A 115,343-nucleotide genomic window follows, 5' to 3' on the forward strand; every position below is an offset into this window, starting at 1 on the left:
CGCTGAAAATGATTGGGAAGTTGCTGGTCATCTTTTTGAAAAAGGCGACTATTCCTACGCTCTGTTTTTCGGACATTTGACTTTGGAAAAGATGTTGAAGGCTTATTTTGTTCTGATCCATGGTGGAACACCACCGTTAACGCACAGACTTGTCTTTCTGGCCGAGAAGAGCGGGTTGGCTCTGACCTGCGAGCAGCAGGAATTGCTTGAGACTGTGACCGATTTCAATCTTGAAGCTCGGTATCCAGATGAGAAGTTTTCCTTCAAAAAGAGATGCACGCGTGAATTTGCGCTTCACTATCTGGATTTTATCAGGGAGATGAAAGCATGGATTGCCAAAAAGATTGCATAATTCAGGATGTTCGGAAATATATTGCCGTTCTTCGTGAAAACGGAATTTCCGTGGATAAGGCGCTTCTTTTTGGATCTTGGGCCAGAGGCACTGCAAGGGAAGAAAGCGACGTGGATGTGGCTTTGGTTTCGCCATTTTTTACAGGCGATCGATTCATGGACCGACGTAAAATTGTTCCGCTTCGCAGAAAGATTAATAATAATATTGAGCCAATTCCATTCAGCCCCGAGGATTTTGCCGCTGGGGGCACGCTTGTGGAAGAGATCAGACTGCATGGCGAGGAAATTGTGTAATAATTTCACAAAGACCGATTGAGTTCGCGAGGTTTTTGAGGCTGAGGTCGTAAAGGATATTTAGGTGAAAAAGAGAGTTGATGCAGGGATGAACAGCCTAAGTGAGGAATTGATCGATACCTTGAAGCGTATCGAATCCATCGCCTTGGGCAGCTTCACGATCGATGCCATGTATCTCTACGGCTCCCGGGCCAGGGGCGCGGCTCGTCCAGACAGTGATTGGGATGTTGGAGTCCTGTTTTCCGATTATCTTGCCGATCCGGTCGAAAGGGCTCTGCGCCCGCAAGAGCTGGAGGCCCTGCTGGAACGCGAATTGAAGATGTATGGCCTGATGTCCGTCGTGGACATAGAGAATGTGCCGCCGCCCCTGCAATGGAACATCATCAATGGCCGCAGATTTTTTGACCGGGGAGTCCCGAGAGTGCGTAGAGTCGAAGGGGCGATCACCTCGCGTATCGAAAAGGATTACAGCCATGCGTGATGAATTGTACGAACACGAGCTGCTTGGCAATGCCAGGCGGATGACGAGGATTCTTAACAGTTTTCACGATTCGTCGGAGTCGGTTTCGGAAACGGACAACCTGGCGATTCAGCGGGCGCTGCAGATTCTTGTGGAGTCGGTCATCGGCATGTCGCGATATGTGGCCGAGACAGCTTTGGGAATCCGGGTGGCAAAGAGCCGGGAGAGCCTGGATGAATTACGGCGCATGGGCGTGTTGGACCACGATACCCATGCGAGGTTGCTGAGGATCGTGGGCTTTCGAAACATCCTGGTGCACGATTATCTTAACATCGACGACGTTGTGGTCAGCGCCATTGTGAAGAAGCGGGAATACGCTTTTCTTATGGACGTGTTGGCAATGTTGACAGCATATCTGGACTCAGGGGATGATTCTGCGGGTTTATGATTTTCTTTGTGTCGTTGGAGTATATCTATTTGAGACTATTAGGTTTTCGCGGATTTCAGAACCTGAGATAAAAGCAGAGAAAAAGACATGCATAAAAACGAATCGGAGCGGGCGGGTGCACCAAAGAAAGCCCTCATCACAGGCATCACTGGCCAGGACGGAGCCTATCTGGCTGAGTTTCTGCTGGCCAAGGGATACGAGGTCCATGGCATCAAGCGCCGAGCTTCGCTTTTCAATACGGATCGGGTAGACCACCTCTATCAGGATCCGCACGAGCAGGGTCGCAGGTTTTTTCTGCATTACGGCGATCTGGCCGATGCCTCGAATTTGATCCGGATAATCCAGCAGGTCCAGCCTGACGAGATTTACAATCTGGCTGCCCAGTCTCATGTGCAGGTTTCCTTTGAAACTCCGGAATACACGGCCAATGTCGACGCCCTGGGGGCGCTGCGCATGCTGGAGGCCATCCGTATTTTGGGGCTGGAGAAGAAGACGCGTTTTTATCAGGCCTCCACATCGGAGCTCTACGGTCTGGTGCAGGAAGTCCCCCAGACCGAGAAGACTCCCTTTTATCCGCGTTCGCCGTACGCCTGCGCCAAACTCTATGCTTACTGGATCACGGTCAATTACCGTGAAGCGTACGGCATGTATGCCTGCAACGGCATCCTCTTCAACCACGAGTCCCCCCTGCGCGGCGAGACCTTCGTCACCCGCAAGATCACCCGGGCCATGGCCAGAATTTACCTCGGCCTGCAGGACTGCCTGTATCTTGGGAACCTGAATGCCCTGCGCGACTGGGGTCATGCCAAGGACTATGTGGAGATGCAGTGGCTCATGCTGCAGCAGGAGACTCCGGATGATTACGTCATCGCCACGGGCGAGCAGCATTCCGTACGCGACTTCGTGCAGGCGGCGGCCAGGGAACTTGGCATGACCATCGAATTTTCCGGCGAAGGCGTGGATGAGAAGGGCGTGAATCCGGCCAATGGCAAGACCATTGTGGCCGTGGACTCGCGCTATTTCAGACCCACCGAGGTGGAGACCCTGCTTGGCGACCCGTCCAAGGGAAAGGAGAAGCTCGGCTGGAAGCCGAAGATCAGCTTCCGGGAGCTGGTCGCCGAAATGGTGCGCGCGGACTTGGAAGAGGCCAAGAAGGAAGAACTGTGCGTGCGGGCGGGATTTTGCGTCAATACTCCGCAGGAGTGAAGCGGCTGTTGAAAAAGGCCCGTTTGCTGCGTTGCTGCGGCGAAAATGGAGTCTTCATGTAGGCAACTACACTTCGGCTCCCCCTTTCACCTTGCGCCTTGCCCTCGAACCTTTTTGAACAGCCTTAGTGGCAAATGATATAATGGGGATAACATTAAGAAGGCTGCGGATGAGCGGGCTCAGAAATGGCCATGGCGTGGCGCACGGGCAGTGTGTCATTCCCGCGAAGGCGGGAATCCGTGCCTTAAATTCCGAGAGTCTTCGACCACCCAGGCAAGTCACAGCCAGAGTCGTTGGAAAACGGTGTGCTGCGAATTCTGACGGAAAGGCCCACAGGCAAGGCCGAGATTTCAGCTCGGCTTGGGCAGAAGAGAGTATCGGGGCAGCTCAACAAAGTGGTGCGTGCTTTGCTCGAATCTGGAATGATAGAGTGCACCATCCCCGAGAAGCCCAAGAGTCGCTTGCAAAAATATCGAATCAGGCCAGTATGATAGTGAAAAATGGACAGCGCGTAACGATGACAAACATATGAACAAGACAGACAAAATCCTCGTGGTCGGAGCGGCCGGCATGGTCGGCAGCGCCTTGGTGCGTGCCCTTCTGGACCAAGGCTACGAAAATATCCTTGGCTCCATCAACCGCAAGGTGCCGGATTTCGGCCCCACTGCCTCAAGCCGCGTGCGTCTGGAGTCGCTTGATCTCATGGATCAGGCCGCGGTGAGTGCATTTTTCGAAAAGGAACGGCCAAGCCACGTCTTCCTGGCCGCTGCCAAGGTCGGCGGCATCCAAGCCAATAATACGTACCCGGCGGATTTCATCCACGCAAACCTGGCCATCCAGACCAACGTCATCCACAGCGCCTATCAGACTGGCGTGCAACGCCTCCTTTTCCTGGGCTCAAGCTGCATCTATCCTCGGGATTGTCCGCAGCCCATCCGCGAATCCTATCTGTTGACCGGCCCCCTGGAGCCCACTAACCGTCCCTACGCCGTGGCCAAGATCGCGGGTATCGAGATGTGCTGGGCCTACAACCGCCAGTACGGCACCAGATATCTGGCCGTCATGCCCACCAACCTCTACGGCCCGGGCGACAACTACGACCTGCAAACCAGCCACGTCCTGCCCGCCCTGATCCGTAAAGCGCATGAAGCGAAGGTGCGGGGTGACAGGAGTTTTACAGTCTGGGGCACGGGATCGCCGCGTCGTGAATTTCTCTACAGCGACGACCTCGCAGGTGCGTGCGTGTTTCTGATGGGTGAGGCTGGGAATGCCGAAGCGCTATTTAACGAGACCGAACCGCCTTTGGTCAATATCGGGTGTGGCGAGGATGTTACCATCGCCGAACTTGCGGGCATGGTGGCGGAGGTTGTTGGTTTTAAGGGTGAGATTGTGTTTGACGAGAGCAAGCCGGATGGGACGCCGCAGAAGCTCCTCGATGTGTCGAGGATCAGCGGCATGGGTTGGCGGCCGGGTGTTATTTTGCCTGAGGGGATTGGGCTCGCGTATGGGGATTTTTTCAGGGATTGAAAATGGGTGCGGGAGCATTCGCAATGAAAACAGAGGACATGTTGCATACGATCAGGCAAACCCTGACAGACCCGGATATTCGGCTGGCCATTTTATTCGGCTCGCAGACATCCGGGAAAACCCATGCAGGTTCGGATGCAGACGTGGCTTTGGCCTTGAACGTTGAGATGTCACCATATCGCCGTGGTGATTTAAGCGCCCGCTTATCGGAAGCGCTGGGGTGCGAGGTCGATGTGGCCGATTTGCGTACTGCGCAGGGGGAATTTCTGGCGCAGATTATCCTGGGCGGGGAAGTCGCGGTGAAGCGGGATACTTCCCTTCTGGCTGAACTGGCCATTCGGGCGATGGCGTACCGGGAAGATATGCGGCCAATGCTGCTCCGGGCGCTCAAGGACAAGGTGAGGAGAAGCCTGAATGGATGAAATGCTCATTTTTCGAAAAATGGAATCCCTTGGCAGATGCGTGGACAGAATCCGTTCCAAGCGTGGGTTCACGCATGAAGAACTGCTTCGCAATTATGATCTGCAGGATATCTTGAGCGTGAACCTCCAACGCGCGGTGCAACTGAGTGTAGACATCGCCTTGCACATACTCTCCGATTTCTCCGGAACGCTACCAGACATGATGGGGGAGACCTTCATCGCGTTACGCGAACACGGAGTCATTTCAGAAAATACGGCAAACGCCCTTCGCAGAAGCGTCGGCCTGCGTAATGTGGCCGTGCACGATTATGTCGCCGTGAATTGGCAGATTGTTCATGATGTCGTTGAGCGACATGTGGAAATTTTTGCGGAGTATATGCGCGAAGTTGAGGGGTGGCTCGCCGGGAACGGTGCGAGGAAGTGAACCTGCCGCAAGGAGAGGGCATGCGTATCATGGAAAAAGAGCGCCGAATGATTCGCGCCGAGGCTTGGAAAGCTTTCGGAGCAGACGCCAAGGTTTTTCTTTTCGGGTCACGCGTGGATGATGCTCGGCGAGGTGGAGAAATCAATCTGCTGGTGGAGACAGGTACGGTGGGCCATGCCCCCTTTTCTAAGCCCAGCTCCGGTTTTTGGCCAGGGTCAAGTTGGCTCTTGGGGAACAAAAAATCGACGTGCTAGTGGATTACCCGGCTCGGACGTGCCGTCCTGAAATTTGCGTATCGCATGGGTCCAAGGGGTTATGTTGTGGTTTTGAACAACAGTGATGTCGATGCGTTGCGGTCGAAAATTTGGGATAGCGTACTTTCTCTGAACGGTCGCGGATGCGAACAGAAGTATCGTCAAAAGAAGACCTGACCCCATGCGCATGGAGTCGGGTTAATCGCAGTGAGATCAGATTCACGGAATAGCTCAAGGAACATCAGCCACCATGCCACTTATGAAAAAACGCATTCTTCTCGTCTTTGGCACCCGTCCGGAAGCCATTAAAATGGCGCCACTGGTCAAGGAACTTCAAAAGCACCCGGACACGTTCGAGACAGTGGTGTGCGTTACGGCCCAGCATCGGCAAATGCTGGATCAGGTGCTGCATATTTTCGGGATTGTGCCGGATTATGACCTGGACATCATGCAGGCCGGTCAAGATCTCTACGATGTGACTTCCAGGGTTCTGCTGGGCATGCGCGAGGTTCTGAAATCAGCCCGGCCCGATGTGGTCCTGGTACACGGAGATACCTCCACCTCCACGGCAGCGGCATTGTCCGCGTTCTATCAGCAAATTCCGGTGGGGCATGTCGAGGCGGGGTTGCGCACGGGGAACATATACAGCCCGTGGCCGGAAGAGATGAACCGCCAGATAACCGGCCGCCTTGCTTCCTTGCACTTCGCGCCAACCCCTCTCAGCAGGAAAAATTTATTGGCCGAAGGAGTCTCTCCTGAATCCATCCATGTGACGGGCAATACGGTCATCGATGCCCTTTTCATGGTTGTTGAGCAGATCAGGAAGAATGGGCTTGGGGATGATCTCCAAGCGGATCTTATTCGCCGTTTCCCCGCGTTGAAGCCCGCCTTGGCAGGTGAGCATTCGCCGAGTTCCCGTCGACTTATTCTGGTCACAGGGCATCGGCGTGAAAATTTTGGGCAGGGGTTTGAAAACATCTGTCATGCCCTGGCAGAGATTGCGACCATGCATCCAGATGTGGACATTATTTATCCTGTCCACCTCAACCCCAATGTCCAAGAGCCGGTGCGGCGAATTCTCCGTGAGAGATTGAACATATATCTGATTGACCCACTGGATTACCTCCCCTTTGTTTTCCTAATGAGTCGCTCTTTTGTGATTTTAACTGATTCGGGTGGAATTCAAGAGGAGGCACCTTCTTTGGGCAAACCAGTGTTGGTTATGCGCGAGACAACAGAAAGGCCAGAGGCAGTCGAAGCGGGGACAGTAAAGCTTGTGGGGACCGACATCGAGGTAATCCAAAGAAATGTATGTGATTTGCTGAATGATGATGCGGCCTACAAGCAAATGACGCGAGCAATCAATCCCTATGGTGATGGTAAAGCCGCTGGGCGGATTGCTTCGAATTTGTAGAGTGTTTTAGGTTGATGACTATAAATTATTCCGCAGTAATTTAAAAAAAACTTATTAATTTTATTAGGTTATTTAATATGAATAAAGTTGGAATAGTTTCTTATTACAAAAATATCAATTTCGGATCAGTTTTGCAGGCATGCGCTATGCAAATGATTATCAGAAAACTAGGTTACGATTGCGAACATATTAGATGTTTTTTTGGGCAGAATAGAAAACAGAAAATTATAGCTTTGCTGGCAAATCCGAGCCAGTTTTTAAAAAACAAATTTGCATCATATTTTCGAAAGATAACTTGTCCAGAAATTGCGGTGCGCCGTAATAAATTCCATCAATTTGTTGAAGAATTTATAAAAGAGAGCACTAAAATTTATTCACCAAATGACGTGACTAAGACTAATGAAATTTATGAAGTCTTTGTATGTGGCAGTGATCAAATATGGGCGCCAAACCAATTCAACGAGTTTTTTTACATCGACTTTATTTCAGAGAAGTCGAGAAAAATCGCTTACGCCCCTAGTATCGGACTCCCGTTAATTCCGGATCACCTTAAGGGAAGGATGGCATCATTGATTTCCAATATCGGTTATCTTTCAATCCGTGAAAAGGAAGGTTCGGCTATCATTCGCGAATTGACCGGCCTTGATATTCCCGTGGTCTTAGACCCTACCTTGATGATCGACAAAACAGAGTGGTTGGCAAAGGTTAAAAGTTCAATAGCTCCAAAGGAACCTTATATCTTGTGCCTTTTTCTTGGAGAAAATCATCAACATAGACAAGCTGTCGAAACCTATCGAAACTATAAAGGGTACAAAATCGTTGTTATTCCTTTTCGTAAAGGTGACTATTCATGGGGTGATATATGTCTGGCTGATGCCGGTCCCCTCGATTTTATAGATCTGGTGAATAATGCAGCTATAGTTTTTAGTGATTCATTTCACGGTGCTGCATTTGCATTGAATTTGAATAAGCCTTTTGGAGTATTTATGCGTTTTGCAGAAGATCATCCAATTTGCCAAAATTCTAGAATAAGAAATTTATTAAGTTTATTTTCTCTCCAGAAACGTCTTGTTCAAGACAAGATGGTGATAAAAGACATGGATGAATGTATAAATTATGCTGCTGTGAATACAATATTAGACAAGGAGCGGTCTAAGTCACTAAAATATCTGGAATCTGCACTTGTAGATAGTTGTTCCAAGCGCAAAAATTATGTACAAGCCTAAAATTTTATGTTTAACGCTACATGAATGTACAGGTTGCTCTGCCTGTTCTAATGCTTGTCCTCATGGGTATATTCAACTCGTAAGCAACGAGGAAGGTTTTTTGTATCCATCTGTGACGGATCAATGCTTAGGTTGCGGTTTGTGTGATAATTCCTGCCCCATTCTAACCAAACAGACGGAAATCGTGCCAGAAATTGACCAACACGCAGTGGCGGCCATTTCCCTTGATCCTGATATTCGTAGGGCAAGTTCATCGGGAGGGGCGTTTTCCGAAATATGCAAAGCGTATGGTGATCAAGAAACAGTTGTTTTCGGTGCCCGGTTTGATGGTTTGTGCGTGGTTCACTCCTTTGTAATAGGTATAGAAAATATTGGTCCCTTCTGTAAATCAAAGTATGTGCAAAGCGTGATAGGGGATAGCTTTTCCGAAGCTAAGAAATTTTTAGAAAAAGGGATGAAAGTTATATTCAGCGGTACTCCATGTCAGATCGCTGGTTTGCGAGCATTTTTGGGAAAAAAATTTAAAAATCTTTTATGTATTGATTTCATATGCCACGGTGTAGGAAGCCCTAGCGTTTTTGCAGATTCTTTAAAAGCAATTGAAAAAAAAATTGGAAAAAAGTTAGTTAGCTATTCGTTTCGAAACCGCATTCAACGGATGGGTAATTGGCACGATTTCGTTTGTCGTTATGAATTCGAAGACGGAGAACATCTATTGGAGTCATCTGATCCTTACCAAAGTTTCTTCCTCTCCCAATTGTGTTTGCGAGCAACATGTGGAGAATGTTGTAAATTTCGAAATCGCAACCGATTAAGCGACATCACTATTTCGGATCTTAAAGGAAAATTTCATATTTTCCCGAGAATGATGGATCACCGGAACTTTTCAACAATTGTATGCAACACCCACAAAGGAGAATCTGTTTTTCACGATATGAAATCTGTCATTAAATTTTTTCCGTTGAAGATGGAAGAATTAGAGCAATTTAATCCTCTTTTCTTTAAAACAACAAAATCAAATTCGAGCAGAGAAAAATTTTTTTCCGCTTATACGAATCTAGATAATTTTGAATCTCTAGTGATTCAGTTTTGTAAATCAAATATAAAATGTAAAAGAAAAATTAATAATTTACTTCCTTTTCATTTAAAAAGATTATTAAAAATAATCTATAATGAATTACTGACTTTCAAAAAATTATATAAACAAAAATTCGCTTGTTTGAAAAATATTTCGATCAGGTCTAAAAAAGCGAATGATTAAGATGGTTGAAAGTTCAAGCCAAAAAGTAGGAATAAAAATTTTCCGTGGTGCAGCAGCAACTGTTTTGTCACTAGTAGCAACAACCATTATTGGCTTGGTGATAATGCCGATAGTAGTCAATCAACTTGGAGACAGACTTTACGGTGTTTGGGTTTTGATAGGCACAATAACCGGATATTTTGGTTTTTTGGATTTAGGGCTCTCAAAAGCAGTCATGAGATTTGTTTCTCAGTCCTTGGGTAAGGGGGACAAGGTCGCGGCTGATGACTGGATCAGCATAGCCCTGGCCAGTTTCGCAATTTTGGCTATAGTCAGTTTGTTTTTGAGTATTGGGGTGTGGCTACTTGTCCCTTGTTTTTTGTCTGGCGCGGAAGATGCAAAAGTCATTTCTTTAGCTTTGCTGATTGCTCTTTTAGCTTTTTCGGCGGCGCTACCCGCCCGATGTTTTTTGGGTATCTTGGAGGCTCATGTCAGAAAAGATATCGTTTCGCTCATTCATGTTTTGACCAATATTTTTCGTGCAGGCACTATGTTTGTGGTCATCTCATATAAAGGTTCACTGATTGGGTTGGCCATGGTTGCAGCTATATATACAGTTTTTGATGGTTTCTTAATCATTTGTTTTGCTCGACGCGTACATGGTCCTTTCAGATTAAATAAAGCAGCATTGAATATCGAAAATTTAAAAGTTTTTTTCGGATACGCATCATCTTCTTTTGTCACCCAAATTACTGATATCATCAGGTATAAATCATACCCGATGATTATTACACCTTTTCTCGGCCTTGCAGCATTGACCCCTTTTGCTATTGCCGAAAGGTTGACCCAAATGCTTATTTCTCTATGTAATGGTATATTGCTAAATTTATCTCCTGTTTTCAGTCAGTTAGAGGGCGCGGGCGGTGTAGAAGGGAATGAAAAATTGAAACGTTACTATTTCTTTAGTTATAAATTTTCGTGCTATCTAGGAGTGTTTGCTGTCGGAATGACAATGATGCTCGCAAGCCCTTTTATAGAGAGATGGATGGGCGCGAAATATTTGAATGCTGTCCCAATTCTTCATGTTTTATTGATCGGCATTTTTTTTTCTTTGATACAAATTCCAACACTTTGTTTTCTTTTTGCAGTTTCAAGACAGAAATTTTATGCAATTACAAATACTATTCATTCAGTAGCGTCTATTATTCTATGTGCAATATTGGTTATTCCTTTTGAACTATTAGGTTTAGCATTTGGTATTTCAGTTGTAACTTTTTTTGTGAAATTTTTTCTTCAGCCAATTGGTGTTTTAGGACTGATTGATATGAAACTGATTAATTATCATATAAAAAAATCTTTGCCGAATATTATCATCCCGTCTATTTTTATAATTCTATATTATTTTTTTACTAAAAAATATATTCAACCAAATTATTCGATAATTTTTTTGATTGGATTATTTGGAAGTCTTTTTTTCACTTTATATATATGTGTGTGTGGGTTTAATAAATGTGAAAGATCAATGCTTTTGCGTGCAATCAAACCAGCTTTGTTTTTTTTGAAATAGATTAATTTTTAAAATTTAGAAAAATTGTATGAAACAAAAATTTTAACATTTTTTATAGTAATAATGATATTGATACGTTAAATTTTTTTTGTCTTTAGTGTAATTCCATATCAAAAGCGAATTTGCAGTGTGTGATCATTCACTTCGAATTAACTGAAAATAAATTGAGAAATATATATGAACATTGGTATTGTTACAACTTGGTTTGAGCGTGGTGCCGCGTATGTTTCTAAAGCCTATGAGCAAGCGTTAAGCAAGGAGTTTAACGTATATATTTATGCTCGAGGCGGTGAAGTTTGCGCTAAGGGTGATCCTGTTTGGGATCGGCCAAACGTCACATTCGCGCCAGGTTGGGGAAGTCGGATTTATCAAGGCGATTCATCGATGTCGAGAACACATTTGTTTTCTTGGATTATTCGAAATAAAATCAAAGTTATTATATTCAATGAGCAAAGAGATTTTTCAATAGTAAAAGATTGTTCAAAATTTGGTGTAACGGTGGGTGCATACATAGACTATTATAAGAAAGATACAGTTAGTAGTTTTAAATGCTATGATTTTTTATTGTGTAATACAAGAAGGCATTTGTCTGTTTTTAATTGGCATAGAAATTGTTTTTTTATTCAATGGGGGGCAGATACTAAATTGTTTCAACCTGTAAAAAATAATTACTTGACAAGAAAAGAGGCTGTATTTTTCCATAGTGCTGGCTATGGTGGGTTTAATTGCAGGAAGGGTACAGATATTCTTATTAAATCCTTTCAGAAAGTTAAAGGGCCATCTCGGCTAGTTATTCATTCACAGGTGCCCATCGCTAAGTATGGAAAAGATATACAAGAAATTGTTGAATCGGATGAGCGGATTGAGTTTTTGCAAAAAACAGTTCCTGCTCCAGGTCTTTATTATTTAGGCGATATATATGTATATCCCTCTAAATTAGAAGGTATTGGTCTTTCTGTTTCTGAAGCGTTAAGTTGCGGACTTCCTGTTATCACAACGGATACTGCTCCAATGAACGAGTTTGTGACGCCAGGCTATAACGGAAATTTAATTAAAGTAACTGCACATATTAAAAGAAGTGATAATTATTATTGGCCTGAATCCGTGATAGATGAAAGGGATTTGGTTTGTAAAATGCAGAGTTATATCGACAAGCATGATTTAATTGATATTCAAAAATATAATGCAAGAGAATCAGCTATTAATTATTTTGATTGGAGTAAGAATTCTGGACAATTGTGTGGATATATAAAAAAAGTTTGTGTATACAGGAAGCCTACTAAATTTTTTTTGTTCTTAACTGTTAAATTTTTAATACAGGATTTTTTAAGGTTTTCTTTATTTAAAATCCATAAATTAATTAAATATTTTCTTTTATTGAGTAAGTCTTATTGCGTTTCAAAAATAAGCCGTAGATGTGATATAGTTTAAATCCGGCGGATAAGGTGAAAGAGAAGTGGCCCCGAAAATTTACACAAGCCTTTAGGTGGAAACTCTGCTAGCCCGGACACCTTCAAACGGAATTGATCAGGGAGCAGAGAATGACCAAGCGGACGAGACGGAAGCACTCAGCAGAATTCAAGGCCAAGGTAGCGTTAGCGGCGATGGCCGGGGACAAGACACTTGCCGAGTTGGCGCAACGTTTTGAGGTGCATCCAAACCAGATTACCGAATGGAAGCGACAGCTCAGCGAGCGGGCTGCTGATGTCTTTGGCAAGTCCGCCCGGAGTGAGCCTCCCGTGGATTTGAAGGTGCTTCATGCCAAGATCGGCCAACTGACGCTGGAGAACGATTTTTTAGAAAGCGCACTCAGCAAGGTGGGATTGCTGAGCGCAAAGCGATGATCGACCGCGAGCACGAGGTTTCAATCAAGCGGCAGGCCGAACTGGTCGGGATAAGTCGCGGTACCGTGTACTATCAGCCTCGGCCGGTGAGTCCCGCCGACTTGGCGCTCATGCGCCGCATTGACGAGCTGCATCTTGAGCATCCGTTCATGGGTGCCCGGATGCTTCGGGATCAACTGAATCGCTCAGGGGGCGCTGTTGGGCGTAAGCATGTCGGCTCGTTGATGGCACGCATGGGGATTGCTGCGCTGTACCGAAAGCCCGGCACCAGCAAGAAGCATCCTAGGCACAAGGTATATCCATATCTGCTACGAGGGCTGCTCATTGAAAGAAGCAATCAGGTTTGGGCTCTGGATACGACCTACATCCCAATGGCCAAGGGTTTCGTGTATCTGACCGCAGTCGTGGATTGGGTCAGCCGAAAGGTCTTGGCGTCAAAGATAGCGATCACCCTGGAGGCTTGCCATGCGGTCGATGTGCTTCAGGAGGCCTTTCGCCGCTATGGCGCTCCGGAAATCGTGAACACGGATCAAGGCAGTCAGTTTACGGCGATCGAGTTTGTAACGGCTGTCAAGGACATGGGTCGTAAGCTGAGTATGGATGGCCGAGGAGCCTGGCGTGACAACGTTTTCGTTGAGCGCCTTTGGAAGTCGGTGAAGTACGAACGGGCATATCTGTACGCCTACGACACGGTGAGCGATGCCCGGAAGTCGATCATGGAATACATGGATTGGTACAATCAAAAGCGGGCGCATTCAAGGTTGGGCAAGAAAACGCCTGACGAGACTTACGCCGAACGAATGTCGCCAGTGAGAGTGGCAGTGTAAGAAGAGCGGAGGTTCCACTTAAGAAACGGGCAAACGTGTTCAAACGAACCGAACCACTTCTATATATCGTCGACAAATAAAGGTTGTTATACTCAACGACATAATTAATTGCGCATTTGATAAAATCATGGCATCGGAGATCCATGAAAGCACTCACAATTACCGATGCCGAAGACATGATTATGGCTATCCAGGACGAAATTCGCCGTACCGAGGAAGCCCGTTACGATCACCGCCTCCACGCCATGCTTCTCGTCGCCCAAGGACAGAGTTGCAGAGAGGTTGGAAAGATCTTGGGCGACGCACCCCGAACTGTCGCGTACTGGGTCAACAGGTTTGAAAATGAGGGTTTTGCAGGTTTGGTCGATGGAGAGCGGCCCGGGCGTCCCCGTCGACTCACCAAAGAGCAACTCGCCGCAATTGAAACGGCCCTGCGAAAAGATCCTGGCGAATTCGGATTGCAAGGCCTTTGGGATGGAAAAACCCTTTCGTGTTTCATTCAGGACCAATGGGGCATCTCCCTTGGCGTTCGGCAGTGTCAGCGCCTTTTCCGGCAACTCGGTTTTCGACTCCGCAAGCCTCGACCGAAAATTGAGCACGCTGATCCCGCCCAGCAGGCGGAATATAAAAAAACTGCTGAGATTTCTGAAGAATAAACGGATCGATATCTGGGCCTTGGACGAGGTCAGGTTCGAGCAGCATGGATCCAGGTGCCGCATGTGGATTCCGAAAGATGTGAAAGACCCAGTTGTACTCCATCATCCGACAAGAAAGAGCGTGGGATATTTCGGAGCAGTGAGAATCAGAGATGGCAAGTTCGTCTATCGCCGAGAAGCAGACAAGTTCAACGGGGAGACATTTTTCAGCTTCCTCAAATACTTGCGCCAAATCAGCTCGCACTCGGGAAGGCGGGTTGTGCTGATCGTCGACAACGTCAGATACCACCACGCTCAACTTCATGCTGAATGGAGACTGGATTGCCATAAGAAATTTGCGCTGGAGTTTATGTCGCCCTACAGCCCTGAACTCAATCCCATTGAGCGGGTTTGGAAAATCACGAGGAGAAAAGCTACTCATAATCGATACTTCCCCAAACTGGAGTATGTGATCAATGCCGTGGAAAGTGTGTTCGACCGATGGCGTCATGGTAGCGAAATTCTCCGGAAGATATGCGCAATAAATTAAGTCGTCACCTATAGATGCTAATGGATAATCCCGAAGTTGAGTAGTTAATGATGAAAATTCTTCACATGGTTAGTGGCGATCTGTCTGGAGGGGCGGCCCGTGGCGCTTATTGGTTGCACCGAGGATTGCTTGATCTCGGTGTAGATTCTGTTTTGATGAATAATGGAAGATTATCTTCGCCCGACAAGACAGTTGTTTCGGTAGCGTCAACAATCGCCCAAAAAGCCAAATTTAAATTGATCGCGCAGTTGGGGATACTGCCACTGCGTCTGTATTTAAATCGTAATCGTTGGATTTTTAATACTGGTTTCGAGGGTTTCAATTTTACTCGTCATCCTGAATATAAGAAAGCAGATTTGGTTCATTTGCACTGGATCAATGGTTTGGTCGCAATGCGTACTCTTCGAAAAGTAAAAAAGCCTGTCGTCTGGACTTTGAGGGATATGTGGCCGATGACAGGTGGCTGTCACTACGCTATTGCAGATAATTGTCAACGATATGTAACAGGATGTGGACGATGTCCTCAGCTTAATAGCTCACGCGAGTGGGATTTAACTAGGCTCATTGTAAAAAATAAATGTGCTTCATTTCAGAAGGGAATGCATATCGTTGGAATTAGTCGTTGGCTAAGTGATTGTGCTCGCCGATCTAAAGTTTTTAATGGATTCACGGTTGAGACAATTAGTAATAATATTGATACAAAGGAATTTTATCCTGAAGATCCTTTCATCGCACGGAAAGTGCTGGGTTTGCCACTCGACAAAAAAATTGTACTGGTTGGATCTCAATCTGTTGATGATTTTTATAAAGGTTTCGGTTTGTTTGTTGATGGGATTAACTTATTAAATCGAGATGATGTACATGTTGTTTCGTTTGGTCGAGGGTCTTTATCAGATTTCAAGATTTTAGGAAAACCTCGTACATCATTTGGCTTCTTATCGGATATCATTTCTCTTCGACTTGTATATTCTGCTGCGGACGTATTTGTCGCTCCTTCGAGAATGGATGCATTCGGGAAGACGTTAGCTGAGGCGATGGCTTGCGGTACTCCTGTTGTGTGTTTTGATGCCACTGGAACAGCTGATGTTGTCAGTCATAAGCTAACAGGTTATAAAGCGATACCTTTTGACGTTTCTGATTTACGAGATGGGATTCAGTGGGTCTTGTCAGGAAGCAAAGCAGAGAGTTTGCTGCTTCGAAAAAATGCGAGGGAGAGATGTGTAAAAAGATTTGATTCTCTCGTGATTGCCCAGCAGTACATTAAAATTTATCAAAAGCTTTTGCATTCGTCCAGATGGTAGTTTTTCTGTGTTTTGTTATGCACGAAAAACGAATTTCTTTTAAAAAACGGGTCGACCAGATATTCAATTAATTTCGATAGATTTCTGTTTAAACGACTTCGCGAGCAATCCTGGCAGTCGAGGAAGAGTGCGTTAATATGAATACAGAAGATTTTGATACAAGAGTGCCCTTGATTTCCATAGTCACCGCTACATTTAATAAAGCCCAAGATCTTCCTCGCCTCATCGAGAGTCTTCGCAGCCAAACAAATAAAAATTTTGAATGGGTAGTGGCTGATGGTGGGTCGACTGACGGGACCCTTGAGCAGTTAAAGCAGGTTTTAGATATGGATGTAGTTTTGGATTCTCGTCCTGATTTTGGTATTTATGATGCTTTGAATCGGGCAATTGAGTTATGTTCAGGTGATTACTATCTCGTAGTTGGTGCAGATGACATGTTAAACCAGGATGCAATTGAGTTATTTTACATTTCTATTGAAAAAAATTCTCCTGATTTTGTGTCTGCGCTCGTCCGTACTGATTGTGGTTCTATAATTTCTCCGGAAAAAAAATGGAAATGGTTTTATTCTCAACGTGCTTATATAGGCGCACACGCTGTAGGTACTTTGATTAAAAAATCTTTACATGATAGTTTTGGATTTTACTCAAAAGATTTCCCGATTGCCGCAGATCAATTTTTTGTACGCAAAGCATGTGATGCTGGTGCGCGAATTTCATATTCAGATTTTATATCTGGTATTTTTGGCACTTCTGGTGTGAGTAATATTGATTGTTCAGGGATGCTTACGGAATCATTTCGTGTTCAGTTGCGGTGCGGTGAAAATAAGTTTATTCAGATTGCTTTATTACTAATCAGGCTTATAAAAAATTTTAAAAAATTATGAGTTTTGCTTTAAATAAGCACCATGCAGATGTGTCTGTTGTAATTCCATGTTACAATTCGCAAAAAACAATCTTGAGAGCTCTCAATTCTATTTTTAAACAGACTCTTTTGCCTCGCGAAGTTGTCATTGTAGACGATTGTTCTACTGATCAGACTCTCAATGTTTTAAATGATTTTTTTTGTAATTATAAAGGTTCTGTAAGGATTCTGATAGAAGAAAATCCTGTTAATAGGGGCGTGTCTTTCACTAGAAATAAAGGCTGGGATTTGTCAACATGTGCTTTTATCGCATTTCTTGATTCTGATGATTCATGGTTTTGTAATAAAATCGAGATTCAGTATGGATGGATGTTGAGAAAAAGAGCCTGTCATTTTTCTGGTCACAAATGCAGTTTTGATAAAAAGTATAATTTTGAATTTGATAATATAGTTTTTACCAAAATATCTCCATGGAGAATTCTCATTTCAAATCCGTATCCAACCCCGTCGGTGATGCTTCGTCGCGATCTTCCTTTTCGGTTTGATGAGAGTCTAAAGAGGCTTGAAGATCAGCTTTTGTGGGCAGAAATAGCAATGTCTGGGTATGGTTCTTCTTATTGCTCCACGCCGCTGGCATTTGTGCACAAGGCTGCCTATGGAGATGGTGGGCTCAGTAAAAATATTATAAAAATGGAAATTGGCGAACTGAAAATGTATTATACTTTATACAAGAAAAAATATTTGAATATTTTTTCTTGTATTTTTTTCGAGATATTTTCTTTGTGTAAATTTTTTAGAAGAATTGTTCTGTTATCTTTCCGCAAGATATTTTTTTAATGTTATGAAAAATTCTATTACGGTCTCTATTGTCAGCCATAATCAGTTTTTATTGGTTGAAAAGTTACTTGATGATTTGAGTGCGCACTGTGCTCATGATATTAGTGACGTAATTCTAACCATTAATGTAGAAGAACATGTTTCTGATGTGAGTGTATACAATTTTCCTGTTCAGATCATTAAAAATTGTACTCCTCATGGCTTCGGTGTAAATCATAACGCTGCATTCAAACAGGCAAGAGGTGCCTTTTTTTGCGTCCTCAACCCGGACATCCGCCTTACCATGAACCCCTTTCCGACTCTGCTCGACCTTATTCATCACTCAAATGTTGGGGTTGTTGCTCCTCGAGTGGTCAACAACTCCGGCCAAAGGGAAGACAGTGAGCGCAGATTTCCCACTCCGTGGGAGCTTATGAAGAAGATTGCCGGCGGAAAGTCCGCCGTCTGGTCCGACGCGCATCCTGTTTCTAGCCCCGACTGGATCGCAGGTATGTTCATGCTTTTTCCGCGATCAGTATTTGAAGAACTCCACGGCTTTGATGAGCGCTATTTTCTCTATTACGAAGATGTCGATCTCTGCGCCCGTCTCGCCCTGGCCGGATATAAACGGCTTGTCTGTTCGGACGTTACTGTCGTACATGATGCCCGCCGCAGCAGCCATGGGAATCTTCGCTATGCGGCCATGCATCTGAAAAGCATATTTCGATTCTTCTTTTCCGATGCGTATCGTGAGATACGAAAATTATGAGCGTGGTGTTCTGCTGAGAGAAATTGCCACGTAATTGCAACCTTCACGCTACCTCAAGGCGCCATCATGACCTCTTCCTCCCGCTTTTCCCTTTCCCTTAACGGTGAATTTTGGCTGGCCTGCTTGCTGGTTGTGTTTACGACCGTTTCGATCCGCCTCACCGAGTTGCCGCTTTGGCTCAACGAGGCTTTTATGGTGAGTGGCGAGCACCTTATGGCCACGCATGACGCTTATGTTTGGCTTGCTGGCGTAAAAGGCATCGGCAACTTCATAAATGATCCGTTCACGCGCATTCTGAGCCTTCTCCATAATGCTTCCGGTATTCCACTGGCGAGCATCGGGTTCTGGTCCCCCATTATTTTTATTCCCCTGCTTGCCGTTCCCGTTTGTCTGTTGGCGCGGTTTCTGCGCCTACCCGAAGGAGGGTTGGTTTTTGGCATTCTGGCTACCGCAGGTTTAGGTTTTTTGGTTCGTACCCGCCTGGGGTTTTGCGATACTGACATCGTGAATCTCATTTTTCCCGTGGCCATGGTCAGCACACTTGCTCTTTGGCTCGATGGAATGGACTCGGCGAATCGGACGGAGGATGCGGCACGACGGTACAAGCAGATGGGCTGGGCTTTGCTGGTGGGCATATTGGGTAAAATGTCGGTTTATGTGTATCCCGGCAGTTCGAGCATTCTTCTGCCCGCGTTCGGGTTGGCGGTTTTGATTGGGCTCTGGCGGTCGCATCGCGAAGACCGTTTCTTACTGGGCAATGGGTTACTACTTATTTTCGCGGTGCTTTTTGCTGGCTGGCAAGGTGGTCTGCTGGTCGGAGCCTGGGCCATCTGGGTGATGATCAAAAAAGATATGCCCGCTGGCGTTCAGTTTGGCGGAATTGCGGTTCTGTTTGTGGCGGTTATTTTCCTTGGGAACTTTTTTGAGATTGTCCAGGCGCTTGTCTACCGCCTCTATCTTTACACCAAGGTAGGCACGCCCGACATGATCAGCAATGCGACGGGCTTCAAACTGCCTGACATCGCCCAAAGCGTCCGCGAGGCTCAAAATCTGGATTGGACCCTGATCGGCCCGCGCTTGGGCGGGAATTGGGTTGTTTTTGTCTTGGGTATGCTTGGCTTCGGTTTTGTGGCCTGGCGTCGTCACGCGCTCCTCGTCTTTTTGCCATTTCTGGCCCTGGGCATCGCTAGCGTGAAGTTTGGAAATCGCTTCGCGATGTACGGCACTGTCGGTGTCGGCATGGGGTTGGGGCTGGGTCTTAGTGAATTTTTGCAAGTGCTCGGCCAGAGTCAGGGCCGGCGCTGGATTGCGCAATTGGTCATGGCCTGCGTGGTCTTGTGGCCATCAGCCGTTTTCATGCAGGAGGTCGGGCCTGTTCCAGTACTTCCCCGGACCTATGCCGAGACGTTCGTGGAATTGCGGGATGCGACTGAGACGGATGCCTTGCTTTGGCAATGGTGGGACTATGGCTATGCTGGACAGTATTATGCCGAAAGGGCGACATTTGGAGATGGTTCTCGGCAGTCTGGCCCATGGCTCTATCCCTTGGCTCGTGTGCATTGCGCAGCTTCGCCGCGCGAGGCTGCGCAGCTCATACGCTATTTCGGGCAGGCCATGCTGGATTCGGGGTCCATGAACAACACGGATGCTCGCACGGCTTTGTTTAGAGGCAATCCTGTTACCGAAATCCGCGAAATGGATCTTGCTCAGGCGCAAAAGTTTTTGTCCGACCTTGTCGTGGATGATGCGAATTGGCCCACGACCATGCCTAATTATTTCATTGTTTCCTGGGAGAACCTGCGCTTGGCGTCCTGGATCAGCTACTATGGAAACTGGGATATTGCCTCCGGAACCAGCGCGCCGGGCAAGATTCAGCAAGTGCGCGGCGAGGTTCGTATGGATTCGGCAGCAGGCACGTTAGTGGTTGGCGGCAAGTCAACGCTCCTTGATTCCATGGACGTAGTGGAGGATTCCGGAACAAGGCATTTCGAGTGGCCCAACGGGACGGGGATGCATGTTGTCGTCAATCAGATGTCCCGTCAGGTTTTTCTGATGGACGCCAAGATGTACCGGTCCATGATGGTGCAGATGCTGCTTCGCCCGGCATCGGATTTTGCGGAGGAATTCACCCTGGTCGTGGACAATTCTCCGTGGACCAGAACATATAAGGTGCGGTAGTGGGTCCGGTTTACGTCTCTTAAATGATTTGTAGGCGCGATTGTTGACAGCGTAAGGAATAATCCTTACTTTGCGTCTAAACAATCGGGAGAACGTTCCATGAACACCATTCACGAAGTGGCGACGGTGACCTCGAAAGGTCAGATCACGCTGCCTAAGTCCATTCGGCAGGCCCTGGGAGTCGGTTTCGGAGGTAAGGTGTCCTTCAGGCTGCGCGGAGACGAGGTCGTCGTCTCACGCAGCGAGGAGGCCGAGCACGAGGATCTGGCTATTGTCCGTTTTCTGGCGCTTCTGGAAAGGGACATCGAAGCCGGGCGCAATATCCGGCCTCTTCCCGGAAAGCTTGCGGAGAGCATGGCCGCGGCCCTGGACCTTCCTGTCGATGAAGACATCCAGGGCGATGTGGAGCTATGATTGAAAATCATGGCAGGAAACTGTTTTTCCACGAATGCATGCTGGAGCAGATGGAAAGGCTGGAGGCGGCGGCGGTAAGGGCCAGGCGAAGTGACCCTGAAGGTTATGCGTCCAACGCCAATGTGAAACTTTTTACAGCGGTTTCCCGCCTCGTCTCCGAGACGATTCCTTCCGATCCGTCGCGTCCAGAGTATCGCCTCGGGATGACCATGGGGGCCGCCTTCCGGCATTGGCGCAGGGCCAAGATCGGAAGGCGGTTTCGCGTTTTTTTCCGGTACGATTCCGCGTCCCGCGTGATCGTCTTCGTCTGGATCAACGACGAACAGACCCTGCGCTGCGCTGGCGGCCGGTCCGACCCGTATGTGGTGTTCGGCAAAATGCTGTCGCGCGGCCATCCGCCGGATGAATGGAATGCCCTCCTGGCCGCCTCCAAGTCAGAGGAGCGTTGAGTTGCGAAAGGGATGTCCGGCGCAAGATGATTTGCCTGTCTGTGGGAGGGGTCGGATGAGCGCTTCATTCCCCAAGCGCGCCCTGGTCACCGGCGCGTCAGGGTTTATCGGTCGCGCCTTGTGCCTGGAACTGACAAACCGGGACTGGGATGTCGCGGCCATGCTGCGAAGGCCGCAGACCGGGCCGTGGGGGCATGTGCTGGAATGCGACTTGGGCCGGGATGAGATCGATCCTCAAAATCTTGACGGCGTGGACACGATCTTCCATCTGGCGGGAAAGGCGCATACGCGCGCTAGAAATGCCGCCGAGAAGGCCGAATACGAAGCCGTGCATGTGCACGGTACCCGTTCGCTGCTGCGTGCCGCCAGGCAAGCCGGAGTACGCGCTTGCGTACTTCTGAGTTCAGTCAAGGCCATGGGCGAGGGCGGGGTTGAGGCCTGGGATGAGTCTACACCATGTTCCCCACAGAATCCTTATGGCATCACAAAGCTCGCAGCCGAGCGTATCGTGCTCGAAGAACTCCCGCTATCTTGCTCGGTGGTTCTGAGGCCTACCCTCGTTTATGGTGCCGGGAGCAAGGGCAACCTTGATCTGATGATCCGCGCCGTGCAAAAGGGAGTGTTTCCGTCCGTGGCCTTTCCTGCCAACGGACGTTCCATGATTCATGTGCAGGATGTCGTTCAGGCTTGCCTGCTTGCGGCGACAAACCCTGCTGCATGCGGGCAGGTTTATGTTCTCACCGATGGCAACGAGTATTCGACAAAAGAGATGCTGGCCTGGATTCACGAAGCTTTGGGTAAAAAAAACGGTCTTTTCCTCCCTTTTGGTGCGCTGGAAGTCTTGGCCGCTCTTGGTGACATAGCGGAGCGCTTCGGAATCCGTTCTCCATTCAATCGGGACCGGTTGGACAAGCTGGCTGGCTCGGCTCGCTATTCCAATGCAAAAATTTGCCGTGAACTGGAGTTTGCCCCATCCTGGGATTTGCGCAGAGGTATCAATGAAATGGTCGAAGGGTTGAGGCGCAAGTGATGGGGAATATACTGTATTTATTTGCGGGAGTATTGCTGAGCATTCCCTGCTGCATCCTGATTCCCCGTTTTTTGACCCGAGCGGGTTTTCTGGACATGCCGGGGGAACGCAGCTCCCATGTCAGGCCCACGCCAAAGGGTGGTGGCGTGGGCTTTGTACTGGCCTTTGCTTGGGTCGGTCTTGCGGTTGGGTTGCCCTCGTTCTTCTGGCTTCCGATCGTGGCCTTGGCGGTTTTGAGTTTCGTCAACGACCTGCGCAGTATTTCCGCCGGAACGAGGTTGATTGCACAGTTTGCGGCCGCTTTGTTCGTCTTGGGCAGTGCATGGTGGACGGGTCTTGTGTCTTGGCCTGTCTTGGCGCTTTTTCCCGCGTTTTTTTTCGTGGTCGGCACGACCAATTGCTACAATTTCATGGATGGAATCAATGGATTGGCCGGAATCACCGGTCTGATCGCCTTTGCGTGTCTCTTGACCTTTGGAGAAATGGCGGTTTCCCTGCCTGATTTCACGTATCCGACAATGGCGGTAATCGGTGCAATCCTGGCTTTTTTGCCATTCAATCTGCCGCGAGCCCGGCTTTTCATGGGCGACGTGGGCAGCATCTTCCTGGGTTTTCTTTTTGCGGTGATCGTCTGTCTGCTGGCTCGCTCACGGACAGACTTTCTCGTTTTCGCGTCCTTTCTGTTCCCATTCTATGCGGATGAGGCTGTGACTGTGGTTGAGCGATTGTGGCGCGGCGAATCGCTCCTTGCACCGCATCGAAGGCATCTGTATCAGTTTCTGGCCAACGAGCACGGAATTGCGCATTGGAAAGTGAGCACGGCTTACGGAGTGATCCAGATTTTGGTGGCTTCGCTGGTGGTGATCGGAGGCGCGCATGGCTTTTGGTCTGTGCTGGGTATTGATGTCGTCCTGCTGCTACTATGGGCGGCGATTCACTGTTTTTTCAAACGAAAATTTTATTTCGAACACAAGGATAGCTGATGGAATTATCTCAAATTTTCAACTATTTGCTGAAAAAGAGAAATCTATTCCTAATGCTTGCAGGAGAGTCCGCTCTTTTTGGACTGGCTTTACTCATATCTTACTCCCTTCGTTTTGAGTTTGACATTCCCGAGCCTTTTTTGAGGCAAATGTTCTCCCTTCTGCCTGTAGTAGTGGCTTTGAAAATCGGTTTTTTCTGGATGACCGGCCTTTATCGCGGCATGTGGCGTTATACTGGGCTACCCGACCTCTGGAAGATCGGCCGGGCCGTTTTCATGGCTGAGGCGGCGATGATTCTTTATGTTGCATATATTTCGCATTTTCGGGGGTATCCCCGCTCGGTTTTTATCCTGGATGCGCTTTTGGCGTTTGTTTTCGCCTGTGGCGCGCGGGTGCTGATCCGGTCTTTGTATGAGATAACGTCAAAACCCGGTGAGTGGCGGAACGTGTTTCTGCCGGATAATTTTTGCGCTTCGTCTTCAGGCACGCGAGTTCTTGTCATTGGCGCTGACGACGATGGCGCGCGCATTGCCAAGGAAATACTGGAAGTACGCAATTCCGGTTTGCGTCTCGCGGGATTTGTCGACAATAATCCCGATCGGATTGGAAGGAGAATTCATGGCTTGCCGGTTTATGGCCCTCTTGAGGATTTGCCCCGTGTGGCAGCCATGGCTTGCGCGCAGGAGGTGCTGGTCAGTGCCGGACAGCAAGGGGCGCGACTGCGTCAGATCATGAAGGCTTGCGAGGCGGCCCAACTCGGCATCAAGAAACTGCCAGCCCTGGCGGATATTGCCAGTGGCAAGGTTTCGATCAAATCGCTGCGGGACGTGCGTTACGAGGATTTGCTTGGTCGCGAGGAAGTGCGGCTCGACGAAGAGGAGATTAAGGGCTACCTGCGGGACAAGGTTGTCCTGGTTACAGGTGCCGGCGGATCCATCGGTTCCGAGCTTTGTCGTCAGATCATTCGGTTTGAGCCTCGCCAGTTGGTTCTTTTTGATGCCGGCGAAGAAAATTTGTATTCAATCGAGATGGAACTGCTGCACCAGCACGGTTTTACCCGTTATGTCACGGTGCTGGGGCAGGTGCAGGATGCGTCCTTGATTGACGCCGTTTTCAGTACTCATTCGCCACAGGCTGTATTCCATGCCGCAGCATACAAGCATGTGCCCATGCTTGAATGCAATCCTTGGCAGGCTGTGACCAACAACATCATTGGCTCCCGTACGGTCATGGATGCTTCGGCCAGGCACAAGGCTGAGCGTTTTGTCCTCGTGTCTACCGACAAAGCCGTGCGCCCGACGAATGTCATGGGCGCATCCAAGCGTGTCGCGGAGCTTATCATGCATGGATACCAAGGCGGCCCGACAAAGTTCATGGCTGTGCGATTCGGCAACGTGCTTGGCTCATCAGGTTCGGTCATCCCTCTTTTCAGAGCTCAAATAGAGCGCGGCGGCCCCGTCACGGTCACCGATCGGGAGGTGACCCGATATTTCATGACCATTCCGGAAGCGGCGCAGCTTATCGTTCAGGCGGGAGCGTTGGGGCGTGGAGGGGAAATTTTCATTTTGAAAATGGGCCAGCCAGTGCGCATCGCCGATCTTGCCCGAGACCTGATTGTTCTTTCAGGCAAGGACCCGGCGGAAATCAAGATCAAGTTCACGGGGCTTCGCCCCGGTGAGAAGCTCTATGAGGAGCTGATCACCGAGGGTGAGGGCATTGTTGAGACCGGGCATGAGAAGATTATGGTGCTGGCGGCCAGCGTTATGAACGGCCTCTCGGATGAACAGTATCGCTCCCGACTTGAAGAGCTGCTCTGCGAATTGGAAAGTCAGGGGGCGCAATTCATGGGCGAAGAGGTTAAAAAAATACTCGGCCGCATAGTCCCTGAATATTGCGCGGATGGAAATTGCAATTCAGCCGTCTGCGGTTGCGTTCTGACGGAAAAATAAGAACTTTCGAGAATTCTCTTAATCTTCTGGCTGAGCCTGAAACTGAAGCGTGTAAAGCCGGTTGTAGATCGGACATTTTTCCAACAACTGCTGATGGTTGCCCACTGATTTGATCTGCCCCCCATCCATGACCACGATTTTGTCGGCCGTGAGGATTGTCGACAGGCGATGAGCGATGATCAGACTTGTTCTGCCCGCCATCAGGTTTTCCAGCGCCTTCTGGACAATCCGCTCGGATTCCGTGTCCAGAGCCGATGTCGCCTCGTCGAGGATCAACAATGACGGGTCCTTCATTATGGCTCTGGCGATGGTCAGACGCTGCTTTTGTCCGCCTGAGAGCTTTACTCCCTTTTCTCCGACTATCGTGTCATAGCCCTGCGGCAGTTCCATGATGAAGTCATGGGCATAGGCCGCTTTGGCCGCCTGCTCAACCACCTGCTGATCCAGTTCCGGTCGACCGTAGGCGATGTTGTCCCGCACTGAAAGATTGAAAAGAAATGGATCCTGCGAAACAATGCCGATGCCTGTGCGCAGGCTGGACAAGGTGTAATCCTTCAAGGGGAGGCCGTTTAAGCGGATGACTCCCTGCTGGCAGTCGTGAAAACGGGGAATCAGATGTATGAGAGATGTTTTTCCTGCCCCGCTCTGGCCAACAAACGCCACCCGCTGGCCTGCCTTGATTTCCAGATTGATGCTTTTGAGGGCTGGCTCCTGGGTGCCGGGATAGGAAAAAGATACATCCTCAAATGAAAGCGAAGCAAACGGCGGAACATAGACTGTGTCACCGCCAGACTCTTCGACCAATTCCCTGGAATCCAGAATCTCAAAAACGCGTTCGGCTCCAGCCATGGCCTGTTGAATGGTGTTGTTGGCCTGGCTTATGGACTTGAAGGGGTCGTAGAGCATGACCAGTGCTGTCATGAAAGAAAAGAATTCTCCCGGCGTGCTTTTGCCGGCAATGACCTGACTGCCTCCATACCAGATGACCAAGCCAGCGCCGACGGCTCCGATCAGCTCCATTATTGGAGATGACAGCTGGTTGTAGACCTTGCCTTTGAGGCCGATACGTAAAAGTTTAGAGCTTGCCTCGCTGAACTTTTCCTTTTCCATGTCCTCAGTGGCGAAGGCCTTGACCACGCGCAGGCCATTGAAGCTTTCCTGCATGTATGAAGAGATATCCGCAATCTTGGCCTGATAGTTTCGTCCCACTTTTCTCAGTTTTTTTCCAAAATAGATCACTGGATAAACAGCCAAGGGGAAGACCAGGCAAGCCCAAAATGCAAGCTGCGCATCCCGGTAGATGAGGAGGGCCACCAACCCGACCATGGTCAGGCTGTGCTGGATGATCCTGATCAGTTCCGGCAGGCTTGAGCTGATCAGATTAACGTCGCTGATGATCCGGGACATGAGCATGCCGACACGTGTTTCCCCGAAAAAATCCACCGGTAGGCAAATTATCTTTGCGAAAAGTTCATACCGAAGCCGCTCCAGCACTTTAAGTCCGCAATAGGACATGAGGTATTTTTGAACGAAAAGTCCCACACCTTTACCCAGGAAGAGCGCCACAAGCATGATGGGAAGCAGCATGAGCGAAGAGCGATCCTTGTCGATAAAGATCTTGTCCAGAGCGGGCTGGACAAGATAGGCCGCCCCAGCGGTGCACAATGCTACCAGACCTAGGGCGGCGAAGGACGCGATTACAAGCATTTTGTAGGGCGCAAAATAACTCATGCAGCGGCGAAGCAGATGTACGGTTTCATTCTCAAGAAGTTTTGTGATATTCATAGGTTACGACAGGGTGACGCCCATCTCCTTATAAAGTTTTTGAAAGTAGCGATTGACTTTCTGACGGACGAAACATGGGTGTCGCAGCCAGAATTGTCCGCGAAAACGTTCGCGTCCGGTTTGAAAGTCAATGATGACTGGATGGCTCGGTGATTGGACCAAAATGTTGCGGCGAACAATCCCGAAATGGTCGATGCTGTTCGCCAAGAATACTTCCTTGCGGATACGCTCCATCACGGTCCAGAATTCGGGCGTAAGCTGTCGCGTATTTTTGACCAGATTGGGCGCGGGCCCGCCTTGATCGTCGTGGACTATACGCATGAGCAAAGCCTTGCGCCCGTCTTCTGCTATTTCAACGCCACGCATGTCCACAAAATATTGGCGCAGGTCTTCCGGGCAGACGGCCATGATCTTCTGGTAGTTGGCCCATTCGTAATCCAGAAAATCCTCAATGCCATATTTTTGAGAGACAATGACGTTGGGGTCGGGCTGTCCGCCCTGAAAGCGTCTGCGGGGTACCAGGATCTTGGCACAGAGCTCTGGATGATCCTGAACAGACATAATCTGGCACCAGCCACCCTTAATGATTTGTGGGCCGAGTTTGATCATGGATGATTTCCTTTATGTGAGCAATCCGCGATGCCAGTCGAGGATGGTTTTGGCTCTGTTTGTCCATGTGTGACACATTGCGGACCGTAGCTGGTTGTCGCGCAGGCGTTCTTTGTTCTCGGGAGTCATGGTCAGCAACCGGTTGATCTGCGCGCACAAAGACTCAAGTGACCCAGGCAAAAACAGGAGACAATTTTCGTCATGAGTCAGAAATGGACGCAGTACAGTGAGGTCCGATGACAGAATTGGCTTGCCCGTGGCCAGATATTCGAAAAGCTTGAGCGGTGACATGTAAGGAATCAGATCTCCCTTTGGCATGTAAGGCATGACCAGCATGTCCGCGTCTTGAAGGATCGAGGGGATTTTCTTGTGTGGCACACTTGGGTGCATGAATAGATTGTCGCATTTGCTCTTCTCGGCCAGCGCTGCCGATTGCTTGGCGTTGCCACCGATGATGATGAAATTGACATGTCTCATCCGCGATGCCGCTTCGGCCAAAAAAGTTGCGCCTTTTTCGGGGCTCAACGAACCTGTGTAAACCAGCGTGGGACGATCGTATATACGTGGACCGAACAGATGGCCGAGCCCACCGGCCACTGCTTGGGAAAAAATCGCAGGATCCACCCCGTCCGCAGATGTCATGAGCCGTCTTTCCCGCAGGCCCGCTGCGAGGTACGAGTCGGAGATCTCCTGAGAGATTCCCACGATTCCGGCAGTGCTTGATGCATTCACGGCCTGAATGAATTGAGACATGGGCACTTGCTTGGCGTCTCGTGAAAAAACATGTGATTCAAATAGGACTGGTGCATTTTGTTCGGCAAGCTTCCAGGCGACCGGTGCACTTCGGGTGAAGATCTTATCTTTAAATGTGGACGGGATTTTTCGCAGCACGTTTTCCTCAAAGCCATGCCCAGACTGTGAAACGAAATGAACGCGCACATTGTCTGGAATCGAAAACCCGTAGTTCGCGAAGAGTCTCCCTGTCCATAAATACAGACGCTTGGTGAATCCCCCAGGCAAATAGGCGTCGAGGCGTTGAACTAGTGGTGCAAAAGCGCAAATCATGTTCACAACCTGCACGGAATTTGCGTGCCTGGAGGGGATCTTGGACTTGGCTATGTACAGGTACGACTCGTCGCTCATCGGCGGTGTTCCTCTCCGATTCCGCTGGCTGCGCCGACAAGAAGAAAAAGCAGTCCTGAGACATTCAAGGAAAAGATGTTTACGTGCAGTTGCGAGTTAAGCAAAATCAAAGCGATGCTGGATAGCAATGGAATGGCCGCAGGGTTGGTGCTCCGGAGTTGCCAGCAGTTTCGCAAAGGAAAAAAGAAAATAAGAGAAAAAATGGCCATGCCGATGATTCCGTTTTCGCTCAGGAGATGCAAGGGCAAGTTGTGAGCGTCTTCGAGATTTTCATATGCTCCTTCTTTAGGATGACTTGCTCGGTAGGTTTCGACATGAGGAGCCGCAGCCTCTTTGAAGGTACGAAAGCCGCTTCCCGTCAAAGGATGGGTCTTTATGATTTCAACCGCCGCATACCAAACCGTAAGTCGTTCTCCCTGGCTGGCGAGGAGATGGCCAGGGCGAAGATCGAAGCGTTCTGCTTTTCCGAATAGAAAAATGATGCAGACGATGGCCGCTAACCCTAAGACGATGGCCCGGAAACTCCTGCGCGAGGCGAGCAGAAAACCGCAGCAGATTAGGAGTGCGGCCAGAGTCATGCGTCTTTCCGTCACCAGTAGTGCGGACAGGAGGATAATGCCCGCCGTCATTGTGAGAAGGCGTGAGCGGTATGACGAGGCAAAAATGAACTGTGTGAAACAGACCATGCATCCTACCGCGACAAAAAGAGCTGTCCGGCTTACGTTGCGGAACGTCAGTTTCAAATATTGCAGATCAAGGCCGAGATTGTCGATGTGTTTGATATCAAACGCGAGAAGTAATTGTGCCACGAGCATGACTCCCGCCAATGCGAGGGCTGCGGCCAGAATGTCTTTCTGGACGGTTTGATGGCGAAAGAGGATAAACGCTTTGCCGAGGACAAGCGGGATGATCCATCCATAAATGATACCTGTGCGGGCTACGTCGCCGGGGCCTATGATATTTATGAAAGAACAGTATAGCCCGAATGTCAAAAGTGATAAAAGTGATGAATCCCATAGGAACTGCCGTAAGTTTGAGGATTTTCCGAGCATGACAGCTGAAACGATCAAGGCAATCGCGCCAATAGGTTCCGAAGCAGATGGATTTAAGCAAATAGCCGTAAAATATATGCAAAGTAAAAATATAAAAATACTATGCGGAGTAGTATCGCTGGTATGAAGAGTATGTGTCATGTTTATTTAAATATTAAATATTTGTTTTTTTGGATTTGTTGAAGCAGGCATTTATTTGTAGTGATCGTTTATGTAGTTATTACTGTGTGAAGAAAAAATCTATTTTTTCAATCATTTTTTCGAGTGAACTATTTACTGAAGTTTTCCAGAACAATTTTTTTCGCTCAAATATTATATCTTTGGAAAAGCAAATCAATTCATTCAATATGGCGCCAAGTTTATTGGGGCCCAAGGTAAAAGGAACGCATAATTCTTGTGCGTCTTGTGGCCACACCTCGGCAACTCCCCCCACATCCCGAGCCACACAGACAAGCCCTTCGGCCATTGCTTCAAGCAGTGTGTTCGGCAATCCCTCTCTGTGCGACGGAAGAAGAAAGACGTCTGCCTTGCGCAGAAATGATCGGACATCCTTTTGAAATCCATGCCAAGTGACCCGGTCATCCAGGCCTAGGCTGGTGGTAAGGCTTTTCAGTTCCGCTTCGATGCGTCCTGTTCCCACGATATGGTATTCAAACGCGTAGCCCTTATTTTTCAGTTCGGCCAGTGCCTCAAGGACGTCTTTGTGCCCTTTGTCGGCGTTTAGCTGGCTGGTGGAGATGAAGCGCAGCGGTGAATGCACGGTTGTCGGTGGAGACGGCGCAGGTTCCTTGCCTGTCAGGATGACCGTGATCTCTTTCGGTTTCAGATAGGCCAGTTCTTGCAGAAGGCCCCTCTTGATCTGTTCGCACGGGACCAGGATGCGTGGCCGTATCCATTTGTGCAGCAGGCGCACCTTGTATGTGTTGCGCATGTCTCCGGCCAGGCCGACGCGGTGGACCACCGGGATGCCGAGAATTTTGGCCGCGATGCCTGCAATGCGCATGTCCTTGCCCACATTGACGACAACTAGATCGATTTTGCGCGTCTTGAAAAGCTTGATGAAGCCGCGAATTCGCAAAGGGTTGAAGTCCGGGCCAAAGGACAGGCCTAGGGCGTCGAGCCCCATTTCGCGGGCCTTGTCGATGAAAGGTCCTGGCCTGCCGGCGATGAGGATGCCATTTCCGCGATCCGCGAGACCGTGCGCCACATCGAGGGTCCAGCTTTTGACCCCGCCCCATTTATTGGTGGAATTGACAAAGCAGATATTCATGTGCGCCTGCCCACACTTCGCCTCTGGGCCCATGGAGCGAGAGTCCTGTGGGCCAGGAGCAGGGTCTTCAGGGCAAGCCAGGGCAATGTTTTGCGGTCTTTGACCGCAAGCCTGCCGATGCGCATGGGGTCAATTCCGGGCCCGACGTGTCCTGCCTCAAGGTTCAGTACACCCTCATAGCCAGCCTTTTTTGCGGCAGGCAGAGTGATGTCGTCGTATTCGCCCCAGGGCAGGCAAAGAAAGGGGCAGGGCAGGTCCAGGAGGTCTTCCAATTTGGCCTTGGCGGTGGAGAAGTCCTGCAGACAAAAGGCGAGTCGCTCTTGGTCTGTCTTCAGGGGCAGCGGGCGGCCGTTCCAGTTCAGTCCAAAGCCTGCATGGGCATAGGAACTGCCCACTGGGTGGACGGCAGTGCCGGCGTCAGCGTCCTTGCCGCATAATGCGGCATGGCTCCAGTGTCTCTTTTCGCTGAGGGTGCCGGTTTGTTCTGCGCGAGTGAAACAGGCCTGATGCGCGGCAGAATGGGAATAGACCTCCATGCCCAGTTCGTGCACCACGGCGCGGATTTCGGCCTCGTTCATGAACCCGTCACAGTTTCCGGCCAAGGACTGCTGCATTATGTCGCCAAAAGCCGGCACTGAGGGCGGATTCATGGTTTGATCCGCGCGGAGACGGGTCCGGCCGGGCTGAACAAAATCGGTGATGGCGAATAAAACCCCATGCATGTCCCGGCGCAAGAGCTGGGGTACTGCGTACACCCAGTTGTCCAGCGTGCAGTCGTCGAAGGTAATGACTACCGAGGGGCCGGTTTGAGGTGTTTGTCCCTGTATGATGCGGTGCAGATTGGCCAGGCTGATGGTCTGAAAGCCTAATTTTTTGATGAGATCAAGATGGCTCCCAAATTTTTCGGGTGTCATGCCGCTGGCCGGTCGTACCTGATGATAGCACAGGATCGGAATGCTTGCGCCCAGCAGCGGCTGGGTCAGAGAGATGATACTCATGCGTTGGCCTGTCTGCGCAAATCGGAATAAAGGGCGAGGGTTCGGGCTTGCATGGCCTCAATGGAAAATTCGTCGCGAAAAGATTTTTGATTTGCCACGGGCAGGGCCAGAGCCTTCTCCAGCTGTTTTGCGCCCGATGTGAACCCATCCATGAAAGCAATACGCGGGTAATATTCATGAATTTCTTCAAGAGGGGCGGTTTTCAGCGCCAGGATGGGCAGGCCGTGGGCACATGCTTCGAGGGCCACGCCAGGCATGCCTTCAACTCCCGGGTCGGAGCAGAAAATCAGGCAATCAAGAGCCGCGTAACAGCGATGAATGTCATGGCGTTCACCGAGAAAGGTGATCTCAGGCTCCAGGCCGTGCTCTCGGCTCCAGGCCTGATGCCGGGAAAGCCCCTCGCCGTCGCCGATGACCACAAAGTGATATCTGCCAGGAGACTCGAGTGATGCCTGGCGTGCGATTGCAAGAAAACGTCCGACCCCCTTGCCTCGCGCGATGCGGCCCACGAAGCCGACAAGTTTTCCTTCCGTGGGTAGGCCCAGTTCCGTTCGGGATGCCGCCTCGGTGTTGCCGGGCAGATCGAGGCCGTTGTGCAGGATGGTCATCATCTTGTCCGGCAGTCGCGTGTGTCTTTTGAAATATTCGAGCGATTCACGGGAAACGAACAGCACCTTGTGTGAAAAAAGCCGGTGAACCAGGCGTTCTTCCAGCATCTGCTTTTTGCGTCGCATGGCGGTTGTTCCGTACCAGTGCAGGTCGCTCAAATGCACCTGTCCGATCCGCACCGGTACCCGAGCCAGTGCCGCCGCCAGGATGCCAAAGATATTGCCGCCGAAAGAATGTGTATGAACGATATCGGCCCGGTGTTTGCGGAAAAGTTTTGCCAGTCGCCAAATGGCCGCCGGGTTCCAGTGCCCCTTGCGAGGCAGGAAGTGGGTATGCACGCCGAGCTTGGCCAGTTCATCAAAGAATACGCCCCTGTCTTTGTAGGTCACGACGTGCACTTCGTAGTGCTCCGTCAGCAAAGGCAAAAGTGCGCGCAGCCGTTTCTGCACGCCGCCCACCTTCAGATTGTTCGTGACTCGAAAAAGAACCGGTTTATTCATTTGTTTATTCTTGGCGGGCCAGAATTTTTTTCGCCAGCACGGCCGCCCCGAAGCCGTTGTCGATGTTGACCACTCCCACGCCCGGGGCGCAGGAGTTGAGCATGGCCAGGAGCGGGGTCAGGCCTGCGAAGTTGGCCCCATAGCCTGTCGAGGTTGGAACCGCAATAATCGGTGCCTTCAGGAGCCCGCCGAGGACGCTCGGCAGCGCGCCTTCCATTCCGGCCACGGCGATGATGACCCTGGCCTGGCGCAGGCTCGGCAGGTGCGGGTCCAGGCGGTGCAGGCCCGCGACGCCCACGTCGGTCACCAGATGCGCGCCAAGCCCCAGGAATCTGGCGGTGCCCAAGGCTTCGCGGGCCACGGGCAGGTCCGAGGATCCGGCCGTGACGATAAGCACTTCCGAGTCGGGCGCCTTGGGGTCGGCGGCCAGCAGATCCGCTCCCAGGCAAAAGAGCCTCGCCTCCTCCCACAGACATCCATTTGGAAAAAGAGTCTTAAGCTTCTGCCCATGCGCCGCCGAAAGTTTGGTGGCCAGGACCGGGTGGTGCCGCCCCAGCTCTGCAAGGGAGGCCCGGATCTGCTCCAGGGTCTTGCCCTGACCATAGACCACTTCGCCGACATTGGTGCGCTCCTGGCGCCAAGTGTCAAGGGTCAGGTCCTTGTTTTCGCTTCCCGCAAGGGCCGCCTGGGCAGTCTCGCACGAGATGTTGCCGGCAGCGACGTCGCGCAGCAGGGAGGTCAGTTCTTGGGGGTTCATGGGCATAAGCGGGGAGACCCTTTGGCTTGCTGTGAATTAAAGGCTCGAAATCCGACCCAGCCCTAGCAGATGGGCGCATGGCGGGCAAGCGCCCGCAGGCTCTCCATATTGCAAAGAGGCTGGGGAAAAGATAGCGTATGCGGATATGGCGTCCAAGCGAATCCTCTTTGTCTCACGATCCGAACTCGTGTCCCCCCTGCATGCCGAATTCAAGGCGCATGAGTGTCAGGCCATGGTTGTGGACGACCGTGCCTCGGCGCTTAAAGTGCTTGAGGCGCGCAAGGCCGATATCGTCTTCACCCTGCCTTCCCTGCCCGGATACAGGGCCCAGGATCTTCTCGATGCCTTGAACCAGGCCGAGAGCCAGATCCCCGTCATCGTGTTCACGGACAAGGGAAGCGCCGAGGAAGCGCGCTATTATATGGAAATGGGCGCGCAGGATTACTGGCTCTGTCCGCTGACCTGGGAAAAGATCCAGGCCGTGTTGCCACGGGACGCTCAAGCCCCGGCCGCGCCTCGTCCTGCGGCCCGGAGCAATCCGCGCGAGGTGGCCATCGTCGGCTCCCATCCGTCCGTGGCTCGGGTTTTGGTCTTGGCCAAGCAGGTGGCTCCGTCCAAGGCCACCGTGCTCATCTCCGGCGAATCGGGTACGGGCAAGGAGATGTTCGCCCGCTTCATTCATGCCCATTCGGGCCGTGAAAGCGCTCCATTCGTGGCGGTCAACTGCGCGGCCTTGCCCGAGCACCTGCTTGAGAGTGAATTGTTCGGCCACGAGAAGGGCTCGTTCACCGGAGCCATTTCCCGCAAGCTGGGTAAGTTCGAACTGGCCACCGGCGGGACCCTGCTGCTGGATGAAATTTCCGAAATGGCCCTGGCCCTGCAAGCCAAGCTGCTGCGCGCCCTGCAGGAGGGCGAGATCGACCGCGTGGGCGGGGTCGAGACGGTCAAGGTGGATGTGCGCGTGCTGGCCACCACCAACCGCAATCTTGAGCAGAGCGTGGAGAAGGGCGAATTTCGTCAGGACCTCTTTTATCGTCTGAACGTCATCCCCCTGCGCCTGCCCCCGCTGGCCCAGCGCGGCGATGACGTGCTGCTGCTGGCCGATTTTTTCATCCGCCGTCTCACCCGGGAATACGGACTCGGCGCCCTGCAGCTTTCGACCGAAGCCCGCGATTGGCTCATGGCGCACGACTGGCCGGGCAATGTGCGTGAACTGCAAAATTTAATGGAAAGGGCCGTGCTCCTTGCCGGGGCGGGGCCCATCCGGCCGATGCATTTTCTGCTGGATGGCCAGGAATGGTCCCCGGAGCTTTGCGAAGAGGGCGACTCGGTGCCGGATGCGCCCATTTCCGCGCGGCCGTCATCCTTGTCCCCGAACATGACCATGGACTTCGCCGGACGCATTCCGACCATCCAGGAAATGGAGATGCATCTGATTATGAAGAGCCTGGACTCGACCTTGGGCAACAGGACCAAGGCTTCGGAGCTTCTTGGAATTTCCGTGCGCACATTGCGCAACAAACTTGGTGAATACAGAAAGATCGGCCTGGATATTCCGTAAGGGAACCGGGCCTTCAAGGGAGTGCATATGATTCTTTGTTCGCAGATCGAGGGCTATCTGGCCAAGTCGTCGTGGATTCGGCGCATGTTCGAGACCGGCATCGAGCTCAAGAAGAAATACGGGGCTGAGAATGTCTATGATTTTAGCTTGGGCAATCCGGACCTGGCTCCTCCGGCGGCGGTGGCCGAGGGGCTGCGCGAACTGGCCGAGGACGCCGGGAAGCCTTTTGCCTTCGGCTACATGCCCAATGCCGGCTATCCGCAGGTGCGCGAGCGTCTGGCCGAGGTGGTTTCCGTCGAGCAGGGCGTGGCCGTTTCGGCCGAGGACCTGGTCGTCACCTGCGGCGCGGCGGGCGGTATCAACGCGCTGTTCAGGGCCGTGCTCGAACCCGGAGACGAGGTACTTTGTCCTGCGCCGTATTTTGTGGAGTACGGATTCTATGCCGAGAATCATCGCGGGGTTTTGAAAGCCGTTCCATCCAAGCCGTTGACCTTCGAGCTGGATCTGAAGGCCCTGGCCTCGGCCATCTCCGACCGCACCCGCTGCGTGCTGATCAACTCGCCCAACAATCCGACTGGGCGGATCTACACCCTGGAAGAGCTTTCCCAGTTGGCCGACATCCTGCGGCAGGCTTCGGCCCGGACAGGGCGGCCCATTCTGCTCATTTCCGACGAACCCTACCGTTTTCTGGCCTATGACGGGGCTGAAGTGCCCGCGATCTTCCCGATCTACGAGCACAGTGTCGTGATCAGTTCCTTCTCCAAGAATCTGGCTCTGGCGGGGGAGCGGGTCGGGTACGTGGCCGTGAATCCGGCCATGCCTGAAGGCACGCATCTGGTGGCGGGAGTGATTCTGGCCAATCGCATCCTCGGTTTCGTCAATGCGCCGGCAGTGGGGCAGAAGCTTCTGGCCAAGGCCCTGGGGCACGAAGTGGACGCCTCGGTCTATGCCCGCCGCCGTGACGCCATGGCCGAGGTCCTGCGCGAGGCCGGCATTGAATTTTCCATGCCGCAGGGCGCGTTTTATTTCTTCCCGCGCATTCCCAAGGGCGGGGATGATGCGGCCTTTGTCAATGAGCTCATGCAGGAGCAGATTCTGGCCGTGCCCGGTTCGGGCTTCGGTTATCCGGGCTTTTTCCGCCTGGCCTTCTGTGTGGACGAGTCCACCATCCGGGGCGCGGCTCCCGGCTTTGCGCGGGCCGTGGCCAAGGCCTTGGGCTGATTTCGTGGCGGCGCGCGGGATGCCGCGCGCCGCGACACCATGGTTTGCTTCTGCTTGACGAGTGGATCGAACTTGTCTATGCATCCCTTCTTCTTTTCCCCAGCACAGGTGCCCTTGAATGTTCGATAGCTTGTCCGACCGACTTGAATCGGTCTTTAAAAAACTGCGCGGCCACGGCCGCCTCGATGAAAGCAACATCCAGGATGGCTTGCGCGAAGTGCGTCTGGCCCTCCTGGAAGCCGACGTCAATTTCAAGGTCGTCAAGGACTTTGTCGAAAAGGTAAAGGTTCGCGCTCTCGGGCAGGATGTCCTCGGCAGCCTGACCCCCGGCCAGCAGGTCATCAAGATCGTCCATGAAGAGCTGATCGAGCTCCTGGGCGGCGAGAACTGCGCCCTGAACCTCTCGGGCAAGCCGCCCTACGTGATCATGATGTCCGGCCTGCAGGGTTCGGGCAAGACCACGTCGGCGGCCAAGCTGGCCCTGTTCCTGCGCCGCCAGAAGTACACTCCGTATCTGGTCCCGGCCGACGTCTATCGTCCGGCGGCCATCGATCAGCTGACCAAGCTTGGAGCCGAGCTGGGAGTGCCGGTCTATCCTTCCACCGTGGACATGAATCCGGTGGACATCTGCGTTGACGCCATGCGCGACGCCGAGCTCAAGGGTTGCTCCGTGATCCTCATCGACACGGCGGGGCGCCTGCATATAGATGAATTGCTCATGCAGGAGCTGGTCGGCATCAAGGAAAAGTGCCGTCCGCAGGAAATTTTGTTCGTCGCTGACGCCATGACCGGCCAGGACGCGGTCACCGTTGCCGAAAAATTCAACGAGGTTCTGGACATCACCGGCGTCGTGCTGACCAAGATGGACGGTGATGCCCGCGGCGGCGCGGCCTTGTCCATCAAGTCCATCACCGGCAAGCCGCTCAAGTTTGTCGGCATGGGCGAGCGTCTCAGCGAACTTGAAGTTTTTCATCCGGACCGCATTGCGTCCCGGATTCTCGGCATGGGTGATGTTCTGACGCTGATCGAAAAAGCGCAGTCGACCATCGACTCCAAGGAAGCCGAGGCCCTTGAAAGAAAATTCAAGAAGGCCGAATTCGATCTTGAGGATTTTCGTACGCAGATGCGCCGCATCAAGAAGCTCGGTTCTCTCGAAGGGATCATGAAGCTCATCCCGGGCATGGGACAGGTCCGCAAGCAGTTGCAGGACGTTCAAATGCCCGAAAAGGAGCTCGGCAAGGTCGAGGCCATGATCAGTTCCATGACCATGGCCGAGCGCCACGAGCCCAAGATCATCAACCCCAGCCGCAAACAGCGGATTGCCAAGGGCAGCGGGGTCACGGTGACCGAGGTCAACCAGCTTCTCAAGAATTTTGAGCAGATGCAGAAGATGATGAAGAAGATGGCGGGCGGCAAGATGCCGTCCATGCCCCAAGGCGGACGCATGCCCGGAATGCCCGGAATGCCGGGGATGGGATCGATGCCGGGCGGGATGCCCGGGATGCCCGGCGGGTTGCCTTCCGGAGGCGGCGGACGAACCGCCGCGGAAGCGGCCAAGCTCAAGGAAAAGCGCAAGAAGGCCAAAAAGCAGCGCAGAAAAAAATAGTCGGGCGCCCCTTGTTTCGGTTACGACCGAACTTAAGCGTTCGCGCAATACACTTACGTTCAGGGAGAACAACAATGGCTTTGAAACTCAGACTGACCCGCATGGGCTCCAAGAAGAAACCGTTTTACCGCATCGTGGCCGTGGATTCCGCTTCCCGCCGTGACGGCCGGGCCCTTGATTATGTGGGCTATTACAACCCCATGACCGAGCCCGCCGAGATCAAGTTCGATCAGGACAAGGTCAAAAGCTGGATCGAACTGGGTGCGCAGCCCACAGATACGGTTCGCTCCTTGCTAAAGAAGTCTGGATTCAGTAAATAGTACCTCCAAGGCTCGTCGCCCGGCTCATCGTGCGATCCACAGATCTTCAGCGGAGGTGCTCATGCTCAAGGATTTGATCGAATTCATAGCCAAGTCTTTGGTGGATAATCCGGACAGTGTCTCGGTGACTGAAATCGAGGGAGAGCAGACCTCCGTCATTGAGCTGAAGGTGGCCAAGGAAGATCTGGGCAAGGTTATCGGCAAGCAGGGGCGCACGGCCAGGGCCATGCGGACCATCTTGGGCGCGGCTTCAACCAAAATCAGGAAACGTTCAGTCCTGGAAATTCTGGAGTAACGTGTCCGAAGAGAAATTGGACCCGGTCAAGCTCGTGGAACTGGGTCGGGTTCAGAAACCACATGGCCTCAGGGGGGAGCTCTGCATCGAACCATATGCAGACTCCCCTTTCATCTTTGAGGGGCTGACCCGCATCTACCTGCGGCTTCCGGGCAAGAAACCGAGGCCTTGCGTCCTTGAAGGATGGCGTGCACATCAGGGTCGCGCCCTAATCACGGTTGATCGTTCCCAAGGGCGGGATCAGGCCGAGGCGTGGCGTGGTGCCGACGTGCTGGCGCGGGAACGCGACCTGCCGCCGCTGGACGAGGATGAGTATCGCTCCGAGGACCTGGTCGGCCTGCCGGTCATGCATGTCAACGGCTCCCGCATAGGTCTTCTGGAAGATATCCGCGACGTGGCCGGTCAGGAGCTGTGGTTCATTCACGATGAGGCTGGCAACGAGATCATGCTTCCGGCCGTGGACGAGTTCATTCTCGATATCGACATCGATGCCGGAGTCATCCTGGTCGATCCCCCGGACGGCCTGCTCGAATTGTATCAACAGCCGTAAGCGTGATTGGCCAGAGGTAATGGCGCGCAGGATTGTCGATATGCATTGTCGTCATCCCCGCATGCAATGTCGTCATCCCCGCGAAGGCGGGGATCCATCCCCTAATTTTAACTGATCGGAATAAGGTGGATTCCCGCCTTTGCGGGAATAACCTGGGGCGGTGCCGAGCGACTTTTGCAGCTTTCCTCCCTAGTGCTCCGGCCATTAAAGTAGAAGCAGGAATGCGATTTTCCGTCATCAGCATTTTTCCCGAATTTTTCGATTCCCCCCTTTCCTGCGGACTCCTGTCCAAGGCTAGGGAAAAGGGGCTGATCGAGTTTTCGTTTATCAATCCGCGCGGCCATTCCACGGACAAGCATCATAATGTTGATGACCGTCCCTACGGGGGCGGACCGGGCATGGTCATGGCCGTTGATCCGATCCGTCGCGCGCTTGGAACCCTTGGGCCAAAGGCGAGAGTGCTCATGCTCAGCCCCAAGGGGCGTCCCCTGACCCAGGCCCTGGCCCGGGAGCTGGCCGGGGAGGAAGAGATCGCGCTTTTGTGCGGGCGCTATGAAGGAATCGACGCCAGGCTGGAAGAGCTTTGCGCCATCGAGCCCATCTGCGTGGGCGACTTTGTCCTGAATGGCGGAGAGGTTGGCGCCCTGTGTCTGATCGAGGCCGTTGGCCGGCTCATTCCGGATTTCATGGGCAAGTACGAGAGCGCCGACGAGGAAAGCTTCAGTTCGGGCCTGCTTGAGTATCCCCATTACACCAGGCCCGAGGAGTACGAGGGCCTGAAAGTGCCGGAGGTTCTGTCTTCGGGACATCACGGGCGGATCATGGCCTGGCGGCGGGAAAAGAGCCTGGAGACGACCCTGGCCTCACGTCCGGACATTCTTGCCCAGGCGGCGCTGACAGATGAGGATATAAAATATTTGAAGTGCTTGGAGAGGGCGCGGCCAGGTCGCAATCTGTTCGTGGCGTTGGTCCATTACCCGGTTGAAAATAAATCGGGTCAGACCATCACAACGTCTTTGACAAACCTTGACCTCCACGATATTGCACGCGTTTCGTGTACCTATGGGCTCGGCGGATATTTTGTCTGCACCCCGGTAGCGGATCAACAGGACCTTGCCCGCACCCTTATCGGCCATTGGCGCGAAGGATACGGGCTCAAGGCAAATCCGGATCGGGGCACCGCCCTGGGCCGGGTTCGGGTGGTCGGACTGTTGGACGAAGCCATCGCGGAAATCACGGATTGCACGGGCGTGCGTCCCAAGGTTGTGGCCACCAGCGCCAAGGCTGGAAACATGACCTGCGCCCAGGTGTCACAGATGCTTCAGAAGGAGCCGGTTCTTCTGGTTCTGGGCACCGGACACGGTTTGCATCGCGACGTTCTGGCAGGGGCCGACGGCATGTTGCGGGCCATACGTTTTATGGATAGGTACAACCACCTTTCCGTCCGTTCTGCGGCTTCCATCATGGTGGACCGCCTGCTGGGCGATATCGGATAAGACGCACACGTTGCGGCCCACAGGCCGCTTCAGATAAAGGAGAAAATCATGAACATCATCCAGAAGATTGAAAACGAGCACCTGCGTGCCGACCATCCCCGCTTCCGCGCCGGTGACACGGTCAAGGTGCATACCCGCATCATCGAAGGCGAGAAAGAACGCATCCAGGTTTTCCAGGGCGTGGTTCTGCGTTTGAAGAAGGGCACCACCGACAGCACGTTCATCGTGCGCAAGGTTTCCGATGGCGTCGGCGTGGAGCGCATCTTCCCCCTGCATGCCCCGACCATCGACCGCATCGAAGTTATTTCCGAAGGCGTGGTTCGTCAGAGCCGCATCTACTACCTGCGTAGCCTCAGAGGCAAAGCTGCCCGTATCAAGACCAAGAACGCCTGGTAGGTCAATTTGCTCAGCCCCAAAGGCTGCACTCAGTTCGCGGATCAGATTCAGGCCGGTATCGACGAGGCCGGACGCGGCTGTCTTGCCGGTCCGGTGGTGGCGGGGGCAGTCATATTGCCCTCGGATTTCGACCTTCCGGGCCTGACCGATTCCAAAAAGCTCTCCTCGCGACGGCGCGAGGTGCTTGCACAAGCCATCAAGGCCCAGGCAGTGTCCTGGGCCTTAGGTTTTTCCTGGCCCGGCGAAATCGACCGCATCAATATCCTGCAGGCCACCTTGGCCGCCATGGCTCGTGCCCTGGACGCCCTCACGGTCTGTCCAGGCCTGGTTCTGGTGGACGGCAACCAGCGTTTCCCCTCTTCCCTGCCCCAAATGACCGTGGTCGGCGGCGACGCCCTCCATCCCTGCATTTCAGCGGCCTCCATCTTGGCCAAGACCTTTCGGGACGATCTTTTGCTGTGCATGGACCAGCGTTATCCGGGTTACGGGTTCGCCGTGCACAAGGGATACGGCACCAAGGCGCACCTTGATGCGCTGCGCAGGCTTGGTCCGAGCCCGGCGCACAGGGTCAGTTTTCGTGGCGTGGGGCCAGCGCCCCGGGAGGCGCAGCTGTGGCTGCCCGGCATCTGATCACGGGCAAGGCCGGCGAAGAACTGGCTGCCGCGTTTTTGGCGGAAAAGGGACTCAGGATTGTTGAACGAAATTTCAGCTGCACAAGCGGCGAAATCGATCTGATTTGCGAGGATGCAGGGACGATCGTCTTTGTCGAGGTCAAGACCCGTTCCGGTCATGTGCGCGGGGAGCCCGGCGAAGCCATCGGACCGGCCAAGAAGAAGCGCTTGATCAAGGCGGGGACGCTATACCTGAGCCGTCATCGGGCCTGGAGCAGACCATGCCGCTTCGATCTGGTCAGCATACTATTTCTGATCGGAGAAACGGTCGTCGAACACTGGGAGGATATCATTGATGTACGGGACGGTCTGGATCGTGGCCACGCCCCTTGGCAACCTTGGTGATTTCTCTCCCCGGGCGCGACAAACCCTGGAAGAGGCTGATGTCATCCTGGCCGAGGACACCCGGCGGGCCGGTCATCTGTTGCAGCTGGCCGGTATTGCGGGCAAACGTTTTCTGAGCCTGCACGAGCACAACGAGGGCTCCCGCATTGCCGAGGTGCTGGCGCTTTTGGAGCAGGGGCTCGATGTCGCGGTGGTTTCCGACGCAGGAACTCCGCTCATTGCCGATCCCGGATACCGTCTGGTCGCCGCCTGCCGTCAGCATGGGATTCGTGTCGTGCCGGTGCCCGGTCCCTGCGCGCCCATCACGGCGCTCATGGCCAGCGGTCTTCCTCCGTATCCATTCGTTTTTCTTGGATTTCTGCCGCGCAAGGGCGGAGACGCGCGCGCATTGCTTCGGCCCTATGCACAGCTCGGCGCGACTCTGGTTTTCTTTGAGCGCAAGAACCGGGTGCTCCCGACCCTCGCGCTTGCCTTCGAGGTGCTGGGAGAGAGGGAATTTTGTCTGGCCCGGGAATTGACCAAGAAACATGAGCAGTTTATCAATGGCAGGCTTGGTCAACTCCAGGAATTCACGGAAGAGCTTCTGGGCGAGGTGACCGTGATCATAGGTCCCCCCGAAGAGATTGCCGCCACGTCCAGAGCCGAGGTTCTGGAGCGGGTCCAGGGGCTGATGCTGGAAGGCATGCACGCCAAGGACGCGGCCCGGACCATGCGGGATCAAACCCGGGGCTGGTCGGTCAAGCAGATTTACGAACTGATCCTGGAACACGACGCGGAGTAAGGGTGGATACGCGGATCCTGCTGCAGATTTTTCTGCGAACATATATGGTTGGCGCCACATTCAACACCAAGGGGATGCAGAATGTCGGGCTGGCGTATATCATGGAGCCGGGTCTGCGTGCGCTTTACGCCGCCGAACCGCGAGCCTTGAAACGTGCGCGGGGCCGCTATCTGAAGCATTACAACACCCATCCTTTCTGGACGCCCCTTTTGGTCGGAATTTTTTTGTCCATGGAGAAGAAGATAGCTCTTGGAATGCTTCCTGCGGACATTCTCCCCAAATTGCGCTCGACCACGGTTTATACCCTGTCGGCACTGGGTGATTCCTTTTTTGGCGGCAGTTTTCTGGTTTTGTGGTCCCTGGTCGGCGTCAATCTGGCGGCCGCAGGATACATCTGGACGCTTGCGGTTTGGATTTGCCTGTGCTTCTGCGGGTTGCAGCTTTTCAAGATGTACACCTTCGGACGCGGCTATGCCCAGGGCCTTTCTTTCCTGCAACGGCTAAGGTCCTGGAATCTCATTGACTGGGGTCAGCGGCTAAAGCTCATGAACGGCTTTCTGGTGGCCCTTTTTCTGTTGCAGGCAGCACCTGCCGGCGGGCTGTGGACCCTGGTCTGGGCCGCCTGTGCCGGACTTTTGGCCCTGGCCGGGTTCATGCGTGAGTGGGATCGCTTCCTGATTTTGGCGGCGTTGGTTCTGGGCGGCCTAGTGGCGCCCTGGGAAAAGATTTTTGCTTTTGTATCCATGTAGGTGATTTGAAATGGATGAAGTGCAGGAAAAGATTATCCGGGTCGGGAACAGCCTCGGGCTTCATGCCCGGCCCGCTGGAAAGATTTCTCAGGAAGCCCAGCGCTATGCGGCTTCCATCACTGTGCACTCCTGTGACATGGAGGCCGATGCCAAATCCATCCTTGATCTGCTTACCCTTGCCGCCCCGCAAGGGACCGAACTGATCCTGCGCGCCCATGGCCCCGATGCCGCCGATGCCCTTTCAAGTCTTTCGAAACTTTTTGAAGACATGTTCGGAGAGGATCGCTGATGGCTTCCCGCACGCTCTTCGGTATCCCCGTTTCGGCCGGCATTGCCATCGGCCGCGCGTATTACCTGAACAAAAATCATTTCTCCGGCACGGTCCGCCAGACCGTGTCCGATGCGGATGTGCCTTTTGAAATCGAGAGGCTGAACCGGGCATTTGATGCTGCGCTGCACGATCTGGAAAGGATTTTGAGCCTGGTACCGGAGGATCTGAAGGAACATTCGGCCATCATCGAATCGCACCTCATGATGCTTCGCGACCAGAAGTTTCGCAAGCGGGCCCTGGACCACATCGCCCTCACCAAGATCAACGCGGAATGGTCGCTGGAGCGGGCCGTCGGGGATGTGCAGGAGATATTCGCCTCCATCGCCGACGAGTACCTGCGGCAGCGCATGCAGGATGTGCGTCTGGTGGCCGAACGGGTGCTGGGCAAGCTGGTCGGGGGAGAGAGCGGACATCAGGCCATCAAGCACCGCGCCATCCTGCTGGCCCATGATCTGTCCCCGGCCGACACCATCGAACTGGACGTCAACAAGATCATGGCCTTCGCCACGGCCCAGGGGGGCAAGACCTCCCACGCGGGCATCCTCGCCAGGTCCCTGCAGATTCCGGCCGTGGTCGGCATGGAAGGGCTCGGAGACGACCTGGCTGAGGGCGGGATCATCATCCTGGACGGTTTTCATGGGCGCATCATCATCGACCCCGACGAAGACGAACTGGCCCGCTACACGGACCTGCAGGCCCAGTTCGAGGGCTATCAGGCCACGATCATGCGTTCCTGCCACCTTCCCGCCGAGACCATCGACGGTTACCGGGTACAGGTCCTGGCCAACATCGAACTTTTCGAAGAGGTCGTCGCGGTCAACGACAACGGCGGGGAAGGCATCGGGTTGTTCCGCTCCGAGTACAGCTACCTGAACCGCGACGGAATGCCTACCGAAGACGAATTGACGGAAATCTACATGGACATGGCTTCACTGGTCGCGCCCAAGAAGCTGGTCATCCGCACCCTGGACGTGGGCGCGGACAAGCTCATGCGCATGCAGTCCTCGGCAGAGTCCAATCCTGCCCTGGGCCTTAGGGCCATCCGCTACTGCCTGAAGCATCGCGAGGTCTTTCGGACCCAACTGCGAGCCATCCTGAAGGCCAGCGTGCTTGGCAACGTGTCCATCATGTTCCCCATGATTTCGGGCCTGCAGGAACTGGTCGAGGTCAAGAAGTTCTACCGGGAGGTCCAGGAGGAGATGCACGCGGAAGGGATCTGCTTCCGCGAGGACATGCCCATGGGCATCATGATCGAGGTGCCGAGCGCCGTCATCACTGCCGATTTTCTGGCCCGTGAGGTGGACTTTTTCAGTATCGGCACTAATGACCTCATTCAGTATTCCCTGGGCATCGACCGCACCAACAAGGATGTGTCCTATCTGTACCAGCCCTTGCATCCGGCCATCGTGCGCTCCCTCAAGTGGGTGGTGGACTCGGCTCACCGAGCCGGCATCGAGGTCTGCCTGTGCGGCGAGCTTGCGGCCGATCCCTTTTGCATCCCGGTACTCATGGGCATGCAGGTCGACTCCATCAGTCTCGGGCCCCAGTCCATTCCGGGCATCAAGCGCATCGTTCGGCAGGCCTCCATGGAGGAATGCAACGCCCTCCTGAAGCAGGTCATGGCCAGCCATTCGGTGGCCCGCAACAATAAGCTCGTCCGGGAAATGATCTTCCGCCGTTTTCCCGAGGAGCTCATGTTCTACTCCTCCCTGGTGGACGACTAGATTTCAACTTCAAGGATTTTTTCATGTGCGCCAAGCCTACAGGCATCAAGATCATCGCGGCCAACCGCAAGGCCCGTCATTTTTTCGAACTGCTCGATTTCATCGAGGCCGGCATCATGCTGACCGGCTCCGAGGTCAAATCCCTGCGTGAAGGAAAAGTCAACTTCATGGATGGCTATGTACGCATCACGGAAGGCGAGGCCTTTCTCTCGGGCGTGCATATCTCCACTTACGCCAACGCCGGTTACGCCCAGCATGTCCCGGATCGGGAGCGCAAGCTGCTCATGCACCGCCATGAGATTCATTCGCTCAAATCAAAGATGGAGCAGAAGGGACTGACCCTGGTGCCGACCAAGCTCTATTTCAAGGACGGCAAGATCAAGATCGAGCTGGCTTTGGCCAAGGGCAAGAAGGTCTACGATCGGCGCGAGGACTTGAAACAGAAAGCCGTGAACCGGGACACCGAGCGGGAGATGAACCGGGCCTGAGAGGCGTCGGTCATCCCCCGGTGCGGCATCAGGCTGGCGTGTTGATGCCGTGCAGGTATTCCGCAACGCTCACGCAGGCCATGCCCGCGTCCCGGATGTCCTGGATGTTGGCCAGGTGGATCTGCTGCGTGCGCGAAGACGAGGCGTCGGTCAGCAGGGTCATGTGGTAGCCCAGGCTCAGTCCGTCAAACAGGGTCGTGCGCAGGCAAAAAGGCAGCTGGGTGCCGGTCACGGCCAGGTGCGTGATTCCCTTGCGGCGCAGGATCAGGTCGAGCTCCGTGAACATGAAAGCGCTGAAGCGTTTTTTGACGATGCGGTACTCGCCCTCGATGGGCTCAAGCCCTGGCGCGATGCGCACTCCCGGGGTGCCGGGAACCACCATGGGCCGGGTTTTCAGGGCTTCCAGGCGGGAAATTTCGACGTCGGAGCCATCGCCGCGGTATTCGCGCACGATGTGAAAGACCGGCAGGCCAAGATCCCGAAATCGAGTCAGGATCTTGCGGATGACCGGAATGGTGGCATGGGCCCCGGCTACCTCGCAGGCCCCGCCGGGCACGGCGAAGTCGTGTTGCATGTCGATGATCAATAGGGCGCGGTTATGCTCGTTCATGGCTGCCTTCTTGCGGTTGTAATTGTAAAAAATCTGCCCTAGTGCGTGAGTTCGGGGCATGGGTCCGATTTCTAGCCGGAGCACCCGCCCCCGGCAAGAGACTCTTTTATCCCCAAGACCAACGAGTCGGGAGTATTCATGATCGGTTACTTGACCAAGAAAATATTCGGTTCCAGAAACGACAGATACCTGAAAACCTTGCAGCCCACGGTCGGCAAGATAAATGCCCTGGAAAAGGAAATGCAGGCTCTTACCGATGCCGAGATTCCGAGCCGTTTCGCGGGGTACCGGGAAGAAGTGGCCGGCGGGCGCGAACTTGATTCCCTGCTGCCCGAAGTCTTCGCCCTGACCCGCGAGGCCAGCCGCCGGGTGCTTGGCATGCGCCATTTTGACGTGCAGCTCATGGGTGGCATGATCCTGCACCAGGGCAAGATCGCGGAGATGAAGACCGGCGAGGGCAAGACCCTGGTCGCGACCCTGCCCGTGGTTCTGAACGCCTTGTCGGGAAGGGGCGTGCACGTGGTCACGGTCAACGACTATCTGGCCAAGCGTGACGCGGCCTGGATGGGGCAACTTTATACGTTCATGGGATTATCCGTCGGCGTTATCGTGCACGGCCTGTCCGACGCCGAGCGTCAGGAAGCCTATGGCGCGGACGTGACCTACGGCACCAACAACGAGTTCGGGTTCGACTATCTGCGCGACAACATGAAGTTCTACAAGCATCAGCTTGTGCAACGTCCGCTCAATTTTGCCATCGTCGACGAAGTGGACTCCATCCTCATCGATGAAGCACGTACTCCGCTCATCATTTCGGGCCCGGGCGAAAAATCGACCTCGCTCTATGGCCGCGTCAACGCCATCATTCCCAAGCTGGACCGTGACGAGCATTTCACCATCGATGAAAAGGCGCGCACCGTCGTGCTCACCGACGAGGGCGTGGCCCATTGCGAAGAGATCCTCGGCGTGACCAATCTCTTTGACCCGGCCAACATCACCCTGCAGCACCATATTCTGCAAGCCTTGCGCGCCCATTACCTCTTCACCCTCGATGATCACTATATCGTCAAGGACGGACAGGTGGTCATCGTCGATGAGTTCACCGGCCGGCTCATGCCCGGGCGGCGTTTCAGCGACGGCCTGCATCAGGCCCTTGAAGCCAAGGAAGGGGTCAAGGTCGAGGCCGAGAACCAGACCCTGGCCAGCATCACCTTTCAGAATTTCTTCCGCATGTATGAGAAGCTGGCCGGCATGACTGGTACGGCAGATACCGAAGCCGTGGAGTTCCAGCAGATTTACGGGCTGGAAGTCGTGGTCGCTCCACCGAACAAGCAGATGGTGCGCAAGGATTTCCCCGACGTGATCCTGAAGACGCAGGCCGAAAAATTCGCGGCCATCGTGGACGAGATCAAGGGCCTGCACGCCAAGGGGCAGCCGGTTCTGGTCGGCACCACATCCATCGAGAAGTCCGAGTACATCGCCTCCCTGCTCAAGAAGAAAGGCGTTCCGCATGAAGTCCTGAACGCCAAGTACCATGAGAAGGAAGCCGAGATCGTGGCCATGGCCGGACAGAAAGGCCGTGTGACCATCGCCACCAACATGGCCGGCCGAGGCACGGACATTGTCCTTGGAGAAGGCGTGCGCGAGCTTGGCGGACTGCACATCCTTGGCTCCGAACGCCACGAGAGCCGACGCATCGACAACCAGCTGCGCGGCCGCGCCGGGCGTCAGGGCGACCCCGGTTCCTCGCGCTTCTACCTGGCTCTGGACGACACGCTCATGCGTCTCTTCGGATCCGACCGCATCGCCGGAATCATGGATAAACTGGGTTTGGAAGACGGTCAGACCATCGAGAACCCGCTCATCTCGCGGTCCATTGAAAATGCCCAGAAGCGGGTCGAAGGACACAACTTCGAGATCCGCAAGCAGCTCATCGACTACGACAACGTCATGAACCAGCAGCGCGAGGTCATCTATTCCCTGCGCCGCGATTTCATGATCGCCGATGACCTGCAGCCCACGGTGGAGGAGTTCGTCGACGACCTGCTCTCCCAGGTTTACGAGCCCCTTGAAAACAAGAAGGGACATACCGAATCTCCCGAAGAAATTCGGGGCATGATCCGCTCCAAGCTGGACGAGGTCTTCGCCATGGAGCGCATGGCCCCAGGTGGAAAATTCATCGAAAAGGACGAGGCGCGGACCGCGATCCTGTCCGTTTTGGAGGAACACCGCGCCGCCGCTCCCGATCAGTACCAGGAGATCCTGCGCTTCTTCCTGCTCGACGCCCTCGATCGCAACTGGAAAGACCATCTGTTGCAGATGGACTACCTCAAGGAAGGCATTGGCCTGCGAGGATACGCCCAGCGCGATCCCAAGCAGGAATACAAGCGCGAGGGCTTCGAGCTGTTCGAGGACCTCATCTTCCGCATCCGCGAGAACACCATGAAGGCGCTAACCCACCTGCGCATCGAGGCGGTCAAGCAGGAGGAGCTGAAGCATGAGGAACAGGAAGACGTGAAATATGTCGGCGGCAACGACCCCGCCGACAAGAAACCGGACACGGTGCGGCGGGTCGACCCCAAGGTCGGCCGTAACGACCCCTGCCCCTGCGGCAGCGGGCAGAAGTACAAGAAATGTTGCGGTAAACTGGCCTGAACAGAAAACCCCGGTGCGAGCCGGGGTTTTTTGCTGAGGAGAGGCTTCTGCGGGAATTTATGGGTCCCATGGGACCTATAGGTCCTACAGGACTTGTCATCCGGGAAAGCAAAAACGGCGCGGGCCGGGGATCATATCCCCGGCCCGCGCCGTTTAGCGTCGTGTTTCAGACTGCGGCTATTTGCCCATCCAACGCTTCACGGTCTCCGGATACTCCTTCAGGAAACGCTGAGCGTTTTCTTCGGGGCTTCCGCCGTCCTGGTTCCAGGCCATGACCATTTGCAGCTGAGCCGGGGAATCCCACTTGAAGTTGGAGAAAAAGGCATGAACTTCAGGCATGTCCTTGTCCAGACCCTTGCGCACGATGGCTTCGATCTGCTCTTCGCCGCCAAGGATGCCCTTGGGGTCTTCCAGGTACTTGAGTTCCCACTTGCCGAACATCCAGTGCGGGGACCAAGCGGTGACGACCACCCATTCATTGTTCTTGATGGCGTTGTCCAGAGCTGCGGTCATGGTCGCGCCACTGCCTTCCATCAGTTCCAGCTTGTCCAGCTTGTAGTCGGCGATGACCTGCTCGGACAGCTTCATGAGGCCGGCGCCCGGATCGATGCCGATGATCTTGCCGTTGAATTTGTCGGCGTTGGCGTTCAGTTCCTCAATGGAATTGATGGTGACGTACGCAGGTACGGCCCAGCCAAGTTTGGCTCCGCCGGAGACCACGGACACTTTTTCGACCTTGTCTTTGACCTTTGCGTAGTAGTCGGCATGGGTCACGGGCAACCAGGCGGTGACCATGGCGTCGACGTCGCCGGTGCCGAGGGCCTGCCACATGGCTGCGGCTGCGACCGCGAGGGTTTCGACTTCATAGCCCATTTCTTCCAGGGCGGCCTTGGCGACCGTGGTGCTGGCCGTGGCGCAGTCCCATTCGACATAGGCCAGGCGAACCTTGCCCTTGGCGGCCATGGCAGGTTGAACCAAGAGCATCAGACACGCGATGGTAAGTAGAATTCTTTTCACAGGTAACTCCTTTGTTTTAGTTTTCTTTTCGGGTGCCAAGCTTCTGCAGCACCCGGTCCAGGATCATGGCCACGATGACGATGGCTATGCCCGCCTCGAATCCGCGCCCCATCTGCAGGCGCTGGATGGCTTTCCAAACCTCTCCGCCCAGACCCTTGGCGCCAATCATGGACGCGATGACGACCATGGACAGGGCCAGCATGACCGTCTGGTTGATGCCGGCCATGATGGTCGGCGCGGCCAGGGGCAGGTCCAGTTTGTATAGTCGCTGCATGCGCGTTGCGCCGAAAGCGGTGGAACATTCCACCAGCTCTGCTGGAATCTGGCGGATTCCGAGGCACGTGAAGCGGATCGCCGGAGGCATTGAAAATATGACCGTGGAAAAAATGGCCGCTGTCTTGCCCAGTCCGAAAAAGGGGATGGCCGGGATCAGGTAAACAAAGGCCGGCATGGTCTGCATCACGTCGAGGACAGGCATGACCACCTTGTATGTGCCTTTGCTGATGGCCGCGCAGATACCCAGTGGTACGCCGATGGCGATGGCGCAGAGCGTGGCGACCAGGACCAGGGCGATGGTGCTGATCGTCGCGGTCCAAAGTCCCATGTTCCAGATCAGTGCAAGGCCAAGAGCGCTGCCCAGGGTGAGTTTACGCTCCTTGGTCAGGAACCATACGCAGGCTCCCACCAGAACAATGAAAAGCGGGATCGGAATGAGCAGCAGGCCGCTCTCCATGGCCCCGAGAAGAGTTTCGACCACCTCGGCGCTGGCTTTGGTGATAAATGACAAGTGTTCGACCAGAAAGTCGATGCCAGTCTCGATGACTTCGCCTACCGGCAGTTTGTACTCGTTCATACGGCACCTCCTCTTTCAGCCAGGGCCGCGACCAGAGTGCCGCGCACAATGACGCCCTTGAATTTGTTTGCTTCATCGACCACGGCCAGCGGGTAAGGCAGCTCGGCCATTATGCTGAAGAGATCATGGGCTGCCGTGTCCGGATAAACAGTCTTGATATCCGTGCAGATGGCTTCGGTCAGGCTGCCCTCGCCTCGTTGCGCCAGGATGGCTGCGGCGTCGGCGGAGACGATCCCTACCAGCCTGTGCGTGTGATCGACGACGAAGAGATGGGCGATGTTGTGCTTGCGCATTTTGCGCAGGGCCGCGCGGGGACCGTCTGTGCGCAGATAGGCCACGGCCTCGCTGTGCTTCATGACGGATTCGGCGGTCAGGACCTTGGTGATGTCCACGTCCTCGACGAATCGCGCCACGTATTCATCGGCCGGGTGGGTCAGGATTTCTTCCGGTGATCCGATCTGCACGATGGCGCCGTCCTTCATTAGAATGATGCGGTCGCCGAGCTTCAGGGCTTCGTCCAGATCATGCGAAATGAAGACGATGGTTTTCTGCATCCGTTCCTGCAGGCTGATCAGTTCATCCTGCATGTCGCGGCGGATGAGGGGATCGAGTGCACTGAAGGCTTCGTCCATGAGCAGGATGTCGGGACTCAGGGCCAGCGCCCTGGCAAGTCCGACTCGCTGCTGCATTCCGCCGGACAGCTGGCGCGGATATGATGCGCCCCATCCGTCAAGGCCGACCAGGGAGAGAGCCTCATCGGCCAGTTTCAGCCGTTGCTCCCTGTCCATACCCTGGATTTCAAGGCCGAGGGCGGCGTTTTCGAGCACGGTGCGGTGCGGAAAGAGGGCGAAATTCTGGAAGACCATGCCCATCTTGCGTTGGCGCAATTGCCGCAGCTCGTCTTCGCCCATGGTCAGGACATCGCGTCCGTCGATGAGAATCTTGCCAGCGGTAGGCGTGATCAGGCGGTTCAGACAGCGCACAAGCGTGGATTTTCCGCTGCCGGACAGGCCCATTACGACCACGATCTCCCCTTCATGCACTTCGAAGTTGGCGTTGTTGACGCCTACGCCGTGCCGGGTGGAGGCCATGATGTCGTCCTTGCTTTTGCCTTGGGATAACATCTGCAAAGCTTTCTTCGGGTTGGGGCCGAAAATTTTATACAGACCTTCAACATATATTTTTGCCATTAAGTCTCCTTGGCTCAAGTTAACGACGCGCGCTTTCTTGCGCGCCTTTTTGCAGCATTGGATAGACTAGGGGAAAAGGGCGAGAGATCAAGGGGAGGGAGCGGGGACATATCGGGTATGGGCGAATACCCGATAGATCAGAATGGAGGATGCTGTTGCACAAAGGCGGAAAGGGAAATCGGGCCGCCTTTGAGCCCGAGCTTGCGGCGGATGTTTTTGCGGTGTGTCTGCAGGGTTTCAAAGGAGATGCCGAGCTCCTCGGCGATGGCCCGGCCTTGCCAACTCTGCTGGATGAGACGGCAGATGTCCATTTCGCGGGGAGTGAGCCTGGCAAAGAGATTGGCCGATTCGGGGGTGGTCACGCCCATGTCCGCGATCTTTTCCTCCAGGGCGGATCTGTAGGCCTGGCGCACCAGGGGAGAATCCTCCAGGGCGATGCGTTCCACCGTCGGCAGAACTTCTTCCCGGACCTGCTGTACAAGCTCATCCTTGAGCTCCTGGCGCTCTTCTTCCACATTGCGCAGGACCTGCTTCAGGGCCGTGTTCATGTCCGCGACCGCCAGTCGGCTCTGGGCCAAATCGCGTTCAAGGGCGATGCGTCCGCGCAGATCGCGCATCATGAACTGGAACAGCCGCACTTCTCCCACGCTCAGGCATCGAACGCCCAGCTTGACCGGTGTTTCCTGGCCGTCCGGTCTCAAGGTCGTGAGGGTGCCGCGCCACGTTGCCCCGTTTTTCAGGGATCTGGCCGAGGCCTGGACTCGCGCTTCGTCCACGGTGCGGAGGATGCGCCGGAACGTGGAACCGGCCAGCGGTTCTTCTCCTTTGGCGTACAGGGAGTGGGCTTTGCGGTTGGCGGCAAGGATACGGAATTGTTCATCCGTGAGCAGGATTGCGTCACGTGCGTCGTTGAACACGGCATTGAACACGGCATAATCCAGCGTGGCGGCCGAGGGTTCGGGATTGTCCGTGGCCAGGATGCCGAGCTGTGAGGAGATTCTCACGGTGGCCAGGACACCTCCCTCGGGTGCAAGGCTTTTGGGCAGGGGCATGATCCGCAGGTTTATGGGCTGCCCCGAAGGTCCGGTCAGCGTGTGCGTGGTCCCTGGGGAAAGGCGGGCCTTCAGAAGTTCTCCGTTCGGGCAGTCTATGCCCAAGGCGTTGCACAGGGAAGTGCCGGGAGAAAGGTCCCATTCCTCGAATTCTCCCGCGTGCGCTTCGACGACGCGCCCTGTGGCGTCGCAAAAGAAAAATACCGTTGGCATTGGCGAATCCTGGAGTTTTTTGCCGTCGCGCGGTCAGGCATGGGCCCGCCCGGACGCGGCGCAATTTACGAACCGCCCCAGGCTAGAGGATGACGGGAAAAAACACAACAGCCATAAGCGGTTATTGCGCACCATGATTCATCGGTGTTTTCCGGGGAGCCTGCCGGCGCCCCGTGTTCGGTTAGGTGTTTATAGACCGTGTCAAAAGGATCCGCATCCTACTTGCTCAGAAAGTTGGCGTTCTGCAGGCCCACTTCGGTCAGCCTGTACTCTTCCAGCTTTCTGTAAAGGGTCTTGCGTCCGATACCCAGGACCTGGGCCGCGCGAGACTTGTTGCCCTGCACGGCATGCATGACCATGCTGATATGTGAACGCTCCAGTTCCTCAAGGGTTGAGAATCCTTTTTCACGCGGATTCTGGCAGCTCTTTTGGCAGAACGGCAGGGCCTGGACATTTATGATGTTGTTCTCGGCCAGGATCATGCCCCGCTCGATGATGTTCTTGAGTTCGCGCACATTGCCGGGCCAGGGGTTGTCCATGAGCTGTTGCATGGCCCGGGGCGAGATCTTGTACTCCTGCCCATCCTTGGCCAGGGACATGAGAAAGTACTCAACCAGGGCCGGGATGTCTTCGCGCCTCTCGCGCAGCGGCGGCAGTTCTATGTTGAAGACGTTGATGCGGTGGTAGAAGGCGTCATGAAAGCGTCCCGCCTCGACTTCCTTGGCCAGGTCCTTGTTGGTGGCAAAGACGAAGCGAACGTCCACGCAGCGTTCCTCCTTGTCTCCCACACGTCTGAAATGCTGGGTTTCGAGCACGCGCAGGAGCGCGCCCTGCAGCTCCAGGGTCAGTTCTCCGACTTCGTCGAAAAAGAGGGTGGCCTTGTGGGCCAGTGACAAGAGACCGTCATGGCTGCGTTCCGCTCCGGTGAAGGCGCCCTTGCAGTATCCGAACAGTTCGCTTCTGAGCAGTTCCTTGTCGAAAGTGCCGCAGTTCTTGATGATGAGCGGCTGTCCCGCGCGCTTGCTTTTGGCGTGCAGGGCCGCTGCGGCCACGTTCTTGCCCGTGCCGCTTTCCCCGGTCAGAAGGACCGGCACATCCGTGGGCGCGGCTTTCTCGATGAGATAGCGGACCTGCTGCACGGATTTGGAGTGCCCGATGAATTTGGGCATGGACTTGTGTTCTGAATTGTGGCGCAGGAGTTCGTTTTCCCTCTGAAGTCGGACCCGTTGGTAGGCCTTTTCGATGACCTGCTCCATGCGATCCAGGGAGAAGGGCTTGGTGATGTAGTCGTAGGCTCCGTTCTTCATGGCCTCCACGGCGTTGTCCACATCGGCGTAGCCGGTGATGAGGATGATGGCCACGTTGGGCACGGTCTCTAGCAGCTTGGTCATCAGTTCGAGTCCGTTGGCGTCGGGCAGGCGTATGTCGAGGATGATGATGTCGTAATAGTGTTTATGCAGGTGCTCGAAGGCCTCCTTGGCGCTGCCCACGGTGTGGATGGTGCGGCCGGGCGAGGCCAGTTCGCGGGAGAAGAGCTTGCGTATATTGGATTCGTCATCCACGACGAGTATTTCAATGGAATTGAAGATGCTCATGTAGTCATTTCCTTGTTGCTTGCTGAAAATCCGGTCGGGAGCATGACCCGGAAGACGGAACCCTTGCCGGGTTCGCTGCAAGCGTGGATTTCTCCACCGTGCATTTTAATGATGTTGTAACAGATGGACAGGCCGATGCCGATGCTGTGCCCTTTGGTCTTGGTGGTGAAAAAGGGGATGAAAAGCTTGTCCAGGGTTTCGGGGGGGATGCCCTGTCCGGTATCCTCGACAATGAGCGCCGCGCGTTCCGCGTTGTCCATGCTGGTGCGGATGGTGATGGTGCCCTTGGAGTCGATGGCGTCCATGGCGTTCAGGACAAGGTTCAAAAGGACCTGCTTGAGTTCGCCCTGGGCGCCTTGGATGGTCACGGGTTCGGAGCACAGATCCTGATGCAGGGTTATGCCCGGATGCAACTTGATCTGGTGATGCAGGATCTTAAGGGACCCCGTGACCAGGGAATTTAAGTCTATAGTGTTGAATTTGCATGTTTTTTGGCTGCTGAATGAGAGCAGGTTGCCGACAATGTCCCGACAGCGGTTGCATTCTTCAAGAATGGTGGTCGTATAGTCCGTGAAATCTTCCAGGATGCCCTGCTCCGTTTCCTTGTCCAGAAGGGTTCCAAGGTAGGGCAGGCGGCGTTTCAATGCTTCGGAGAAGCCGCTGATGGCCGCCAGGGGATTGTTGATCTCATGAGCTACGCCCGCCGCCAGAAGACCGATGGTGGCCATTTTTTCGGCCTGATAGTATTTGGCCTGATACTCTTTTTCCATGGTCACGTCGCGTTTTGAGACCAGGACCGTACGTACCTGGCTCTTGTCGTCGAACATGGGCGAGGCCACGACCTCGAAGTGCAGGCTGCGGTCAGGCCTGTGGTCGATATATGCGGACCGGTCGGGCTTGCCGGTTTGCAGAGCCGTGCGCAGGGGGCAGATCTGACAGGGCTCGGAGCCGCCCCGGAAAACCTGATAGCAAAAGAGGCCTTCTGGATGGGGAATGTCAAAATAGTCGTTGAAAACCTTGTTCACGTAGACAATGCGGTAATCCGGCGAGACCACCGCCAAAAGATCCATGATTCCGTTCAGGATGTCCTGGATTTCCTGTTTTTTCCGTTCAAGCTCCGCATTGTATGTCTCAAGCTCTCCCATTTTTTCCTGCACTTCGCGGAAAAAACCGAGCTTGGTATATTCCGGACCGACGATATCGCTGAGCGTGGTCTTACCCATCACCAGACCTCCTGGCAGATGCACAACAATTCCTCGGCCGTGGCCGGGCGCGGGTTGGTCAGCAGACAGGCGTCCTTGGTGGCCATCTCGCAGATTTGGGGGAAGGCGGTTTCGTCATCCACGATTTCTCGAAAATGGACCGAAGTTCCGAGTTCCAGAAAAATTTCCTTGAGACGTTTGATGCCTCCCTCGGCTGTTTGCAGGGAAGATGACATGCGTTTGCCGAGGACAATTTCTCCGATGGTGGCCATTTTTGCCTCGCAGGCAGGCAGGTTGTAGCTCATGACTGCGGGGAGGAGCACCGGGTGGACCATTCCGTGCGTGGTGTCGAAAAATCCGCCAAGAGAGTGGGCGATGGCATGGCAGGCTCCAAGACTGGCGTTGCTGAAGCTCATTCCCGCTGCAACCGCCGCCATGGACAGGTTTTCCAGGGCGAGGGGATCGCGGGTTTTGAGAGCTGGTTTCAAGTTGTCCAGAATGAGGTTCATGGCCTTCACGGCCTGGGTCTCGGTCAGTGTGTGGGCGATGAGCGAGACGTAGGATTCCACTGCGTGGGACAGTGCGTCCACGGCAGAGGTCACGATGAGGTCGTCATCGGCGGTGGAAAGCATGTCCGGGTCGATGATGGACACATTGGGTGTCAGGGAACGGCTGATGAGCGACATTTTCACCTTGCGCGCCACATCGGTGATGATGGCGAATTGGGAAATGTCCGAGCCGCTTCCGGCTGTGGACGGCAGGAAGATCATGGGCGGCAGGGGCCTGATGATCAGGTTCGCGCCTTCGTAGTCCTGGATTGTTCCGCCGTTGCTGGCCACGGTGGCCACACCCTTGGCCATGTCCAGCGGGCTGCCCCCGCCAAGGCCGATGACCACGTCCGCGCCCTCTGCCTTATACAGATCCGCGCCCAGATGCACTTCATAGTCACGCGGATTGGAGCTTACGTTCGAGTAGTAAACCCACTTCAGGGCCGACGCCTCAAGAACCTCGATGAGCTTGCCGACCCACCCGCTGCGTTCAAGTCCCGGATCGCTGACCACGAAGACTTTCTTGGCGCCGAGCTGCAAAGCGTACGATCCTGTATATTCCATGCTGCCGTGTCCGAAAATGATTTCTGGCAGAGAGAATTTTCTAATATCCATGTCTTCTCCTCGCGACGGGGTTGTCTTCGAGTTCCGGGATTGGGCTCGACTGGTCTGTTTCATTTATCGTGCAAGAACACGACCGCTTGTCCCGGCTTGTCCGGCGTACGCCGCTTCTTTGATGAATATCTTCAACACACTGAAAATAATAAGAATAATATGGGCGATTTTGGCCATGCTACCTAACATTGAAAGGGCTGGCAAAGGTGCTCTTTTGGGGTGGGGAGGCACAATGAGTCATTTTGACTCAACTTGTCTATAAAGGCCAGGATCAAAGTGATACAAAACGGGATGGACTTTGAAAACATATTGCGGTCCGCCTTTCATGTAAAGGTAGGGCAAATTGGTTATAAAGTTTAATTTCAGCATGTTGCAATATAAAGTTTAGGGTTTTTCACGTTTTGGAGCAGTCTGGCCTCATTCTTGCCTTAAGGGGAATCACGAGAGTTAATTGAGTGGATTCTATTCGAGTCAAACAATCTTTAGCGAGGTGCAATCATGGCTGTTCAAGAAATGGTGTATGGATTTTTCATTCCCAGCGTTACTCTGATCGGTATTGGTGCTTCCAAGCAGATTCCTGAGAAAATCAAGGCTCTGGGCGGCAGCAAGCCCCTGGTAGTTACCGACAAGGGCATCACTGGCTGCGGTCTGACCAAGCAGATCACGGACCTGCTGGACGCCGCCGGAATGAAGTATGAAGTATACGACGAAACCATTCCGAACCCCACCGACAACAACGTTCACGCCGGTGTCGACGTGTACAAGAAAACCAAATGCGATTCCCTGATTTCCCTGGGCGGCGGCAGCTCGCATGACTGCGGCAAGGGTATCGGCCTTGTTGTCGCCAACGGCGGCAAGATTCATGACTTCGAAGGCGTGGACAAGTCCACCAAGCCCATGCCTCCATATCTGGCCGTGAACACCACCGCCGGCACCGCTTCTGAAATGACCCGTTTCTGTATCATCACCGATACTTCCCGCAAGGTTAAGATGGCCATCGTTGATTGGCGCGTCACCCCCGGCATCGCCATCGACGATCCGATGCTGATGGTCGGCATGCCCCCGGCGCTGACCGCAGCCACCGGCATGGACGCCCTGACCCACGCCGTGGAAGCCTATGTCTCCACCATCGCTACCCCCATGACCGACGCCTGCGCCCAGAAGGCCATCGAACTGATCGCCAAGTACCTGCGCAAAGCCGTTGCCAATGGCAAGGATATCGAAGCCCGTGAAGGTATGTGTTTCGCACAGTACCTGGCCGGCATGGCTTTCAACAACGCCAGCCTCGGTCACGTTCACGCCATGGCTCACCAGTTGGGCGGCTTCTACGATCTGCCGCACGGCGAATGCAACGCCATCTTGCTGCCCCACGTTGAGCGCGCCAACCTGAACGCCAAGCTCGAACGCTTTGTCGACATGGCCAAGTTCCTGGGCGAGAATGTTGAAGGCATGTCCCTGCGCGCTGGTGCGGAAAAAGCTCTTGACGCCATCAAGCAGCTGTCCACCGACGTCGGTATTCCTTCCGGCCTGATCGAACTGGGCAAGCGTTATGGCAAGGACGTCAAGAAGGAAGACATCGCCATCATGACCGGCAACGCTCAGAAAGATGCTTGCGGTTTCACCAACCCCGTCTGCCTGAAAGACGCCGATGTGGCCCGTATTTACGAGGCTGCCCTGTAATTAATTCTTGCGCGCCGGTTGTCCGGCGCGCATTTTTGTCAGAAAACGGAGGTCCGCATGTGGTTTGACGATGCTTCGCTGCTTTCTTTGGAAGAGGTTGATTGGAAAGTCGGCCTTGAGCACGATGAGGTCGGGGCCACGGTGCGCGATGAAGATTTTCTGGAAACGGCCAGATTCGACGAAACGTGGTGCGCGGGTTTGCGGCTTTGAGACGTGACGCGCGTGCAAGCCGGATCACCCTGATCCGGACCCGAAGCGTAAGACTGCCGTAATTGTATGATGCCAGTAACTGGGGCAGGGTTGAGAGGTGGCATTCCTCCCAACCCTGCCCTTTTTTTTGTTTTATGTCTTGAGAGGCATGATCCTGCGCCTTTCACAAACTTCTTACCCGATTTGCTGATCAAGGAGTCTTCATGAAAATCCTACGCATCAATACCAGAACCAAAAGCTTCAAGTTTGAAGAACTCGGCGAGTTGGCCGGTCTTGGAGGTCGTGCCCTGACCTCAAGAGTGGTCAATAAGGAGGTCCCGGCAAACTGTCACCCGCTTTCCGCTGAAAACAAGCTGATTTTCGCGGCAGGCGTGCTTGCCCCGACCAATGCCGCCAACTCCGGCCGCATCTCCGTCGGCGCAAAGTCGCCCCTGACCGGCGGCATCAAGGAGAGCAATTCCGGCGGACAGTTCGCGCACACCCTGCCCAAGCTGGACCTCCTGGCCGTCATCCTCGAAGACAAGCCCGAGGCTGGTTCCCCCATGCAGGAGATCTTCATCTCCGCAGACAAGGTCGTTTTCAAGGATTCCACCGTGGCCGGCATGCGCAACTACGCCGCCCAGGAAAAACTCCTGGCCGCATACGGCGACAAGGCCGTGACCGCCCTGGTCGGACCTGCCGGCGAGCAGTGCCTGTGCGCTTCCACCATCCAGTTCTCCGATCCCGAAGGGCTGCCTTCCCGTTCCGCCGGTCGCGGTGGCCTGGGCGCGGTCATGGGTTCCAAGGGCGTCAAGGCCATCATCCTTGACGGCGACGCCAACGCCAAAACCGTCTACGGCAACGAGGAACTGTTCAAGGAAGCCCGCAAGGAATGGGTCGACGTGCTGCGCAACCATCCCGTCACCAGCCAGGGCCTGCCCGGATTCGGCACCGCCGTTCTGGTCAACGTCATCAATGAGGCCGGTGCCCTGCCGACCAAGAACTTCCGCATGGGCAAGTTCGACGGCGCAGAGAAGATCTCCGGCGAGACCCTGGCCGCCAACATCGAGAAGCGCGGCGGTAAGGTCAAGCACGGCTGCCACACCGGCTGCGTGATCCAGTGCTCGCAGGTTTACCACGGCGCGGACGGCAAGTACCTGACCACCGGCTTCGAGTACGAGACCATCTGGGGCTTCGGCGCCAACCTGCTGATCGACAATCTTGACGACATCGCCGCCATGGACCGCACTTGCGACGAAGTGGGCGTGGACACCATCGAGATGGCCAACACCATGGCCATGGCCATGGAAGGCGGCACGCTCGCCTGGGGCGACAGCAAGGGCGTTCTGGCCGAACTGAACAAGGTCGGCACGAGTGATCCGCTGGGCCGCATCTACGGCAACGGCACTTCCTACACGGCCAAGGCTTTCGGCGTAGACCGCATCCCCGTGGTCAAGAACCAGGCCCTGCCCGCCTATGACCCGCGCGCGGTCAAGGGCGTCGGCGTGACCTACGCCACGACCCCCATGGGCGCTGACCACACCGCCGGCTACGGCGTATGTCAGAACGTGCTGAAAGTCGGCGGCGACGTCGACGGTCACAAGAAGGAAGGAAACATCGAGATCTCCAAGAACCTGCAGATCGCCACGGCGGCAGTCGACTCCCTGGGCCTGTGCCTGTTCGTGGCCTTTGCGATTCTTGACGACGCACGCGGCGTGCCCTGCATGGCCAAGCTGATCTCCGGCCTGACCGGCAAGGAGATGAGCGTCGACGAGATGATCGGTATCGGCGTGAACTGCCTCAAGGACGAACTGGACTTCAACAAGCGCGCCGGCTTCACCGACGAAGACGACCAGCTGCCCCGCTTCTTCCGCGAAGAACTCCTCGCTCCCCACAATGTGGGCTGGGGTTACTCCACCGAGGAACTGCAGGCTGCCAAGGTCTAGGATTTTTAACTCCCTTGTCCCGGAGGCGCTGGCCTTCGGGACAAGGCTTCAAGGTTGCTGCATACTTGCAGCGATGGCTGGAAGATGCACCGGAGAGCACTGCATCCACCCGGATCAGTGACTAGGTTGTGACCAGGCGGCGCCCTCATCGTCTCGAAATACACGCGCCCCTAAATATGTCAAAATAGACATGTTTATAAATAGTTAAGTCACAATCCACCGAATGATGTCGCAACCAAACCGGGCAGCCTTGAAAACATAGTGCGCATGACCGCCGCTTCCTCGTGGCGGTCATGCGCATTTTTGGGTTTGCGGGCAGCTATGCCTCTGTATGAAGACAATACTCGGCAGCGGCGGCTTTCCGTCCAAACATATGCACCTCTGGTCAATGTCTGACTGGAGGTTTTTTTACGGCAGACTTTCAATCCTGATGGTCAAGAGAACGCAGGATTTGTCCTGATTTCCTCTGCCATCTCGCTTGAAGACGACACTGCAAAAAGTCGCGGAAGAACCTGAGCGTCATTTCCGTGAACGTGTGCCCCGCATGGGTAGGCGGTCCATGCCGGGCAAGGGTATGAAATTCATTCTTTTCAGGTTGATAAAAAGAAATTGATCCTCTTTTTCAAGAGGATGACGACTTCTTGCGGTGACGTCTTGAAGAGGATGGGCGGCGATTATGGACGCATTGAAAACAATGGCTTTGGCTTAATTATAAGTATTTAGTTTGGAAAGCATAAGTATGACTGCTTAATTAAATTACATATTTTATTATTAAAATATGTAAAGTATATATAGATTTATACAAAAATCTCGCATTGCTGGTGGTCTTGTATATTTTTAACATAAAAAATTGTTCTACAAGATAATATTATTAATTTTTTATGCAACAAGTGGTCTCAATGCGAATTTTTATCTGTGTGTTCTTTTCAACTGTTTTGTTATTTATCGGTGATTGTTCCATTCAATGCTTTGCATCCAACGAAGTCATTCGCCAACAGGAGCAGATACAACGCGACCAGGAATCGCAGAGGCAAAAACTCAAGCAGCAGCATGAAGATGTGCTGGAAAAAAAGCCTTCAAGGATAGAGGTCGATCAGGCGCCACCAATCGCGGAATCCGTGGAAACGGATGTCTGTGTTCATATTGACAGCATCGTGTTCGTTGGGACGACGTTGCTTTCCCGTTCCGAAAAGAGCGGATTGCTTGAGCCCTTCATTGGGCGTTGCCTGAACATGACCCACATCAACGAGTTGGTGCGGGCAACGACCAATCTTTACATCAGGCGCGGATATGTCACGACACGCGCTTTTGTCCCTGCTCAGGACCTTGGTTCACGAAGATTGGAAATCCGTGTCATCGAAGGCGAGATTGAGAGCATCAGTCTCAATGATGATTCTCCTGCGGACAGGCGGCGGATCGCCATGACTTTTCCTTCCGGCATCGTGGGCAAGCCGCTCAACCTGCGCGACATCGAGCAAGGCATGGATCAGTTGAACCGTTTGCCATCCGGCAATGCCCAACTTCGCATCGAGCCCGGGAAAAAAGTCGGAGCCAGCCGCATCGTGGTAACGGATCAGCCGGGCAAGATGTGGCGTTTTTGGGTCGGGCTGGACAATTCGGGTCAAAAAAGCACGGGTGAAATGAGGGCCTTTGCGTCTGTGGACAATGATAACCTGCTTGGCCTGAGCGACATGCTTTCCCTTAATTTGAGCGGCGACGCCAAGGCGCTCCTAGACATGTCGCGTCTCGGAAGCCAAAGCATTTCAACGTATTACACTGTGCCCTTTGGGTATTGGAGCGTAACGGCCAGCGCCGGCGTCTCCGAATATCACACGCATCTGGAAGGTGGCGGGGCCGAGTATTTGAGCGATGGTCGCACGTCCACCTATGGTCTTGACCTGAGCCGGGTTGTGCATCGAGGCAGCCAGAGCAAGACCACTGCAGGCGTTTCCTTCGCCGTCAAGGATGTCGACAATTTCATCGAGAAAGAACGCCTCGTGGCCGGTAGTTACGATTTGTCCATTCTGGGCGTGTCGTTAGGCCACCACCGCCGGATATTCGACGGTGTGCTTGGTTTGGGCGGCGAATTCAACCTTGGACTGCCCCTCTTTGGGGCCAAGCGGGATGAGTTCTCGGATCGGAGCGTACCCAAACATGAATTTCAGAAGTTTTCCCTGACGGGCAGCTGGATGCGTCCTTTCGAGATTGCAGGGCATCCGGTCACGTTCAGCACGCAGGGCGAGGCGCAGTGGTCTTGCGACACGCTGTACAACTCCGAGCGACTGGATCTGGGCGGACGATACACGGTGCGGGGTTTTCAGCTGGAAAGTCTGGGCGGGGACAGCGGTGGATACGTGCGCAATGAGATCGCGGTGTCCCTTCTTCCGCAAGGCCATTCTGAGTGGTTTTCATCGGTATTCAATGATCCGCAAGTTTATGCCGGTTACGATGCCGGTTTCATTCATCGTGACCGGGACGATGAGTACGAGCGGGGCGTTCTGCAGGGAGCGGCTTTAGGGTTGCGTTCCCGGGGCGGCCTTATTGAAACGGACTTTTGTGTGGCGCGGCCTTTGGACGCGCCATCTTTTTTGAAAAACAGGGACTGGGAAATCTATTGGTCGCTGAACTCCAATTTCTGATGGCCAGATACGGGGACGTTTCATGAAGCATGCGCTGCGACGGTTCATATGTCTGACGCTGGCATTTTTGCTGGTATTCAATCCCATGGCGGCGGCCGCAGATGGCATCGTGGTTGATCAAAAGGCCCCGGCCGCCAATCAGCCGGCCGTGAGCGCCGCGCCCAACGGCGTGCCTCTGGTCGACATCGCAAGGCCGAACTCTGGGGGCCTCTCGCACAACATGTTCGACCAGTTCAACGTGGGCGGGCCCGGCGTGATCCTGAACAACAGCAAGAAGGCCGGGCGCACGCAACTGGGCGGGGTGGTGGCCAACAATCCAAAACTCGGCAAGGGCCCCGAAGCCCGGGTCATTCTGAACGAGGTCACGGGCAGCAGCCGCTCCCGCCTTGAGGGCTACACTGAAATCTTCGGCTATCCGGCCGACTACATTCTGGCCAATCCGAACGGCATCACGGTCAACGGCGGCGGGTTCATCAACACGCCCCGGGCCACGTTGACCACGGGCAAGCCCCGGTTTGACGACTACGGCGGTCTGAGCGCCCTGGATGTGCGTCAGGGCGATGTGCTTGTCGACGGCCTGGGCCTCAATGTCTCCAATCTCGACGCATTCGACATCATCAGCCGCACGGCCAGGATCAACGCCGACGTGCACGCCGTGAAGCTGGGCATCAGCACCGGATACGGCAGCCATGACGTCGCCACGGGCCAATTTTCCGCTCTGCCCCCGGACGGTTCGGATGTTCCCGCGGTGGCGCTGGACTCCACGGCCCTTGGCGGCATGTATGCCGAGCGCATCATCCTTGTGGGCAATGAGAAGGGCGTAGGGGTGAATCTTGAAGGGGTCGCCCACGCCACCGACGAACTGGTCCTGACCGCCGATGGCAGGATACGCATCAAGGGGCGGGTTTCCACGGACAATGATGTCCGGGTTGCCTCGACCGCTGACAGCGTGGAAATTTCCGGTTCGCTTGCGGCGGCGAAAATTGCGGAGGTTACGGCTTCAAAGGACTTGGTGCTCAAGTCGCAAGTAGGCACGCAGGCCTTGCTGTATGCCGATGATGCGCGGGTTTCTTCCGAGTCGCTGCACAATGTTGACGGCAGGATCGAGTCCGGCACGAATCTGGCCGTTGCAACGCGCTCCGGCATCACGAATGCGGGAGCCCTCGTTTCCGGGGGCAACGCCGTTCTGAAAGCGGGCGGCGCCGTTGGCAACACGGGGCAGATGCAGGCCAGGGGCAGCCTTGACGTCGAGGGCGCGCATGTCCTGAATTCGGGCGGGATGTTTTCCATCGAGGCGGTCAGGATTCATTCTGCGGGGGATATCGTCAATGCCGGTGGCGAGATTTCATCCAAAAAATCGAGCAGCTTGGAGGCCACGGGAAATATCTCAAACACCGGGGCCATCCAGACCGAAGGACAGGCATTCGTCAGCGCCGGGAGCCTGAGCAATGAAGGCGGCCGCATCGAGGCCAAGGATGTCATGACCCTCGACGTAGCGGGGTACATTGCAAATTCGGGCACTATCGGCACGGACCTGGGTGCATTCATCAGCGCAGGCAGCCTTGGCAATGAGGGCGGCAGCATCCTGTCCCAAGGCGATTTGGATTTTGCGGTGGCGGGTGGTTTGGGCAATTCGGGGATTATTTATTCCGGAGCGTTCAGCCGGATTCGCGCTGAAAGCATGCGCAATGATTCTGCCGGTCAGGTGCTGGCCTTGGGTTCTCTGGCCCTGGATCTGGACGCCGAACTGGAGAATCTGGGTGTCCTGAATGCCGGGGAATCACTTTTCGTGCAGAGCGGCGGCAGCGTCATTAACAATGACGGCAGCATTTTGTCCCAGACAGGGATGGAGCTTGCGGCCCAAGGCGGCATCACGAATTCGGGCGACATCCAATCCGGCGGAACCGGCCTGTTTCGAGCAGGCAAAGCGCTGCTCAACGAGGGCGAAATCCTGGCTGTGAGCGACGCCGTCTTTGAAATCGGCGAAGATCTGGAAAATTTCGGTACCCTGCATTCCGGGGAGGGTTTGACCCTGACCTCCGCCAGCCTGGACAACAGCGGCCAGATCCTGGCTCAGGGCGACGGCGCGTTTTCCGTGCTTGGCGATCTGGTCAACACGAACTTTCTTTTCTCCGGCGGCGCGGCCACGTTCAGCGTGGGCGGCATGCTGCATAACCTGAGGGGCCAGATTCTGTCTTTGGGCGACATGGTGCTGGAAGGTTTGAGCGCCGGGAGTCGCATGCTCGAATTGAAGAACGATTCGGGCACCATCGAGACCCTGGAAGGCAGCATGTCCATCCGGGCCAAGGTGGTGAAAAACACCAATCTGGATTTTGCGCTGACACCGGGAACGCAGGTCTTGAGCCGCAAGGGAGGGATTTATTCCTTTTTCGGCGACAACTGGGATCAGGCCCAGGATCTCTATCGGATGTTGCCAGGTTCCAGTGCGGTTTCAAGCAAACGCAACGCCCTGATCATCACTCCGGCCGAACTGCGCGCTCTCGGATTCGGCCTTGATCGCAACGTGATCCCGCGTTCGGAACTGGATGCGGCCATTGCCGCCGCCGAGGCGCGTTTCGCGCTTTACGGCGGAACTTCCGGAGATATCGCGGCGGTCTCCAGCCTGAAGAGCCGGGTGGTCGGCCGGGGCATATACATGGCTGTCCAGCACTATAAGGACAGATCCAAGGTCGCCGCCTATCTTGAATCCATAACCCGGGATGAGGTCACGGGTCTTGAAAGCGGCGCGAATATCGCGGCCGCCGTCAACCTGGATATCGAGGCCGACTCCTTCAGCAATCATGTCAGCCGGGTAACCACTGCCAGCGGCGACATATCCATCGTTGCCGATTCCTTTGAAAACGCAGGCCAGGATATCTTTGAACACCGGACTATCGAGTGGGCCCGGGCGCATGCCAACGAACACAAGAGCCCGCGACTGGCTGTGGAGGGGCGTGGAACGGAGGTGGTCCGGACAGCGATCGAGCATGCCTACGGCACCATAAGCGCGGGCGGCAAGGTTTCGATCAGCGCGGACCATGCCCTGAACGGCATTTCGGAAAATTCGGGGATGGCCTCCGGCGGGATCGGTTCAAGCGGCAGCGTCATCGCCCCGCCCAGGCCTGAGAGCCTGGATCAAAGCGTGGCGCATCTTGATGACCTGATCGGCCTTCCGCCCAGGGACGGCCTGTTCATCGTCAACACGACTCCCGGCCACCACTATCTCATCGAAACCAATCCGGCCCTGACCAGCATGGCCCTGTTTTATGGGTCCGACTATTTCCTGCGCCGGACCGGCATCGATCTGGGCAAGACTCAGCAACAGCTTCTGGGTGACGCCTTTTATGAAACCAGGCTGGTGCGCGAGCAGATTTTCGCCCTCACGGGGCGGCGCTTTCTTTCGGAGTCCCTCTCGGGCGACGCCGAGCAGATGCTTGCGCTCATGGACAACGCCGTCGCCGCCCGAGAAGAATTGAATCTGAGCGTTGGCGTGGCGCTGAGTGCGGAACAGGTCGCGGCCCTGGCCTCGGACATCATCTGGCTCGAAACCCGCGTGGTGGAAGGGCACGAGGTGCTGGTTCCGGTTGTCTATCTCTGCCGAAACAGCCTCGACACCATCGCCCGGGGCGGGTCCGTCATCGTTGGCCGCGACGTGGAGATCCATACCTCGGGCGACACGGCCAACAGGGGCGTGATCAAGGCCTTGGGCGATCTGGCCATCAGCGCCAGGAATGTCTTCAACACCTTCGGCACCATCCAGGGCGACACCGTGACCCTGGATGCGGGCGAGTCGATCTTCAACACCAGCGGGCAGATCAAGGGCCGCGACGTATCCCTTGCCGCCGGACAGGACATCATTTCAGGCACGGCCAAAACCACCTTTTCGGCCGAAGAGACGACTCGCAGGACGTCAGGCCGCATGAGTCCGGGCATGGCAGGGCAGCCTGGCACTCCGGTTTTTGGGGCCTCATCCACCATCCGAAGCACGAGCGAGACCGTCGGTCAGCGGGGCGCCATCGAGGCCACGGGCGATCTGTCCATGCAGGCCGGGCGGGATATCGGGATTGTCGGGAGCGACGCGAAGGCTGGCGGCGATGCGACGTTTTCCGCCGGTCGCGACGTGATCATCGCGGCCCAGGAGCTGGAGTCGCACAACTTTGGCAAGACCGGGAAATCCAAAAGCAGCTTCAATACGCAGACCAGCAAGGCGGCCACCGTCGAAGCGGGCGGCTCGGTAAGCGTAAGCGCAGGCCAGGATGTGGCAGTTCACGGGAGCAGCGTTTCGGCCGGCGCGGACGTGAACATCGAAGCGGGCCGCGACGTCTCCATCACCTCCGCCACCGACAGCTACGACTATCACTTCAAACAGAAAAGCAAGGGCGGACTCTTCGGAGGCTCAAGCTCCGAGATGCACATGGGCAAAGTCACGACCAACGTGGCTTCCGCCATTACGGCGGGTGGCGATGTGCATGTGGCGGCGGGTCAGGGCGGTGCCGGAGATCTGGCGGTAGTGGGCAGTAAGGTGCGCTCGGGCGGGGATATGAGCCTCAAGGCCGAGGATGGCATCCTCGTCTCTTCGGCTCAAGAGAGCGAATCCATGATCTCGGCTTCGAGCAGGTCAACACTGTTCAGCGGAAAATCAAAAGCCTCGGGAGATGCTCGCGTAACCCAGGTGGGCAGCGAGATCGTCACCGGCAACGATCTTAAAGCGGAAGCCAAGAATGTCGCCGTATCCGCAAGTCAAATCCATGCGGGTAACGATATCGACATTAAAAGCGTCGAAAGTGACCTTATCGTTTCCGGTGCCCAGAATACAGTGTCGACGTACCGCTATGAAAAGAAGAGTGGTTGGAACCTGTCCGCACCGCTGGAGATTCCACTGGCCATATTGGTTGGCGGCGGTGTGGAGTTTTACAGTTCGAAGATGACAGAGGGGAGAAATACCGCATCATCCAATTTCGGTTCCCTCATAACCGCAGGAAACAATATAGATCTGGAATCGGCGCGCGATGCAGTCATGATCGGTTCCAGCGTTGCAGCGGGCAATGATGTCAATATCAGCGCCGTCAGGGATAGCAACATTATTCCCGGTCTGACCGCCCAGGCCAGCGAGCGCAGGACCAAAGAGAAGAGCATTGGCTTCTCGTCCCTTTCCATTTCTGAAAACGAAATCAAAGGATTTGCAGGGGGTACCAAGACAGAAACCGGCAGCAAATTTACCGGTGATTACAATGCCGGTTCCGTTGTCAGCGCAGGCAATGATGTCAGCATCGAGGCTGGAAATAACGTCAATCAGTTTTCTTCGGGCATTGAAGCTGGCCGTGACGTGAAGCTCAAATCCGGCAAGGATGTCAATGTCGATGCCAACAAGGACGTCGAGCGAACGGAGAACTATGCCCGGCAGATCCAGATTGGCGTTACCGCTTCGGCCAGGCAGAGCGTCACCACGGCGGCCCGCACCCTGGCGGACACTCCCCAGAACGTGGGCTCCGGCGAAGGCAGTGACGCGGCCAAGGGCGTCACTGCGGCAAGTTCCATTTTGCGCGGCGTGTCGGCCGCGCAGCAGTTGACCAATGTCGGCGCTTCTGCCTCCATCACCGCTGGTGCGTCCGTTTCCCAGAGCAGTTCCTTCATTGATGCGGCCGACGTGGTTGCCTCTTCCATTCGGGCAGGCCGTGATGCGGAGCTTGATGCGGAGCGCGACGTCAGGGTCTCGGGCGCGGCGGTGCTGGCCGCAGGGGATGTGACCATCGAGGCCGGCCGGGATGTGGCCATCACATCCGCCACCAACACCTACAGCGCCGGCGCGGATTCCTTCTTCGCTTCGGCCGGCGTCGGCGTCGGGGCCAGCTACAGCACACAGGGCGGGGCCGCCGCAGGCATACGGGTGCAGGCCGAGGCCGCAGGCTCCGAGAACACGTCCCGAGCCCAGACACATGCGAATTCCGTAGTTGCGGCCGGTGAGACGCTTTCGGTGAAGTCCGGCTCGGACACGACCGTCGCCGGGGCCAATCTCGAAGGCAAAAACGTCGCCATGGATGTCGGCGGGAATCTGCTTGTGAAAAGCGAGCAGAACAAACGTGCCGCCGCCGGTTCCAATTGGAACGCTGGCGGTTCGGTCACCTTCGGCTATGGTTTCTCCGCCGATGCCCATGTGGGCATGGGCAAGAATTCGGCTGACTCGGCCTGGGTGAACAGGCAGACCTCGCTTATCGGCCAGGAAGAGGTCGATATCCGCACCGAAAAAAACACGCATGTCCAGGGCGCGGTCATAGCCGCCAAGAACGGGAATCTCAAGCTGGATACGGGCACCCTGACCTACGGGGATATCAAGGATCACGATAAATCCAAAAACCTCCAGGTCAGCCTGTCAGGTTCTTACTCCTCCGGCGGAGAGGGGGAAACGTCATCTTCCAGCACTTTCGATGGCGCTTACAATTCCGGAGACCGCCGCCAAGTCAACCGCGCCACCATCGGCGCAGGCGAGATCATCATCCGCTCCGACCCCGACAGCGGCCTGGAGGGGGTGAACCGGGACCTGAGGAGGGCCCGGGAGATCACCAGGGACGAACAGACTTCGGTAATCGTGTATGTCGACAGTTCGGCGATCCGGGAAATCGCGAGCGGTTTTGAAGGGATCAGAAGCAATCTGGAAAAGCTGGCCCAACTGGTGAAACAGGCGCTACCTGACGATCAACGTCTCCAGGACAGTGTGGATAACCAGCTGTCCATCCGGGGTAAGCTCATTGAAAAGGGAATGACCGATGAGCAGGCCGATGCCATGCTTCAAAAATATGCCCTGTACGCCGACTTGATGGGTGAGATCGGTAAGTTAGTCGATGCGAAGGGTGGTTGGAGCAATCTGACGGAAGCCGAGGCGCAGGCTTTTATTGATTCGCTCCAGAGAGATTCGCGCTTCGTTGCGTTGTTGGCATCCTCCGATAATATTCTTTCTGATTCGCAAGCAATCACAATAAATAGTGGAAAATACGTAGTCGGTACTATCACAGGCGGCCTTCAGGCTGCAGGTTCAGACGCGAAGTCAGTTTTGCTCTTTCTCAACGACATGTCAGGTTACATGTTCTACAGTGCGAGCGGCGGACTTCTGTTTCAAGAGAATGCCCTCAATTTCACAAATACCGTGCATGATTTCACAGATGCAGTTGTGTACTTAACGCAACACATCGATGAGGTTGGCCCAGCCGTAGTTGAAGGGCTAGAAAAAAAGTGGAATGAATACTTGCTGGCTGTCAGGGAAGGGGACTATTATCGCGCGGGCAACCTGTTTGGAGAATTCCATTACGAAGTAGGCACGGTTCTCGTCGGGGCCATAGGAACTGCGAAGGGCTTGATGAGCGGGCTGAAATCCGCAGCCCCGAAGTTCGCTGCGACAGTGGAGGCTGCGGAAGCGGCGAGGCTTGCGAGGGTTGGGGATGGGGCGGTTGGGATAGCTTCAAAAAGTGCAACCAATGTCGCAGACGATTTTTTTGTTAACACTAAATTTACAGATAAAGTTCTTAAACAAATGGAGCAAGGTGACTTTCATGCTTTTCCAAAAAACGTGGAAGGATTTCAACGTGCTGGAAAAGTGACTAAAATTACCGGGAGTGATGGAGTAACACGGGAAATGCTCAAAATACCTGGTAGCTACAAAGGTAAAGAAGGAATGTTTGAATTTATAAAGGAGGCGGATGGTACGATTAATCACCGTTTCTTTCGTCCATATCCGGAGCAATAATCATGGACACGATTTGGTCAAAAGAGTCCGATGCTATTTTAAAAGTTGGTCGTTCCCTTGAAGATGTTGGTGTTTACAACTGGGCATTGACCAAGACAGAGGCTTTAATGGCTTTGGATCGATTAGAAGCTGAAGGAATCGCCATCTTGGGGGGTGATGTTTATGTGATGCAAATAGACAGCCTGCAATCAAACTATGATAATTGGTATTGTGACCGAGATGAGAATGAATCCACATTGGCCTTCGTATCTCGAAGTATTGCCAAAGCGCGAGAATACGTTACCAACTACAAGTTGAGTCGAGATGCGGAATATTATTTTGCAATCGTTCCCGAATGTTAGTTTAAGGAATTGTCTCCGTGCTCGGGGGTGTAAAATATTTTGTGTAAACGGTCAGTTGTCGATAATCGACCCCACAAGGAGACGACATGACCGCACGCAAGCCACTTCCCGTCGACCTGATCGACGCCCTCCTGGCGGACTACAAGAACCCTTAAGATATCATCGGCGAGAAAGGTCAGCTCCGTAACCGACTGCTTCGGAAAGTCTCAGCCCCGAGGCAGACCCTCTTCATTGGTTCCAACCCGACCACTCCATTTCGTCCAACGGTCAAAGGCTACGGTCCCATTCAGGGAGCATGTAGAGCTTGGGCTATCCCATTTGGACATCTGAACTTGCTTCGATCATCTTTCCTTTGCCGCCGCAGTGTTTTGTGGCGTCGCCAATGCGTGTCACCGGGATGCCGTTCACAAAAACCGAGGCGCTGCCTTCGGCTGCGGTCCATGTGTTGGGGCCGCAGCATTTGCGGTGCCTTCCAGAGTCGCCAATGCGTAGTACTGGGCGTCCGTTGATAACGACGTCAGGAGACCCGCTCACGGCTGGTCCGCTGACGCGGTGGGAGCAGCAGGAGCTGCCGTGGGAATCACTCGGGCAGTGTGCCTTGTCTCCGACTCTGCAAATTGGGGGCATGAGACCTCCATGAATGATATTTAATAGCTTGTTATTATTGAAATACGTCTGTCTATTTGCGGTCCGCGAAATCAGTGTGTTGAGGTCGGCGGGGACAGCCTTGTCAATCAAACACGCTGCAGCTTGTTTCTTTCCAGATTAATAACGTCATTTTCAAAAAACTAATTCGACATAATGTGTAAACGGGGGCCCGCAGAGTTTTTGCAGGCCCCCGTTTGCTTAGGCGGATGTGGACATGGTTCTCCAGTCGTCGCTTTCGGACGTGCTGGCGATTTCGTGCGTTTTGATGATTTTGCGGTAGGTCATGTAGACGTCTTCAAGATGGGTGAAATGCGCTTGTCCAGGGTCTTGGCAGTTGGGCATGTAGGCTTGGATGTCCACGATGATGGCGTCTTCGAGTTGAATGGTGAAGTAGTGTTCCATGGTTCCCGATGCCGAGGTGCGGTAGAACTTCATCTCGACTTTGGGTAATTTTTCACCGCTGGCCAGGGCCCTGAACAGCAGGGGGGAGGCCTTGTCCATGATCTTGGTGATCTTGAGCGGCTTGTGCACGCGCTGGCCCGTGGGCTGGCCTGACTGGGGGTCGCGCGGCAGGATGATCTGGTGCTCGAAAGCTTCCACTAGGCTCTCGTCCTCGTGACCTTCCTGGTAGATGTTGCCCACCGATGCTTCGGTGAAGTTTCCGGCCGTGATGAGGCCCTGACGTTCTCCGGTGATGCTGATGTAAGCTGGTACTGGCATGGTGTTCTCCTTGGTTGGGGTTGATGTGACGCCCAATCAGCGCAACATGCGTGCCGGGTTGTGATATGCCATAATTTCAAGTAGTTGTTCCTGTATCTGTGCAGATTTCAAGCAAGGATTTGCTTGGAATTGTAAGCGTTATCGGTGTGTTATTGGAATAGTTAGTTAGATCAAGCTGTTGGGGCCGGCAAGGTTTCGCCCTGTGACTCTAAACAGAATGAATATTAATCCTGTCACGTTGTTCCCTTTGTACCAGCGGCATGGTTAAGGCGATTTTTCGCTCCCTATGCCTTGTGATTATCATAAAGCTGCACGTCAATCTGCTTCGACTCTGGAGCGCCTTCTTCCGCTTCCAGGTTATCGGTTCATCTGAGAGTGACCTGCACATGACCGCCGTGTCGTCTGGTGCTTTGCAGTCACGGATTACCTCGACGATAGCCGTTTTATCAGATTATTCCCTGACGCCATGAATTGCTTGGCGAAATTATCGCGGTTGTAGCCAACGGCGTCGAAAGCTTGTCGTCATGGCGGAGGGACATCATGCCTGAAAACAAGTCGCGGATCGTGTCGGTGAAGATGCTGCCCAAAAAGAGCTGACCAGGACGACCGGATCGCAGGGGCGTTGCAAATTGGAGCCGATCAGGGGGTTAGTTCAAGAAATGCCCTTTCAGGATTCACCTCGACGGGGTTGCCGGATTTGTCTGCGCCAGCCATGGCAAAGTGGTATGTTCCGAAAGGTAGTGGCCGGGAGGTCCATGCTCGTCTGGAAGGATACAAGCCGAAATACTGGTCCGCTATCCGGCCTTCGGCATCGAATACGACGATGAGCAGTCTCGTCGCCTCCGAGCGCGCCAAGTGGAATGAAGCGCTCCCCCGGCCAGCCCCCCTTTTTTCGGTCACGGTATCCTGATGTTCCGGGCTTTCGAGCCATGGCAGGGTGGACGGCTTTGCGAAGGTGAGTATCCCGACCAGTCGTTTGGTGTTGACAAAAAATGGCGGTTCATCGTCCGCAGCCGTGATTCTGTATGTGTCGAAGGGAGCCAGTATGCTCAACTCGCACGTTATTTGTTTTTCCGTCATTTCCGAAGGCGTGATGCGACGGGTGGCCTTGAAGGTGCGTTCGTCGTTTTGGATCAGCACTTCCACGTTTTTCCTGGATCGGGGTGTGGACATGACGACCGTGAAAGTCGTCATCAGGTTTGCGGTATCCGCATCGATCTCGACAGAGAGTATCTCCTGACAGCGGGCCATCGCAGGCAGAATGAGGATTATTCCCAGGCAAGCGAGGTATACTGCAAGGGGTCTCATAAATTGCTCACCTGTCCGTTTCTCAACCCTACGGCCTCGCCGGGAGTGAACTCGTCTAGCGTGTGGCTGCGGTTTCTGAATGGAGTGTCCTGAAAGAGCACGCCGATGGATACGAGGCGTGTTTTGGGCACGTGCCTGATCTGGAAAAAATTCAGCCTGTCGTAGATGATCAGATGGGACTCGTCCTCGGCCAGCAGAAAGACCGGGTGTGTCGGGGTTGCCTCCGAGGAATCGAGACGGAGGCTGACCACGGGGAAGATCAGGCTTCGGCCCAGTTTGCCGTACAGCGTCGAAAGCATGAATATTTGGCTGGTAATGATGAGTACCCAAACGATCCTGCCCAGGCGATTGAGGAGGTCGTTGTCGTCCTTGCGGCAGGAGAGGGCCTGCCGGTGGATGAGCAGGAACGCCCCCACGACCAGGGTGGCGAGCAGGATGGCCAGGGTTAAAACCTGTGCTCTGGGGCCTTCCTGGTCCTCATCGGCGTCGTGTCTGAACCACGGTCGGTGCGTCATGTGTTCGGCCATGTTCGATGGGTTGGCCAGCAGGCGTTGGAGAAGATGGACGCGGTTTTCCATCTTCCGGAAATCCGCCGCCTTGCTCTGCATGGATTCGGCGAGGACTTCCGCTTTGACAGGTTGCAGCACGGCTTTGATATCGAAGATCTCCGTCTCGAAACTCATGAGACAGAAGTATCCGGCCAGGGCGCAGACCGCCCCGGTGGTCAGCAACAGGTCCAGAACACGGAAATACGACCTGTCCAGGAAACTGTTACGATGTCCCCAGATCAGCACGCCCAATGCGCCGACGATCACCAGCGAGGCTAGGCATGCCGCGAAGCCCCACATCAGCGGAGCCTCTTTCAGCAGGGATTCCAGCATGCCGCTTCGAAAGGCGCCATCCGTCATCAGCTTGATGAGGTTGACGCAAATGGTCATCACCGCGTCCATGGTGAATTGGATGTCCGCGCCGAACGCGGTCGTCACGGGGTCGTGACCGAAGAGGAGCTTGCCGTGCTCTGCCCGCGCCCAGCGGCCGAAGGCATAAAGGGCGATGACGACAACACTGGAAATTTTTAGAATCTTCACGAAGCGTTGGCTGGGCGTGACGGCAGCGTCTTGGCGCGACGTGTGGTGGGAGTCGTTGTGCATGCTTGGGTTCCTCGTCCGGCGTTTATTCGCGATATTTGAAAGGGATAGTGGCGGAATATTCAGGGTATTAGAGACCAGAAAATGTAGGAAAGGCCGATTTGATGAGTTGTGTCATGAGAAGTGCCCCGGTTGCGGTGAACGGGGGAGGCTTGGGCGTATGGGCGAACCGTGCCTAGCCGCCTCCGTGCATTCGTGTGCGTATTCGGACGGTCGCGCCGGGCCCGGAACGCTGGTTCGAGCCCGGCGCGGCGTTCGCTTACGCCTGGTTGGACATGGTCCTCCAGTCGTCGCTTTCGGACGTGCTGGCGATTTCATGGGTTTTGATGATCTTGCGGTAGGTCATGTAGACATCCTCGAGATGGGTGAAGTGGGCTTTCCCGGGATCTTGGCAATTGGGCATGTAGGCCTGGATGTCCACGATGATGGCGTCTTCAAGCTGGATGGTGAAGTAGTGCTCCATGGTTCCCGATGCCGAGGTGCGGTAGAACTTCATCTCGACCTTGGGAAGGCGCTCGCCGCTGACCAGGGAGCGGAAGAGCAAAGGCGATGCCTTGTCCATGATCTTGGTGATCTTGAGGGGCTTATGCACGCGCTGCCCAGTTGGCTGGCCGGATTGAGGATCGCGGGGGAGGATGATCTGGTGTTCGAAGGCTTCCACGAGGCTTTCATCCTCGTGGCCCTCTTGAAAGATGTTGCCGACAGAAGCCTCGGTGAAGTTTCCGGCGGTAATGAGGCCCTGACGCTCTCCGGTGATACTGATGTAGGCGGGTACTGGCATGACATTCTCCACGTTAAAGATTGATAATGCCAGTAGGTAAGGCAACATCCGTGCCTGATAAATAATATGTTAAATATTAAATAGTTAGTCGCTATTTGCATGTTTAATTTGGCAAGATTTTGCTTGTACTTCATTATAAAAGCAGTTTGTTTGTGAAATCCTTAAATTTCAAGAAGTTGCCTTGGCAAGATGTTGCCTGGGTTCTTGGTTGGTTCTTTTTGATTTGTTTCTAACTATATAAAATAATGAAATAAAATTTTGGTGATAATTTGCTGAATGAGGTTGGATTGGTTGTGAGTTCCTGGAAATTTGAGTGAGCAAATCTATAAACGCATATTAAATGTATTTTGACTGCAATGGAGCACTTCCGCATGTTTTGAATAAATTTGCTTGATCTAATTATTTAAAAAGCGATCATTTGTTAATAATATTTTTTTAACATGTAGAATTATAGATTTTTAATCTAAAAAGCTAATAAATATGAATGTAAAGAGTAAAATATTTCGACTTATTTCTAATACGAGTAGTTGTTATTAACAGTTCTCGGATCGAGCATTTTCTCTATTTTCATTATATATGTATAAAATGTATATTGAGGATACGTGTCAATATTTAAAATATATGAGATCTAGTCAGCAAGAAAGCTTAATTTTTTTTAAAATTATTATTTGTTTCCCGAATTGATTGAAATCTATGTGTCTCAGTAAGAGAACGCATGGCAAATTTAGGAATTATTTCAGGAAAGCAAGATTTGCTTCCTTCGCTTCCCGATCCAATATTTCAAACATGGATCGCCCCTGTTAGCGAAGATTTTCCGTGCGGCGAGGATATAAGTTTTTCTGATGGATTCGAATCTCTCAAGGCGGAAGTGGAGAAAGAAATCTCTCTGCACGGAGGACAGAGCGCTGACTGGGCTTTTGTTCTGCGCATGGCGACTCAGATTCTCGGCGAGAAAAGTAAAGATTTGTGGGTATTGTGTTATGGAGTGATGGCAGCGCACGAAACGCAGGGGTTTGTGTGTTGTGCGGCGGCGCTTTCGGCGCTTTCGGCGCTTCTTGATTCCTGTTGGGATGAACTGCATCCCAAACCTGTAAGAATTGAGAGGAGAATTGCTCCGCTAAGATGGCTCGCATCACGCTTTGAGGCAAAGCTTTCGGCCGCAGTGCATGAAAATGAAAAGGCAGCTATCATTGCACTTAAAAAGGAACTGGTCGGACTCCAGACAATTCTTGACTCAAAGCTAGGCGACAAAGCTCCTGCCTTTGCCAACCTCTTACAACTGCCTGCCGAGGAGATAAGAGATAAAGTTCCTCTTGGTTCCTCCCAGCGCCCTCCTTCCGGAAATATCCCCCAGACATCTTGCTCTTCCGTTTTTCCTCGCGCATGCGCGGACGATCTCCTCGCGGCCATCGATGGTGACGGGCGGGTTCCAGCCGCAGTGCTGCCTCGTCTACTGCGAAGCACTCAAGACCAGTGTCGGCAGTTGGCGGCGCACTTCGCTTCCTGCGACCCCTTGGATTGGCGAGTGATCCTTCTTCACCGTGCGGCTTTGTGGTGCACTGTGACTCAGCTTCCCCAAGCGGATGCGGCCGGAGTGACGATGTTGCGCTCAATCCCTTCCGACAGAGCGCAATGGTACTCGGCGGCGGTTGAAAACAAGCGCTACATGGAGGTTCTGCCACAGCTGGAACGCTCCGTCGCCCAAACACCATTCTGGCTCGACGGGCATCATCTGGTTGCCCGCTGTCTTGAAGGGCTGAGCGAAGTTTGTTCCCTGGCTGTCCTGCGCGCCATCATCGCCCAGTTTCTGCAAAGTTTTCCTGAATTGCTTCGCTACAAATTTCAGGACGGGACTCCTTTCGCATCCCCACGAACATCCCAGTGGCTTGAGTCGCTCGAATCCCCGCTTTCCACCCACGCCTCACTCCGTAACCCGTCAAGCGGTGCAGGTGTCGTGCGTGAACAGGAGCTTTTGGATGAAGGTCTGGCCATTTGGGCAGAGAGAGGCTTTCAGGCTGGTCTGTCGCATTTAGCGCGTATTCCGGCGGGACGCAGTCGCGCCGCCGTGCGGCAAGGGGTGCTGCTTGCACGGTATTGCATTGCTGCCGGGAATAAAAAGGCGGGTGTTCGCTTATTGCAAACGCTCTATGCACAATTGGAAAAATGGGAGTTGTTGGACTGGGAGCCTGAACTCAGTGCCGACATAATTTCACTTTTGATCTCTTTGCAGCCCAAGGAGAGGGGGCCAGGGGCGGAGATTATGCTGAGCCGATTGCATTGGCTGCATCTCGGAACGGCAGTGGGCAGTTTCAAAGAATCGTAAATTCAATCTGCAACGGAGACAAGAATGGCCAAAGATTCGTCAATAGCACCCAAGGAGCGCATCAACGTCACCTTCAAGCCCGCGACGGACGGAGCCCAAGAGGAAATCGAACTGCCCATGAAGGTCATGGTCGTGGGTGATTTCCTGCAACGGCACGATCCTCGAAATCTCAGTGATCGCAATCCCGTGTCCATCAACAAACAGAATTTTGAGGAGGTGCTCGCAAAGCAGGAATTGTCATTGCAAATCTCTGTCCCCAACAGGTTGCGCGACAACGGTGCGGATACGGACATTCCTGTTACTCTTGAATTTAAAGCGATGAAAGATTTTGAACCCGCTGGTATCGCGGAGCAAGTTCCTGAAATGCGTAAGCTTTTGCAGTTGCGTGACGCTCTGGTTTCCCTGAAGGGCCCGATGGGCAACATCCCGGCATTTCGAAAGGCCATCGAGGAAGTGCTAGCTGATGGCCGCCAGCGCGAGATGATCATGAAGGAGCTGGGAATGAATGATGCCGAGGTGCGCGGCCTGCTGAAAAAGGATAATACCGGAGGCGAAGCGACCGAGTCCAAAGTCACGCCCCGTGCCCCGCAGAAGAAGAATTGAAATCCAGCCACAAAGGAGATCCGCCAATGAACCAAAAGCAAGACGCCGTGCTGGAATCACAGGGCACAGGCTCACTTCTTGAACAAATAATACAGGAAACGAACCTTGATCCAAGGGACGAAGGTTACGAGGCCGCAAGGCTCGGGATCAGCGCATTTATCGAAGAGATGCTCAAGCCTTCCTATGCGGGGGAGCAGGTCAAAAAAATCACTGTCGATCGCATGATCGCGGAGCTGGATCGTCGTCTTAGCGCTCAGACCGACGAGATTCTGCATCACCGGCAGTTTCAGGAACTGGAGTCTGCCTGGCGTGGCATCAAGCTGTTTGTGGACCGGACCGATTTTCGGGAGAATATCAGTATTGAGATGCTGCACGCCAGCAAGGACGAACTGTTGGATGACTTTCTCGATGCGTCGGAGATTTCTCAATCGAGTCTCTACAAGCTGGTCTACACCGCCGAGTATGGCCAGTTCGGGGGCAAACCCCTGGGTGCCATCATAGGCAACTACTATCTTGAACCCACAGCCATGGACATGCGCCTGGTGCAGAGTCTGGCTAGTGTCTCGGCCATGGCACACGCGCCCTTTATCGCTTCCGCAGGGCCTTCCTTTTTCGGCCTGAGCAGTTTTGAGCGTCTGCCCGCTTTGAAGGATCTGCAGGATATCTTCAGCAGCACCCGCTATGCGAAATGGCAGGCTTTCCGCGATTCGGAAGACTCCCGATATGTTGGTTTAGCCGTGCCGCGCTTCCTCCTCCGTCAGCCTTACGACCCCGAAGAAAATCCCGTCAGGGCTTTTGTCTACAAGGAAAGCGTCGACGACAATCACGAGAATTTTTTGTGGGGCAACGCCGCTTTTGCCTTCGCTTCCCGCATTACGGACAGTTTCGCCAAATACCGCTGGGCCGCGAACATCATCGGTCCCCGTTCGGGAGGCGCTGTCGAAGACCTGCCGGTCCATCTCTACGAAAGTCTTGGCGACATCGAGATGAAGATTCCCACCGAGATTCTCATCTCCGACCGCCGCGAATACGAACTGGCCGAGCAGGGGTTCATCGCCTTGACCATGCGCAAGGGCTCGGACAACGCGGCATTCTTTTCAGCCAATTCCTGTCAGAAGCCCAAGTTTTTCGGCACTTCCGCCGAGGGGCGCGCGGCCGAGCTGAACTACCGTCTTGGCGCCCAGCTACCCTACCTGTTCATAGTCAGCAGGCTGGCGCATTACATAAAGGTGCTGCAGCGCGAACACATCGGCTCCTGGAAGGAGCGTACGGACCTTGAGCGGGAATTGAACACCTGGATTCGTCAGTATGTTGCCGATCAGGAAAACCCCAGTTCCGACACCAGGAGCCGTCGGCCGTTGCGGGACGCTCGTGTCATTGTGGAAGACATCGAGGGCGATCCGGGCTGGTACAGAGTCTCTTTGAGCGTGCGTCCACATTTCAAGTACATGGGTGCGTATTTCACCCTGTCCCTGGTCGGCAAACTGGACAAGGAGTAGCGTCATGGCGGGGAGTCTGTTCGACCGATTGACGCGCGGCGAAGCGGGCCTGCGTATGGATGAGGACGAGTCCATCCGCAGGCATCTGCTGCGCATGCTGACGACGCGTCAGGGCGCGGTGCAGGCGCTGCCGGACTACGGGCTCCCCGACCTCAACGATCTGCGCCTCTCCAGGGCCGAGGTGATCAGGCGGTGTTGCTTGGCCATCGAAAACTGCATCGCCGGATACGAACCGAGGCTTCATGACGCGAAGGTCGGATACGTGCATCTTGAGGAAGATCAGTTCGTCATGGCTTTTCGCATCGAGGCCATGCGAGTGGATTCCGAAGGCAGGCAGATACCGTGGCGCTGGTCCGTGGTCATGGATGGCGACCAAGTGAAGGAGACGGCGTGAGCTCCTTCAACCGTTACTATCTGGACGAACTCGTTTCGTTGCGCGAACTTGGCCGCGAATATTCCAGGAATAATCCGTCCCTGGCTCCTTTTTTCGATACCCCCCAGCGTGATCCGGATGTGGAGCGCATCCTGGAGGGCGTGGCCTTTCTGTGCGGGCGCCTGCGGCAGAAGCTGGACGACGAGCTGCCAGAAATCACTCACGCCCTGTTCAGTCTGCTCTGGCCCAACTATCTGCGCACCATCCCGTCCTGCAGCATCGTGCGTTATGAGCCGGCGGCCAATTTGACCTGGGCCGTGACGATTCCGCGCGGGACCATGGTGGAGTCGGTGGAAGTGGAGGGCACCAAATGCCTCTTCCGTACGGTTTACGAAAACCAAGTGTTACCCGTTCAGCTTAATGAGCAGACCGTTTTCGAGCACGACGGACAGATCATTCTGGCTCTTCGTTTCGGGATCATCGGCTCTAGCCTTGAGAACATTCCGCTTTCCAGGTTGCGCCTGTTTTTCACTGGCGAGCCGGCGATCGCCCATTCCCTGTACTTCACCCTGACGCGTAGCGTCCGCGAGATACGCTTTCTGTTGCGGGGGAAGCAGGGGGCATACCGGCCAGTCCATGCTCTTTCGCCGGAAATGATCCGCCCAGTCGGTTTCCAGGAGGACGAGGGTCTGTATCCCTACCCGGCCAACACGTTTCCCGGATATCGCATCATCCAGGAATATTTCTGCTTCAGCGAGAAATTTCTGTTCGTGGAAATTTCGGGACTCGATACCTGCGTCGCGGCCGGAAAAGATGCTGTGGCGGGGGCCGATGAATTCGTACTGCATTTTGTGCTGTCGGAATTCCCGGAGCAGTACGAATCCTGGCGGCGGGATAACATCCAGCTGTTCTGCACTCCCGTGGTCAACCTCTTCCCCATGGATGCCACTCCCCTGACCGTGGATCACCGTCAGACCGAATACCGCATCGTGCCCGATCCGAGGCTTCCGGACCACTATGCCGTGTACAGCGTGGAACGGGTGCGCAGATGGGGGAGCAATGGCAAGTTTCGGCGCGAATACAGGGCCTTCGAGTCCTTTGAACACGGAAGTTCCCCGGATATCGACGCGGCCTACTACCGTCTTCGCCTGAGGCCCTCTATCAACGACGAGAGCACGGAAACCTATATATCCATCGTGCACTCCCAAACTTCGCCTGCGGCTCAGGACGAGGAGATCATTTCCCTGGAACTGACGTGCACGAACCGCCTCCTGCCGTCCCGTCTGATCGTCGGGGACATAAACACTCATGCCGACGACACGCCGGACACCGTGACCCTGGGAAACATCACTCCGGTCACTCCGCCCTACACGCCCCCCTTGGAGGGAGACCTGCTCTGGCGGCTCATTTCCAACATGTCCCTCAACTACCTGCCTTTGGGCAACGTGCATGCCATGCGGGCCCTCATCGCAAGTTATGACTTCCGGGCGCTGCATGACCGCAACAGGGCGCGGATTCTGAACAAGATGCTGGGAGGCATGACGGGCATCGAATCGAAGGAGACGGATCGGATCTATCAGGGCCTGCCGGTGCGCGGCGCGGTGACGCGGCTGACCCTGGACCGCGTGGGGTTCAGCTGCGAGGGCGACATGTGCCTCTTTGCATCGGTCATCAATGAGTTCCTGGCGCTGTACGCCACGGTCAACAGTTTTCATCAGCTCGTGGTCGTCGATGCGAGGCGGGGAGAGGAATACCAGTGGCCGGCAAGGCTCGGGAGGAAACTGATTCCGTGAACGATCCCCAGAAGTCCGAAGGACTCTCAATGACGGAGGCTGCGGCCCGCATCTGCGGTAGCTACGCCTTTTCCCGGGCGGTTGAGCACCTGCTGCGCGTAGGCGGCGACAAGCATCCCCCGGAAGATTGGCTGCGGTTCAAGGTCAACCCGAACCTGTCCTTTCCTCCCGGCGACATCCAGGGTGCGACTCGAAGTGATGGTGACGGCAAAGACGGGCGCGTCTGGTTCGTGCTCAACCTGATGGGATTGCATGGGGCGGCTTCGCCGCTTCCCGCCTATTTCACCGAGCATGTTGCGCAGCACCAGGACGAGCCGGATGCGTTGCGCGATTTTTTCGACGTGATCAACCATCACCTTGTCTCGCTCTTATACGGAATCTGGAACAAATACCGCTATTATCTTCAGTTTAGGGGCAACGGGACGGACGTCAATTCAAGGCATTTTTTCAGTTTCATCGGCCTTGGGCACAAGGAACTGCAGGGCAGCAGCAGTCTGCGACGCGAACGGCTTCTTTCGTACATGGGCCTCATCGCATTCAGCGGAGAGGCGGCCGGTTCACTGGAGAGCATTCTGCGTCATTACTTCGGGCACCCTCTTGTGCACATCATCCCCTGCATACGTCGTCTGGTGCCAATCCCTGCGGACCAGCAATGTTCCCTGGGGCTGGCCAACTGCAGATTGTCCGTGGATTTTCTGCTGGGCAGCAAGGTGCTTGACCAGACCGGCAAATTCCGTGTGCTTTTCGACAATCTTTCCTGGAAACGATTCACAGGCTTTTTGCCCGGTGGAAGTCTCTTTTCGGAACTGCAGACCCTGGTGCGCTTCGTGCTCCGCTCGCGACTTGGCTTTGACGTGGAACTCAGGCTTCGCCCTTCGGAGATTCCCGAGTTCATCATCGGCCAGGGCAGCCCGTGCCGTCTTGGCTGGACAACCTGGGCGGGAGTCGGGGGTGATGGGGTTATCGTGCTTGAAACAGACAGCAGGTATGTGGACTAACTTATGATCTCAATGAATCTTTCTTCTCTTGTCGGTGCCCTTGACGAAACTTCTCGCGAGGCTCTTGAGGAGGCGGCCGGTGGCTGCGTGAGCCGGGGCGGCTTCGAGATAGGTATCGATGATTACATGGAAAAACTGCTCGTAACGCAGGAGATGACGGACATCTTCACGCAGTTCGACCGCAGTCTCGACACCATGCGCGGATTGCTCGTCCGGGCCGTGCGGCGGGAGACGTCCACGTCACGGCCGGTCTTTTCGCCGCTTCTCGTCGGGTTCCTGCAGGAGGCCTATCTGCTGGCGAGTCTGGAGCTGCGTCGGGACAAGGTAGGGGTCGGCGAACTGGTCCTGGCCCTTCTGCTCAACCCTGCGCGCTATGGGGCCATGCCCTTCTATCAGGAACTTGGGCAGATCCCCTGTGACGCCTTGCGCCGTCTGTTGGACGGGTTGCGGGAAGGGCGGAGCACTCCTGCCGGCAGCCGGGAGTCAAACGGAGGCGGAGGGTTCCTGGAAAAGTACGCCACGGATTTCACCGCCGACGCCCGGGCGGGGCGCACGGACCCGGTTTTTGCCAGAGGGCCCGAAATACGTATGATGATCGACATCCTGACACGGCGCCGCAAGAACAACCCCATTCTCGTGGGCGATCCGGGCGTGGGCAAAACCGCCGTGGTGGAAGGTCTGGCCCTGCGTGTCGTCGAAGGGCTCGTGCCCGATGCCCTGACCGGAGTGCGCATCGTCGGACTGGACATGGGGCGTTTGCAGGCGGGGGCCAGCGTGAAGGGAGAGTTTGAAAAACGGCTCAAGGGCGTCATCGACGAGGTCAAGGCCGCGCCCGTTCCGACTATTCTCTTCATCGACGAGGCGCACACCCTGGTGGGAGCGGGCAATGCCCCGGGGGCGGGCGATGGGGCGAATCTGCTCAAGCCCGCCCTGGCTCGGGGCGAGATGCGAACCATCGCGGCCACAACCTGGAGCGAGTACAAGAAATATTTCGAGAAGGACGCGGCCCTGGCCCGCCGTTTCCAGCTGGTCAAGCTGGATGAGCCGTCCGTGGAGGAAACGGTGACCATCCTGCGCGGTATCGTCCCCCATTACGAGAAGACCCATAATGTCTATGTCCGCGACGACGCGATTTTGTGCACGGCGGAACTTTCATGCCGTTATCTGAGCGGCCGCCGTTTGCCCGACAAGGCCATCGACGTCCTGGACACGGCCTGCGCCAGGGTGCGGGTGAGTCATGGTGCCAAGCCGCTGGCCCTTGAGGCTCTCGAAGAAGAGTTGGCCTCGGTCCGCAGGGAACTCGACGCGCTGGAGCGTGATTTCGCGACCTGCGGTCTGGAAAGCGCCGATCCGCAAGGCAGCGAAAGACACGCGGGCCTGCGCGGGCGGGTCGACCAGCTTGTCCGGGACATGGAGGTCCTTGCCGGACGCTGGACCAGGGAACGCGGCCTCGTCGAGTCCATCCTCGGGCGGCGCAATCAGCCCGGCGGGCAGGATTGCAGGAGCACGGGGGAGGATACGAGGGGTCTGGTGGACGAATTGCGTATTGAACAAGCCGGCCAGCCCCTTGTTTTTCACGAAGTCACTCCGGCACTGGTGCGCGGCATTGTCTCCGAATGGACCGGAATTCCCGTGTCGAAACTCGGCGGCGACGGAGTCGGTGTGATCGAGCGGCTGGGGGAGGATTTGCGCCGACGGGTCCGGGGCCAGGATTTCGCTCTACAGACCATCGAACGGACAGTCCTGGCTGCCCAGGTCGGACTCAACAGTCCGACCAAGCCCACTGGCATATTCTTGCTGGTGGGCCCCTCCGGTGTCGGCAAGACCGAAACGGCTCTGGCCGTGGCCGACGCGCTGTTCGGGGGTTCCCACATGCTGGTCTGCATCAACATGTCTGAATTCCAGGAGAAGCATACGGTCTCGCGTCTCATCGGATCGCCTCCGGGCTATGTGGGTTTTGGCGAGGGTGGGCGCCTGACCGAGGCCGTACGGAGACAGCCCTACTGCGCCGTGCTCTTCGATGAAGTGGAGAAGGCGCACCCCGAGGTGCTGAATCTTTTTTATCAGATCTTCGACAAGGGCATGCTTGCCGATGGCGAAGGGCGAGAGGTGGATTTTCGCAACTGCGTCATCTTCATGACCTCGAATATCGGCGGCGACATTGTGTCGGTCCTTTGCGAAGAGGATGAAGCCCCCGATCCGGAAGCGCTGAAGGAAGCCCTGCGTCCGGCCTTGCTTCGGCATTTCCAGCCGGCGCTGCTCGGTCGCATGACTGTCGTGCCCTACACCTCCATTCGAGGCGAAACCTTAAGAGAGCTCGTCGAGATGAAGTTGGCCAAGGTTAAGACTCGCCTAGTCGGGAGGCATCGGATCAACCTGCACTGGGAAGAGGAGGTGGCAGCCTCCATTATGGCCAGCTGCACGGCGGTGGAGACCGGGGCGCGCAATATCGACCACATCATCGGAACCTCGTTGTTGCCCGGCATCGCCACCACACTTCTCGGAGCTCTCGGCGAAAACGGAAATCCCTGTGGCGAGCTGCGCGTGGGGCTGAACAGAACGGACGGCTCGTTCACATTCGACCTGGGGGGCCGGTCGTGACGGATGTTCTGGCTCTCAGGGAGTGGGGCGAACGTCTGCGTGGCTGTTCCCGGCCCGCTGAAGTGGCTCGTTGTCTGGCCAGCGCCGTGGCGGCTCTGGTCGAAACACGGACTTGTGCGGTCGGCGTCTTTCTTTTCGACCAGGCCAGACAGTCCCTGCTGCTGGCGGGCCGCCATCCCCGCGACGAGGCAGTCTCCAGCGAATTGCCCGCCATTCCCGCGTGGGAACTGGACGACCCTCTGGCCTTCAGCGTGCACTGCGGCAAGGCATGTCGGGTTGATTCGGAATTGTACGCGGGGCTTCCCCTATCCCTTGAACAGCTCTGCGCCGACATCGAAGGTCACATCCGATGCGCGGTGGTGGAGCCCCTGACGGCACCGGGGAATGTTGTCCTGGGCGGAGTCGTCATGGCCTTCCGGAGCAGGGTGGATATACTGGCCGATCATGTGCGGATCGTGCTCGATTACGCCGCTGCCGTATTGGACGTGGTCACGCTTAAGGGGCGGCATCACTCCATCGTGAATGGTTTGAGCGAAGATTGCATCCGCCTTGAACGTGAAGCCAGGGAGGCTCGGCAGCGGCCAGAGAAAAGCATTCTCGGGCAGAGCGAATCCATGGAGGAAATCCGGGCGATGGTCGTGAACATTTCGGCCAGCGACGTGCCGGTTCTCATTACCGGCGAGACGGGTACGGGCAAGGAGGTTGTGGCTACGGCAATCCACAATGCAAGCAGTCGTCGCCAGGGTCCCTTTGTGCAGATCAACTGCGCGGCCCTGCCATCCAATCTCTTGGAGAGCGAGCTGTTCGGACACCGCAAGGGCGCTTTCAGCGGAGCGGAGGCCGATCATACGGGCCTGTTGCGCAGCGCTAACGGAGGGACTGTCCTGCTGGACGAAATCGGGGACATGCCGCTCAATGTCCAGTCCAAGCTGCTCCGGGTGCTGCAGGAGCACACCGTGCGCCCCGTGGGGGACATTCGTTCGCACGCCGTGAACATCCGTGTCTTGGCGGCTACCAACCGAGATATGGAAGAGGCCGTGGAGCAGGGCGTCTTTCGACGCGATCTCTTTCATCGGTTGGCCCTGTTTCATCTGAAGCTTCCACCGCTGCGCGAACGTTTGGGAGATCTGCCAATTCTTGCCCGACATTGTCTGGCGCAGCTTTCGGTTCGATATCAGCGACCTGGCCTTAGTATAGCACCGGAAGCCTGGGCAGCGCTGCGATCCTTGCCTTATCGCGGAAACGTTCGAGAATTTTTTTCCAAACTGGAGCGGGCAGTGATCATGATGCATAAAGACGCGACCGTTATCTCCGCGGAAGGCATTCTTGGTGAATATTCTACATGTAAGTACGGAAAAATGAGACTGCATGAGCTTGTCAGTACGTATGAATCGTCCGTTATCCTTGAATTCATGAAGTTTTACGAAAACAGGAAGAAGGATGTGTCGCAGTCTCTTGGGATACCGATTCGTACACTTAATCACAAACTCAGGCGTATTGTTGATTGCAGCTCTTCATAACGTGTGTTTATTGAAATATATTCCTCTGGAGTAGCCGTGGAGTTGATGTTTGAAATCATAAGCCGACAAAAGTTTTCGGCAAATTTTCCTACCAGTCACGTTTTCAGTGAGGCGGGCGGATTTATTGGACGATCAGACGAATGTGAATGGATACTTCCAGACAGAGGAAGGCGCATCTCTCGAAAACATGCAATAATCAGTTGTGATGGTCATGCGTTTTATATCGAAGACGTCAGTCGCAACGGGATTTTTACACAACCGGGCACGATGCCGCTGGAAAGGGGCGCGCAGCACAAGATCGAGCACGGGAACAGCTACATTATAGGCATCTATTCCTTTCAGGCTCGCCTTCTCCATCGCCCAGATGCGTATATTGAGCCGCGAGCGGGCGAGAATTTTCTACTCCCGGCCGACAACATGCTGTCCTCCGACCCCTTGATCGCCTTGGAGCAGCAGGAGAATTTCGAGGTCAAGCGCCGTCTGGGTTACTATGACGACCTGCTCGGTGAAACCATGCAGGGACAAGGGGACTCTCCCGCTGATCACAACAGCGTGGCTACGGACAGTCTGTGTCATGTGAACATGATTCCGGAATCCGAGGTTATTGAACTGCCAGAAGATTGGGACGATGACACTGACAGCGCCTTGTCAGCGGCGGCTCCGGCAGCGTCACCCGCCACTCCGACAGCCTCATTCGCTGCTCCTGCAACACCCTTAGCTGCTCCGGCAACGTCACCCGCCGTCGAGCAGGGTTCTCCCACGCAAGATCGCGTTCCGGTACCGGAAACCGATGTTTTTTTCAGGATGCTCGGTTTTTCCCAAATCCCCGATTCGCCGCAGGAACGTGAGCGCATGCTCGGCCAGGCGGCTGAAATCATACTCGCGGCGGTGGACGGACTGCATCACTGTTTGCGAAATCAGGCCGAATGCAAGGCCGATCTGCGCCTTCCCGTTACCACGATGCGGTTGTCCGACAACAACCCTCTCAACTTCACTCCCACTTCCAAGGTCGCCCTGGAGCATCTGCTTGGCCCCGCGCGAGAGGGCATGCTTCCGGCAGGAAAGGCCATGCTCTCCGGCTTCAATGCGTTGCACGGGCATCACCTGGGACTCGTGGCAGGCGCCCGGGCGTCCATCCGGGCCGTTCTTGAAAAAATATCCCCCAAGTCCGTGGAGGCGCGTCTGGAATGCAATGGCCCTGTTTATTTTGGGCACAAGGCCAGACTTTGGCATTTGTTTCAGAAAATGCATCAGGCGCTTCTGGATGATCATGAGGGCTTTGCCGCTCTATTTTTGCATGATTTTGCCCGCGCTTACGATATGCAGATAAGGACGCTCAACCCGTTGACGGAGCGCTCTGTTTTCAAAGGAGATTTATGATGCGTTACGCCCTTGTTTTATTCATGCTGTCGGTGCTCGGTTTTCTCGGAGGATGTGCCAAACCCCGGATCGACCTTGCCGTAGCCAGTCAGCTCAATTCCAATCCCGACCATACGGGGCGGCCATCTCCGGTCATCGTCAAGGTTTACGAGTTGCGATCCGATCTGGCGTTCAGCCAATCGGATTTTCGTCCTCTCTTCGAGACGCCGGTTCAGGTCCTCGGGGCCGATCTTCTCGCGGCGGACGAACTGGTGTTCGTTCCGGGAGAAGCCCGGCGAATTATTTACGAGCCTGTCGAGGGAACACGATTTCTTGGCTTGCTGGCCGGATTTCGCCAGGTGGAGCGGGCCAAGTGGAAGGTCGTCTCCCCCATCGATTTCGAAGGGGTGAACACCATCGGAATAGAAATCCGTGACGCTACGCTGATACTCATCCCCGGCGAAGAGGTTTCTGATTGGGATCCCTTGCAAGCGGTGCACAAGTTTCACAACCCCACAGGGGAGGACACTGCTGCCATGGATGAAGGCGTATCGGCCGAACCGCCTGCCTCCGCTGTCCGTGAATCTTCCTCTGGACGTGGACGTGACGGGTCCGCTCTGGGCGACAGATAACGGCCGGGAGAACTTTATGCTTTCCGAGAAAATATTTTGGTTCGAGGGCATGGCCGTGGCTCCGCAGCATTTTCAGCAACAAGATCGCTATGTAAATTCCCAGATTCGAATGCGGATTCTTGCGCATGTTCACCACGGTTGGGGATTCATGGATTTTTCCATCGACGAGCAATATCTGGCTCTTGGCAAGGTGGTGTTGAACAGGGCCAAGGGATTCTTGCCCGACGGCACTGTGTTCGATGTGGGACAGGGGCAAGAGGCCTTGGCCCTGGACATCCCGTCGGGCATCACCAACCGGCGCGTAGTGCTGGCCCTGCCGTTGGCGGCAGAAGGAACTTCAGAGGTTCGCCAAGAGGGAACCCAGGGCATCTCGACTCCGTATGTGGCCCATCGGGTATCCATCAGAGACAGTGTCGCGGGCAGCAACAAGGAGATGGAGATCGCCTGCTGCCGATTGGATCTGAGGCTCATGCTCGAAGAGGATACAGAGGTTAAAGGATATATCAGCATGCCTGTCGTGCAGATCCTGGAGTGCAAGCCCGATAGAACTGTCCTGCTCGACAAGGACTTCATGCCGACCTTTCTGCATCTTGCGTCCTCTCCGCTTTTGTCCGGATACCTGCGGGAAATAGTCGGCCTGCTTTCACATCGAGGCGATCAGCTGGCCTTGCGGGTAAGCAGCGCAGGACAGACAGGCACGGCCGAAGCCGCCGATTTCTGGCTTCTACAGTGCATCAACCGTGTGGAACCCGTGTTTCGGCATTTGGGACAGACTCCGGGACTGCACCCGGAGGAGTTCTATGTGCGGCTGCTCGGTCTCGTTGGTGAATTGTCCTCCTTCGCGGAATCCAGGAAGAGGCCTGGGGAATTGATGCCTTATGATCACAGCGCCCAGGACGCGGTTTTTTCCAATTTGATGAGTCATGCCCGGCAAGCCCTGAGCATGGTGTTGGAGCAGCATGCCGTGGAGTTGCCCTTGCAGGAGCGCAAGTATGGCATCCTCGTATCGCCGATCCACGATCGCAACCTGCTCAGCACCGCGACCTTCGTTCTGGCCGTGCGCGCGGACATGGATTCCGAAACCATCCGGGGCACGATGCCAAGGCAGCTCAAGATCAGTTCCGTGGAACGGATACGCGACATGGTTCGGCTGCAGTTGCCCGGAATCAAGGTTCGGGTCCTGCCCGTGGCGCCACGTCAAATACCCTTTCATGCCGGCAAGACATACTTCAAGCTGGATATAACCTCTGAAGAACTGGCGCAGCTTGAACTTTCCGGTGGCTTCGCACTTCACGTTTCCGGAACATTTCCAGGCATTCATCTGCAATTCTGGGCCATCAAGGAGTAGGCATGCAATCCAGAGATGACGACAAGACAAAGTTTGAGGGGGAGGAGCACACGCCCGAAAAGTCGCGGCTTCCAGATGAGCCCGTGCACGTCACGCCCGGGGAGCATGGCTTACGTTCCGCAGTCTATATTGCGCAACAGGCATCCCTGGAAGACTATACTCCAGGGTTGAACCCGTTGGTCAACTGTGCCTCCGGCCTGTTGCTTGAGATGGTGCGTTTGAGGGCGTTGGGTTCGGAAACGGTGAAGTCACAGGGTGACGGTGAAACCCGAGATGAAGAAAGCGGATTGGATGACCTCAGAAACCGTCTTGAAGCCGAGATTCGTGGTTTCGAGAACAGGGCGCTGGGAAGCGAGATCGATCATTCTCAGGTACTGGCGGCGCGCTACGTGTTGTGCACGGCTCTTGACGAGAGCGTGAGCACCTCGCCGCAAGGTGCGCATGGGGGCTGGTCGCGTCAGGCTCTTCTGAGCACCTTTCACAACGAAACGTGGGGAGGAGAGAAGTTTTTTCAGATTATCGACAGGTGCATACAGCAACCGGCGCGCAATCTTTATCTTCTTGAACTGATTTATCTTTTGCTTAGTCTCGGTTTCGAGGGGCGTTACAAGCTTCAATCCCGCGGCCCGATAGAATTGGAGTTGTTGCGTGAAAGGATATACCGGCAAGTCCGCATACTTCGTGGAGAACCCGCTCAGGATTTGTGCAAGAAATTGCCGGACGGGAATTACAAGAACAAAATCTACACATACGTTCCCCTTTATCTTCTGGTCATCTTCGTTGTCACTTGTCTGGCCGCCACTTACGCGTCTTTTTTTCACATTCTCGATAATCGCGCAGAACCTCTTTTACATCAGTTCACGGTCAGTTCTTCTGCAAACGGGAGGGAAAGCAAATGATCCGTCGCTGTTGTAATTTCTTGCTGAAGACTCTGAAGACACCCTGGGTACAGGGACTGATTTGCGCGTTGCTTCTTGTTTTGGTGCTATGGGTGGCCGGGCCGCTGGTCGCCGTCGCGGGGCATGTTTTTTTCGAGAGCACGACTTCCCGCCTGGTGGGTACGCTCGTGATCGTGTTCATATGGGGGCTTATGGTGGCGATTCTGTCTTCGCGGCAGCGCAGAAGAGAGGCGACAGATCCAGAAATCGCGACTCGCAAAGAGAAGGATGCGGCTTTGCAGGATCGCCTTCGCGAAGAGTTCCGGCACATAAAGCACACCATCAAGACGGCCATCAAGACCGTTACAACCTCGAATTTTTATGGCCCCACGAGCCGCTCACGCTATGCCCTGCCGTGGTATATGGTCCTGGGGTCTGAAAATTGCGGCAAGACGTCGCTTTTACTGAATTCCGGATTGCAGTTTCCCTTGAACGAGCAGGCCGACAGGCATCTCTACAAGTTGAAGAGCACCAGTAAGATCGAGGTCCTTTTTGCCAATCAGGCCGTGTTCATAGATACGCCAGGATTCTATGCCCAGTGCAATCAGGAATCCCGGGAGCACGGACTTTGGACATATCTGCTCCGGCGCTTGTTCAGGGAGCGTCCGGCCAAGGCGCTGAACGGCATCATCGTTTGCGTAAGCATGCGCGACATGCTCGATGGCGATACCACCCGGCGCGAGCATCTGGCCCGGACGATCCGGACACGGTTGGGCGAAGTGCTGAAAAATTTGCGCTCCTACACGCCCGTATATCTCGTGTTCACCAAGTGTGATGCGGTTCCAGGCTTCGCGCAGTTCTTTGCGCATTTGTCCCGGAACGAGCGCGAGCAGATATTCGGCTGCCCCCTCGCGCAAGCGTCATGGATTTGGACGCAACGCGTCAGGAACTTCATGAACTGATGCAGACCCTGAACGCCCAGATAATCACGAAGATCCATCAGGAGAGGGACTGCCTCGCTCGGGCCAGGATGTTTCGCTTTCCACAGGAACTGGCTGCACTGGGTTCCAGGATCCAGGATCTTATTTTCGAGGCGTTTGGGCCCTCCCGCTATCATCGGCCGGTCATGTTTCGGGGTTTTTTCTTTTCGAGCGCCCTGTCTTCCTCGGATGTGATGTCTGGCGCCGCTCGCGAAGGAGAACTCGCTTATCAAAGCGGTTTTCAATCCTTTTTGGGCGATTACGCGAAGGGTTTTTTCCTGCTGCGATTGCTTGAAGGGTTCGTCATTCCAGAGGCCGGACTGGCGGACGCCGACCGGGAGCACATCTGGATGCTGCGTTTTCGCCGCTTTGGCACGCAGTTGGCGGCGGGCGTTGTGCTTATTGCGGGCGTGTCTCTTCTTGCGTTCAGTTTCAAGGACAATTTTCGCCGGATGGAGCTCTTGGAGGTCATATCAAATGATTTCAAACGGGAACAGCAGGCGCACCTTGAGGCCGGAGACGCTCTGAAAATCTTGCCCGAACTTGCGCCCTTGGAGAAGGCCTTGACGGTTTATGACCGCCACCAGGATCCATTCCTTTCGCGCAGGTTGGGCTTGTATCAGGGTGATGTTTTCGAGGGGGCCACAAGACGTGCCTATACCGGGGTTTTGAACGCACGCCTCTTGCCGAGAGTGCGAGAAATGGCCGTGAATACCATGGGTGAGTCCCTGGACGATCTGGGTGCCCTGAAGTCGGCCCTTCGGGCTTATTTGATGCTCTGTCAGCCCGAAAAACTGAGCGAAAGGTTTCTCAATGAGTGGCTGGAGAGGCGATGGGCCGAACTTTATCCTGGAGGAGTGGCGGACCAGCGCACGTTGATGCGGCATATGTCCTTCCTGATTGAAGAGGGCATTTCGCCCGTTTCTCCGGACGAACAGACCCTTGCCAAAGCAAGAACGGCTTTGCTCAAAAAGCCGCTTTCGCATCTGGCCTATCAGCAGATGAAAGAAGAAGCCTCCGAGGGCGGGAACTCGCCATTTACATTTCATGGAGTTTTCGGCGGCCGTATCTCCGCATTTTCCGGGGATACGTACGCCATTCCTTATCTGTATACGCTTGAAGGCTTTCACGAATATATCATGGAACGCTGCCCCGAAATCATTCAGGAGTTGACGGAAGACAGCTGGGTATTCGGGCCCAAGTCCATGCTTTTCAGTGCCCTCGACGTGGAGAAAATTTCCAAGGACGTCAGAGTCTTGTATTTTAAAGACTATGCGCGTCACTGGAATCAGGCCTTACAGGAACTTCGAGTTTTTACTCCCAGGAGCATGGTCGGTGCCGCTGACCTCGCGGAACAGCTTGGTTCCGGAGTATCGCCGGTGGTGCTGATGCTTCGGGAATTGCGCAAAAATACGACTTTTGTCGCGCAGGAAAAACAAGAAAGCGGACTGGAGAGTGCCGTGGAGCAGCAGGCGGCCAAGCGGGGAACCAGGAAATTGACGGGCGTGGCCGGAACAGCGCTTGCCAAAGCTGCCACCGAAAGCGTTTTGGACGTTGTAGCGCAGGCGCGCACCAAGGTTGCCCGGGAGGCGCTACGGGACGCGCAGCTGGTCACTCAGTCTTTCAAGCATCTTGACAGTCTCCTCGATGCAGAGGGAAATCCTGCTCCGGCTCTCAAGGGGGTTCATGACGCCATGAGGGACGCAGGTCTTCTTTTTCGAAGGGTCAATGACAGCAACAACAGAAGCAAGCAGTTGCTTGCTGCCTTGCAGGACATCGCCGAGGACCGGGACGGCACCTTGCATTCGCTCAGCAGCGCTGCGGAAAGGCTCCCAGCGCCTGTGCAAAAATGGTACTCCACTGTGTCCACGGGAGGCTTGAAACAGATGCTTGCAGAAGCTGCATCGATCATTGAATCGGTCTATCATGATTCTGTACTGAATGTGTACAATGCAGGACTGAAGGAACTTTATCCACTACGCATAGATAGTGATCTGGATGCAAATCTTGTTGAGTTTGCGAATTTTTTCAAAAAGGCAGGGGTATTTGACATATTTCATGACACATATATTCGCCCATTCGTCTCAAAAAATGGAGAAATTCGTCCTGTTCTGGGGTGTTCGCTGCCAATTTCGAAAAAATCAATTGAGCAATTGCAGCGAGTTCGTAAAATTCAGGATGCCTTTTTTATTTCCGATAATGATTTAGGCATCAGTTTCCTCATCGAGCCGTATGCTCTCGACGTAAAACTCAAGCAAGTTGAACTTTCTCATGGGAACAAGGTGCTGAGCTATTGGCACGGGCCGGTTCAGGGCGCGAATCTTGTCTGGCCGCTCGATGCAGGGCAGTCTCCTGAGGCTTCTTTGGCCATGACGGATGTGCACACAGTTAGGGCATTCAAGGAGATGCGTGGGGATTGGGCCTTTTTTCGCCTATTGCAGAACGGTAAAGTCAAGCTGCTGGAAGGAAATAAGTGCATTGTCGAATTGTACGAAAACGGGAAATGGGCGCAATTTCTTATCCAATTCCGAAACAAGGCAAACCCATTCGATCCTGAGGTATGCAGTTTTTCTTTGCCCGAAACATTGTTTTGAGTGTCATGAGAAATTGCCACTTCTGGCATATTCAATGGTCAATGACCAATGCGTTGCCCTGAATATGAAAAGAAGAATATTGGGCAGCGATTTGTTCATGGTGAGTCTGTGTCTTCTTTTCATGACGAGTTGCGCTTGGAAAAAAGGCACAGTGATGGATGCAGCTGGCCCCGTGGTATCGCGGGCTGTCGTGGTCAACCGTACAGTTCTTGAGCCGGCTTGGGATATTGTCGCCGGATCTTCGCGATCAGTGGTCGCATCCCAGGAGTTGTGGGGTTCATCCGCGTTGCCAACGCGGACGGAGTCTCCCCGAGCGCCGGCCATTCGTGAAGGAGAGTCAGCGGTGCTGAACTGGTTGCCGCCGGGAGAGACTGAAACCATGCAGCGTTTTGTGCACAACCTGCATGGAGGAAAAGGGGCGTCCGCATTCATTTTGAGTAGGGCCCGGCAGTATCTGCCAGTGATCCTTGACGCTCTTGAAAAGTACGATCTTCCTCGGGAGCTGGCATTTTTACCGCTGGTCGAGAGTCGTTTCGAGACTCAGGCGGTTTCCTCTGCTGGCGCGGCCGGTCTCTGGCAGATCATGCCGGACACGGCGCTCAGGTTTGGGCTCAATATCACCGAAAGTGATGATGAGCGTTTTGATGTGCGCAAATCGACATATGCGGCAGCAGCCTATCTGGCGGCCTTGCATAAGCGGTTCAAGGATTGGCCGTTGGCTCTGGCCGCCTACAATTGCGGGGAAGGCGCAATGTCCCGTGCGCTCAAGCAAACAGGCGCGGGAACGCTTTCGGAGCTGATCGCGATATGCCGAATGGGAGAATCCACGTCCGTTGTCCTGGCCCGCGAAACGCTGGAGTATGTGCCGAAATTTGTCGGCGCGGTTCAGGTCATGTCCAGCCTGGTGAATATCGCAGAGGGGCGGCCCGGGAGTGGCGACGCATGTGACGGTCTCTTGCCCCGGAGCGCGGTTACAAGGATTTGCCATGAGAATGAGGTGGCGTTGCAGGGCGGGGCCCCATGATTGGCAGAAGAATGCAGTGAAAGAGGTGGATTCATGAAATCGGCTTCATCGGCAGCCGCCCTCACGGTCGAATCCTGGGGCATGACCAGGCGGGGGCACGCGTGTCATGAAAATCAGGATGCGTTTTTGAACTGGCCGGAGCATCTGCTCTGGGGCGTGGCGGATGGAGTCGGGGGCACCGGCAACGGGGCGTCGGCAAGCCGGCTTTTGGTGCAGTACCTGATGCGCACTCCGGCTCCGCCATCCTTGGACGGCCACGTTGAAAATGTCACCCGCCTTCTGGCGCGCTCCAACCGGGAGCTTCGTCAGGACGGTCTGGGCGATGCCGCCAGTACCGTCGTCGTGCTGTTGATCCATAGTGGCGGCGCTGCCTGTGTGTGGTCGGGAGACAGCCGGTGCTATCTGTTGCGCGAGAGCACGCTCTATCAGTGCACGCGAGACCACACTGCGCGCCAACGTACGATAGAACGCGATGAGCTTACGCACCATGAAGCCGAACGCATGGTGCGTGGCAACGTGGTCACCAATGCCGTTGGGGTTCGGGACACGCTCCGGCTGGAGATAACACGTTTGTCCTTGCGACGTGGCGACAGGTTTCTGCTCTGTTCTGACGGGCTCTCGGACAGTGTTTCTTCTGAAGCTCTTGTCGCGCATCTTGGCAGGTCTCGGGCCAGGGACGCCGCCTTGGGCATTGCAGAGACTCTGGATGGAAAGGAACATCCGGATGACGCAACTTTTGTGACCGTTTTCCTTTCAGGATAATAATGATGGGCGGAAGGAAAAAGCGGCAGCGTCAAGCCGTGGGCAAAAAGAGTCCGGCCCTGGATCGTATTTCCAAAGTCTGGGTGCCGAGGACTGGCGGCCCGGGACGCTTCGTTCTCCAATCCGGCCTTGGGGTGGGAGGCATGTGCGAGGTGTGCTCTGCCATTGATCTGCGGCGGATGGAGTGTGGAGACCCGCGCCCCGTCGTGGCGGTGAAGCGTTTGCTGCCCAGCCTGGTCGACAACCGCAAGGCACAGCTGGCTCTTGCCCGGGAATTTTTCATCTTGCGCCATCTGACGCATCCCGGCGTTGTGCGCGTGTTCGATCTGCACAGGGAGCATTGGGGCATTTGTTTCAGCATGGAATTGCTGGAAGGGGCATCGGCATATTCGATCCTCGGCGAGCACCCCTCGGGGATGGGAAAGTCAGGGATTGTCGCAGGCCGCAAGATTTTCGACATCTTGGACTATCTGCACGCACATGGCGTCACTCATGGAGATGTTAAGCCCGCCAATATTGTCTTGGAACAGGACGGGCGGCTTGTGCTCCTTGATTTCAACGTCACGCAATTCAGCGCGAGGCCCGGGCTGGCAAGCTCCGCGATGTCTCGTGGCCTGGAGAAGTCCCTGCATGTCCCTGCCTACAGTCGCCTTCATTCCAGCCCTCAGATGCTTTGCGGCGCTGCGCCTTCGCCCAGCTGTGATGTTTTTTCAGCCAGTTGTACCGTGTATGAATTGCTTTCGGGAGAGCACCCCTTCAAAATGTTGCCTGCTGATGAGGCGGCAACTCGGAAACTCGAACCGGTTCGGCCGGCATGTTTGCCGGGCCGACAATGGAAGTGGCTTCGACGTGGATTGTCGTTCGAGTCTCGGGACCGGCCAAGTCCAAGGCAGCTTTTGGCCGCTTTCGGAGAACGGAGCTGGTTCAAGTCGGTGTCATGAAGGCCGCACCCTCGTCGTCCGAAGCAACCATCAGCCGCGTGAGCCGCTTTATTACCCAAGACGAACGCAGCGCATGGAAATCGAGCCCAACGTCACTCGGTCATTGAAGAACGTCGGTGCGTTATCCGCGCCTGCGGCGCCCAGCACGTAAAGCAGGGGCAGATAGTGTTCTTCCGTGGGGATGGCCTGCCGGGCGTTCGGCAAGTTCGGATAGTCAATCAGGGCCTGGTGGTTGGCTGCGATGATCAGGTTCGCCATGGCGGCATCGCTCTCTAACGCCCAATCGAAGCCCGCTTCGTGCCAAGCCATGGCCCGCAGGTTGTGGACCATGTTGCCGCTGCCCAGAATCAGCACGCCTTCCTTTCTCAATGCACCCAGCTCCCTGCCGAGGTCATAGTGAAAGGCCGGGGGTGCGCCCGCATCCAGACTGACCTGCACCACGGGAATGTCCGCTTGCGGATACATGCGGCAGAGCACGGACCACGCGCCGTGATCCAGGCCCCAGGAGCGGTCTGGCCGGATACGTGTAGAGCGTGCCGCGGCTTGTACCCGTTCCGCCAAGTCCGGCGAGCCTGGTGCCGGATAGGTCATGTTTTCGAGGGCCGCCGGAAACCCGGTGAAATCGTGGATGGTCGCTGGATGCTCCATGGCTGTCACGCAGGTGCCGTCCGTTTCCCAGTGCGCGGAAATGCAGACGACACCGTTGGGGCGCGGCAGGTATTTTCCCAGTTCCACCCAGGTTCGACTGAACTCGTTGTCTTCGATGGCGTTCATGGGGTTGCCGTGGCCGACGAACAATGTGGGCATGCTCATGGTGGCCTCATGTCCTGATGGTGAAGACCCGGGTCCAGGCCAGGGTCAGGGCGATGGAGAAGATGACGGCGACGATGCCCAGAGCCACGTCGTACATGGGCGGAGCGGCCAGGGCCAAACGGATGAACAGTGTTGACAGGGCATAGCCGGAGTTGCGGAAGACCGCATGGAACGAGGGCCTGAAGCATTGGGAGATGAGTACCACAAGGATGTCGGTGAATATGAGCAGGGTGTAGAAAACCGGAAAGAAATCGATCTGGGGCAGACCCGTTATCTTGTTATAGAGATTGCCAAGGCCCAGGACGAAAAAGGTGGCGAGGATCAAAAGGGCGATGCCCTTTTTCGCGGCCACGAACCGAAACAGATCGTGCGGCAGACCCATGTCCTGCTTTTTGCCTGGCTGAATGCGATAATAGACGCCAAGCAGGGCGAAAATGACCAAGGCTCCGAACCCATAGCCAAGAATGTGCAAGACGGGAGTCAATTCCGTGCCCACGGTGATGGGTTCTGCGAAGTAGGACAATTCCTTGAAGGCGTCCCGCAGCAGAATGAGTGACAGAATCTCGAACTGTTTGCCCACGGATTTGGAAAAGGAGCAGGGCAGGGTGAAGATGAGACTCACGACTTCAAGGATCAGCACCAAGGTGAACGCCAGGTTCACTGCATGGAAATGGTTGGTGGGCGTGTGTGCGGCCAGAGAGGCAGGGAGCAGGCCCTGCCGGTTCAGTTCTATGCTGACGAGCGCGCCCAGGAATACGACGATGAGCCCCAACGCAAAACGCCTGTGCATGCGCTCATGCTCCCAGAAATGATGCAGGGGATCGAATATGTAGGTGAGACGCTCGAACAGGAAATCCATGGGCTGGCTCCGCGTTTTTTTTCTATAAATATCTTGATGTTATGGACACGGCTTCGCCAAGGTAGGATTTTCGGGTCTCATCGTTGACCACGTCCAGACTGCCAAAAAAAGCATGGTGCAGGACTTCCATCCCGCAAAGTTCGAAGATGCCTGTGTCCGTGGTCAAAGACATGGCTTCGTGCATGCCTTGAGATGTGTAGAACGGACTGGGCAGCCCTGTCGTGTTGAAAATGAGGACTCTCTTCCCGTTCAGCAGTCCTTTCGCGGACTCCCCTTGCAGGGAGTAGGCAAATCCCTGGCAAAAGACCCGATCGACATAGCCTTTGAGCATGGCCGGCATTCCGGCCCACCATACCGGGTAGACAAAGGTCAGCAAGTCGGCCCAGGCTATGAATTCCTGCTCCTGCCTGACATCCTGTGGAGGCGCTTCCGTGGGGCTGTCCACATCCCTTTTCGACAATACCGGATTGAAGGCGATTCCATACAAATCTCGAAAACATGTGTCGTGCCCCAGCGCTTCGGAAACGGCCTGTATCGAATCGGCGATAGCACGGTTGAAGCTTGTGGCGCTGGGGTGGCAGAAAATGATCAGGTGGTTCATGGCATCCCCTTGTTGGTGCATGCGTTGCGTGGAATCGGCCCGGACGGTCTTCCCGCGATCCCTGAGAAAGGAATTCCGGGTTATGGCGCACCATACGACAAGGGTGAAAATCTTGAAAGCGATATTTGCCAAGCACGGGGTCTTTGAGGCAAAAATTTGCTGCAGGTCAAGTCTGCCGCAAAAGGTCCAGAATCTGATCGGGACTCGGGATACGTCTGGTTTGCTGCTTGGAATATATCAGTGTGTCGCCAAGCAGAATTTCGAAGTCGCCTTTGCTTCCGCGCGTAAGGAATACGGTGACTCCTGCTTCGGAGCGCAGTCTGTCCGCAAGACTTGCGGCGCGTGTCTCATAACCCATTCACAAACCGCAGTACACGATTTGTACCTGCACAGTGTCGCCCCCATGCGTCATTGTGTTCATTTCTGAAAGAATTCCGATTGCTTGAGCTCGCCGCCTTCGAAGGTCAGGACGTAATACCCGCCGCTGGCCTCATAGGTCAGCTGAGTGATGTAGAGGAGGCGTTCTCCGCCGCTTCGCGTGGTGCTTTTCACTTCGCCGATGCGGTCTTCCCACAAGGGGACGCCGCATTTTTGGCGGACTTTGGTGATGATGGTGCCAGGGGTCATGAGATCTCCCTGGCAGCGAAGATCCGCGGCCTGGACCGGGTTTGTCAAAAATAAAAGCAGGGTGAGCAGAAAAAAGAGCTTTCTCATTGAGTTGTCTCCGATTAATTGATGACCAAGGTATTCTAGACCGCAACTGAATCACGAGTAAAGAGGACATTATGAACTACCGAGTCGAGAAGGACTCTCTTGGAGAACGCAAAGTGCCGGAGCACGCCTATTATGGCGTGCAGACCGTGCGGGCCATGGAGAACTTTCAGGTCACGGGGATTCCCATTTCCCATTATCCGCTGCACATCGAGGCCTTGGCGTGTATCAAGCAGGCGGCGGCCCTGGCCAATCTGGAGCTTGGGCTGCTCGATGCGGACATTGCCGACGCCATCCTGGGCGCTTGCCGGGAGGTGCGCGAGGGGAAGCTGAACGATCATTTCGTGGTTGACGTCATTCAAGGCGGGGCCGGGACTTCGGTCAACATGAACATGAACGAGGTTGTCGCCAACCGGGCGCTGGAACTGATGGGCCACGCCAAGGGCGAATACGGGTTCTGCCATCCCAACAACCACGTCAATCTGTCCCAGTCCACCAACGACGTGTACCCCACTTCGCTTCGAATCACGGCCATCTGGAAGATCAGGGAGCTGGTGAGCGCCATGGGGGATCTGGTCGATGCCCTGGCGTGCAAGGGCGATGAGTTCGCCGATGTGCTCAAAATGGGCCGAACCCAGTTGCAGGATGCCGTGCCCATGACGCTCGGACAGGAGTTCTCGGCCTGGGCGGTGACCGTGGGCGAGGACATTGACCGCGTTCAGGACTGTCGCAAGCTGCTCATGGAGATCAACATGGGGGCGACGGCCATCGGCACGGGCATCAACACCGTGCCGGCCTACGCCGCGTTTGTTTGTGAAAAGCTGGCTCATATCACCGGCCTGCCTCTGACCAAGTCGCCCAATCTGGTGGAGGCCACTTCGGACACAGGGGCCTTCGTGCAGCTCTCGGGCGTTTTCAAGCGCGTGGCGGTGAAGCTGTCAAAGATATGCAATGATCTGCGTCTGCTTTCCTCGGGTCCATATGCCGGCCTCGGGGAGATCAACCTTCCGCCGAGACAGCCGGGTTCGTCCATCATGCCCGGGAAGGTCAACCCGGTCATTCCGGAAATGGTAAACCAGGTCTGCTTTCAGGCCATCGGCAACGATCTGACCGTGACCATTGCCGCAGAACACGGACAGCTCGAACTCAACGTCTTCGAGCCCATCATCGCCTTCAACCTGTTTCAGACCATGGACATGCTCCTGCGGGCCATGCGCATCCTCAAGGATCGCTGCATCGTCGGCATCACCGCCAACCGGGAGCGGTGCGCCCAGCTGGTGCGCATGTCCGCCGGAATCGTGACCGTGCTCGTGCCCTATCTGGGCTATGACGAGGCCGCGGCCATCGCCAAGGAGTCGGTGGCGACCGGAAGAACGGTATATGATCTGGTGCTGGAGAAGAAGCTCATGACTATCGAAGAGCTTGAAGACGCACTTGATCCCATGAAGATGACGCATCCGCGCATGGTGCAGAGAAGCGCATGTCCTCGCCCAGAGGGAACACCGCTTCGATGATCCGTGCGAGGAAGGGGGTGACGATTGGTCTGTTCAGACAGGCTTGACGAAAGGACCGGGAGCGGCCAAAGCGAATTCATGTGGCGTTCGGCGTTATGTGAACTTCTCCGATATCTGCGGGTGGCTCCCTTTCCGCATCTGACTTCGCTCAAGGTTTCGGCCCTGGCGGCTTTGTCGGGTTGCGAGGCATGGCTTTTTCTTGAGCAGCCGGAGTTTTCCTGGGCGGCATGGGTCTGGATTGGGTTGACCGGCCTTTTTGCCTGGGGCGTGGTTCTGTGCCAGGCGGATGCCTTTTCGCGTTACCGGGAGTTCAAGAGGCTGCGTCGGTTACTGAGGCGCTACGGGTTCAGGCCCGGACTGTTTCGGCTGGTGGCGGCTTCCCGCTGCCAGCGTGACGCTGCGCTGCTGGCTGCCCGAGAGACGGGCTGCCGGGCTCAGGCCCGGCATGTTTTTCGGGAGCTCGGGTATCGCTGGTACCATATTCTGCCTGACGCCATCCTGGCCAATCCCTTCATTTTCTTCCATCCCAGATTTTTGCGATCCACCTTCGTGCCGGGGAAGCGGACCAAGGGCCTGCCTTGCGGGTGACGCCGTCGAAGCGGAGTCTTGCGGCCTTGCCGAGGTAATCCCGTGGTACAAAAAAAGGGAACCTCCGAGGGCTCCCTTTTTTTCGGGCGGTTTACCAGTTCTCGGCAAGTTCCTCGAAATGGGCCTGGGGATGGGCGCAGGCCGGACAGAGTTCGACGGCCTTTTCACCGGCATGCACGTAGCCGCAATTGCGGCAGCGCCACGTGATCTTGTTTTCCCGCTTGAAAACACGCCCTTCCTCGATATTTTTGGCCAGCGCCAGATAGCGCCGCTCGTGTTCCTTTTCGGCCACGGCGATGGACAGCATGATGGCGGCGATTTCCGGGAATCCTTCTTCTTTGGCGGTCTTGGCGAATTCAGGATACATGTGTTCCCATTCGTGGTTTTCACCACCGGCGGCTTCGCGCAGGTTTTCCAGGGTGGTGCCGATACGACCTGCCGGGAAGGATGCGGTGATCTCAACTTCCCCACCTTCAAGCAGATTGAACAGTCTTTTGGCGTGGGCCATTTCCTGGTCCGCCGTTTCGGCAAAAATTTCGGAAATCTGGACAAACCCGTCCTTGCGGGCCTGCTTGGCAAAGTAGTTGTAGCGATTGCGGGCCTGGGATTCACCTGCAAAAGCGGTCAGAATATTTTTTTCGGTCTGTGTTCCTTTCAGAGATTTCGACATAAATCCTCCATGGTTGAAATATGAACTGCGTCTATCAGTGTAAACCTGATCTGTCAAGTTAATAAGAATGATTCTTGATAATAGGCAGATTGTCGATCTTTTTGCACTTTTTGATGCCCGTGCCCGGGTAACCGTTGGTCTTGACGTCCGTGCGATCGTGTTTATTTAGTTGCCATCGTAATGATTGGAGGTATGCCGTATGGTTATCGATTTCAGTACATACTATGATTTACCGCGTAACGTGGATAGTTTTTTCGAAGAGCTGTGGAGGCCGAGTACATTGAGTCAGAGACGCATCTCCTATCCTCCTGTCAACATCAGCGAGGGGGAAGATGAAATTGTCGTCATGTCGGAAATTCCTGGAATGGATACAGAAGACATCGAACTGACCTTGAATGAAAAGAGCTTGGTCATCCGGGGCACCAAAAAGAATGAGGTCGGCAATTATTACAGACAGGAGCGTCCGACCGGGAGCTTCCAGCGGATCATCAGCCTGAATGTTCCCGTGCGCGCGGAGGCGATCAAGGCATCCATGAAGGATGGGGTGCTGCGGGTGGTCCTGCCCAAAGCCAAGGAAAGCCATCCGCTGACCATCGCCATCGATGCCCAGTAAGTGTTGCAAGGAGGAGATGAGCCCATGACTAACGATATGGAAAAAAAGACGGCCCCGGCCCTGCCCCGATTCCGCCCCAACACCGACGTGCTGGAACGTGAGGACGGATTCCACATTTTCGTGGACATGCCCGGAGTGGGCAAGGACGGCCTGTCCATTGACCTGAGGGATAACGAACTGGAGATTCGCGGCAAGGCGGTCTACCCGCGAGAGGAAAACGCCAAGGCCCTGCATGTGGAGTTTGGGGATGGGGAATACGTACGTACGTTCACCATTTCGGACGGTGTGGACCGGGAAGGTATCCGCGCCAGCCTCAAGAAGGGTCTGCTTGAACTCTACTTGCCCAAGGCGGCCCGCTTCAAGCCTCGCCGTATTGAGATCCAGGCCGGATAAGATAGCTTGGGGCCGAACGTCTGGTGCTTTGGGCGTTTTTAAGGCTGCATGAAACAGGAAAAAGCGCGTCCGGACATTTCATGTCAGGGCGCGCTTTTTTATGAGCTGAATTTTCTCAATCTTTGGTGGGCAATTCACACCCTGCGTCCTTGGTCGAACCGGGTCCGACCAGGGGGCGGAAGCATCTTTTCGTGCCCCCGCATATGGGGCAGCGCCAATCTTCCGGCAGGTCTTCAAACTTCACCCCTGCCGGGATTTTTCCCTTCCTGTCACCCTTGTCCGGATTGTACATGTAGCCGCAGTTGACTGTCTGACACTGGTAAATCTCTTCGGGGGCCGCCATTGTCCGCTCCTGTTTTGATTGTTGATCGGTATTATACATTGGGCCGCAGGGTGCAGGACGTCACGGGGAGGGCGGCCACGCAGGGCCGCCCCTACGGGATGCGGAGATTGTCGGAATCGGTTGCCCAGAGGGGCTGGGCGGCGCTCCATCCGAGCTGGTCGAAAAGATCGAGGAGTTCCTGGGCCGGGGGGCAGGTCAGGGTCATGGGACTGTTGTCTTTGGGGTGGCGGAAGGAGAGTTCCACGCTGGCCAGCAAGAGGCGATGCACGCCGAAATGTTCGCGAAAGAAGCGATTCTGGCGGCCGTCGCCGCGCAGCACGTCTCCGATGAGCGGGTGGCGGATGTGGGCGAAGTGACGCCGGATCTGATGCGTGCGGCCGGTTTTGGGTCGGACCTGAACCAGGCTGTAGCGGGCGGTTGGGTTGGGGCCGACTGGGTGCGGGATTTCCGCCGTGGCCAGGCGCGAGAATTCGGTCCGGGCTTCTTGCAGGTTGCCGGAATCGGATTTGAGCGGATCGTCGATGAGGCCTTGAAGAGGCGTGAAGCCCCTCGTCACGGCAAGATAGGTCTTGCCCACATCCTGCCCCGCAAACTGGAGGGCCAGGATGTGGGCGTTCTGTGACGAGAAGGCCATGATCATGAGGCCCGAGGTGGGGCGGTCCAGGCGGTGCACAGGATACAGGCGCTGTCCGAGCTGGTCGCGCAGCATCTGGAGCAGGAAGGGTTCGCGTCCGGCATGGGCGTTGCGGTGCACCAGCAATCCGGCCGGTTTGTGCACGGCGACGAACTGCTCGTCCCGGTACAGTACCGGAATTTCCGCGATTTCAGCTTCAGGCATTGTTTTCGGTCAGCTCGCCGCGCAGGTTCTTCGGCATGCGCTCCCGAATTTCCTCCGGCGTGAGGCCCAGGCTGAAAAGATAGATCATCTTGGTCAGGGCCGCTTCCGCCGTCATGTCCGCGCCAGAGACCACTCCCGCACGAGCAAGAGCCGAGCCGGCCTGGTAGCCGCTCTGGTCCACCGTGCCGCGCAGGCACTGGGTACAGTTGACGATGACCACGCCGCGCGCGCATGCCTCGGCCAGAACGTCCATCAGTTCGGCGTCATTGGAGGGGCCGTTGCCGAGCCCATAGGTCTCAAGCACGAGCCCCTGCAACGGCGAGCGCAGCACATTGGCCACAAGCTCGGCCGAGATACCCGGAAAAAGCCTGAGCGCTCCGACCTTGGCGTCGGACAGCGGGTGCACGGTCAGGCCGTTCACGGGGCGCGTTGGGAGAAGCAGCTCGGGATGGGGGCGGATGGTCACGCCGATATGTCCCAGGTCCGGGTAATTTGGGGAATCAAAGGCCTGGAATCCGGCGGCATCGACCTTGGTCGTGCGGCAGCCGCGCAGGAGACGGTTGCCGAAGCACAGGCAGACCTCGGGCACCGGCGTCAGGGCGATGACCATGAGCGCCGTGACCAGATTGTCCCGGCCGTCGCTTCTGACCCTGCACAGGGGAATCTGTGATCCGGTCAGGACCACGGGTTTGGCCAGGCCCTCAAGCATGAACGGCAGGGCAGACGCCGTGTAGGCCATGGTGTCCGTGCCGTGAATGACGATGAACCCGTCGAATTCGTGGTACTTGTCGGCGATGTCGCGGGCGATGGCCAGCCAGTGTCTGGGGCCCATGTTGGAGGAATCGAGCAGGGGCGCGTACTCGCAAATGACGTAGGCGGGCATTTCCGGGCTTGAAAAATCAGGCATGGATGCCATGACGCGGCCCAGGTATCCCGCTTCCGGCGCATATCCCTGCGGCGTCGGCTTCATGCCGATGGTCCCGCCCGTGTAGAGGATGCAGACCTTTTTTTTCACGTGGCGCTCCAGGCCGTGAGCTTCCAATGGATAAACTCCATGATCTCCTCGTGTTCGTTTTTGCCCGCGCCCCGGATCATCATGGGGTCGCCAAAGCAGAAGCGGGCCGGAATCTCCGGCCGGATGGCTCCATAATCCTTGCTCAGCGTGCCAAGGCCCCAGGCGTCGGTCTTGAGGGCCAGAGGCACAACCGGCACTCCCGCCTTCTTGGCCAGCTTGATGCCGATGGAGTTGAAGGCCTTGCGGTCAAGATTCATGGTGCGTGTCGTCTGGGGAAAGACGATGACGGAAATGCCCCGCGCCAGGCGCTCCTGTCCCTGCTCCATGACGGCCTTGAAGTCGTCCCGGGGATTGACGCGGTCGACGGCGATGGGTTCGACGGCGTTAACTATCCGCTGGAAGATTGGATAGGTCGTCAGACTGCGCTTGATCACAAAGGCGATGGGCCGATGGGTGGCCAGGATGGCCGGCATGCAGAAGGTTTCCAGGGTGGACATGTGGTTGGCCACGACCACGCAGGGTCCGGGCAGGTTCGTGACGGCGGAAGCGTTTTCGATGTGAAAACGCAGGCCGCTGGCTTCGGCCCTGCGCATGACGGTCAGGCTGTCCACGGCCCATTTCTCCATGGAATAGCCGCCTCCCCTGGTTCGCCACGCAGCCTCGCAGACTATGGACAATATCCGCGCATAAAAGGCCGCGCTGGGAAAAAGCCGTGAAAACGGGCCGATCTTAATTTCAGGGGTATGGTAAGGATCGCTGAGAGACTTGATGTTCATGCAAAAGCTACCGGGATGGGGTTTGAGGGGCCGCGGCACTCCTGCCCCTTCGTGTTTCGTGCCCGCGCACGTTAGCTCAAGAGGTCACGGGCTTCCAGATGTTTTTCAATGGTTTTCCTCCGGCGGCCGTTGGCTTCACAACGCCTGCGTCAGTTTGGGCAGGATGGCGCGCAGCTGCGCCGTCTCTTCGGGGGTCAGGGCCGATTGCAGATCCCGGGTCAGGTGCAGGTGATGGGCGTGGTGCTCGCGGTACAGTTCCTGCCCGGCCTCGGTCAGGGTCACGAGGATGGAACGGCGGTCCGTCTCGTGCGGGATGCGCGCCACCAGACCCAGTTTTTCCAGGCGGTCCACCCCCACCGTCAGGGTCCCGGTGGTCACGCCCATCTTGGCCGCGAGTTCCTTCATGCGCAAAGGGGACTGCTGACCCAGGATTTCAAGGGTGTGCATCTGCGGCAGGGTGATGGCCGAGTCTCGGACCACGGCCTGTTCCCAGGAAGAGAGTTTTTCGTAGAATTCGATGATCAGATCGCTTAGTTGTTCAAGCTCATGCATGGTCGGCCTCCGGGCAGACCTGATCCCGGCTTTCCGCCGGGCACGGGCAGGCATGTACTTCAACGGTGACACGCTCCAGATGCGCAACTTCGGACAGAAGATCCTTGTAGTATTCGGGCGGACGAGGGGTCCCGTCTTCGACGGTGAGGTGGCCCGCCAAGCGGCGCGGTCCCACGTTCCAGACATAGAGGTCGCGAACCCGTACCTCTCCTCCCTGCTCGATGCGACGCAGGATGTCCGCATGCAGATCCTTGTCCGCGCGGCGATCAAGGAGGATCCAGCCGGTTTCGCGCATGAGGCCGATGGCCCAGCGCCCGATGACCAGCGCTCCGACAATGCCCATGACCGGATCGAGCCAGTTCAGGCCGTAGTACTTCCCGCCCAGCAGGGCGAAAATGGCCAGGACCGAGGTCAGGGCGTCGGCCAGGACATGCATGTAGGCGGCCTTCAGGTTGTGGTCGTGACTGTGTACATGGTCTTCATCGCGAAGCCACCATGCGCTGACCAGATTGATGACCAGGCCCAGCACCGCCACCAGCGTTGCCGGGCCAAAGGAGATGGGCACGGGTGAGAAGAGCCGGGTCAGGGATTCGCCCGCCATGTAGAGAGCCACGAGGATGAGGCCCACCGCCGAGGCGAATCCGGCCAGGGCATTGACCTTGCCCGCGCCAAAGACCAAGTCGGGGTTGTCGGCGTTCTTGCGCGCCCAGACATAGGCGAACCAGGCCACGGCCATGGCGCCGGCATGACTGGCCATGTGCCAGCCGTCGGCCAGGAGTGCCATGGAGCCGAAAATCCAGCCAGAAAAGATCTCAACGGCCATGGTGATCACGGTCAGCCAGAAAACGAAACGGGTCCCGCGTTCGCCGTGATCAGGATTGTGGTGATGGTCATGGCCGCAGGAACATGAATGGTTGTGCATGGGGATGCTCGCTATTGTTTGCTTATCGAGTTGTTTGATACGCAAACAATTATGTGGATATTGTTTGATTGTCAAACTTGAATTTCGTTTTTTTGAACCGATAGTACAGGGATGTTTCATGCTTGATACGCACGCCAGACGGCTTTTTCAGCCGATTTTTGACACCATGGCGCATGCCTTGGGTCGCAGGGGAATCGGGCCGGCGGCAGTGACCCTGTCGGCCGCGCTTCTGGGCGGGTTGGCTGCGGGAGCCATGGCCCTGGGCTGGCCAGTCCTGTTCCTGGCCTTGCTGTGGCTTTCAGGGCTGCTGGACGCGGTGGATGGAACCCTGGCTCGCCAGGGCGGAGTGACGAGCAGGGCCGGGGCCATGCTGGACATTGTCTGCGACCGGGCCGTGGAGGCGCTGGTCATCGTGGCTTTCGGGCTGCGTTTTCCCGAGGCAAGGCTTGAGCTTCTGGTGCTTTGCGCGGCCATCATCCTGTCCCTGACGGTTTTCCTGACGGCGGCAGCGTCCCTGCCCGCGTCCGTCGGCAAGAGTTTTCACTATCAGGCCGGTCTGGCCGAACGCAGCGAGGGGTTCCTGTTTTTTTCCCTTATGGCCGTGTGGCCGTCGGGAGTCCCGGGAGTGGCGCTGGTCTTTGCGTTGACGGTATTGTTCACGGCAGGTCAGCGCCTGCGGGCGGCGCTTGGATTTTTCAGGGATTGACAATTGTCCCGGGCTTTGAAAGTCCCGGAAACAAACAATTTTGGAGGCAACAGTGCAGGACAAAGACGGAATCTTCTATTACCCGTATCCCGAGAACAAGCGCATCCGCATGTTCGTGCGGGAGCAGGACGGCAATATCGAGTTCAGGCTCAGCAATGTCGATCATCCGGAAATATGGGAACGGCACGGCTGGCTGGACCTGGACATCATCCGGCGCGGCGCCAAAATGTTCGAAGAGCGTGGATCCAAGGCCGATCCGACGAAAATCTACGACCTGGAAACCGCGCGCTATCTGCTCAAGGAAGCCAGAAAAAAATAACCCGGCTCCGGGGGATGCATGACCATGGAAGGTTTGGTGCAGGTGGCGGGGATCGGCAGCTTGGCCGAAGGGCGCATGCTGCTCGATTGCGGCGCGGATCTGCTCGGTTTTCCCCTGCGCCTGCCGGTGCATGCGACGGACACCTCGGAGGATGAGGCGCGGGCCATCATCGCGGAGCTTGGGCCGTCGTTCTGCGTGCTCATCACCTACGAGCAGGACCCGGATCGTCTGGTGGAATTCTGCCGTTTCTTGAACGTGAACACGGTGCAGCTTCATGCCGACGTCTCCGCAGACACCCTGGCCCAGATCAGGACCCGCCTGCCCCTGCGTATCTTCAAGAGCTATGTAGTGGGCCGCGAGTCCATGAGCCCCGCACGGTTTGCGCAGATCTACTCGCCGGTTTGCGAAGCCTTTATCACCGATACGTTCGACCCCTCGACGGGAGCCAGCGGCGCGACGGGCCTGGTCCACGACTGGGGCGTGAGTGCGGAGTTGGTTCGGCACAGCCCGCGTCCGGTCATTTTGGCCGGCGGCCTGAACCCGGCCAATGTTCGTCAGGCCATAAGGTCGGTGCGTCCGGCCGCGGTCGATGTGCACACGGGCGTTGAAGCCCCGGACGGCTCCAAGGACCCGGAATTGGTCCGGGCCTTCGTGCGTGAAGCCCGCGCCGGATTTGCCGAGGCTGCCGGGTAGTGATGCCATTTCGCCAAGTATTTTCAGGTATAAAGGCCCCGACCCGAAGGACGTACTTCCGGGTCGGGGCCTTTGTGCGTCGAAACTGAAGGGCTGGGGTTCGGGCGCATGGGCCGATTGTGGTCGGGGTGCCGGTGACGGGCCGTGCCGTCCGATGATTTGCCGATCGGCCCTTACTTCAGGTCGAAGAGAATGCCGCCTGTTCCGTCTGGAACCGGTACGGGTGGTTCCGGCGCATGGTAGATCTTGCGGATTTTCTCGCCGAGCACGCGCAGATCCTCCAGAGACCGCTTCGAATTGCTCACCTTGCCCAGCAGGCGTGCAAGGATCTGATCCTTGCGCGGACCATCCTCGATGGATTTCAAGGCTTCGATATAATCCGACATCAGTCCGTATTGCATGGCCTGGGCCTGCACGATGTTGTTCAACCGGTCCGAGAGGCCGCCCATGGTCCGGCGGTAGGTTTCCAGTTCCGTGCGTTCGATGACCGCGCGCATGTCGTGCAGGATGATCTGGTAACTTTCCAGCAGGCCCGAGTTGCGGTTTTTTCTGCAGCCGCCCGTGATCGCGACCTCGACGGTTTCCCCGGTCAGGGTCTTGAGCCGGGTCGGGTGATCGGTGATGCTGCCGTCCTGGATGATCGTGGACATGATGGCCTTTCGCTCGTCTTCGTCCGTGAAATGGTCAATGACGTTGCCCTTCAGCGCGTGCTCGCGGCTCTCGTACTCAAAAAGCGAGATGGCGGCCTGGTTTATGTCCACGAAGCTTCCGTCCGGCATGGCCACGAAGATCGGGTCGGTGGAGTACTGGAAGATGCGCCGGTATTTTTGCTCGTTGACGCGCAGTTTTTCCTCGTCGTTCTTGCGGTCCGTTATGTCCTTGATGAAATGGTAGATCTGCTGGATCCTGCCCAGGCCCTGCTCCTTGTAGATGACCTCGCCTTCGTCGCGGACCCAGCGGATATCGCCGTTGGCGTGCACGATGCGATATTCGATGCGGTCGATCTCCTTTTCTATCAGCCCCGCGTAGAAGGCTTGAACCTTCGCGGCGTCCTCGGGGAAAACCAAGTCTATCGGGTGAAAGATGTTCCCGACAAACTGGTCGGCAGGCAGTCCGTAAAGGCCTTCCGTGGCGCTGTTGGCCGACTCTATGCGTGAGTGCTCACGGTCGAAGGCCATGATCACTTCGGGGATGGAATCGAGAATACGCTTGAGTTTCTGGCTGGTCTTGGTCTTCTGGGTGATGTCGGTGAGGGAACAGAGCAGCGCCGGCTTGCCTTGGTAGCTGATCTTTCTGGCCTGCATTTCGACGAACGATTCCGTTCCGTTTGCGTCCAGCAGGGTGAACTCGATCGGTTTTTGGGAGCAGCTCGGCTCGTCCGGAATTCTGTTCAGGTATTTCTCGACCCGATCGTGATGCTTGGGGATGACGAAGTCGCAAAAGGACCTGCCGAGCAAAGTCTCGCGCCCGGCGTTGCATATCGCGGCGAAACAGAGGTTGGCATGGGAAATCCTGCCGTCTCGAAGGATGACCGCTCCCTGGCTCAGGGCGTCGAGCAGCTGGATATGTTCGGGGTTCATGAGATGCATATGTTCATTCCTGGCCGAGAAATTTTTCGGCCGATTACTTCGAGGTGATGTCGATCATGTCCAGTCTGGTCAGGCTGGCCCGGGCGCGCGTGCCGGGAGCGTTCAGCAGATGCCAGGCCGTGTACTGCTCGGCATAGAGGGTCCCTGCCGACATCCCGTCCACGGGCACGATGACGTTCAAGCCGCGCATGGCGGCCCCGGTGGCGGTGTGCAGGACCGCACCTTCGGCGGTGGTGCCGGTGATGATGACGTTGCTGACGCCCAGTTTTTTCAGGATCGCGTCCAGTTCGGTGTTGAAGAACTTGTCCACCGATGACTGGACAATGGGTTCTCCGGGCAGGGGCCTAGCCTCGGGAAGAATGGTTTCAGGCGTGCCTCTGCTGGTCAGGCTGTGCACCACGGGCATCCCCGCTGCCCTGGCCTTGGCCAGGAAGGCCCCGATGCGGGGTGCGGACTCCACGCAACGCGGCCGCGCCTGCATGTTGCAGGTCCGCTCTTCGATGTCGAGGACCAGAAAAGCCGTATTTGCCGGGCTGACAGCCACGGCCTTGAGTTCCACGGGCGTGGGAGGCGTAACCGTGTTCCATTCTTCGATAATGGTTCCCGCCAGGGCGGGCGTTATGCATAGGAAGACAAGCGCTGTCAAAATGAAAACCAGTCTTGATTTTTTCATGGGATGCCTCCTCGCGGGCTGTCATGGGTTGCTGATCGGGATGCACATGTTATCTGGAGTTTTTGCCCCTGCTTTTCGAATATTATACACGGCCCGGCCTTCGGCAATGACCACATCCGGATTATTGGCGGAGAAAATCTGCACGGTGGCGTTGCCGACCCTGTTGCCCAGCAGCTTGACCTCGCCGATGGCGATGAGATCCGCCGGGTCGGCCGGGCGCAGGTAGTCCACGCGCATGTCGATGGTAGCCACCCGGTCGCGCACCGAGCAGGCCGCCCACACCGCCGAGCCGCCGCAGGTGTCCACGAGCATGGAGATGAGACCGCCGTGCAGCGCAGGCCGTCTTGGATCGCCAATGAATTCAGGCCTGTAGGGCAAGCGCAGCCGGGCATAGCCGGGCCGGATTTCCTCCACCAGGAGCCCCAGAAAACGATCGTAGGGAATTTCCTGCTCGATGACGTGTCGAATATCCATGAAGCACCTCGTATTTGATGTGACGTGATGCATTTTCATGTGCAAGACCGGGGGGGCCGTCAAGGGGC

110 protein-coding genes (1 of these 110 cut by a window edge) are annotated in these 115,343 nt (G+C 55.3%); 74 read left to right on the top strand and 36 right to left on the bottom strand.

What is annotated here, in order from left to right; translation table 11 throughout:
* From BMZ40_RS00995 to BMZ40_RS01130, 28 genes are all read left to right on the top strand, one after another.
* On the top strand, positions 1–352 hold the 3' portion of the coding sequence (locus tag BMZ40_RS00995) for a HEPN domain-containing protein (protein WP_177192946.1). 32 nt of this gene lie to the left of the window's left edge; 352 of the gene's 384 nt are visible here — the last part of the coding sequence; its start codon lies beyond the left edge, outside the window; its stop codon occupies positions 350–352.
* Positions 328–645 carry a nucleotidyltransferase domain-containing protein gene (locus BMZ40_RS01000; RefSeq protein WP_092372281.1) on the top strand — a complete coding sequence of 106 codons (318 nt, stop codon included), beginning with the start codon at positions 328–330 and terminating at the stop codon, positions 643–645. Before BMZ40_RS00995 ends, BMZ40_RS01000 begins: the two co-directional genes overlap by 25 nt.
* A gap of 64 nt (positions 646–709) precedes the next feature.
* The gene (locus tag BMZ40_RS01005) at positions 710–1,126 is read left to right on the top strand and encodes a nucleotidyltransferase domain-containing protein (RefSeq protein WP_218143730.1); all 417 of its coding nucleotides are present in this window, start codon (positions 710–712) and stop codon (positions 1,124–1,126) included.
* On the top strand, positions 1,119–1,553 hold the full coding sequence (hepT, locus tag BMZ40_RS01010; protein WP_177192947.1) for a type VII toxin-antitoxin system HepT family RNase toxin: 435 nt from the start codon (positions 1,119–1,121) through the stop codon (positions 1,551–1,553). The genes BMZ40_RS01005 and hepT (BMZ40_RS01010) overlap by 8 nt, the downstream gene beginning before the upstream one ends.
* Positions 1,554–1,640: 87 nt before the next feature.
* Positions 1,641–2,759, top strand: a complete 1,119-nt coding sequence (gene gmd / locus BMZ40_RS01015; protein ID WP_092372283.1) for a GDP-mannose 4,6-dehydratase — start codon at positions 1,641–1,643, stop codon at positions 2,757–2,759.
* 305 nt (positions 2,760–3,064) lie between these two features.
* Complete coding sequence (locus BMZ40_RS20125) at positions 3,065–3,250, top strand: Fic family protein (RefSeq protein ID WP_425429347.1); 186 nt, start codon at positions 3,065–3,067, stop codon at positions 3,248–3,250.
* A 37-nt stretch (positions 3,251–3,287) separates the two neighbouring features.
* On the top strand, positions 3,288–4,286 hold the full coding sequence (locus BMZ40_RS01025; RefSeq protein ID WP_092372285.1) for a GDP-L-fucose synthase family protein: 999 nt from the start codon (positions 3,288–3,290) through the stop codon (positions 4,284–4,286).
* A 23-nt stretch (positions 4,287–4,309) separates the two neighbouring features.
* On the top strand, positions 4,310–4,708 hold the full coding sequence (gene mntA, locus BMZ40_RS01030) for a type VII toxin-antitoxin system MntA family adenylyltransferase antitoxin (RefSeq protein ID WP_177192948.1): 399 nt from the start codon (positions 4,310–4,312) through the stop codon (positions 4,706–4,708).
* Positions 4,701–5,132: a type VII toxin-antitoxin system HepT family RNase toxin gene (gene hepT, locus BMZ40_RS01035; RefSeq protein ID WP_092372287.1), complete on the top strand. Its 432-nt coding sequence runs from the start codon at positions 4,701–4,703 to the stop codon at positions 5,130–5,132. The genes mntA and hepT (BMZ40_RS01035) overlap by 8 nt, the downstream gene beginning before the upstream one ends.
* A 20-nt stretch (positions 5,133–5,152) precedes the next feature.
* Positions 5,153–5,386: a nucleotidyltransferase family protein gene (locus BMZ40_RS01040; RefSeq protein WP_218143731.1), complete on the top strand. Its 234-nt coding sequence runs from the start codon at positions 5,153–5,155 to the stop codon at positions 5,384–5,386.
* A gap of 259 nt (positions 5,387–5,645) precedes the next feature.
* On the top strand, positions 5,646–6,800 hold the full coding sequence (wecB, locus tag BMZ40_RS01045) for a non-hydrolyzing UDP-N-acetylglucosamine 2-epimerase (RefSeq protein WP_092372479.1): 1,155 nt from the start codon (positions 5,646–5,648) through the stop codon (positions 6,798–6,800).
* 77 nt (positions 6,801–6,877) lie between these two features.
* Positions 6,878–8,026 carry a polysaccharide pyruvyl transferase family protein gene (locus BMZ40_RS01050; protein ID WP_092372288.1) on the top strand — a complete coding sequence of 383 codons (1,149 nt, stop codon included), beginning with the start codon at positions 6,878–6,880 and terminating at the stop codon, positions 8,024–8,026.
* Positions 8,013–9,287 (top strand): Coenzyme F420 hydrogenase/dehydrogenase, beta subunit C-terminal domain, encoded by a 1,275-nt coding sequence (locus BMZ40_RS01055; protein ID WP_092372289.1) that lies wholly within the window; start codon positions 8,013–8,015, stop codon positions 9,285–9,287. Before BMZ40_RS01050 ends, BMZ40_RS01055 begins: the two co-directional genes overlap by 14 nt.
* Complete coding sequence (locus BMZ40_RS01060; protein ID WP_092372290.1) at positions 9,280–10,833, top strand: oligosaccharide flippase family protein; 1,554 nt, start codon at positions 9,280–9,282, stop codon at positions 10,831–10,833. The genes BMZ40_RS01055 and BMZ40_RS01060 overlap by 8 nt, the downstream gene beginning before the upstream one ends.
* 177 nt (positions 10,834–11,010) lie before the next feature.
* Positions 11,011–12,264, top strand: coding sequence for a glycosyltransferase family 4 protein (locus BMZ40_RS01065; RefSeq protein WP_092372291.1), 1,254 nt, complete (start codon positions 11,011–11,013; stop codon positions 12,262–12,264).
* A gap of 110 nt (positions 12,265–12,374) precedes the next feature.
* A protein-coding gene (locus tag BMZ40_RS01070; RefSeq protein WP_245750990.1) for an IS3 family transposase occupies positions 12,375–13,504 on the top strand; the annotation gives its coding sequence in 2 pieces (ribosomal slippage) (positions 12,375–12,633 and positions 12,633–13,504; 1,131 coding nt in all).
* Positions 13,505–13,647: 143 nt separating this feature from the next.
* The gene (locus BMZ40_RS19995; RefSeq protein ID WP_092372293.1) at positions 13,648–14,160 is read left to right on the top strand and encodes an IS630 family transposase; all 513 of its coding nucleotides are present in this window, start codon (positions 13,648–13,650) and stop codon (positions 14,158–14,160) included.
* 19 nt (positions 14,161–14,179) lie between these two features.
* Positions 14,180–14,689: an IS630 family transposase gene (locus BMZ40_RS20000; RefSeq protein ID WP_281243763.1), complete on the top strand. Its 510-nt coding sequence runs from the start codon at positions 14,180–14,182 to the stop codon at positions 14,687–14,689.
* 47 nt (positions 14,690–14,736) lie between these two features.
* Positions 14,737–15,990, top strand: coding sequence for a glycosyltransferase family 4 protein (locus tag BMZ40_RS01085; RefSeq protein WP_218143732.1), 1,254 nt, complete (start codon positions 14,737–14,739; stop codon positions 15,988–15,990).
* Positions 15,991–16,127: 137 nt separating this feature from the next.
* Positions 16,128–16,874: a glycosyltransferase gene (locus BMZ40_RS01090; protein ID WP_092372295.1), complete on the top strand. Its 747-nt coding sequence runs from the start codon at positions 16,128–16,130 to the stop codon at positions 16,872–16,874.
* Positions 16,871–17,689, top strand: coding sequence for a glycosyltransferase family 2 protein (locus BMZ40_RS01095; protein ID WP_092372296.1), 819 nt, complete (start codon positions 16,871–16,873; stop codon positions 17,687–17,689). The genes BMZ40_RS01090 and BMZ40_RS01095 overlap by 4 nt, the downstream gene beginning before the upstream one ends.
* Before the next feature lie 4 nt (positions 17,690–17,693).
* Positions 17,694–18,437, top strand: coding sequence for a glycosyltransferase (locus BMZ40_RS01100; RefSeq protein WP_092372297.1), 744 nt, complete (start codon positions 17,694–17,696; stop codon positions 18,435–18,437).
* A gap of 66 nt (positions 18,438–18,503) precedes the next feature.
* Positions 18,504–20,615, top strand: a complete 2,112-nt coding sequence (locus BMZ40_RS01105; RefSeq protein ID WP_092372298.1) for an STT3 domain-containing protein — start codon at positions 18,504–18,506, stop codon at positions 20,613–20,615.
* Positions 20,616–20,714: 99 nt separating this feature from the next.
* Positions 20,715–21,029, top strand: a complete 315-nt coding sequence (locus BMZ40_RS01110) for a type II toxin-antitoxin system PrlF family antitoxin (protein WP_092372299.1) — start codon at positions 20,715–20,717, stop codon at positions 21,027–21,029.
* On the top strand, positions 21,026–21,478 hold the full coding sequence (locus BMZ40_RS01115; protein ID WP_281243760.1) for a type II toxin-antitoxin system YhaV family toxin: 453 nt from the start codon (positions 21,026–21,028) through the stop codon (positions 21,476–21,478). Before BMZ40_RS01110 ends, BMZ40_RS01115 begins: the two co-directional genes overlap by 4 nt.
* Before the next feature lie 55 nt (positions 21,479–21,533).
* Entirely contained in the window at positions 21,534–22,508 is a 975-nt protein-coding gene (locus tag BMZ40_RS01120) for an NAD-dependent epimerase/dehydratase family protein (protein ID WP_177192950.1), read from the top strand.
* Between the two features lie 146 nt (positions 22,509–22,654).
* Entirely contained in the window at positions 22,655–23,491 is an 837-nt protein-coding gene (locus tag BMZ40_RS01125) for an MraY family glycosyltransferase (protein WP_177192951.1), read from the top strand.
* Entirely contained in the window at positions 23,491–25,440 is a 1,950-nt protein-coding gene (locus tag BMZ40_RS01130; protein WP_092372301.1) for a polysaccharide biosynthesis protein, read from the top strand. The genes BMZ40_RS01125 and BMZ40_RS01130 overlap by 1 nt, the downstream gene beginning before the upstream one ends.
* 18 nt (positions 25,441–25,458) lie before the next feature.
* Here BMZ40_RS01130 and BMZ40_RS01135 read toward each other — a convergent pair whose 3' ends face one another.
* The 8 genes from BMZ40_RS01135 to larB form a co-directional block, all read right to left on the bottom strand.
* Complete coding sequence (locus BMZ40_RS01135; RefSeq protein ID WP_092372302.1) at positions 25,459–27,225, bottom strand: ABC transporter ATP-binding protein; 1,767 nt, start codon at positions 27,223–27,225, stop codon at positions 25,459–25,461.
* A 3-nt stretch (positions 27,226–27,228) separates the two neighbouring features.
* Complete coding sequence (locus BMZ40_RS01140; RefSeq protein ID WP_143075499.1) at positions 27,229–27,786, bottom strand: hypothetical protein; 558 nt, start codon at positions 27,784–27,786, stop codon at positions 27,229–27,231.
* Between the two features lie 60 nt (positions 27,787–27,846).
* Positions 27,847–28,977: a glycosyltransferase gene (locus BMZ40_RS01145; protein ID WP_092372304.1), complete on the bottom strand. Its 1,131-nt coding sequence runs from the start codon at positions 28,975–28,977 to the stop codon at positions 27,847–27,849.
* Positions 28,974–30,047 (bottom strand): O-antigen ligase family protein, encoded by a 1,074-nt coding sequence (locus BMZ40_RS01150; protein ID WP_177192952.1) that lies wholly within the window; start codon positions 30,045–30,047, stop codon positions 28,974–28,976. The genes BMZ40_RS01145 and BMZ40_RS01150 overlap by 4 nt, the downstream gene beginning before the upstream one ends.
* 202 nt (positions 30,048–30,249) lie before the next feature.
* Positions 30,250–31,332, bottom strand: a complete 1,083-nt coding sequence (locus BMZ40_RS01155) for a glycosyltransferase (RefSeq protein WP_092372306.1) — start codon at positions 31,330–31,332, stop codon at positions 30,250–30,252.
* Positions 31,296–32,297, bottom strand: coding sequence for a polysaccharide deacetylase family protein (locus BMZ40_RS01160; RefSeq protein WP_092372307.1), 1,002 nt, complete (start codon positions 32,295–32,297; stop codon positions 31,296–31,298). Before BMZ40_RS01160 ends, BMZ40_RS01155 begins: the two co-directional genes overlap by 37 nt.
* Positions 32,294–33,406 (bottom strand): glycosyltransferase, encoded by a 1,113-nt coding sequence (locus BMZ40_RS01165; RefSeq protein ID WP_092372308.1) that lies wholly within the window; start codon positions 33,404–33,406, stop codon positions 32,294–32,296. Before BMZ40_RS01165 ends, BMZ40_RS01160 begins: the two co-directional genes overlap by 4 nt.
* Before the next feature lie 4 nt (positions 33,407–33,410).
* Positions 33,411–34,163: a nickel pincer cofactor biosynthesis protein LarB gene (gene larB / locus BMZ40_RS01170; RefSeq protein ID WP_245750991.1), complete on the bottom strand. Its 753-nt coding sequence runs from the start codon at positions 34,161–34,163 to the stop codon at positions 33,411–33,413.
* A 145-nt stretch (positions 34,164–34,308) separates the two neighbouring features.
* On the opposite strand from larB, the gene BMZ40_RS01175 reads away from it, so the two are divergent.
* The 15 genes from BMZ40_RS01175 (at position 34,309) to smpB (ending at position 46,697) form a co-directional block, all read left to right on the top strand.
* Complete coding sequence (locus BMZ40_RS01175) at positions 34,309–35,724, top strand: sigma-54-dependent transcriptional regulator (protein WP_092372310.1); 1,416 nt, start codon at positions 34,309–34,311, stop codon at positions 35,722–35,724.
* A 27-nt stretch (positions 35,725–35,751) separates the two neighbouring features.
* Positions 35,752–36,945: a pyridoxal phosphate-dependent aminotransferase gene (locus BMZ40_RS01180; RefSeq protein WP_092372311.1), complete on the top strand. Its 1,194-nt coding sequence runs from the start codon at positions 35,752–35,754 to the stop codon at positions 36,943–36,945.
* 118 nt (positions 36,946–37,063) lie between these two features.
* Entirely contained in the window at positions 37,064–38,551 is a 1,488-nt protein-coding gene (ffh, locus tag BMZ40_RS01185) for a signal recognition particle protein (RefSeq protein ID WP_092372312.1), read from the top strand.
* A gap of 74 nt (positions 38,552–38,625) precedes the next feature.
* On the top strand, positions 38,626–38,871 hold the full coding sequence (gene rpsP / locus BMZ40_RS01190; RefSeq protein ID WP_015775464.1) for a 30S ribosomal protein S16: 246 nt from the start codon (positions 38,626–38,628) through the stop codon (positions 38,869–38,871).
* A gap of 61 nt (positions 38,872–38,932) precedes the next feature.
* On the top strand, positions 38,933–39,166 hold the full coding sequence (locus BMZ40_RS01195) for a KH domain-containing protein (protein ID WP_015775465.1): 234 nt from the start codon (positions 38,933–38,935) through the stop codon (positions 39,164–39,166).
* A 1-nt stretch (position 39,167) separates the two neighbouring features.
* Positions 39,168–39,716, top strand: coding sequence for a ribosome maturation factor RimM (rimM, locus tag BMZ40_RS01200; RefSeq protein WP_177192954.1), 549 nt, complete (start codon positions 39,168–39,170; stop codon positions 39,714–39,716).
* A gap of 221 nt (positions 39,717–39,937) precedes the next feature.
* On the top strand, positions 39,938–41,212 hold the full coding sequence (trmD, locus tag BMZ40_RS01205; protein ID WP_092372314.1) for a tRNA (guanosine(37)-N1)-methyltransferase TrmD: 1,275 nt from the start codon (positions 39,938–39,940) through the stop codon (positions 41,210–41,212).
* A gap of 48 nt (positions 41,213–41,260) precedes the next feature.
* Positions 41,261–41,608 (top strand): 50S ribosomal protein L19, encoded by a 348-nt coding sequence (rplS, locus tag BMZ40_RS01210; RefSeq protein ID WP_015775468.1) that lies wholly within the window; start codon positions 41,261–41,263, stop codon positions 41,606–41,608.
* Positions 41,609–41,614: 6 nt separating this feature from the next.
* Entirely contained in the window at positions 41,615–42,238 is a 624-nt protein-coding gene (locus BMZ40_RS01215; protein WP_092372315.1) for a ribonuclease HII, read from the top strand.
* Complete coding sequence (locus tag BMZ40_RS01220; protein WP_092372316.1) at positions 42,220–42,624, top strand: YraN family protein; 405 nt, start codon at positions 42,220–42,222, stop codon at positions 42,622–42,624. The genes BMZ40_RS01215 and BMZ40_RS01220 overlap by 19 nt, the downstream gene beginning before the upstream one ends.
* Positions 42,575–43,405: a 16S rRNA (cytidine(1402)-2'-O)-methyltransferase gene (rsmI, locus tag BMZ40_RS01225; RefSeq protein ID WP_092372317.1), complete on the top strand. Its 831-nt coding sequence runs from the start codon at positions 42,575–42,577 to the stop codon at positions 43,403–43,405. The genes BMZ40_RS01220 and rsmI overlap by 50 nt, the downstream gene beginning before the upstream one ends.
* Positions 43,406–43,407: 2 nt before the next feature.
* Complete coding sequence (locus BMZ40_RS01230; protein WP_092372318.1) at positions 43,408–44,154, top strand: PTS system mannose/fructose/sorbose family transporter subunit IID; 747 nt, start codon at positions 43,408–43,410, stop codon at positions 44,152–44,154.
* A 10-nt stretch (positions 44,155–44,164) separates the two neighbouring features.
* A complete protein-coding gene (locus BMZ40_RS01235; protein ID WP_092372319.1) occupies positions 44,165–44,443 on the top strand; it encodes an HPr family phosphocarrier protein in 279 nt (92 codons plus the stop codon).
* Positions 44,443–46,209, top strand: coding sequence for a phosphoenolpyruvate--protein phosphotransferase (gene ptsP / locus BMZ40_RS01240; RefSeq protein WP_092372320.1), 1,767 nt, complete (start codon positions 44,443–44,445; stop codon positions 46,207–46,209). Before BMZ40_RS01235 ends, ptsP begins: the two co-directional genes overlap by 1 nt.
* Positions 46,210–46,232: 23 nt before the next feature.
* Positions 46,233–46,697, top strand: a complete 465-nt coding sequence (gene smpB / locus BMZ40_RS01245; protein ID WP_092190188.1) for an SsrA-binding protein SmpB — start codon at positions 46,233–46,235, stop codon at positions 46,695–46,697.
* 28 nt (positions 46,698–46,725) lie between these two features.
* Here the strand turns inward: smpB and BMZ40_RS01250 are convergent, their stop codons facing one another.
* Positions 46,726–47,307, bottom strand: coding sequence for a cysteine hydrolase family protein (locus BMZ40_RS01250; protein ID WP_092372321.1), 582 nt, complete (start codon positions 47,305–47,307; stop codon positions 46,726–46,728).
* Between the two features lie 138 nt (positions 47,308–47,445).
* On the opposite strand from BMZ40_RS01250, the gene secA reads away from it, so the two are divergent.
* Positions 47,446–49,962: a preprotein translocase subunit SecA gene (secA, locus tag BMZ40_RS01255; protein ID WP_092372322.1), complete on the top strand. Its 2,517-nt coding sequence runs from the start codon at positions 47,446–47,448 to the stop codon at positions 49,960–49,962.
* A 177-nt stretch (positions 49,963–50,139) separates the two neighbouring features.
* On the opposite strand, the gene BMZ40_RS01260 is transcribed toward secA, so the two are convergent.
* From BMZ40_RS01260 to BMZ40_RS01290, 7 genes are all read right to left on the bottom strand, one after another.
* On the bottom strand, positions 50,140–50,979 hold the full coding sequence (locus BMZ40_RS01260) for a glycine betaine ABC transporter substrate-binding protein (RefSeq protein WP_177192955.1): 840 nt from the start codon (positions 50,977–50,979) through the stop codon (positions 50,140–50,142).
* A gap of 16 nt (positions 50,980–50,995) precedes the next feature.
* Entirely contained in the window at positions 50,996–51,832 is an 837-nt protein-coding gene (locus BMZ40_RS01265) for an ABC transporter permease (protein ID WP_092372323.1), read from the bottom strand.
* On the bottom strand, positions 51,829–53,022 hold the full coding sequence (locus tag BMZ40_RS01270; protein ID WP_092372324.1) for a quaternary amine ABC transporter ATP-binding protein: 1,194 nt from the start codon (positions 53,020–53,022) through the stop codon (positions 51,829–51,831). The genes BMZ40_RS01265 and BMZ40_RS01270 overlap by 4 nt, the downstream gene beginning before the upstream one ends.
* A 137-nt stretch (positions 53,023–53,159) precedes the next feature.
* On the bottom strand, positions 53,160–54,287 hold the full coding sequence (locus tag BMZ40_RS01275) for a LuxR family transcriptional regulator (protein WP_092372325.1): 1,128 nt from the start codon (positions 54,285–54,287) through the stop codon (positions 53,160–53,162).
* Between the two features lie 218 nt (positions 54,288–54,505).
* A complete protein-coding gene (locus BMZ40_RS01280; RefSeq protein ID WP_092372326.1) occupies positions 54,506–55,882 on the bottom strand; it encodes a sigma-54-dependent transcriptional regulator in 1,377 nt (458 codons plus the stop codon).
* Positions 55,879–57,105 carry a two-component system sensor histidine kinase NtrB gene (locus tag BMZ40_RS01285; RefSeq protein ID WP_092372327.1) on the bottom strand — a complete coding sequence of 409 codons (1,227 nt, stop codon included), beginning with the start codon at positions 57,103–57,105 and terminating at the stop codon, positions 55,879–55,881. The genes BMZ40_RS01280 and BMZ40_RS01285 overlap by 4 nt, the downstream gene beginning before the upstream one ends.
* The gene (locus BMZ40_RS01290; protein ID WP_092372328.1) at positions 57,105–58,247 is read right to left on the bottom strand and encodes an iron-containing alcohol dehydrogenase; all 1,143 of its coding nucleotides are present in this window, start codon (positions 58,245–58,247) and stop codon (positions 57,105–57,107) included. The genes BMZ40_RS01285 and BMZ40_RS01290 overlap by 1 nt, the downstream gene beginning before the upstream one ends.
* Positions 58,248–58,745: 498 nt before the next feature.
* On the opposite strand from BMZ40_RS01290, the gene BMZ40_RS01295 reads away from it, so the two are divergent.
* The 6 genes from BMZ40_RS01295 (at position 58,746) to imm40 (ending at position 72,780) form a co-directional block, all read left to right on the top strand.
* Positions 58,746–59,927, top strand: coding sequence for an iron-containing alcohol dehydrogenase (locus tag BMZ40_RS01295; RefSeq protein ID WP_092190206.1), 1,182 nt, complete (start codon positions 58,746–58,748; stop codon positions 59,925–59,927).
* Between the two features lie 57 nt (positions 59,928–59,984).
* Positions 59,985–60,137 (top strand): hypothetical protein, encoded by a 153-nt coding sequence (locus BMZ40_RS19415; RefSeq protein ID WP_177192956.1) that lies wholly within the window; start codon positions 59,985–59,987, stop codon positions 60,135–60,137.
* Between the two features lie 203 nt (positions 60,138–60,340).
* The gene (locus tag BMZ40_RS01300) at positions 60,341–62,062 is read left to right on the top strand and encodes an aldehyde ferredoxin oxidoreductase C-terminal domain-containing protein (protein WP_092372329.1); all 1,722 of its coding nucleotides are present in this window, start codon (positions 60,341–60,343) and stop codon (positions 62,060–62,062) included.
* Positions 62,063–62,943: 881 nt separating this feature from the next.
* Positions 62,944–64,701, top strand: a complete 1,758-nt coding sequence (locus tag BMZ40_RS01305; protein ID WP_092372330.1) for a ShlB/FhaC/HecB family hemolysin secretion/activation protein — start codon at positions 62,944–62,946, stop codon at positions 64,699–64,701.
* A 22-nt stretch (positions 64,702–64,723) separates the two neighbouring features.
* On the top strand, positions 64,724–72,439 hold the full coding sequence (locus BMZ40_RS01310; RefSeq protein WP_092372331.1) for a hemagglutinin repeat-containing protein: 7,716 nt from the start codon (positions 64,724–64,726) through the stop codon (positions 72,437–72,439).
* Positions 72,440–72,441: 2 nt separating this feature from the next.
* Positions 72,442–72,780 (top strand): Imm40 family immunity protein, encoded by a 339-nt coding sequence (gene imm40, locus BMZ40_RS01315; protein WP_092372332.1) that lies wholly within the window; start codon positions 72,442–72,444, stop codon positions 72,778–72,780.
* A gap of 309 nt (positions 72,781–73,089) precedes the next feature.
* On the opposite strand, the gene BMZ40_RS20095 is transcribed toward imm40, so the two are convergent.
* The 5 genes from BMZ40_RS20095 to BMZ40_RS01340 form a co-directional block, all read right to left on the bottom strand.
* Positions 73,090–73,407 (bottom strand): PAAR domain-containing protein, encoded by a 318-nt coding sequence (locus BMZ40_RS20095; protein WP_092372333.1) that lies wholly within the window; start codon positions 73,405–73,407, stop codon positions 73,090–73,092.
* Between the two features lie 219 nt (positions 73,408–73,626).
* Positions 73,627–74,148: an Hcp family type VI secretion system effector gene (locus BMZ40_RS01325; RefSeq protein WP_092372334.1), complete on the bottom strand. Its 522-nt coding sequence runs from the start codon at positions 74,146–74,148 to the stop codon at positions 73,627–73,629.
* 639 nt (positions 74,149–74,787) lie between these two features.
* A complete protein-coding gene (locus BMZ40_RS01330) occupies positions 74,788–75,456 on the bottom strand; it encodes a hypothetical protein (protein ID WP_092372335.1) in 669 nt (222 codons plus the stop codon).
* Positions 75,453–76,607 carry a hypothetical protein gene (locus tag BMZ40_RS01335; protein WP_092372336.1) on the bottom strand — a complete coding sequence of 385 codons (1,155 nt, stop codon included), beginning with the start codon at positions 76,605–76,607 and terminating at the stop codon, positions 75,453–75,455. The genes BMZ40_RS01330 and BMZ40_RS01335 overlap by 4 nt, the downstream gene beginning before the upstream one ends.
* Positions 76,608–76,863: 256 nt before the next feature.
* The gene (locus BMZ40_RS01340) at positions 76,864–77,385 is read right to left on the bottom strand and encodes an Hcp family type VI secretion system effector (RefSeq protein ID WP_092372337.1); all 522 of its coding nucleotides are present in this window, start codon (positions 77,383–77,385) and stop codon (positions 76,864–76,866) included.
* Positions 77,386–78,100: 715 nt separating this feature from the next.
* Between BMZ40_RS01340 and tssA the strand changes: the two genes are divergently transcribed.
* The 17 genes from tssA to BMZ40_RS01420 are packed head-to-tail and all read left to right on the top strand — an operon-like array spanning position 78,101 to position 99,613.
* Complete coding sequence (gene tssA / locus BMZ40_RS01345) at positions 78,101–79,708, top strand: type VI secretion system protein TssA (RefSeq protein WP_092372338.1); 1,608 nt, start codon at positions 78,101–78,103, stop codon at positions 79,706–79,708.
* A gap of 24 nt (positions 79,709–79,732) precedes the next feature.
* The gene (gene tssB, locus BMZ40_RS01350) at positions 79,733–80,311 is read left to right on the top strand and encodes a type VI secretion system contractile sheath small subunit (protein WP_092372339.1); all 579 of its coding nucleotides are present in this window, start codon (positions 79,733–79,735) and stop codon (positions 80,309–80,311) included.
* A gap of 26 nt (positions 80,312–80,337) precedes the next feature.
* Positions 80,338–81,810: a type VI secretion system contractile sheath large subunit gene (tssC, locus tag BMZ40_RS01355; RefSeq protein WP_092372340.1), complete on the top strand. Its 1,473-nt coding sequence runs from the start codon at positions 80,338–80,340 to the stop codon at positions 81,808–81,810.
* 4 nt (positions 81,811–81,814) lie between these two features.
* Entirely contained in the window at positions 81,815–82,204 is a 390-nt protein-coding gene (gene tssE, locus BMZ40_RS01360; protein ID WP_092372341.1) for a type VI secretion system baseplate subunit TssE, read from the top strand.
* On the top strand, positions 82,201–83,976 hold the full coding sequence (gene tssF / locus BMZ40_RS01365; RefSeq protein ID WP_092372342.1) for a type VI secretion system baseplate subunit TssF: 1,776 nt from the start codon (positions 82,201–82,203) through the stop codon (positions 83,974–83,976). The genes tssE and tssF overlap by 4 nt, the downstream gene beginning before the upstream one ends.
* Positions 83,973–84,974 (top strand): type VI secretion system baseplate subunit TssG, encoded by a 1,002-nt coding sequence (gene tssG, locus BMZ40_RS01370; RefSeq protein ID WP_245750992.1) that lies wholly within the window; start codon positions 83,973–83,975, stop codon positions 84,972–84,974. The genes tssF and tssG overlap by 4 nt, the downstream gene beginning before the upstream one ends.
* A gap of 12 nt (positions 84,975–84,986) precedes the next feature.
* Positions 84,987–87,575 carry a type VI secretion system ATPase TssH gene (gene tssH, locus BMZ40_RS01375; protein WP_245750993.1) on the top strand — a complete coding sequence of 863 codons (2,589 nt, stop codon included), beginning with the start codon at positions 84,987–84,989 and terminating at the stop codon, positions 87,573–87,575.
* The gene (locus tag BMZ40_RS01380; protein ID WP_092372344.1) at positions 87,572–89,095 is read left to right on the top strand and encodes a sigma-54 interaction domain-containing protein; all 1,524 of its coding nucleotides are present in this window, start codon (positions 87,572–87,574) and stop codon (positions 89,093–89,095) included. The genes tssH and BMZ40_RS01380 overlap by 4 nt, the downstream gene beginning before the upstream one ends.
* A gap of 45 nt (positions 89,096–89,140) precedes the next feature.
* Positions 89,141–90,475, top strand: a complete 1,335-nt coding sequence (gene tagH, locus BMZ40_RS01385; protein ID WP_245750994.1) for a type VI secretion system-associated FHA domain protein TagH — start codon at positions 89,141–89,143, stop codon at positions 90,473–90,475.
* Positions 90,475–91,086 carry a type VI secretion system lipoprotein TssJ gene (tssJ, locus tag BMZ40_RS01390; RefSeq protein WP_177192957.1) on the top strand — a complete coding sequence of 204 codons (612 nt, stop codon included), beginning with the start codon at positions 90,475–90,477 and terminating at the stop codon, positions 91,084–91,086. Before tagH ends, tssJ begins: the two co-directional genes overlap by 1 nt.
* Before the next feature lie 16 nt (positions 91,087–91,102).
* A complete protein-coding gene (gene tssK / locus BMZ40_RS01395) occupies positions 91,103–92,434 on the top strand; it encodes a type VI secretion system baseplate subunit TssK (protein ID WP_092372347.1) in 1,332 nt (443 codons plus the stop codon).
* A gap of 2 nt (positions 92,435–92,436) precedes the next feature.
* Positions 92,437–93,333: a type IVB secretion system protein IcmH/DotU gene (gene icmH / locus BMZ40_RS01400; protein ID WP_092372348.1), complete on the top strand. Its 897-nt coding sequence runs from the start codon at positions 92,437–92,439 to the stop codon at positions 93,331–93,333.
* Positions 93,330–94,274, top strand: coding sequence for a type VI secretion protein IcmF/TssM N-terminal domain-containing protein (locus BMZ40_RS20005; protein ID WP_281243761.1), 945 nt, complete (start codon positions 93,330–93,332; stop codon positions 94,272–94,274). Before icmH ends, BMZ40_RS20005 begins: the two co-directional genes overlap by 4 nt.
* A complete protein-coding gene (gene tssM / locus BMZ40_RS01405) occupies positions 94,235–96,886 on the top strand; it encodes a type VI secretion system membrane subunit TssM (RefSeq protein ID WP_281243762.1) in 2,652 nt (883 codons plus the stop codon). Before BMZ40_RS20005 ends, tssM begins: the two co-directional genes overlap by 40 nt.
* A gap of 34 nt (positions 96,887–96,920) precedes the next feature.
* Complete coding sequence (locus BMZ40_RS01410) at positions 96,921–97,910, top strand: lytic transglycosylase domain-containing protein (protein WP_092372349.1); 990 nt, start codon at positions 96,921–96,923, stop codon at positions 97,908–97,910.
* 33 nt (positions 97,911–97,943) lie between these two features.
* A complete protein-coding gene (locus BMZ40_RS01415) occupies positions 97,944–98,672 on the top strand; it encodes a PP2C family protein-serine/threonine phosphatase (RefSeq protein WP_092372350.1) in 729 nt (242 codons plus the stop codon).
* Between the two features lie 5 nt (positions 98,673–98,677).
* Positions 98,678–99,613, top strand: a complete 936-nt coding sequence (locus tag BMZ40_RS01420; protein ID WP_177192958.1) for a serine/threonine-protein kinase — start codon at positions 98,678–98,680, stop codon at positions 99,611–99,613.
* 51 nt (positions 99,614–99,664) lie between these two features.
* Here BMZ40_RS01420 and ygiD read toward each other — a convergent pair whose 3' ends face one another.
* The 5 genes from ygiD to BMZ40_RS01445 all read right to left on the bottom strand — a co-directional run bounded on the left by ygiD (position 99,665) and on the right by BMZ40_RS01445 (position 102,600).
* On the bottom strand, positions 99,665–100,426 hold the full coding sequence (gene ygiD / locus BMZ40_RS01425; protein WP_092372352.1) for a 4,5-DOPA-extradiol-dioxygenase: 762 nt from the start codon (positions 100,424–100,426) through the stop codon (positions 99,665–99,667).
* A 7-nt stretch (positions 100,427–100,433) separates the two neighbouring features.
* A complete protein-coding gene (locus BMZ40_RS01430; protein ID WP_092372353.1) occupies positions 100,434–101,285 on the bottom strand; it encodes a hypothetical protein in 852 nt (283 codons plus the stop codon).
* Positions 101,286–101,307: 22 nt separating this feature from the next.
* Positions 101,308–101,886 (bottom strand): NAD(P)H-dependent oxidoreductase, encoded by a 579-nt coding sequence (locus BMZ40_RS01435; protein WP_092372485.1) that lies wholly within the window; start codon positions 101,884–101,886, stop codon positions 101,308–101,310.
* A 166-nt stretch (positions 101,887–102,052) separates the two neighbouring features.
* Complete coding sequence (locus tag BMZ40_RS20130) at positions 102,053–102,244, bottom strand: Rdx family protein (RefSeq protein WP_092372354.1); 192 nt, start codon at positions 102,242–102,244, stop codon at positions 102,053–102,055.
* Positions 102,245–102,303: 59 nt separating this feature from the next.
* A complete protein-coding gene (locus tag BMZ40_RS01445) occupies positions 102,304–102,600 on the bottom strand; it encodes a DUF2845 domain-containing protein (RefSeq protein WP_092372355.1) in 297 nt (98 codons plus the stop codon).
* A 71-nt stretch (positions 102,601–102,671) separates the two neighbouring features.
* On the opposite strand from BMZ40_RS01445, the gene aspA reads away from it, so the two are divergent.
* Complete coding sequence (gene aspA / locus BMZ40_RS01450) at positions 102,672–104,111, top strand: aspartate ammonia-lyase (protein WP_092372356.1); 1,440 nt, start codon at positions 102,672–102,674, stop codon at positions 104,109–104,111.
* Between the two features lie 24 nt (positions 104,112–104,135).
* Complete coding sequence (locus tag BMZ40_RS01455) at positions 104,136–104,699, top strand: hypothetical protein (RefSeq protein WP_245750995.1); 564 nt, start codon at positions 104,136–104,138, stop codon at positions 104,697–104,699.
* Between the two features lie 91 nt (positions 104,700–104,790).
* On the opposite strand, the gene rbr is transcribed toward BMZ40_RS01455, so the two are convergent.
* Positions 104,791–105,369, bottom strand: coding sequence for a rubrerythrin (gene rbr / locus BMZ40_RS01460; RefSeq protein WP_092372357.1), 579 nt, complete (start codon positions 105,367–105,369; stop codon positions 104,791–104,793).
* Positions 105,370–105,568: 199 nt separating this feature from the next.
* On the opposite strand from rbr, the gene BMZ40_RS20010 reads away from it, so the two are divergent.
* Positions 105,569–105,982 carry an Hsp20/alpha crystallin family protein gene (locus BMZ40_RS20010; RefSeq protein WP_092372358.1) on the top strand — a complete coding sequence of 138 codons (414 nt, stop codon included), beginning with the start codon at positions 105,569–105,571 and terminating at the stop codon, positions 105,980–105,982.
* A 24-nt stretch (positions 105,983–106,006) separates the two neighbouring features.
* Positions 106,007–106,375, top strand: coding sequence for an Hsp20/alpha crystallin family protein (locus tag BMZ40_RS01470; protein WP_092372359.1), 369 nt, complete (start codon positions 106,007–106,009; stop codon positions 106,373–106,375).
* A gap of 115 nt (positions 106,376–106,490) precedes the next feature.
* Here BMZ40_RS01470 and BMZ40_RS01475 read toward each other — a convergent pair whose 3' ends face one another.
* From BMZ40_RS01475 to BMZ40_RS01500, 6 genes are all read right to left on the bottom strand, one after another.
* On the bottom strand, positions 106,491–106,718 hold the full coding sequence (locus BMZ40_RS01475) for a rubredoxin (RefSeq protein WP_092372360.1): 228 nt from the start codon (positions 106,716–106,718) through the stop codon (positions 106,491–106,493).
* Between the two features lie 91 nt (positions 106,719–106,809).
* The gene (locus BMZ40_RS01480) at positions 106,810–107,556 is read right to left on the bottom strand and encodes a pseudouridine synthase (protein WP_092372361.1); all 747 of its coding nucleotides are present in this window, start codon (positions 107,554–107,556) and stop codon (positions 106,810–106,812) included.
* Positions 107,549–108,571, bottom strand: coding sequence for an asparaginase (gene ansA / locus BMZ40_RS01485; protein ID WP_245750997.1), 1,023 nt, complete (start codon positions 108,569–108,571; stop codon positions 107,549–107,551). The genes BMZ40_RS01480 and ansA overlap by 8 nt, the downstream gene beginning before the upstream one ends.
* The gene (locus tag BMZ40_RS01490) at positions 108,568–109,347 is read right to left on the bottom strand and encodes a lysophospholipid acyltransferase family protein (protein WP_092372363.1); all 780 of its coding nucleotides are present in this window, start codon (positions 109,345–109,347) and stop codon (positions 108,568–108,570) included. The genes ansA and BMZ40_RS01490 overlap by 4 nt, the downstream gene beginning before the upstream one ends.
* Before the next feature lie 135 nt (positions 109,348–109,482).
* Positions 109,483–109,899, bottom strand: coding sequence for a MarR family winged helix-turn-helix transcriptional regulator (locus tag BMZ40_RS01495; RefSeq protein ID WP_092372364.1), 417 nt, complete (start codon positions 109,897–109,899; stop codon positions 109,483–109,485).
* Positions 109,892–110,821: a cation diffusion facilitator family transporter gene (locus BMZ40_RS01500; RefSeq protein WP_092372365.1), complete on the bottom strand. Its 930-nt coding sequence runs from the start codon at positions 110,819–110,821 to the stop codon at positions 109,892–109,894. The genes BMZ40_RS01495 and BMZ40_RS01500 overlap by 8 nt, the downstream gene beginning before the upstream one ends.
* Positions 110,822–110,939: 118 nt before the next feature.
* On the opposite strand from BMZ40_RS01500, the gene BMZ40_RS01505 reads away from it, so the two are divergent.
* The 3 genes from BMZ40_RS01505 to BMZ40_RS01515 are packed head-to-tail and all read left to right on the top strand — an operon-like array spanning position 110,940 to position 112,539.
* Positions 110,940–111,527, top strand: coding sequence for a CDP-alcohol phosphatidyltransferase family protein (locus BMZ40_RS01505; RefSeq protein ID WP_177192959.1), 588 nt, complete (start codon positions 110,940–110,942; stop codon positions 111,525–111,527).
* A 52-nt stretch (positions 111,528–111,579) separates the two neighbouring features.
* Positions 111,580–111,846, top strand: a complete 267-nt coding sequence (locus BMZ40_RS01510; RefSeq protein WP_092372367.1) for a hypothetical protein — start codon at positions 111,580–111,582, stop codon at positions 111,844–111,846.
* An 18-nt stretch (positions 111,847–111,864) separates the two neighbouring features.
* Complete coding sequence (locus BMZ40_RS01515) at positions 111,865–112,539, top strand: phosphoribosylanthranilate isomerase (RefSeq protein ID WP_092372368.1); 675 nt, start codon at positions 111,865–111,867, stop codon at positions 112,537–112,539.
* Positions 112,540–112,712: 173 nt separating this feature from the next.
* Here BMZ40_RS01515 and BMZ40_RS01520 read toward each other — a convergent pair whose 3' ends face one another.
* The 3 genes from BMZ40_RS01520 to BMZ40_RS01530 are packed head-to-tail and all read right to left on the bottom strand — an operon-like array spanning position 112,713 to position 115,275.
* Positions 112,713–114,128 (bottom strand): PAS domain S-box protein, encoded by a 1,416-nt coding sequence (locus BMZ40_RS01520; RefSeq protein ID WP_092372369.1) that lies wholly within the window; start codon positions 114,126–114,128, stop codon positions 112,713–112,715.
* A gap of 34 nt (positions 114,129–114,162) precedes the next feature.
* A complete protein-coding gene (locus BMZ40_RS01525) occupies positions 114,163–114,801 on the bottom strand; it encodes a cysteine hydrolase family protein (protein WP_092372370.1) in 639 nt (212 codons plus the stop codon).
* A gap of 21 nt (positions 114,802–114,822) precedes the next feature.
* The gene (locus BMZ40_RS01530) at positions 114,823–115,275 is read right to left on the bottom strand and encodes a PaaI family thioesterase (RefSeq protein WP_092372371.1); all 453 of its coding nucleotides are present in this window, start codon (positions 115,273–115,275) and stop codon (positions 114,823–114,825) included.
* Positions 115,276–115,343 lie beyond the last annotated feature (68 nt).

Source organism: Desulfomicrobium apsheronum (assembly GCF_900114115.1).
Lineage (GTDB): Bacteria > Desulfobacterota > Desulfovibrionia > Desulfovibrionales > Desulfomicrobiaceae > Desulfomicrobium > Desulfomicrobium apsheronum.

Excerpts from the sequence above, each read along its gene's own strand:
- BMZ40_RS01000 (WP_092372281.1), top strand. The coding sequence starts at position 328 with ATGGATTGCCAAAAAGATTGCATAATTCAGGATGTTCGGAAATATATT.
- hepT (WP_177192947.1), top strand. The coding sequence starts at position 1,119 with ATGCGTGATGAATTGTACGAACACGAGCTGCTTGGCAATGCCAGGCGG.
- gmd (WP_092372283.1), top strand. The coding sequence starts at position 1,641 with ATGCATAAAAACGAATCGGAGCGGGCGGGTGCACCAAAGAAAGCCCTC.
- BMZ40_RS01025 (WP_092372285.1), top strand. The coding sequence starts at position 3,288 with ATGAACAAGACAGACAAAATCCTCGTGGTCGGAGCGGCCGGCATGGTC.
- mntA (WP_177192948.1), top strand. The coding sequence starts at position 4,310 with ATGAAAACAGAGGACATGTTGCATACGATCAGGCAAACCCTGACAGAC.
- hepT (WP_092372287.1), top strand. The coding sequence starts at position 4,701 with ATGGATGAAATGCTCATTTTTCGAAAAATGGAATCCCTTGGCAGATGC.
- BMZ40_RS01040 (WP_218143731.1), top strand. The coding sequence starts at position 5,153 with ATGCGTATCATGGAAAAAGAGCGCCGAATGATTCGCGCCGAGGCTTGG.
- wecB (WP_092372479.1), top strand. The coding sequence starts at position 5,646 with ATGAAAAAACGCATTCTTCTCGTCTTTGGCACCCGTCCGGAAGCCATT.
- BMZ40_RS01050 (WP_092372288.1), top strand. The coding sequence starts at position 6,878 with ATGAATAAAGTTGGAATAGTTTCTTATTACAAAAATATCAATTTCGGA.
- BMZ40_RS01055 (WP_092372289.1), top strand. The coding sequence starts at position 8,013 with ATGTACAAGCCTAAAATTTTATGTTTAACGCTACATGAATGTACAGGT.
- BMZ40_RS01060 (WP_092372290.1), top strand. The coding sequence starts at position 9,280 with ATGATTAAGATGGTTGAAAGTTCAAGCCAAAAAGTAGGAATAAAAATT.
- BMZ40_RS01065 (WP_092372291.1), top strand. The coding sequence starts at position 11,011 with ATGAACATTGGTATTGTTACAACTTGGTTTGAGCGTGGTGCCGCGTAT.
- BMZ40_RS19995 (WP_092372293.1), top strand. The coding sequence starts at position 13,648 with ATGAAAGCACTCACAATTACCGATGCCGAAGACATGATTATGGCTATC.
- BMZ40_RS01085 (WP_218143732.1), top strand. The coding sequence starts at position 14,737 with ATGATGAAAATTCTTCACATGGTTAGTGGCGATCTGTCTGGAGGGGCG.
- BMZ40_RS01090 (WP_092372295.1), top strand. The coding sequence starts at position 16,128 with ATGAATACAGAAGATTTTGATACAAGAGTGCCCTTGATTTCCATAGTC.
- BMZ40_RS01095 (WP_092372296.1), top strand. The coding sequence starts at position 16,871 with ATGAGTTTTGCTTTAAATAAGCACCATGCAGATGTGTCTGTTGTAATT.
- BMZ40_RS01100 (WP_092372297.1), top strand. The coding sequence starts at position 17,694 with ATGAAAAATTCTATTACGGTCTCTATTGTCAGCCATAATCAGTTTTTA.
- BMZ40_RS01105 (WP_092372298.1), top strand. The coding sequence starts at position 18,504 with ATGACCTCTTCCTCCCGCTTTTCCCTTTCCCTTAACGGTGAATTTTGG.
- BMZ40_RS01110 (WP_092372299.1), top strand. The coding sequence starts at position 20,715 with ATGAACACCATTCACGAAGTGGCGACGGTGACCTCGAAAGGTCAGATC.
- BMZ40_RS01115 (WP_281243760.1), top strand. The coding sequence starts at position 21,026 with ATGATTGAAAATCATGGCAGGAAACTGTTTTTCCACGAATGCATGCTG.
- BMZ40_RS01120 (WP_177192950.1), top strand. The coding sequence starts at position 21,534 with ATGAGCGCTTCATTCCCCAAGCGCGCCCTGGTCACCGGCGCGTCAGGG.
- BMZ40_RS01130 (WP_092372301.1), top strand. The coding sequence starts at position 23,491 with ATGGAATTATCTCAAATTTTCAACTATTTGCTGAAAAAGAGAAATCTA.
- BMZ40_RS01135 (WP_092372302.1), bottom strand. The coding sequence starts at position 27,225 with ATGAATATCACAAAACTTCTTGAGAATGAAACCGTACATCTGCTTCGC.
- BMZ40_RS01140 (WP_143075499.1), bottom strand. The coding sequence starts at position 27,786 with ATGTCTGTTCAGGATCATCCAGAGCTCTGTGCCAAGATCCTGGTACCC.
- BMZ40_RS01145 (WP_092372304.1), bottom strand. The coding sequence starts at position 28,977 with ATGAGCGACGAGTCGTACCTGTACATAGCCAAGTCCAAGATCCCCTCC.
- BMZ40_RS01155 (WP_092372306.1), bottom strand. The coding sequence starts at position 31,332 with ATGGGCCCAGAGGCGAAGTGTGGGCAGGCGCACATGAATATCTGCTTT.
- BMZ40_RS01160 (WP_092372307.1), bottom strand. The coding sequence starts at position 32,297 with ATGAGTATCATCTCTCTGACCCAGCCGCTGCTGGGCGCAAGCATTCCG.
- BMZ40_RS01165 (WP_092372308.1), bottom strand. The coding sequence starts at position 33,406 with ATGAATAAACCGGTTCTTTTTCGAGTCACGAACAATCTGAAGGTGGGC.
- larB (WP_245750991.1), bottom strand. The coding sequence starts at position 34,163 with ATGAACCCCCAAGAACTGACCTCCCTGCTGCGCGACGTCGCTGCCGGC.
- BMZ40_RS01175 (WP_092372310.1), top strand. The coding sequence starts at position 34,309 with ATGGCGTCCAAGCGAATCCTCTTTGTCTCACGATCCGAACTCGTGTCC.
- BMZ40_RS01180 (WP_092372311.1), top strand. The coding sequence starts at position 35,752 with ATGATTCTTTGTTCGCAGATCGAGGGCTATCTGGCCAAGTCGTCGTGG.
- ffh (WP_092372312.1), top strand. The coding sequence starts at position 37,064 with ATGTTCGATAGCTTGTCCGACCGACTTGAATCGGTCTTTAAAAAACTG.
- rpsP (WP_015775464.1), top strand. The coding sequence starts at position 38,626 with ATGGCTTTGAAACTCAGACTGACCCGCATGGGCTCCAAGAAGAAACCG.
- BMZ40_RS01195 (WP_015775465.1), top strand. The coding sequence starts at position 38,933 with ATGCTCAAGGATTTGATCGAATTCATAGCCAAGTCTTTGGTGGATAAT.
- trmD (WP_092372314.1), top strand. The coding sequence starts at position 39,938 with ATGCGATTTTCCGTCATCAGCATTTTTCCCGAATTTTTCGATTCCCCC.
- rplS (WP_015775468.1), top strand. The coding sequence starts at position 41,261 with ATGAACATCATCCAGAAGATTGAAAACGAGCACCTGCGTGCCGACCAT.
- rsmI (WP_092372317.1), top strand. The coding sequence starts at position 42,575 with ATGTACGGGACGGTCTGGATCGTGGCCACGCCCCTTGGCAACCTTGGT.
- BMZ40_RS01235 (WP_092372319.1), top strand. The coding sequence starts at position 44,165 with ATGGATGAAGTGCAGGAAAAGATTATCCGGGTCGGGAACAGCCTCGGG.
- ptsP (WP_092372320.1), top strand. The coding sequence starts at position 44,443 with ATGGCTTCCCGCACGCTCTTCGGTATCCCCGTTTCGGCCGGCATTGCC.
- smpB (WP_092190188.1), top strand. The coding sequence starts at position 46,233 with ATGTGCGCCAAGCCTACAGGCATCAAGATCATCGCGGCCAACCGCAAG.
- BMZ40_RS01250 (WP_092372321.1), bottom strand. The coding sequence starts at position 47,307 with ATGAACGAGCATAACCGCGCCCTATTGATCATCGACATGCAACACGAC.
- secA (WP_092372322.1), top strand. The coding sequence starts at position 47,446 with ATGATCGGTTACTTGACCAAGAAAATATTCGGTTCCAGAAACGACAGA.
- BMZ40_RS01265 (WP_092372323.1), bottom strand. The coding sequence starts at position 51,832 with ATGAACGAGTACAAACTGCCGGTAGGCGAAGTCATCGAGACTGGCATC.
- BMZ40_RS01270 (WP_092372324.1), bottom strand. The coding sequence starts at position 53,022 with ATGGCAAAAATATATGTTGAAGGTCTGTATAAAATTTTCGGCCCCAAC.
- BMZ40_RS01275 (WP_092372325.1), bottom strand. The coding sequence starts at position 54,287 with ATGCCAACGGTATTTTTCTTTTGCGACGCCACAGGGCGCGTCGTCGAA.
- BMZ40_RS01280 (WP_092372326.1), bottom strand. The coding sequence starts at position 55,882 with ATGAGCATCTTCAATTCCATTGAAATACTCGTCGTGGATGACGAATCC.
- BMZ40_RS01285 (WP_092372327.1), bottom strand. The coding sequence starts at position 57,105 with ATGGGTAAGACCACGCTCAGCGATATCGTCGGTCCGGAATATACCAAG.
- BMZ40_RS01290 (WP_092372328.1), bottom strand. The coding sequence starts at position 58,247 with ATGGATATTAGAAAATTCTCTCTGCCAGAAATCATTTTCGGACACGGC.
- BMZ40_RS01295 (WP_092190206.1), top strand. The coding sequence starts at position 58,746 with ATGGCTGTTCAAGAAATGGTGTATGGATTTTTCATTCCCAGCGTTACT.
- BMZ40_RS19415 (WP_177192956.1), top strand. The coding sequence starts at position 59,985 with ATGTGGTTTGACGATGCTTCGCTGCTTTCTTTGGAAGAGGTTGATTGG.
- BMZ40_RS01300 (WP_092372329.1), top strand. The coding sequence starts at position 60,341 with ATGAAAATCCTACGCATCAATACCAGAACCAAAAGCTTCAAGTTTGAA.
- BMZ40_RS01305 (WP_092372330.1), top strand. The coding sequence starts at position 62,944 with ATGCAACAAGTGGTCTCAATGCGAATTTTTATCTGTGTGTTCTTTTCA.
- BMZ40_RS01310 (WP_092372331.1), top strand. The coding sequence starts at position 64,724 with ATGAAGCATGCGCTGCGACGGTTCATATGTCTGACGCTGGCATTTTTG.
- imm40 (WP_092372332.1), top strand. The coding sequence starts at position 72,442 with ATGGACACGATTTGGTCAAAAGAGTCCGATGCTATTTTAAAAGTTGGT.
- BMZ40_RS20095 (WP_092372333.1), bottom strand. The coding sequence starts at position 73,407 with ATGCCCCCAATTTGCAGAGTCGGAGACAAGGCACACTGCCCGAGTGAT.
- BMZ40_RS01325 (WP_092372334.1), bottom strand. The coding sequence starts at position 74,148 with ATGCCAGTACCAGCTTACATCAGCATCACCGGAGAACGTCAGGGCCTC.
- BMZ40_RS01330 (WP_092372335.1), bottom strand. The coding sequence starts at position 75,456 with ATGAGACCCCTTGCAGTATACCTCGCTTGCCTGGGAATAATCCTCATT.
- BMZ40_RS01335 (WP_092372336.1), bottom strand. The coding sequence starts at position 76,607 with ATGCACAACGACTCCCACCACACGTCGCGCCAAGACGCTGCCGTCACG.
- BMZ40_RS01340 (WP_092372337.1), bottom strand. The coding sequence starts at position 77,385 with ATGCCAGTACCCGCCTACATCAGTATCACCGGAGAGCGTCAGGGCCTC.
- tssA (WP_092372338.1), top strand. The coding sequence starts at position 78,101 with ATGGCAAATTTAGGAATTATTTCAGGAAAGCAAGATTTGCTTCCTTCG.
- tssB (WP_092372339.1), top strand. The coding sequence starts at position 79,733 with ATGGCCAAAGATTCGTCAATAGCACCCAAGGAGCGCATCAACGTCACC.
- tssC (WP_092372340.1), top strand. The coding sequence starts at position 80,338 with ATGAACCAAAAGCAAGACGCCGTGCTGGAATCACAGGGCACAGGCTCA.
- tssE (WP_092372341.1), top strand. The coding sequence starts at position 81,815 with ATGGCGGGGAGTCTGTTCGACCGATTGACGCGCGGCGAAGCGGGCCTG.
- tssH (WP_245750993.1), top strand. The coding sequence starts at position 84,987 with ATGAATCTTTCTTCTCTTGTCGGTGCCCTTGACGAAACTTCTCGCGAG.
- tagH (WP_245750994.1), top strand. The coding sequence starts at position 89,141 with ATGTTTGAAATCATAAGCCGACAAAAGTTTTCGGCAAATTTTCCTACC.
- tssJ (WP_177192957.1), top strand. The coding sequence starts at position 90,475 with ATGCGTTACGCCCTTGTTTTATTCATGCTGTCGGTGCTCGGTTTTCTC.
- tssK (WP_092372347.1), top strand. The coding sequence starts at position 91,103 with ATGCTTTCCGAGAAAATATTTTGGTTCGAGGGCATGGCCGTGGCTCCG.
- icmH (WP_092372348.1), top strand. The coding sequence starts at position 92,437 with ATGCAATCCAGAGATGACGACAAGACAAAGTTTGAGGGGGAGGAGCAC.
- BMZ40_RS20005 (WP_281243761.1), top strand. The coding sequence starts at position 93,330 with ATGATCCGTCGCTGTTGTAATTTCTTGCTGAAGACTCTGAAGACACCC.
- tssM (WP_281243762.1), top strand. The coding sequence starts at position 94,235 with ATGGATTTGGACGCAACGCGTCAGGAACTTCATGAACTGATGCAGACC.
- BMZ40_RS01410 (WP_092372349.1), top strand. The coding sequence starts at position 96,921 with ATGGTCAATGACCAATGCGTTGCCCTGAATATGAAAAGAAGAATATTG.
- BMZ40_RS01415 (WP_092372350.1), top strand. The coding sequence starts at position 97,944 with ATGAAATCGGCTTCATCGGCAGCCGCCCTCACGGTCGAATCCTGGGGC.
- BMZ40_RS01420 (WP_177192958.1), top strand. The coding sequence starts at position 98,678 with ATGGGCGGAAGGAAAAAGCGGCAGCGTCAAGCCGTGGGCAAAAAGAGT.
- ygiD (WP_092372352.1), bottom strand. The coding sequence starts at position 100,426 with ATGAGCATGCCCACATTGTTCGTCGGCCACGGCAACCCCATGAACGCC.
- BMZ40_RS01430 (WP_092372353.1), bottom strand. The coding sequence starts at position 101,285 with ATGGATTTCCTGTTCGAGCGTCTCACCTACATATTCGATCCCCTGCAT.
- BMZ40_RS01435 (WP_092372485.1), bottom strand. The coding sequence starts at position 101,886 with ATGAACCACCTGATCATTTTCTGCCACCCCAGCGCCACAAGCTTCAAC.
- BMZ40_RS20130 (WP_092372354.1), bottom strand. The coding sequence starts at position 102,244 with ATGGGTTATGAGACACGCGCCGCAAGTCTTGCGGACAGACTGCGCTCC.
- BMZ40_RS01445 (WP_092372355.1), bottom strand. The coding sequence starts at position 102,600 with ATGAGAAAGCTCTTTTTTCTGCTCACCCTGCTTTTATTTTTGACAAAC.
- aspA (WP_092372356.1), top strand. The coding sequence starts at position 102,672 with ATGAACTACCGAGTCGAGAAGGACTCTCTTGGAGAACGCAAAGTGCCG.
- rbr (WP_092372357.1), bottom strand. The coding sequence starts at position 105,369 with ATGTCGAAATCTCTGAAAGGAACACAGACCGAAAAAAATATTCTGACC.
- BMZ40_RS20010 (WP_092372358.1), top strand. The coding sequence starts at position 105,569 with ATGGTTATCGATTTCAGTACATACTATGATTTACCGCGTAACGTGGAT.
- BMZ40_RS01470 (WP_092372359.1), top strand. The coding sequence starts at position 106,007 with ATGACTAACGATATGGAAAAAAAGACGGCCCCGGCCCTGCCCCGATTC.
- BMZ40_RS01475 (WP_092372360.1), bottom strand. The coding sequence starts at position 106,718 with ATGGCGGCCCCCGAAGAGATTTACCAGTGTCAGACAGTCAACTGCGGC.
- BMZ40_RS01480 (WP_092372361.1), bottom strand. The coding sequence starts at position 107,556 with ATGCCTGAAGCTGAAATCGCGGAAATTCCGGTACTGTACCGGGACGAG.
- BMZ40_RS01490 (WP_092372363.1), bottom strand. The coding sequence starts at position 109,347 with ATGAACATCAAGTCTCTCAGCGATCCTTACCATACCCCTGAAATTAAG.
- BMZ40_RS01495 (WP_092372364.1), bottom strand. The coding sequence starts at position 109,899 with ATGCATGAGCTTGAACAACTAAGCGATCTGATCATCGAATTCTACGAA.
- BMZ40_RS01500 (WP_092372365.1), bottom strand. The coding sequence starts at position 110,821 with ATGCACAACCATTCATGTTCCTGCGGCCATGACCATCACCACAATCCT.
- BMZ40_RS01505 (WP_177192959.1), top strand. The coding sequence starts at position 110,940 with ATGCTTGATACGCACGCCAGACGGCTTTTTCAGCCGATTTTTGACACC.
- BMZ40_RS01515 (WP_092372368.1), top strand. The coding sequence starts at position 111,865 with ATGACCATGGAAGGTTTGGTGCAGGTGGCGGGGATCGGCAGCTTGGCC.
- BMZ40_RS01520 (WP_092372369.1), bottom strand. The coding sequence starts at position 114,128 with ATGCATCTCATGAACCCCGAACATATCCAGCTGCTCGACGCCCTGAGC.
- BMZ40_RS01525 (WP_092372370.1), bottom strand. The coding sequence starts at position 114,801 with ATGAAAAAATCAAGACTGGTTTTCATTTTGACAGCGCTTGTCTTCCTA.
- BMZ40_RS01530 (WP_092372371.1), bottom strand. The coding sequence starts at position 115,275 with ATGGATATTCGACACGTCATCGAGCAGGAAATTCCCTACGATCGTTTT.